Genomic DNA, 112916 nt, shown 5'->3' with positions numbered 1-112916 from the left:
GCACCGCCGGACCCGCGCCGAGCTCACCGGCATTGGCGGCGGCGACCACGGTGCGGAAGTCGAAGGTTCCCGCACCGTCCGCGCCGAGGCCCTCGCGCGCTGTCAGCACGTAGAGACCGATGACCGCGGCCAGCATGATCAGTCCGCCGAACAGGTTGTACAGCAGGAACTTCACCGCCGCACGCGAACGCTGCTGGCGCAGTTGCACATCCGCCGTCTTCGGCCCGAAGCCGCCGATGAGGAAGTACATCGGGATGAGCATGGCCTCGAAGAAGACGTAGAACAGCAGGATGTCCAGCGCCACGAAGGAGACCAGCACCATCGCCTCGACGAGCAGGATCAGCGCCATATAGGTGTGCGCGACCCGCCTGCCGGAGCCCGCCGCGCGGTCGTCGTGCCAGCCCGCCAGGATCAGCAGCGGCACCAGCGCCGTGGTGAGCAGCACCAGCACCAGCGCGATGCCGTCCAAGCCGAGGGTGTATCCGGCGCCGAAGGCGGGGATCCACTCGTGGGATTCGACGAACTGGTATTGCTCGCCGCCGGGCTCGAATCGCATGGCGAGCACGACGGCGATCACCAGCGCGGCCACCGAAAATGTCAGCGCCACACCGCGTGCCAGCACCCGCCGCGCGGCGGGCAACGCCAGCACGAGGACCGCGCCGACGACCGGAAGCAGCCAGAGGGTGGTCAACCAGGGATAGGTAGTCACCAGATCCTCACCGCCAGCAGGGCGGCGGCCACCAGGGCCGCGCCGGTGAACATGGACAGGGCGTAGGACCGCACGAATCCGGACTGGACCCGGCGGACGCGGGCCGAGAGCCCGCCGATCAGCGCGGCCGTGCCGTTGACGATCCCGTCGATGCCGCGGTTGTCGACGAAGACCAGCGACCGGGTGAGGTGCTGGCCGGGACGCATGAACACGCCCTCGTTGACCGCATCGCCATAGAGATCCTTGCGGGCGGCGACGGTGAGCGCCGAGACTTCCTCCGGCGCCGTTTCCGGGATGTCGCGCTGCGCGTACTGGCTGTAGGCGATGGTGACGCCGACCGAGACGACGGCCAGCGCGAGTACGGTGACCACGCCCGCGGGCACCACCTCCTCGCCGTGGTGCGCGCCGACCACCGGCTCCAGCCAGTTCACCAGCGCGTTGCCGAGGACGAACACCAGGCCGGAGGCGAGCGAGCCGATGGCCAGCAGGATCATCGGACCGGTCATCACCGCGGGCGCCTCGTGCGGATGCGTGTCGGGCTTCCAGCGTGGCGAGCCGAAGAAGGTCATCAGCATCACCCGCGTCATGTAGAACGCGGTGAGACCCGCACCGAGCAAGGTGACCGTGCCCAGCGCGTACCCGGCCGCGCCGCCCTCGGCGAAGGCCACCTCGATGATCTTGTCCTTGGAGAAGAAGCCCGCGAACGGCGGCACTCCGATGATCGCGAGGTAGCCGAGCCCGAAGGTGACGTAGGTGATCGGCAGCACCTTGCGCAGTCCGCCGTAGCGGCGCATGTCGACCTCGTCGTTCATCGCGTGCATCACCGAGCCCGCCCCGAGGAACAGGCCCGCCTTGAAGAAGCCGTGGGTGAGCAGGTGCATGATCGCGAAGGCGTAGCCCGCGGGTCCGAGACCCGCGGCGAGCACCATGTATCCGATCTGGCTCATGGTGGACGCGGCCAGCGCCTTCTTGATGTCGTCCTTGGCGCAGCCGACGATCGCGCCGAACAACAGCGTCACCGCGCCGACGAGCACCACGGCCAGCTGGGCGTTCGGCGCGAGGTCGAAGATCACGTTGGACCGCGCGATCAGGTAGACACCGGCGGTGACCATCGTGGCCGCGTGGATGAGCGCCGACACGGGCGTCGGGCCCTCCATCGCGTCACCGAGCCAGGACTGCAGCGGCACCTGCGCGGACTTGCCGCACGCGGCGAGCAACAGCAGCAGGCCGATCGCGGTGAGCGTGCCCTCGCTCGCTCCCGGCGCTGCGGCGAACACCTCGCCGAATCCGATCGAGCCGAAAGTCGCGAACATCGCCATCATGGCCAGCGCCAAGCCCATGTCGCCGACCCGGTTGACCACGAACGCCTTCTTGGCGGCCGTTGCGGCGGAAGGCTTTCCGTACCAGAAGCCGATCAGCAGGTAGGAGGCGAGACCGACGCCCTCCCAGCCGAAATAGAGCACCAGGTAGTTGTTCGCCAGCACCAACAGCAGCATGGCCGCGAGGAACAGGTTGAGGTAGGCGAAGAACCGCCGCCGATCCGGATCGTGGCTCATGTACCCGATCGAGTACAGGTGGATCAGGGAGCCGACACCGGTGATCAGCAGCGCGAAACACATGGACAGCTGGTCGATTTGCAGACCGAAGTCCACTTGCAGGCCGCTCACCGGCACCCAGCTGAACAGGTCGGCGTGCACCGCCCGCTCGGCGCCGTCGCGCCCGAGCATGACGACGAACGCCCACACGGCCACGCCGAAGGAGGCCAGCGCGGCCAGGCAACCGAGCACATGGCCCCACTTGTCGGCGACGCGCCCGAGGAGCAGCAATATGACGGCCCCGGCCAGCGGCAGCGCGGGCAGCAGCGTCAGGATCGCGGTATCCACGTCAGAACTTCAGCAGGTTGGCGTCGTCGACCGAGGTCGAGCGGCGGGCGCGGAAGATGGTCATGATGATGGCGAGGCCGACGACCACCTCGGCCGCGGCGACCACCATCGTGAAGAACGCGAACACCTGGCCGTCCAGGTTCGCGTGCATCCTCGCGAAGGTGACGAACGCCAGGTTCACCGCGTTGAGCATCAGCTCGATGCACATGAACACCACGATCGCGTTGCGCCGCAACAGCACTCCGGCCGCGCCGATCGTGAACAGCAGGGCGGACAGGAACAGATAGTTCTCGGGGTTCACCGGGTGCCTTCCTCGTCGGCGGGTTCGTGGCCGTTGGTCTTCGCGTCACCGTCGCCGGAGCCGACCGAGATGACGGCCGCCTCGGTCAGCGCCCTGGTGCGGCGGTGCCGCAAGATGGTGCTGACCGACAGCTCCTCGAACGAGCCGTCCGGCAGCCTGGCGGGAATGTCCACGGCGTTGTGCCTGGCGTAGACGCCGGGCGTCGGCAGCGGGGTGGCGCGGCTCGTGCCGTCGCGGAACCGCCTGCGGGACAGTTCGCGCTGATCCATCCGCGGGCCGAAGTGTTCGCGGTGCGCGAGCACCATCGCGCCGATGGTGGCGGTGATGAGCAGCGCGCCGGTGAGTTCGAATGCCCACACGTACCGGACGAAGATCAGCTCGGCGAGTTCGCCGATCACGTCGCGACCGGCGAAACCGGTGGCGGGGAATCGGATTCCGGTGTCGCGGACGCCGGTGGCGATGCCGCTGATGAAAAGGAAGCCGAAACCGAGTCCCACCGCGGCGGCGGCGAAGCGCTGGCCGCGCAGGGTCTCCTTCAACGATTCGGCGGAGTCGACGCCCACCAGCATGAGCACGAACAGGAACAGCATCATCACCGCGCCGGTGTAGACCACGATCTGCACCACGCCGAGGAACAGCGCGTCCTGGGCGATGTAGAACACCGCGAGCGTGATCATGGTGGCGGCCAGGCAGATCGCGGAGTGCACGGCTTTGGCCGCGAACACCATGCCGAGCGCGCCGAGGACGGCGAGCGGGGCCAGGATCCAGAACTGCACGGCCTCGCCGGTGGATGTGCGGGTCAGTGGCTCGGCGGCCATCAGTAGCGTCACCGCGTCCCTCCTTCCGCGCCTGCTGTCGCGCGCTGCTTCTCGTCGGATTCGGCGTCCGCGCCGGGGACGGTGCCGCGGTAGTAGTCGCCCTCGGTCGTCCCGGGGTACATGTCGTGCGGCGGTGCGGTCATGCCCGGTTCGAGTGGCGCGAGCAGCCGGTCCTTCTCGTAGATGAGGTCGGCGCGGTTGTCGTCGGCGAGTTCGTACTCGTTGGTCATGGTGAGCGCCCGCGTCGGGCAGGCCTCGATGCACAGGCCGCAGCCGATGCAGCGCAGGTAGTTGATCTGGTAGACGCGGCCGTACCGTTCGCCGGGGGAGAAGCGTTCGGTCTCGGTGTTGTCCGCGCCTTCCACGTAGATCGCGTCGGCGGGGCAGGCCCAGGCGCACAGTTCGCAGCCGATGCACTTCTCCAGACCGTCGGGATGACGGTTGAGCTGGTGGCGACCGTGATAGCGGGGCGCGGTCGGCACCTTGTGCTCGGGGTAGAACTCGGTGTTCGGCTTCTTGAACATGGTGAGCGCGGTGACCGCGAAACCGGAAAGCGGTTCCAGCGGATGACCTTTCGTCGCGTCCACGTGACGGATGCCGGCGGGCAGCGGCGGTGTCGGGAAGCCGAGGAAGACGCCGCTCGGCGCGTGCGCGTCGGCCGTTGGTTCGTCGACGAGTGGCGGGGCGCCCGGTCGGCGTCCGGCCCGCAGGAACAGCCCGATCATCAGCGCCGTGATCAGCACGCCCGCGACGATCATGGCGGCGGTCGCCCAGGCGAAACCCTCGTTGTCGAGCACCCGAGCCGCGGCGACGAGCATGACCCACAGCAGCGACACCGGGATGAGCAGCTTCCAGCCCAGATTCATGAACTGGTCGTAGCGCAGCCGCGGCAAGGTGCCGCGCAGCCAGATGAACACGAACAGGAACGTCCACACCTTGGCGGTGAACCACAGCAGGCCCCACCAGCCGGTGTTCGCGCCCGACCACATGTTGATCGGCCACGGCGCGTGCCAGCCGCCGAGGAACAGCGTGGTCGCCAGCGCCGAAACCGTTGCCATGTTGACGTATTCGGCGAGCATGAACATCGCGAACTTCAGCGAGGAGTACTCGGTGTGGAAGCCGCCGACGAGTTCGCCCTCGGCCTCCGGCAGGTCGAACGGCGCCCGGTTGGTCTCGCCGACCATCGACACGCAGTAGATCAGGAACGAGGGCAGCAGCAGGAAGACGTACCAGGTGCCGTCCTGGGCGGCGACGATGCCGGAGGTCGCCATCGTGCCCGCGTGCAGGAACACCGCGGCGAAGCAGAGCGCCATCGCGATCTCGTAGGAGATGACCTGCGCCGTCGACCTCAGTCCGCCGAGCAGCGGGTAGGTCGAGCCGGACGCCCAACCCGCGAGCACGATGCCGTACACGCCGATCGAGGTGATGGCGAGGATGTACAGCACGCCCACCGGCATGTCGGTCAGCTGCAGTGCGGTGCGGTGGCCCGCGATGGACACCTCACCGCCGAACGGGATCACCGCGAAAGCCATGAACGCCGGAATGGCCGCGATGATCGGCGCCAGGATGTAGATCGGCTTGTCCACGATGGCGGGGACGATGTCCTCTTTGAGCGCCATCTTCACGCCGTCGGCGATGCTCTGGAGCGAGCCTTTGGGGCCGACGCGGTTGGGGCCGATGCGCATCTGCATGCGCGCCACGATCTTTCGTTCCGCGAGCACCGCGATCATCGGGGTGAGCAGCAGGAAGACGAAGATCGCCAGGGATTTGGCGATGACGAGCCACAGGGGGTCGTGGCCGAAGAGGGCGAGCGTGTCAGGCGCGGAGGCGGTAGCTCGCGTGGCCACGGAGGGCCCTACGGTCGCCGTGGCGAACAGAGCCGGATCACTCATGGCGGTGTTCCTTCATCCTCTCGTCGGCGTGGCGCACTTGCACGACGCCGCCCGGCTGGGTGGCGAGCTGTTCGGGCACCGAGCTGCCGGGGGAATTCAGCGGCAGCCACACCACCCGGTCGGGCATGTCGGTGATCAGCAGCGGCAGCGTGAGCATGCCGCGCTCGGAGGTGACGGTGACCGGATCGTCGTTGGCCGCGCCGATCTCGGCGGCGGTCGCGGGGGAGAGCCGGACCACCGGCGGACGGGCGATGCCCGCCAGATTCGGTTCGCCGTCCTGCATACGGCCCAGGTCGAGCAGCATTCGCCAGCCCGCCAACACCGCGCTGCCCTGCCGGGGCTGGGTGATCGGATGCGGCCGGTGCGCGGGCGCGGCGACGGGCTGGCCGTCCCAGGCGCCGAGCGCGGCGAGTTCGGCGCGCGCCGTCGCGGTGTCGGGGAGGCCGAGGCGCACCCGCATCTCGTCGGCGATGGCTTGCAGCACCCGCTGATCGGACAGCGGTGCGGCGGTGCGGCGCACGGTGGATTCGCCGAGCGCGGCGTCGAATGGCCGCGGCCTGCCCTCCCAGGTGCGGAAGGTGCCGGACTTCTCCATGGTCGCGGCCACCGGGAAGACCACGTCGGCGCGCTCGGTGACGGCGCTGTGCCGCAGTTCCAGGCTGACGACGAAGCGTGCCGCGTCGATGGCGGTGAGCGCGGCGTTCGGGTCGGGCAGATCGGCGACATCGACGCCGCCGACGACCAGCGCGCCCAGGGTCGGCGCGGCGTCCAAGATCGCCGTGGTGTCGCGCCCCGCCGTCACCGGCAGTTCGTCGACGTTCCAGATCTCGCGAACCTGTTGCCTGGCAAGCGGATCCGCCACCGGTCGACCGCCGGGCAGCAGTCCGGGGAGAACCCCCGCTTCGACCGCGCCGCGCTCACCTGCCCGCCGCGGCACCCATGCCAGCGCGGCGCCGGTCTCCTCGGCCAGCCGGACGGCGGCCGACAGCGCGCCGGGGATGCCCGCCATGCGCTCGCCGACCATGACCACCGCGCCCGGATCGCGCAACAGTCGCGCGGCCGCGGCCATCGTCTCGGATTCCTGGCCGTCGAACGGGATCTCGCCCGTGCGAAGCGCCTCCATCAGGTGCGGTTCGGCCCCCGGCGTCGCCGGAATGAGGGTGCCCGACATGCGCTCGAGACCACGCGAGGCGTACGGCGCCAGCGCGTAGACGGGCAGGCCGCGCTTGCGGGCGGCCTTGCGCAACCGCAGGTAGACGATTGGGGACTCTTCCTCGGGCTCGAACCCGACGAGCAGCACGATCGGAGCCCGCTCCAGCGCGTCGTAGTCGACGGTGACGCCTTGCCCGGCGACCCGGGCGGCGAGGAAATCGGCTTCCTCCACCGAATGCGGACGAATACGGAAGTCGATGTCGTTGGTGCCGAGCGCGACTCGCGCGAACTTCGAATAGGCGTAGGCGTCTTCCTCGGTCACCCGTCCGCCGACGAGCACACCGGCGTTGCCGTGCGCGGCGGCCAGCCCCTCGGCCGCGGCGGCGAGCGCCTCGGACCAGGATGCCGGACGCAGGGTGCCGTCCCAGCCGCGGACCAGCGGGGTGGTGAGGCGGTCGCGCTCGGTGGCGTAGGCGAACGCCCAGCGTCCCTTGTCGCAGTTCCATTCCTCGTTGACCTGCGGGTCGTCGCCCGCGAGCCGGCGCAACACCTTGCCGCGGCGGTGATCGGTGCGCTGCGCGCAGCCCGAGGCGCAGTGCTCGCACACGCTGGGGCTGGAGACCAAATCGAACGGACGGGCGCGGAATCGGTAGCTGGTGCCGGTGAGCGCGCCGACCGGACAGATCTGCACCGTGTTGCCGGAGAAGTAGGAGTCGAACGGTTCGGCCTGCGCGGTGCCGACCTGTTCGAGCGCGCCGCGGTCCATCAACTCGATGAACGGATCACCCGCCACCTGCTGCGAGAACCGGGTGCAGCGGGCGCACAGCACGCAGCGCTCCCGGTCCAGCAGGACTGCCGAGGACAGCGGAATCGGTTTGGGGTAGGTGCGTTTCACGCCGTCGAACCGGGTCTCCGGACGGCCGGAGGACATGGCCTGGTTCTGCAGCGGGCACTCGCCGCCCTTGTCGCAGACGGGGCAGTCCAGGGGATGGTTGATGAGCAGCAGCTCCATCACCCCTTCCTGCGCCCGTTCGGCGGCCTGCGAGGTGAGCTGGGTGTGCACGATCATGCCGTCGGCCACGGTCTGGGTGCAGGAGGCGACCGGCTTGCGCTGGCCCTCCACCTCGACCAGACATTGGCGGCAGGCGCCGACGGGATCGAGCAGCGGATGGTCGCAGAAGCGCGGGATCTGGATGCCGATGAGTTCCGCGGCGCGGATCACCAGGGTTCCGGCGGGCACGCTGACGGGCGTGCCGTCGATGACGACGGTGACGAGATCCGCGGGCGTCAGCCCGCTCGTATTGGTACTCACAGTCGCCGGCCCACCCGTCTCCCGGCCGCCACCCCTCATCGAATCGCTGCGCGATGCCGTGCTCATCGAGCCCCTTCTTCCTCGGCCCAGGCCGTCGAGCGCGCGGGATCGAACGGGCAGCCGCCCGAGCGCAGATGGTCGATGTACTCCTCGCGGAAGTGCTTCAGCGAGGAGAGAATCGGGCTGGCCGCGCCGTCGCCGAGCGCGCAGAACGATTTGCCGTTGATGCTGTCGCTGATGTCGAGCAACTTGTCCAGATCCGACTCGGTGCCGCGGCCCTCCTCGACCCGCTTCAGCAGCTGGACCAGCCAGTAGGTGCCCTCCCGGCACGGTGTGCATTTGCCGCAGGACTCGTGTGCGTAGAACTCGGTCCAGCGCAGCACCGCGCGCACCACGCAGGTGGTGTCGTCGAAGATCTGTAAAGCCTTGGTGCCCAACATGGATCCCGCGCCCATAACGCCCTCGTAGTCGAGCGGGACGTCCAGGTGCTCCTCGGTGAACAGCGGGGTGGACGAGCCGCCCGGCGTCCAGAACTTCACCCGGTGGCCCGCGCGCACGCCGCCCGCGTAGTCGAGCAGCTCCCGCAGCGTGATGCCGAGCGGCGCCTCGTACTGACCCGGCCTGGCCACGTGGCCGGACAGCGAGTAGAGCGTGAAACCGGGGGACTTCTCGCTGCCCATGGAACGGAACCAGTCGGTGCCGTTGAGGATGATGGGCGGCACGCTGGCGATGGACTCCACGTTGTTGACCACCGTCGGGCAGGCGTAGAGACCCGCGACGGCCGGGAACGGCGGTCGCAGCCTGGGCTGGCCGCGGCGGCCCTCCAGCGAATCCAGCAGCGCGGTCTCCTCGCCGCAGATGTAGGCGCCCGCGCCCGCGTGCACGATCAGCTCGAGGTCGAAGCCGGAGCCGAGGATGTCGCGACCGAGGTAGCCCGCTTCGTAGGCTTGCGCGACCGCCGCCTGCAACCTGCGCAGCACGGGCACCACTTCGCCGCGCACGTAGATGAACGCGGTGGCGGCGCGGATGGCGTAGGCGGCGATGATCACGCCCTCGATCAGCGCGTGCGGCGTGGCCAGCATGAGCGGAATGTCTTTGCAGGTACCGGGTTCCGACTCGTCGGCGTTGACCACCAGGTAGTGCGGTTTCACCGTGCCGTCGGGTCCGGGACCCTGCGGGATGAAGCCCCACTTCATGCCGGTCGGGAAGCCCGCGCCGCCGCGACCGCGCAGTCCGGCGTCCTTGACCGTCTGGATGACCTGGTCGGGCTCCATCCGCAGCGCCTTGCGCACGGCTTGATAGCCGTCGTGCTGCCGGTAGGTGTGGATGGTCCAGGACTGCGGATCGTCCCAGTATTCGGTGAGCACCGGCGTCAACATCGTCATCGGAGGCCCTCCCCGTTCGGCCGCGGCGCCTGCATGTCGTTGTCCTTGGCCACCCGCAGACCCGCGACGGTCGCCTCCCCGGCCGCGCCGTCGAGCGCGCCGGGCCGCTCGTCGGGGAAGCCGGCGAGGATCCGCGCGGTCTCCCGGAACGTGCACAGCGGTGCGCCACGGGTCGGTGTCACCTGCTGCCCGGCACGCAACGCGTCGACCAGGGCTCGCGCCGATTCCGGTGTCTGGTTGTCGAAGAACTCCCAGTTCACCATCACGACCGGCGCGAAATCGCAGGCGGCGTTGCATTCGATGTGCTCGAGGGTGATCGACCCGTCGGCCGTGGTCTCGCCGTGGCGCAGGCCGAGATGGGTTTCCAGCGCGGCGAGGATCGCGTCGCCGCCCATGACCGCGCACAGCGTGTTGGTGCACACGCCGACGTGATAGTCGCCGGTCGGTGTGCGCCGAAACATGGAGTAGAAGGTGGCCACCGCGGTCACCTCGGCGCCGGTGAGGCCCAGCTGCTCGGCGCAGAACTCGATGCCGGTGCCGGAGACGTGCCCCTCCTCGGCCTGCACCAGATGCAGCAGCGGCAGCAGTGCCGAACGCGGGTGTGGGTAACGCGCGATGATCGCGGCCGCGTCGATCTCCAGCCGCTCCCGCACGTAGGGCGGGAACGGCTCGGGCCGAGTGGACAACTTGAGCAGGATCTCGGTCATCGGTCGACACCACCCATCACCGGGTCGATGCTGGCGACGGAGGCGATGACATCGGCGACCATGCCGCCCTCGCACATCGCCGCCACCGCTTGCAGATTCGTGAACGAAGGATCGCGATAGTGCACGCGGTAGGGCCGGGTGCCGCCGTCGCTGACCATGTGCACGCCCAGCTCGCCGCGCGGCGATTCGACCGCCACGTACACCTGCCCGGCCGGGACCCGGATGCCCTCGGTGACGAGCTTGAAGTGGTGGATGAGGCCCTCCATCGACGTGCCCATGATGCGGCCGATGTGCTTGGGGGAGTTGCCGAGTCCGTCGGGGCCGAGTTGCAGGTCGGCGGGCCAGGCCAGCTTCTTGTCCTCGATCATCACCGGCCCGGGCCGCAGCCGGTCCAGGCACTGTTCGACGATCTTGAGCGATTCCTTCATCTCCTCCACCCGGATCAGGTAGCGGCCGTAGCAGTCGCAGCCGGTGGTGGTGGGGATGTCGAACTCGTAGTTCTCGTAACCGCAATAGGGTTGGGCTTTGCGCAGATCCAGCGGCAGGCCGGTGGCGCGGAGCACCGGGCCGGTGATGCCGAGGGCCATGCAACCGGTCAGGTCCAGGTAGCCGATGTCCTGGGTGCGCGCCTTCCAGATCGGGTTCTGGGTGAGCAGATGCTCCATGTCGCGCAGCCGTTTCGGCAACAGGGCAAGCAGTTCGCGGACCTTGGTGACGCCGTCGTCGGGCAGGTCCTGGGCCAGGCCGCCTGGACGAATGTAGGCGTGGTTCATCCGCAGGCCGGTGATCGTCTCGAAGACGTCGAGGATGAGTTCGCGCTCGCGGAACCCGAACAGCATCGGGGTGAGCGCGCCCAGTTCCATGCCGCCGGTGGCGAGCGCGACCAGGTGCGAGGAGATGCGGTTGAGCTCCATCAGCAGCACGCGGATGACGGTGGCCCGCTCGGGAATCTGCTCGGTGACGTCGAGCAGCCGCTCCACACCGAGGCAGTACGCCGTCTCGTTGAAGAACGGCGAGAGGTAGTCCATCCGGGTCACGAAGGTGACGCCCTGCGTCCAATTGCGGAACTCGAGGTTCTTCTCGATGCCGGTGTGCAGGTAACCGATGCCGCAGCGGGCCTCGGTGACCGTCTCGCCCTCGATCTCCAGGATGATCCGCAGCACGCCGTGTGTGGACGGGTGCTGCGGGCCCATGTTGACGACGATGCGTTCTTCGCCCGCGCCGTCGAGGGTTTCGGTGACGGTGTCCCAGTCCTGACCGGCGACGGTGACGACGGTCGGTTCCGATGGGTTCGCGGCGTGCTCCCGCCGGTGCGCAGCGGGTTCGCGCCCGGAGTCGGTGGTGTCGACGCCGGGCTGGGTATCGATGTCGTTCACTAGCTGTACGCCCTCCGCTCGTCGGGCGGCGGGATGCGCGCGCCCTTGTATTCGACCGGGATCCCGCCGAGCGGGTAGTCCTTCCGCTGCGGGTGGCCACGCCAGTCGTCGGGCATGGCGATGCGGGTCAGCGACGGGTGACCGTCGAAGAGGATGCCGAAGAAGTCGTAGGTCTCCCGCTCGTGCCAGTCGGTGGTGGGGTACACCGAGTACAGCGAGGGGATGTGCGGGTCGGCGTCGGGTGCGGACACCTCGACGCGCAGCCTGCGGCTGTGGGTGACCGACATCAGGTGGTACACCGCGTGCAGTTCGCGACCCGTGTCGTTCGGGTAATGCACGCCGTTGACGCCCAGGCACAGTTCGAAACGCAGTGCGGCGTCGTCGCGCAACGCCTGTGCGACCAGCGGCAGGTGCTCCCTGCGCACGTGCAGCGTGAGCTCGCCGCGGAAGACGACGACCTTCTCGATCGCGCTCTCGAACGGTGTGCCGGTGGGCGCCAACGCCGTTCGCAGCGCGTCGACGATCGCGTCGAAGTAGCCGCCGTAGGGCGCTGGCGTACTGCCGGGCAGTGTGACGGGACGGACCAGGCGGCCGTATCCGGAGGTGTCGCCGGTGCCGGAGATGCCGAACATGCCGCGCCGCACGCCGATGATGTCCTCGCCCGCGGGCTCGGGTTCGGCCTCCGGCGGCAGCGTGCCCTCGGGTCCCGCGGTCGCGGCGGCGTCGATTTCCGACTGGGGCGAACTGGTTTCGGCGTTCTCGGGGGAGTCGAAGGTCATCGCAGCAGACCCTCCATCCGGATGGTCGGTGTCGCCGCCAGCGCCGCCTGCTCGGCGGCGCGGACCGCCTCCTCGCGGTTGACGCCGAGCGGCATCTCCTGAATCTTGGCGTGCAGTGCCAGAATCGCGTTGAGCAGCATCTCCGGGCGGGGCGGGCAGCCGGGCAGGTAGATGTCGACCGGCACCACGTGGTCGACGCCCTGCACGATGGCGTAGTTGTTGAACATGCCGCCGGAGGAGGCGCAGACGCCCATGGCGAGCACCCATTTCGGCTCGGTCATCTGGTCGTAGACCTGCCGCAGCACCGGCGCCATCTTCTGGCTGACCCGGCCCGCGACGATCATCAGATCGGCCTGGCGTGGCGAGGCGCGGAACGCCTCCATGCCGAAGCGGGCGATGTCGAATCGTCCTGCGCCGGTGGCCATCATCTCGATGGCGCAGCAGGCGAGACCGAAGGTGGCGGGCCACAACGAGCCCTTGCGCAGATATCCGGCGAAGTCCTCCACCGTGCTCAGCAGAAAGCCGCTGGGCAGTTTTTCCTCGAGACCCATATCCGACTAACTCTCACTTCCACTGTGCGGGCGAAACCTTGGTGGCGATCAGTCCCAACTGAGTCCGCCGCGGCGCCACTCGTAGGCGTAGGCGACCGAGACGTTGAAGATGAACAGCGCCATCGCGGCGAGACCGAAGAGACCCAGCGCGTCGAAGTGAACGGCCCACGGGTAGAGGAACACGATCTCGATGTCGAAGATGATGAACAGCATGGCGGTGAGGTAGTACTTCACCGGAAAGCGCTGTCCGGTAACGTTTCCCGGCCCGCCCGCGACGGCGTGCGGAGTGGGCTCGATGCCGCACTCGTAGGCCTCCAGCTTGGCCCGGTTGTAGCGCTTCGGCCCGATCAGAGCGGCCAAGAGTATGGAAAAGACCGCGAAGGCCGCGGCGACCGCGCCGAGCACCAGGGTCGGCAACTCCATGTTCACGACTGCACTTCCCCTCCTGCGAGCCCTCCCGGGGCTCCTGTACGGCGGCTGGTGGCAGCTTCCGAGGCGGGCTGACGTCGTTGTCCGCCTTGGCCAGACTCGCCCCATGGCCTCGCTCGGCGGGGCGTGCGCCAGGGAGATCAGACACAGCGGGTCTCATACCCGTGCTCGCGCCCATGTGAGCTACGGCACAGCCTACAACTGATAGGACTGACCGCCACTCCTTTGTTCCCGGTTGTTTGATCGAATTCGGAACTGGGATTTATGACTGATGTGGGGCAATCCGCACGGTCTGTCACGTGACGAACCGGCACGTCGTTCGTGCTGCGCGCACGACGCCAAGCTACCGCCGAGTATCTTCGCTACCGATGAGTCGCCCGCGATGATCGCGCGACCGAACGCGACGGTAGCGCTCGGCGGCGTACCCGAAGGGCCATTGGTGACGATTGCTCATCAGTTGCTGGGCTGGATGGATCGAAACGGCGATGCGATCCACCGGTCGAATGATGAGGAATTGCTATTAATCAGGCGGCGGTGCGGTCGTGCAGCAGCGCGACGACGGCCTCGGTGAGCCGGATCGGATCGATCGGGTGCGCGACGGCGGCTTCGGCCCGCGACCAGGTCGCCAGCCAGGCGTCGTCCGGCCTGCCGGTGAGCACGAGCACCGGTGGGCACTCGTCGATCTCGTCCTTGAGCTGCTTGGCGATGCCGAGTCCGCCCGCGGGCGTCGATTCGCCGTCGAGGATGGCGAGGTCGATGCCGCCCTCGTCCATCCGCTCGATCACCACCGGCGCCGTGGCCACCTCGAGGTAGTCGAGTTCGGGTAGCTCCGGGTGCGGGTTTCGGCCCAGCGCCAGCATCACCTGGCGCCGGGTATCGGCGTCGTTGCTGTAGACCAGCACCCGCAGCGGGGTGGAACGAGTCGAGTCGGCCACGCAGGGATGGTACGTCCGCGGCGGTCCGCGGCGTGGCAGGTTGGCGCAGATCGATGCGCGCGTCGTCGCGGGTGGGTTGCGTGGGTACAAGGTGATCGCAAGCGCCCCATAGGAATTAGCCGGTACCATCCGGCGAATGCGGGGAGATCTCACCCCGGTCCTCGTCGACACCGACGTGTGGACCGATGACTTGCTCGACAGGGCCGGGATACCGGTCATCGATGTACCGTTCGTGACGATCGGCAGCGGAATCGGGTCGTTCGCCGCCTTCGACACACTCCGGATCTACGGTGTGCCCGCGCGTTCGATCGCGGTGCTCGGTCCGCAGGACGTGCCGTGGGCCGGGTACGAATATCTGACCAGGGTGTCGCAGATTCCGCGCGGCGAGCGACTCCGCAGCGATTCCGGCAGCACCCCCGAGAACATTTGGGGCTTCCCGTCGTACGCGCTACGCGAGGCGATTGCCGAAAAGTCGCTGGCGCCGCTGTGGAACGTGCTCACCGAGCCGATCCTCACCAATTACTACACCCCGCGCGCCGGTCAGGCGTTCGCCGCGATGGAGCGCGAGTACCACCGCGTCGACTACGCCCGCTCGCTCTACAAAGGGCAGGTCCGGATGGTGCGCAGGCGCCACGGCGGCGGCTATTACACGATCCTGACTCCACCCGACGGCGCGACGCCGACCAAGCGCGTGGCCTTCCGCAGCACGTACGTGCACGTGGCCGTCGGCTATCCGGGATTGCGGTTGCTGCCCGACCTGCAGGCCTATCGCGAGCGCTTCCGCGACCCCACCCGCGTCGTGAACGCCTACGAACCGCACGAACACGTCTATCAGGCGTTGCAGCGAAGACCGGGGACGGTCATGATCCGCGGCGCGGGGATCGTGGCGAGCCGAGTGTTGCAGCGTTTGATCGATGATCGCGACCAGTACGAACTCGACACCCGGATCCTGCACCTGTTCCGCACCTACGTGGCGGGACCGCAGGGACCGAGCGTGTTCCTGCGCCGCAAGGGCGGCGACGGTTGGTCCTACCAGGGTTTCAACTGGCCCAAGGGTGCGTGGGGCGGGCAGCTCAAGGCGAAGCTGCGCGGGCTGGAAGGTGAGCAGCGCGCCGCGCTGTACAAGTCGCTCGGGGGAACGACCACGCCGGTGCGCAAGAGCTGGCAGGAACAGTTGCGGCGGGGCCGCGCGCAGGGGTGGTATCAGGTGATGGCGGGCACGGCGCACGATCTGCGCCCCGCCGACGGCAGGCCGGGCGTGGTGACGACCATCTCGCCGGATACCGAGGCGCCCTTGCCGTTTCGACCGCCGAGCCAGCCGTTCGAGGCGCACGCCGACTACGTCATCGACTGCACCGGACTGGAAGCCGATATCCGCGAACACCGTTTGCTGGCCGATCTGCTCGACCACACGGGCGCCGGACGCAATCCGGTCGGCCGACTCGACGTGGACCGCACCTTCGAGCTGATCGGCACCCGCAGCGGCACGGGGCGCATGTACGCCGCGGGCAGCGCGACGCTCGGCGGCTACTACGCGGGCGTCGACTCGTTCCTCGGGCTGCAATACGCCGCACTGGAAATGGCCGACGACCTCGCCGCGCTCGGCTTCTGCCGGCGCCTCGGCCCGCTGCGCTCCGCGCGGCAGTGGTGGCTGTGGGTCAACGACAAGAAGATCTGAGCGATGACTCCCACTCTGAACGGGCGAATCCAGACCCGTGTTCTCGTGCTCGGCGCGCTCGGTCTGCTTGTCGCGTTGTTCATCACGCCGCTGCTGCCGACCGGTTCGCTCTCACTGGGCCAGTCCTATCGGGTGACGCTGTCGGTGCTGCTCGCGGTGATTCTGGTCGGCGTGCTCTGGGAGCTGCTGTACCACTTGCTGCAGCAATTCCGATGGGAGAAGGACTGGCCGACGCTGTTCGGGTTGCTGACGATGGTGAACGAGGGGCTGCTGATGTGGCTGCTGCTCCGCACCACCACGATCGTGCTGCCCGAGCAGCTGCGGCCATCGGCGGCGGCGTTCCTGATCCACTTCGTGGTCACCTGGATCGTGTTCTGGCTCTTCGTGAACGGGCCGATCCGGCTGTTCTTCCACCGCTGGCGGTACAACGGAGGCAGGTTCCTGTGAGCGGGGCGGTGCGCCGTCCGAGCCGGGACGGGCGCCGCGAAGGAGGACGGCGGTGACGGATCCGCGGGTCGAGGTGCTGCCTGGGACGCACCTTGTGGCGTGCCACGGCGGGGTGGTCCTCGTGGTGGCCAACCGGGACGATGTGACGGCGACCGAAGACACTCTCGCGGGCGCCGTCCTGATCGCGTTGCGCGAACTGGTGGACGAGGCGGCGGCCAAGGAGCCGAAGCGCACCGGACGCATGTTCGCACGCCTTGCCACCACCTGGCTGATGAGTCTCGATGACGAGGACGCCGTCGAGTTCGGAGTGCTCACACCGGCCGCCGCCGGACTCGCGGTGTTCCTGCACGGGCGGGTCAGCGCGGTGCTCGCCGGCGCCGACCGCTCGGAGGTGCTGCGCGGCAGCGACGCCGGTTTCACCGTGGACCGGGTGGTGATCCCGGCGCCCGCGATCGGCGCCGGGTTGTTCGTGGACGAGGCGGATCGGGGGAGCGAGCTGCCGGGGATTCGCGGAGTGTGCACGTTGGCAGAAGGTGCCGTTCCGGGGTCGGGTGCGGTGCTCTGGTACGGGCAGCCCGTGTCGAAAGTGGCGGTGGTAAAAGGACATAAGCCCTCGGTCGCACAGGGGCAGCGGCAGACCGACGATCGATCGAGTGCCGCGCAGCGGACCGCGGAGATCGACCTCCAGGAGACGTTGGCGCCGAGCGCACCGGTCGACGACGAGACCGCGGTGCCACGACCGTTCACACCGGAACCGGATCGACGCGCGCCCGAACCGGTCGACGGTGGACACAAGCGCGGGAGCTCGCCGGTGCGGCCTGACACCGGGCCGGAGCACTCGTCCGGCGGCCGCCCGATCGACAGCGGGCATGTCGCGTCCGGGCCGGGCCGCCAGCCCGAACCGGCGGTGTCGCGTGGCGCGGACGAGCGGCGGGTGATCGTCAAGGGCTACAAGTGCGCGCGTCAGCACCACAACGATCCGCGGGTGTCGTTCTGCGCGGTCTGCGGCATCCGCATGGACCAGCTCACCTGCGTCCTCACCGACGGCGAACGCCCGCCGCTCGGCCTGCTGCTGTTCGACGACGGCACCTCCTACATCCTCGACTCCGACTGCGTACTCGGCCGCGAACCCGACCACTCCGAGGCGGCGCGGCGCGGCGCCCGCCCGATCCGTGTGGAGGACGCCTCCGGCGGCATGTCCCGCACCCACGCTGAGATCCGTTTGAAGGACTGGGATGTCACCGTGATCGACAGCGGCTCCGCCAACGGCACCCACATCCGTCAACCCGGCCACCAGGACTGGACCCGCGCCCTCCCCGGCCACCCGGTGATCCTGCAACCCGGCGCCCAAATCCTCCTCGGCGGCCGCACCGCCACCTTCGATTCGCAGCACGGTCAGATGTGAGCGCGGGTGACCCACTTCACTGACTGATGCTGTCAGGAATTCGCGGGCTGTCTCGTTCAGGGAGCACGCGAACCAGACAGGAGCGAATCATGAAGCACCGCATCGTCGTCCTCGGAGCCGGATACGCCGGAGCCTTCTCCGCCGGGTATCTGGCCCGCCAACTCCACTCCGACGACTTCGAGATCACCGTCGTCAACGCCGAACCCGATTTCGTCGAGCGGCTGCGCCTGCATCAGCTCGCCGCCGGGCACGAGCTGCGCCACCGGCCGCTGACGGAGATCTTCGCGGGCACCGGCATCCGGCTACGAGTGGCGCGGGTGACCGGCGTCGACGTCGAGCACCGGACGGTCACGATCGCCGACGACAAGGGCATCGACCGGCTCGCGTACGACACCCTGCTCTACGCGCTCGGCAGCACCGCTGCCGACCACGGCGTTCCCGGCGTCGGCGAACACGCCTTCCACGTGGCCGCGCGGTCCGCCGCGCTGCGCCTGCGCGCACGCCTGGACGAGCTCGGCGAGGACGGGACGGTACTGGTGGTCGGCGGCAATCTGACCGCGATCGAGGCCGCCACCGAGATCGCCGAAGCTCGTCCAGGGCTCCGGGTCGGCCTCGCGACCAGCGGCGAACTGGGCGGCTGGCTCGGCGCGAAAGCCCGGCGTCACCTGCTGCGTGCCTTCGACCGGTTCGGTATCACCGTCCACGAGCACACCAGGATCGAGCGCGTCGAGGAGGCGGCGGCCATCGCCGCAGACGGCACCGCCTTCGTCTCCGACGCGACCGTGTGGGCCGCCGGTTTCGCCGTCCACCCGATCGCCGCCGCCAGCGGCCTCGCGGTGGAACCCAACGGCCAGATCACCGTCGACCGTCAGATGCGGTCGGTCTCGCACCCGGATGTCTATGTTGCCGGTGACAGCGTCTTCGTCATCGGCGAGAACGGTCGGCCGTTGCCGATGTCGTGCGCTTCGGCGGGATTCACCAGCCAGCAGGCGACGGCCGCGATACTCGGCGATCGGACCGGGCGCAAGATCAAGGCGACCTCGCTGGCGTATGTCGGCAACCACATCAGCCTCGGCCGCAAGGACGCGATCTTCCAGCTGGTCGACGGTGACGCGCGGGCGAAGTCGGGGGCGCTGTGCGGCCGGACGGCCGCGCGCGTCAAGTCGGCGATCCTCACCACCGCAGCATGGACCCTGAGCCACCCGACCTTCGGAAAGCCGAGTCGCCGGTACCGCTTGGCCACCACCCGAGAGCACTCGCTCGACGTGGTCGCCGCATAGAGTCGTGCTCATGGACACTGCCACCGTGGCGCGGTTCGAGGCCAGCCGAAATCGGCTGGCCTCGCTCGCCTATCGTCTGCTCGGCTCGGCCGCCGACGCCGAGGACACGGTGCAGGACGCTTTCCTGCGGTGGCAGGCCGCCGACCGGGAGTACGTCGAAGTGCCCGAGGCCTGGCTGACCAAGATCGTCACCAATCTGGCGATCGACCGGCTCCGTTCGGCGAAGGTGCGGCGCGAACGCGCGGTAGGCACCTGGATGCCGGAGCCGCTCCTGGACCGCGACCCGATGCTGGGCCCGGCCGACACCGTCGAGCAGCGCGAATCGGTGACGCTGGCGGTGCTGACCCTCATGGAGCGTCTGGCGCCGGTCGAACGGGCCGTTTACGTGCTGCGCGAGGCCTTCGCGTACAACCACGCCGAGATAGCCGAGATTCTCGGCATCACCGAGTCCGCGAGCCAGCAACACGCCCACCGGGCCCGGCGTCGAATGGCCGCCGCCCGCAACGGCGCCGACACAGACCCTGCCTCCGCGCGGCGAATCGTCGAGGCCTTCGTCGATGCGGCAGCCTCGGGCCGGACCGAACGGCTGGTGGCGCTGCTGACCGATGACGCGACCGGCATCTCCGACGGCGCAGGCGGGCTGGCCGCGAGGCTGATCCGGTACTCGACTCCGCAGCGGCTCGCCGAGGCGGTGCGGGCGGGCTTCAAACCGTCTGCGGCCAAGCGGCGATTCGCCGGTGGCTCACCCTCGATCCACGCTGCCGTGGTGAATGGTTGCCCGGCCATGCTGTTCACGCTCGACGACCGCGTTCTCGGCGTCGCGATCCTGGAGATCCGTGGCGACAAGATCGCAGGCATGCGCAGCATCGCCGCCCCGGCCCGACTCCGTCGCATCACAGCGGAGTGGCAGCGGCGAGAGCACGATCCCCCGCTGATCGAATCGTGGTGACCGACTGGCCGACACGCGAGTGATACGCATCACATCCTGTCAGGATCGCCGGTGCCGCGGTGTCTTGTGTTCGAGCCCCTCGGAGCGAAGGAGACACCCCCGCTCACCCTGCGATGAATCCGGGCGCGAGTGTTGGCGGTGGCCGGCGGCGCACCCGATAGCCGATCGGGCTCTACGACAACGTCGTTGGATTCTGGAAGGCGTCTTCGCCCACTTCGGCGCGATCCATGATGTGCGTGAGAAACAGGCGCGTGGTGGGGGTGGGGGTGCGGGTGGTGATGGCGTGCCAGGCGCGGTCCAGGGGCGTGCCGTCCACCGGCAGGACGCGCAGTGCTCCGGTTTCGATGTGGTGTTCGACCGCGTCGTTGTGAATCAAGGTGACGCCCAATCCTTCTCGGGCCGCGGCGATCACCGCGCCGTGCGAGCCGAGGGTCAGGGTGGGTGGGGAGATCTGGAGTTGGTCGAGTAGGGCGAGGGTGGCGTCGCGGGTGCCGGAGCCACGGCCGCGCAGCAGCCAGGTGGAGCGCAGCGGGTCGCGGCAGCGGTCGGGCGCGCCGACGACGACGAGCTGGCTGGCGCGCCGGGCGCGGGTGACCAGGCCCGCGTCGCGCGGCGGGCGGCCCGCGATGACGAGATCCGTTTCGTGGTGCAGCAGTTCGACGAACAGCACGTCGCGCGGATGGATGGACAGACTCAGTTCGATGTCCGGATAGCGGTTGCGGAACTTGGCCAGCGGGCGCAACAGCACGGACTCGCCCGCGGTGGCCACCACGCCGATGCGCAAACGCCCGATCTCGGCCTGCCGCACGGCGGCCTGGGCTTCCTTCATGAGACCGAGGATGCTGCGGCAGTATTCGGCGTAGACGCGCCCCGCCTCGGTGAGCGCGATGCCGCGACCCGCCTTCGCGATGAGTTTGGCGCCCAGCTGTTTCTCGATGTGGGCGACCGCGGCCGATACCGCCGCCTCGGTGACGTGCAGCTGGGTCGCCGCGCGCCGGATGCTGCCCTGGCGGGCGACGGTCAGGAATGTTTCCATCCGCGCCGCACTCACCATACCCACCCACCGACGGTAGCAAACCCGAAGAAAAGGTTGAGGATTACCAGAAACATTCAAATTGTTTGTGGTCGATGGCCCCGTCATCCTGGAATTCGCAACGCCCACAACGCTCCAGGAGGAACGATGGCCGAAGAGATCGAACGGGATCGGTGGGATCCGGGCGTTCAGTCGTATGCGTCCATGGGGTATTACGCCCCCGACTATCAGCCGTCGGACACCGATGTGCTCGCCGTGTTCCGGGTGACACCGCAGCGTGGCGTGGATCCAATCGAGGCCGCGGCCGCGGTGGCGGGCGAATCGTCCACGGCCACTTGGACTGTGGTGTGGACCGACCGGCTCACGGCACACTCGAAGTATCAGGCCAAGTGCTACCGGATCGACGAGGTTCCGGGCAGGCCGGGGGAGTACTTCGCCTACATCGCCTACGACATCGATTTGTTCGAGGAGGGTTCGATCACGAATCTGACATCCTCGGTCATCGGCAATGTGTTCGGTTTCAAGCCATTGCTCGCGCTGCGCTTGGAGGACATGCGCATTCCGGTCGCGTACGTCAAGACCTTCCAGGGCCCGCCGCACGGCACGGTGATGGAGCGCGAATACCTCAACAAATACGGCAGGCCGTTGCTCGGGGCGACGGTGAAGCCCAAATTGGGGCTCTCCGCGCGCAATTACGGCCGGGTGGTCTACGAGGCGTGCAAGGGCGGCCTGGATTTCACCAAGGACGACGAGAACATCAACTCGCAGCCGTTCATGCGCTGGCGCGACCGGTACCTGTTCGCCATGGAGGGCGTGAACCGCGCCATGTGCGAGACCGGCGAGATCAAGGGCCACTATCTCAACGTCACCGCGGCCAGCATGGAGCAGATGTACGAACGGGCGGAGTTCGCCAAGGAACTCGGCAGCGTGGTCATCATGATGGACCTGACCGTCGGCTACACCGCGATGCAGTCCATGTCGCATTGGGCGCGGCGCAACGGGGTGCTGCTGCACCTGCACCGAGCGGGCCACGCCACCTTCACCCGCCAGAAGACGCACGGCGTGAGCTTCCGCGTGCTGGCCAAGTGGTGCAGGCTCATCGGCGTCGATCACCTGCACGCGGGCACCGTGGTCGGCAAGCTGGAGGGCGATCCGGCCACGACCAAGGGGTTCTACGACACGTTGCGGGAGAACCACATTCGCACCGAACCGCGCAACGGCATCTTCTTCGATCAGGAGTGGGCCAGCCTGCCCGGGGTGATGCCGGTGGCCTCCGGCGGCATCCACGCGGGCCAGATGCACCAGCTGCTCGACCTGTTCGGCAATGACGTGATCTTGCAGTTCGGCGGCGGCACCATCGGCCATCCGCTGGGCATCGCGGCGGGCGCCGAGGCCAACCGGGTGGCGCTGGAAGCGGTGGTGAAGGCGCGCAACGAGGGCCGCGATCTGCTGAAGGAAGGGCCGGACGTGCTGCGCAAGGCGGCCGAGATCTGCCGACCGCTCGACGTCGCGCTGGCGACCTGGGGCGATGTCACCTTCGACTACACCTCCACCGACGCACCCGACGCGGTGCCGACGGCCAGCGTTTGAAAGGCGTTCGCATGTATCTGCGTCACGGAACCTTCTCGTATCTGCCCGATTTCACCGACACCGAGATCGCCGCGCAAGTGCGCTACGCGCTGCTCAACGGGTGGCCGGTGTCGATCGAGTACACCGACGATCCGCACCCGCGCAACGCGTACTGGGAGATGTGGGGTCTGCCGCTGTTCGATCTGGACGAGCCCGACGGCGTGCTCGCCGAGATCGACGCGTGCCGGGCGACCTTCCCGCGGCACTACATTCGGGTGCTCGCCTACGACGCGAGCTACACCAGGCAGACCACAGCGCTGAGCTTCCTGGTGCAGCGTCCGCCGGAGGAGCCGGGCTTCACCTTGACCCGCACCGAGGGCCCCGACCGCGTGCAAACCTACGGACTGCGCGCCTACGCCACCGATCACCCGCAGGGACAGCGGTATGGCGGCTGATCGGAACGGCTCCGGTTTCCGCTTGCACCGGCCGGGTGTCGACGACCCCCGGCCGGTGCACGCCGCGGCCGACTCCGAGCCCGAGGCGCCCGTGCTCGGGCCGGACGCGACGCTGGATCTGTCGACCGATATCGCGGGCAACGATGTCGAGGACACGCTGAGCAGGCTGGACGCCGAGCTGGTCGGCCTGGCCAATGTGAAGCTGCGGGTGCGCGAGATCGCCGCGCTGCTGCTGATCGACCGGGCCCGGCAGCGGTTCGGTCTCGACGCCTCGCGACCCACCATGCACATGAGCTTCACCGGCGGCCCTGGCACCGGCAAGACGACGGTCGCGCTGCGCATGGCCGAGATGTTGCACGCGCTCGGCTACATCCGAAAGCCCAAGGTGCACACCGTGACCCGCGACGATCTGGTGGGTCAGTTCATCGGGCACACCGCGCCGAAGACCAAGGAGGCGCTGGCCAAGGCGGCGGGCGGGGTGCTGTTCATCGACGAGGCCTACTACCTGTTCCGGCCGGAGAACGAGCGCGACTATGGGCAGGAGGTCATCGAGATCCTGCTCCAGGAGATGGAGAACGAACGCGGCAGCCTGGTGGTGATCTTCGCGGGCTATCCGGATCGGATGGAGCGGTTCTTCTCCGCCAATCCGGGTCTGTCGTCGCGGGTCGCGCATCATCTCGAGTTCGTCGACTACACCCACGCCGAGCTGATGGCCATCGCCGAGTTGATGGTGGCGCGGGAGAACTTCCATTTCGATCCGGCCGCGGCCGCGGCGTTCGCGGAGTATCTGGAGTTGCGGATGACACGACCGCGCTTCTCCAATGCCCGCAGCGTCCGCAACGCGCTGGACCGGTGCCGGCTGCGCCAGGCCAAGCGTCTGGTGGAGCTGCGGCGACCGCTGACGAGGACCGATCTGATCACGCTGACCGACCGGGACGTGTACGGCAGCAGCGTGTTCACCGACAGCGGTGCGCGCGACGGGGCAGCGGAGCGCCGCTCGTCGGGCACCACCGAGCAGCCGGACGGGCCGACCGCGAGGGCCCCCGCATGACCGATTGAGACGCGATGCCAGAAGGACTGAAGACCCTCACCCGCTACACGATCGAGGAGGAACACCGGCACCCCGGTTCGTCCGGTGAGTTCTCCGCCCTGGTGAACGTCGTCGCGACCGCGACGAAGATCATCGCCAACCAGGTGACCCGTGGCGCGATCGTGGGGTCGCTCGGCGCCTCCGAACCGGACAACCTGCCGCCCACGGTGCACCGCAAGCTCGATGCCATCACCAACGACATCATGGTCGCGGAAACCCAATGGACCGGCCATCTCTCGGCGCTGCTCTCCGAACAGATGCCGGAGATCCATCCCGTGCCGGACACGCACCGGCGCGGGAAATACCTGTTGGCGTTCGATCCGCTGGACGGATCCAGCAATATCGACGTGAATCTGCCCGTCGGCACGATCTTCAGCGTGCTGCGCGCGCCGGAGCGAGTGTGGGGGCGGCAAGGCGGCGAGCCGACGGCGGCGGACTTCCTGCAAGCGGGCGCCGAGCAGGTGTGCGCGGGCTTCACCCTCTACGGCCCGGCCACCATGCTGGTGCTGACCACCGGCCGCGGCGTCGACGGATTCACCCTCGATCGCGAGATCGGCGCCTTCGTGCTCACCCACCCGCGCATGCGGATCCCCGAGGACACCGCGGGTTTCGCCATCAATGCCGCGAACGAGCGGTTCTGGGAGCGTCCGGTGCGGCGATACGTGCACGAATGCCTGGACGGTGTCGACGGCCCGCGCGGACGCGATTTCAACATGCGCTGGGTGGCCTCGCTGGTGGCCGACACCTTCCACATCCTCACTCGCGGCGGGGTCTACCTGTACCCGCACGACACCCGCCCGCCCGCCCGGCCCGGGCGGGTCGCCTTGCTGTACGGGGCGAGTCCGGTCGCGTTCATCGTCGAGCAGGCGGGCGGGGCGGCGACCACCGGCGTGGAGCGGGTGCTCCAGGTGACCCCCGACGACGTGCACCAGCGGGTGCCGTTGATCTTCGGCTCACGCAACGAGGTCGAGCGCATCGAGCGCTACCACCACGAGCCGGACGAAGGGCCCAGCTTCGACAGTTCGCTGTTCGGCAACCGGTCGCTGTTCCGTTCGGCCGGTCGCTGATCCGGCGCGCCGAAACCCGTTGTCCGGCAATTCAGGAGGTGCCATGTCGGTCAAACATCCCGTGGTCGCGATCACCGGTTCGTCCGGTGCGGGCACGACCAGCGTCACCCGAACCTTCCAGGAGATCTTCCGCCGCGAGGGGATCAACGCGGCGATCGTGGAGGGCGATTCCTTCCACCGCTTCGATCGCAACGAGATGAAGCTGGCGATGGCCGAGGCCGAGCAGAACCGCAACGTGCGGTTCTCGCATTTCGGCGAGGAAGCGAATCTGCTGAAGGAGCTCGAGACGCTGTTCCGCGACTACGGCGAGACCGGCGTCGGCACGGTGCGCCGCTACCTGCACGACGACGCCGAGGCCAAGCCGTACGGTCAGCCGGCGGGCACCTTCACCCCGTGGGAAGAACTCGCCCCCGGCAGCGATCTGCTGTTCTACGAGGGGCTGCACGGCGCGGCCGTCACCTCGACGGTGGACGTCGCGCAGTACACCGACCTGCTCGTCGGGGTGGTGCCGATCATCAATCTGGAGTGGATTCAAAAGGTTTATCGCGACAAGACCCAACGCGGCTACTCCAGCGAGGCCGTGATCGACACCATCCTGCGCCGCATGCCCGACTACGTGACCTACATCTGCCCGCAGTTCTCCCGCACCTACGTCAACTTCCAGCGGGTGCCGACCGTGGACACCTCGAATCCGTTCACCGCCCGCAGTATTCCGACCGCCGACGAGAGTTTCGTGGTGATCCGTTTCGCCGACCCGAAGGTCATCGACTTTCCGTATCTACTGTCGATGCTGCACGACTCGTTCATGTCGCGGCCGAACTGCATCGTGGTGCCCGGCGGGAAGATGGAATTGGCGATGCAGCTGATCTTCACGCCGCTGATCCTGCGGTTGATGGACAAGCGGCCCAAGCGAAGCTGGTGAGCCTCAGAGCTGGCCCTCTTCGCGGCGGCGATCCTGTTCCCGCTGCCGCTCCGCTTCCTGCCGGCGAGCCTCGGCGCGCTGTTGCTCGGCGCGCTCCCGCAGGCTGCGCAGGAATGCCTCGTCCTCGTCGGGGTTTTGGGCGATGTGGCGACCGGGGCGGTCGTACTCGGCGTAGCGGGTGGTCGAGCGGGTGCGCGGTTCGTGCAGCGGGCGCCCGGCGAAGAGCCAGAGCAGCGCGCCGATGGTCGGGATGAGGACGACGACGAGCAGCCAACCCATCTTCGGCAGATGCCGGATGCCCGCTTCGGGGCAGGTGATGATGTCGACCAGGCAGTACACCCAGAGAGCGAGGGTGAGGAAGCCGAGCACGGCGTAAGGCATGCGATCTCCTTGCGACGACGGAAAAGTCCCGGACCGTTCGCGGTTCTCGAAGATCGAAGTGAGTCCCCCCGCTGAACCGGCCGCGCACGAGCTTACGGGTAGTGAGTCAGTCGGGCAGCAGGGGCACCGACAGGCCTTCGCCGCGGTTGATCAGCGCCGCGCGGGTGACGGCGGCCGAGCCGAAGCGGCGGCGTAAGTCGTCCAGGGTGGCGTCGAGGGTGTTGGTGGCGCGCGCCTCCAGGGGCAGGGTGAGCTGGACCGCGTCCGCGTCGTCGAGATTGGTCAGCGCCAGACCGATCAGGGTGAGTCCGCGCTCCTCGATCATCGGCATCGCGTCGGTGAGCAGCTGGCGCGCGGCGCGCAGGAGGGTGTCGGTGTGGTCGGTGGCCTCGGCCAGTGTGCGGGATCGGGTGGCGCGGCTGAAATCGTCGAAACGCATGCGCAGCACCACTGTTCGGCAGACCCGGTCGGCGGTGCGCAGCCTGCGGCCGAGTCGGTCGGTGAGACCGTGCAGGTAGGCCTCGATCTCGTCGGCGGGGCGGGCGCGGCGGCCGAGGGCGCGTTGCGCGCCGATGGAGCGACGGCGGCGACCGGTCTCGACGCGGCGCGGATCCCTGGCCATCGAGAGCGCGTACAAGTGGCGGGCGGCCGCGGGGCCGAGGAAGCCGCGCAACGCGTTCTCGCCGAGATCGGCCAGCTGCCCGATCCGGGTGACGCCGTGTTCGTGCAGCGTGCGGGCGGTGACATCGCCGACGCCCCACAGCCTTTCGATCGGAAGCGGATGCAGGAAGTCGAGCTCGGCGGAGGGCGGCACCAGGCGAAGTCCGTCGGGCTTGGCCACCGCGCTGGCGACCTTGGCGAGGAACTTGGTGCGCGCGATGCCGACCGAGATGGGCAGGCCCACTTCGTCGCGCACCCGCGCCCGCAGCCGCTGGGCGATGTCGAGCGGCGGACCCGCGATCCGGCGCAACCCGCCGACGTCGAGGAACGCCTCGTCGATCGAGATCCCTTCGACCACCGGCGTGGTGTCGCGGAAGACCTCGAACACTGCCTTGCTCGCCTCGGAATAGGCGCTCATGCGCGGGGGCACCACGATCGCGTTCGGGCACAGCCGCCGCGCCTGCGCGCCGTTCATCGGCGTGCGCACCCCGAACGCCTTGGCCTCGTAGGACGCCGCGAGGACGACCCCGCCGCCCACGATCACCGGTTTGCCGCGCAGTCCGGGATCGTCGCGCTGTTCGACGGAGGCGTAGAAGGAGTCCAGGTCCGCGTGCAGGATCGAGGCCTCGGCGCGCGCCTCGATGCGCGGGCGTTCCCGGCCGCGCGGCGGCGCGACGGCGGGAGAGGCACGGCGATCGGACACGAACATATGTTCGCATACGCGGCGACGAACCGCACCGATCTACGGTTTGCCTCCGTAGTCAAAGCCGATCCTCGGTACCCTTTGGGCGACAGTAGATCGGACGACGATGAGGGAGTCGGTACGGTGCGCGGATTCGGAGACCTGGAGGCGGTGATCATGGACCGCATCTGGGACAGAGACGCGGAGTCCACGACGGTACGGGAGATTTTCGAGGAACTCTCCGCCGAGCGCGGCATCGCGTACACCACGGTGATGTCCACCATGGACAACCTGCACCGCAAAGGATGGCTGGCGCGGGAGCGGGCGGGCAAGGCCTACCGATACTGGCCGACGCTGACCCGCGAGGAACACAGCGCCCGGCTGATGCTCGAGGCGCTCGGCTCCGGCGGTCGCTCCGACCTGGTGCTCAGCCATTTCGTGGACCGGATCAGTGCCGAGGAGTCAGCAGGACTGCGGGCGGCACTGCGCAGGCTGACCGCGCGACGAACCCCCGAGGCCCCGTGAACGTCGCGCTGTGCCTGATGGCATACGGCAGCACCGTCGCGGTCTTCGGACCGCCGGTGCTGCACCGGCTCACCCGCCGCGGCGTCGCGCCGCGGCTGGGGGTGCTGGCCTGGCTGGTCGCCATCGCCGGGGCGCTCGGCGCCTGGGTGCTCGCGGCCGGTCTGCTGGTCGTCGAGTTCGCCACCTATTGGCGGCATCCGAGCGAGGCGCTGCGCGCGTGCTATTCGGTGCTGTCGTTCCCGATGCACATGCACGGCTGGGCCGCCCAGCTCGTCACCTACTCGCTGGCGGCGGTGCTCGCCTCCGGCGTCGCGGCGGTGTCGTTGCAGGCCGCGCGGGTGGCGCTGCGTCTGCGCCGCCGCACCTTCGCGCACGGGCGCGCCGTGCGGATGGTGGGGCGTGAGCTGCCCGAGGTCGGCGCGGTCGTGCTGGATTCGCCGGAGCCGCAAGCCTATTGCGTCGCGGGACGGCCCGAGACCATCGTCGTCACCAGCGCCGCGCTGGACGCGCTGACCCGCGAACAGCTGGCCGCGGTGCTGGCCCACGAACACGCACACCTGCGCGGCCGCCACGCCGCGCTCACCGCCACGTTGCGCGCGATGGCGACCACCCTGCCCGGACTGCGGCTGCTCACCGCGGGCAGCGCGGAGATCGGCAGGCTGCTCGAGATGTGCGCCGACGATCGCGCGGCCCGGGTCCACGGTCGCGAACCCCTGCTCGGCGGGCTGCTCGCCCTGGTCGGCGCGGGCGCCCCGGTGCCGGTTGGCGCGCTCGGCGCGGCCGGGACCGCGGTGCTGGCCCGCGCCGAACGGCTCGTCGCCCCGGTGCGCGGCGTGCACCGCGCCACCAACCGCACCGCGCTGCTCGGCGTCATCGCGGCCACCGTCATCGGGCTGTTCGAGATCGCCGTCGGCATTCTGTTCTGCAGCACGTTGATCAACTGACCGAGTCCGCACGTGGCGGGTTTGTCGGAGCCCGGGTGTAGCGTGCGGCACGATCATCGGCTGACACAGGAGGATCGGGTGCGCGTCACCTGGGATCAGGTTTTCGCCTGGCGGCTCGCCCGCCAATATGTCGCGCGGCCCACCGCGGCGTCCGTGCCCGAGCTCGTCGGTCGCCTGTGCGGTGTGCAAGCGCAGGTCACCTCGGCGGCGGAAACGGCGGTCGCGCTGCGCAGCGCCGCACCCGAGGACGGGGCCGTGGTGGCCGCGCTGTCCAACGGCACGCTGATCAAGACCTGGGGCATGCGCGGCACCCTGCACGCCATGACGCCCGCGGGAGCCGCCGCCGTGCTTCCACTCATCGCGTCCGCCCGGACCTGGGAAAAGCCTTCGTGGCAGCGCACTTTCGGCGCGACGCCCACGGAGGTCGCCGCATTGACCGAGGCGGTGGGCGGGATTCTCGCCGACGCAGAACTCACCCGCGAAGAGCTGGTCGAGGCGCTCATCGCCGACCGGGCCTTCCGCGAGCTTGGCGAGGAGTTGCGCTCGGGCTGGGGCGCGCTGCTCAAACCGCTGGCCTGGCAAGGCGCGATCTGCCACGGACCGGCGCGCGGGAGCAAAGTGACCTTCACCAGCCCGGCGCGACTCGTCGCGGACTGGCCGGGGCTCGCCGAGCCCGAGGTCGCCGCGCCCGCTGCCATCACCGCCTATCTCGGCGCCTACGGCCCAGCCACACCCGAGACCTTCGACGCCTGGCTCAGCCGCAACAGCCTGCGCAAGACCACCGTTCGCGGCTGGTTCGCCGAACTCGGCGACGCGCTCACGACGGTGGAGGTCGAGGGTCGTACCGGCTACATCCTCACCGAACACGCCGACGAGCTCGCCACGACCGAGCCGACCCCCTCTGTCCACCTGCTCGGCCCCTTCGACCAGTACGTGCTCGGCCCGGGCACCGGCGACACCGAACTGCTCCCGAAGGCACACCGCGCACGCGTCAGTAAGACCGCGGGCTGGATCGCACCGCTCGTCGTCGTGGACGGGCGTATCGCGGGCACTTGGGAACTCGACGGATCCGAACTGCTCGTCAGCATGTTCGACGGTGCGCCGCTGCCGAAGAACCTCGACGGTGCCGCCGCTCGCGTTTCGCGCGCGGCCGGTCTGGACGCGGTAACCGTGCGGGCGGCCTGAGGACCACTGTCGCCGCGCTGTGTTCGGCGTTTCGATCCGCGTCCTCGCCGGGCGGACAGAACAGTCCCGCGTCGAAAGTGATCGAACGCGGGCCGCGGCCGATAAGCTGCAGGTCGGGTCAATAGTGATTCGTGCCGCGCGATCATCGACGGCCGTCCTGCCCGACCGCGTTCGTGTGCTGTCCTCGTCCCAGGGAGGTGGTGCCGTGTTTATACGTCGAGCCATACTGATCGCGGTGATTCTGTGGGCGATACCGCTGCTGGCCGCACCCCACGGACAGACCCAGCCGCCGAGCTCCGGCAACGGAGGCTGCGCCCAGGGCGGTCTGATGACCGGCCGATTGATCCCCGGCACCGGTAGCGCCGGACAGAACATCCACCGTGAGGCGACCCTGCGGGACTGCGCCAGCCCACTGCTCCCAGGCATCTACGCCGGACAGTTCAGCGTGACCATTCCGTGGAACGCGGCGGGTGCGACCAGTACGGCTACCTTCACCTGGTCGGACGGCCGCGTCAGTACGGCGACCGGATACGGTAATGGCCTGTGGTCGATCACCAGCGGACCGGCGAGCGGTCACGGGATCCAGTTCCATATGGCCGACACATGGATCGGCTGGTACTTCAGCTACGCCGACGCCACCGTCATCTCGGCGACCTTCCTACCCTGAACGCAATCCGCGGCTCCGAGAGCGCATCTCGATGCCCGCAGCCAACACGGTCCTACGCCGCCAGTACCCGCTTGAGCGTGGCGTAGCCTGCTGGTTCCCGACAGCACGGCCCATACCTGCGACGCAACGCGATCCGGCCGTCGGCAGGCAGTCGCCCACCGACGGCCACACCCGCGCGGTCAGACGTAGGTGAAGGGCAGTGCGTTGCTGATGCCGTCCAGCTCCACTTTGACAGTGACGTCCACGGTGCCTGTTCCCGTCGGGGAGATGGCCGTGATCTGGGTGTCGGAGTCGATGGTGAACGTGGTCGCCTTCGTACCGAAGCGCACGGTCAGCGGACCGACATTGCTGAACCCGGAGCCGGTGATCACGACAGTGCTGAATGTCGTCGCTGGGCCGGTATTGGGTGTGAGGGCGGTGAGTACAGCTGCCATGGTTCGACTCCAAGCCGAATAGTGAAATGAATTATCTTGCAACGGATGTCGATCTTCTGCGGCAACCGCTACATATCCAGTAAGCCACCGAAACCGGACTTCGGCAAGGAATCCTAAGGGGACTGCCGCACGGATAGGTGACAACCGAGTTGGCTTTCCCCTCGGGTGGCTCGAGGGGGTGTCATCGTGCCCAAGCCCTATCCCCGCGAGTTTTGTGACAATGTCGTGCGCGTCGCTCGCAATCGTGACGACGGTGTGACGTTGGACCAGGTCGCCGCCGATTTCGGGATCCGCTTGATAACGCTGTCGAAAATGGACGAGCCGACGTCGACGGGATCCCCGTCGCGGTGGCGTGCCGGGTGTTGAATCTCGCGCGTCAACCGTACTAACGGTGGCTGACCGAACCGGTCACCGGCGCCGAATTCGACACTGCTTATCGGGTTCGCGCCCGGTTCGACGTCCTCCGCGGCGACCCGGAATTCGGCTATCGATCGAGGGATGTAGCCGGCTGCATTCTGCACACCGACCGTGGGGCTCAATTTCGACGCCGAAAGTTCGTGCGCGCCTTCGCATAGCCCTGTATCGGGCAAAGCAACCGGCTAGCTGCGCTTGGCGACGAAGATTTCCAACCCGTCGAGGATGCGTTGCAGGCCGAAGTCGAAGTGGTCGAAGGAGGAGTCGAAGGCCGATTCGGAGAGCGAAGCCAGGATGGGGTAATTGCCGGTGGCCATGGCCTTTTCGAGGGCGGGGGATTGGGCTTCCCAGAACTCGGCGTCGGTCATGCCCGTGGAGCGCTCGGCCTCCTCGGCGAACATTTGGGTGCGGGCGACGCCCCAGACGTAGCCGGAGATCATCACCAGCACCGAGATCAGTTCGGGGTCGGCCAAGCCCATCGGTTTGATCCTGCCGACGAGGTGCTCCATGCCTGCGAGTGTGCCGGGGCCGAGGACCGGTCGGGTCTGATTGACCTGAAGCAGCCAGGGATGGCGGCGGTACATCTCGAGCATTTCGTACGCGTACTCCCGCAGCATCGCGCGCCAGCCGTCGGGCGGGACGGCCGTCTCCGGCGGTTGCTGCACCCGGTCGAGCATCAGGTCGAGCAGTTCGGCCTTGCCCGGCAGATACCGGTACAGCGACATCGTGCCGGTGCCCAACTCGGTGGCGACGCGCCGCATGGTGACCGCGGCAAGGCCTTCCGCGTCGGCCACCCGTATCGCGGCCTCGACGATCCGATCCAGTGTCAGCGTGGGTTTGGGCCCACGACTCGGTCGGTGGCCGGTGTCCCAGAGCAGGTCGAGTGTGCGCGCGAGGTCGCCGCTGCCGCTGGTCTCGGTGGTCGTCATGGCTTCAGATTAAACGCTTGGCGCAGAACTGGGTACGTTGTACCCTAATTCGGGTACAACGTACCCAGTTAAGGGTCCACAGGGAGGATGCGGTGAACGACTACGCGGTGCGGGCCGAGGGCTTGCGCAAGAGATATGGGGACAAGAACGCGCTCGACGGCTTCGAGCTCACCGTGCGACGCGGCACGGTGCACGGCCTGCTCGGCCCGAATGGCGCGGGCAAGACGACCGCCGTGCGCATCTTGTCCACCCTGATCCGGCTCGACGACGGCCACGCGACGGTGGCCGGACTCGATGTCGTGCGGCAAGCCAGGGAGGTCAGGGCCCGCATCGGGCTGACGGGCCAGTACGCCGCGGTCGACGAGGTGCTCACCGGACGGCAGAACCTCGAGATGTTCGGCAGGCTGTTCCATCTCGGCGGGCGCGGGGCCAAAGAGCGGGCCGCCGAACTGCTGGAGCGCTTCGATCTCGTCGAGGCCGCCGACCGCGGCGTCGGCAAGTACAGCGGCGGCATGCGGCGCAGGCTCGATCTGGCCGCCTCGATGATCCTGGCCCCGGATGTGCTGTTCCTGGACGAGCCGACCACCGGACTGGATCCGCGCAGCCGCGGCGAGGTGTGGGAGTCGGTGCGCGCGTTGGTCGCCGACGGCACCACCGTGCTGCTCACCACGCAATACCTCGAGGAGGCCGACCGGCTCGCCTCCCGGATCACGGTCATCGACCAGGGTCGCGCAATCGCCGACGACACCCCGGACGGTCTGAAGAACACCGTGGGCGGCGACCTGATCGAGGTGGTCGCCACGGAGGCCGCCGATCTGCCGCTGGTGGCCAAGGTGCTCGCCAGGGTCTGCACCGGCGAGCCCGACACCGACGACGCCGAGCGCCGGGTGTACGCGCCGGTGACCGACCGCGTCGCCGCGCTCACCGACGTGGCGCGCACGCTGCAGGACGAAGGCATCGCGGTCGAGGACATCGGCCTGCGCCGACCGAGTCTCGACGACGTGTTCCTCCAGCTGACCGGACACCGCACGACCGCCGAGGAGGCCGCCTGATGAACACGATCGATCTCGTGCAGAACCGCTCCCGCGTGTATTGGGCGTTCGCCGACTGCTGGAACGTGGTGCGGCGCGGGCTGACCCACTACCAGCGCCAGCCGGTGAACATCGCCTGGCAGCTCGGCTTCCCGATTCTGTCGGTGCTGCTCTACGGCTACGTCTTCGGCAGTGCCATGACGGTGCCCGGCGGCGGCGACTACCGGGACTTCCTGATGCCGGGCATGTTCGCGATGACGATGGCGTTCGGCTTCATCAACACCGCGACGCTCGTCGTCTACGACGCGACCAAGGGCGTCATCGACCGATTCCGCTCGATGCCGATGGCGCCTTCGGCGGTGGTGTCCGGACGCGGCGTCACCGATCTGATCGTGGCCTGCGCCGAGCTGACCATTCTGATGATCACCGCCTACGCGATCGGCTGGCGACCCGACGGCGGAATCCTCGGCGCGGCGGCGTCCTTCGCGCTGTTGCTGTGGCTGCGATTCGCGCTGATCTGGCTCGGCGTCTGGCTCGGGCTGATCGTGCCGAATCCGGAGGCGGCGGGCGGGCTGTTCGCCGTCGCGTTCCCGCTGACGATGATCTCCAGCATCTTCGTCGCTCCGCAGCTGATGCCGAGCTGGCTCGGGCACATCGCGGCGTGGAATCCCATCTCCTCGACCGTGGCCGCTACTCGCGAACTGTTCGGAACGCCGGTGGGCAGCGGTGATTCGTGGATCGAACAGCACGCGGTGTTGATGGCGGTGGTGTGGCCGCTGGTGCTGACCGCGATCTTCCTGCCGCTCGCGGTGCGTCGCTTCCAGCGATTGAGCCGCTGAAAACTCGTTCGCTGCCCGGCACTACCGATCGTGCCGGGCAGCGAACGTTCTCTACGGCCGCGATGTTTCGAGAACGGCGGCTTCCGGCACAGCGGGACGCGGCATCCTGGCGCCGAACCCGACGAGGCCCGCGGCGAGCGCGACCGCGGCAACGACGTACCACCCGCGACGGAAAGCATCGAGGGTGGCGAGTGGGTCGCCGGGAGAGCCGAGGACCGCGACCAGCACGGCGACACCGACGGCCAAACCGATTTGGCGCGCCATGCTCAACACCGCCGACCCCGTGGCGAACTGTTGCGGCGGAATGCCGCTGGTGCCCGCCGCGAACGCGGTCGGCAGCGTCAGGCCGACGCCGAGACCGCTGACGACCATGCCGGGAAGCAGACCCGCGGGATAGTCCGGCGCGAGCTCGATCGCGCGCGCCCACCACACCATGCCCGCGGCGAAAGCCACACCGCCCGCGGCGATCACGGGACCGGCGCCGACACGCCCGATCAGCCTGCCCGCCAAGACGGCGACGATCGGCACCACCAGCGGCCCCGGCGCGATGGCTAGCCCGGTGCGCAGCGCCGACCACCCCCATACGTTCTGCGCCCACAGCACCACCGACAGCAGCATGCCCGCGAAGGCCACCTGGAACAGCACCGAATTGGCCGCCATCAGCGCGAAATTCGGGGCCCGCAGCAAACCGGGGTCGACGACCGGACTGTGGTGACGTGCCGAGGAAACAGCGAAGGCGACACCGAACACCGCCGAGGCGGCGAAAGCGCCGAGCGCCTCCGGTGACGTCCATCCCCAGTCCTCGCCCTTCACCAGTCCGAGCACCACCGCGGCGATCGCCCCGACCAGCGCGACCGCGCCGAATAGATCCGGCAGCGCGCCACCGTCGCCGCGCGGATCGGGCAACCTGCGCAGACCGGCGACGAGGGCGACGAGCCCGATCGGCACGTTCACCAGAAATACCCAGCGCCAATCGATTTCGACGAGCAGTCCGCCGACGACCGGCCCCAGCGCCGCGCCGAGGCCGCCGAACGCCACCCACAGGCGCACCGCCGTGGCCCGGCGCTCGGGCGGTGTCGCCGCGAGCACCAGACCCAGCGACGAGGGGGTGAGCATGGCCCCGCCAACCGCCTGCAACACCCGAAACGCCACCAGCGAGGCCACATTCCACGCGGCCGCGCACGCCGCGGAACCGAGCACGAACACGGCCAAGCCGAGCAGGAAGGTGGTCCGATTGCTGCCGCGGTCGCCCAGGCGTCCCGCGGGAACCAGCAGTGCCGCGAACACGATGGCGTAGGCGTTCAGCACCCAGGACAGTCCGGCGAGCTCGGCGCCGCCGAACTCGCGCGCCATGTCGGGCAGCGCCACGTTGACGATGAACAGGTCCAGGCTCGACAGCAGGACACCGACGGACACGATGCCGAGCACGAGCCGCGAATCGGCAGCGGGCCGATTTTCTGTGGGCACAGCGGTATTCACACGTTCCTCCGCTTCAGCCGAGAACTCGACGGGTTTGCCTGGCCGAGACCAGCAACCGCCCGGTCGCGTCCCAGATGTCGACGTCGTCCACCGACCAGCCGCCGCCGGTGCCGGTGTTCGCGGCGCGCACCAATACCGGCTGCCCGGCGGGCGCGGTGAAGTCGGTGTGCAGGTGCATCGAGAACGCGACGGTCGGGACGGCGATCGGAGCGGACAGGGTAGGGAAGATGCCGGGCGGCAGCGCGTCGGCCAGGATCGCGAGGGTGGCCGCGTCGATGATCATCGGCGGGCTCAGGGCGATCCACGCGCACATCCACGCCTGCGCGGCGCCGGTCAACGGCAGCGGGCCCGCGGCGGGCCGGATGTCGAAATGCGCTCCCACGGGGACGATTTCGGGCGGCAATCGGAAGGTCGCGCAGGCATCGGCGGCCGCGACCTCGGGGGCAGGACGTTCGGCGCGGTCCGGCACCGAGCTCGGCGCGGTGCGGCCGAGTGTGATCGAGGCCGCGGCGACCTCGCCCGATTCCTGCCGCGCTATCACGTCGACGATCGCGGTGCCGCGCCCGAGTGGGCGCGCGGTGGCCGAGAAGACGAACGCGCCGTCGACGGGCCTGCCGAGGAAACGCAGATCAACGGCGCGCAGCGGGAGTTCCTCGCCCGTCGCCCGCCGGGCCACCGCCACGAGCAGCGCGGCGATCACGCCGCCGTGCGGGCCGGTCCAGCCCCGCCACGTTCGATCCACCCGGGCCTGCCAGGCGCCGGGGCCGGTCGCGTCGAGCGCGAACTCCTCGGCCAGCGGCCGGTCAGTGAGTTGCTTCATGAAACGCACCATAGGGTAGTGAGTTCTTTGAAGCAACCGACTAGGCTGTCGGCATGCGCAGGACGAGCTTCGAGGACATGAACTGCTCGCTGGCCCAGTGTCTGGAGGTGGTGGGCGAGTGGTGGACGCTGCTGATCGTGCGCGACGCCCTGTTCGGCGTAACCCGCTTCGACGACTTCCGCGCCAGGCTCGGCATCGCGCGCAATGTGCTGACCCAACGCCTGGAGCACCTGGTGGCCAACGGAATCCTGGAAAAGGTTCCGTACCAGGAGAATCCGCCTCGGCACGACTACCGGCTCACGCCGAAGGGGCGTTCGCTGTGGTTGGTCGTCACCGCGATGCGGCAGTGGGGCGACGAATGGGCCGCGCCGGACGGTCCGCCGCTGGAGACGGTGCACACCACTTGCGGCCATCGGACGACGATCGAACCGGTGTGCTCGGAGTGCGGCGAGCGCGTCCAGGGGCGTGAACTGCGGCCGATGTACGGTCCCGGCGCCCGTGACAAGTCGCTGATCCCGGCCGCGCTGGCCCAGGACGCGGCCCGCAGCGCGCCGCCGCGATAGGCTGCGCGCGTGACGGACGCGCGGGTGGAGACGGTGATCGATACGGTCGCGTGGGTGCGGATCGAAGACGGTCGCATCCTGTGCGCGCGACCACGCGGCAAGGACATCTTCTACATTCCCGGCGGCAAGAGGGAAGGCGCGGAGACGGATCTGCAGACGCTGCTGCGCGAGATCGAGGAGGAGCTCACCGTCACGCTGGTGCCCGAAACCGCCCGGCACGTCGGCACTTACGAGGCGGCGGTGCACGGACCGGCCGATGGCGTGACCGTTCGCATGAGTTGCTACACCGCCGACTATCGCGGCACTCTGACCGCCAGCAGCGAGATCGATGAGATGGCTTGGTTCGGTTACGCCGATCGTGACTCCGTGCCGCCGGTCGACCAGTTGCTCTTCGACGATCTGGCCGCGGCTGGTCTGCTGCACTGAAGCCGGTCCGCCGTACCTGGTCGATCCGCACTCCGCTCGGTTCGCTTGCCGTACTTGGCATCCGCTCTACCGAGGCCGTGCCCGCTCTCACACCGGATCATCTATACGCCACCGTATGCAAGGTCTAACCTGGTCATATACGGCACCGTATAAGACGGTCCGGTGGGCGAAGGAGGACGCACGATGCAGGAGTTGTCACGAGCCGACGAGATGACCGGGGACGACGTCGAGTTGCCCGTCTTCCAGCAGCACCAGATTCCCGAAGCGATCCTGGCGCTCGCCACGATCCCCGATCCCGACTACATCGACCTGTTCACGCTCGTCACCGGCGACGCCGGGGACTGGTCGCCGGAACAGTGGGCGCGCGCCGCCTTCGGGGACGTCGCGGGCTTGCAGGGGCAGTTCATCTGGCGCGTTCTACTCGGCATACGCCTCGCCTGGCGGCGGTCACCTGACCACGTAGCCGGTTGGCGGATCGCGGCACGGGGCGACAACTGGATCACGCTCGCCGCGCCCTCTTGGATGCTCACTGGCAATCTGGTGGTCCACATCGATGGTGAGCATCTGTCGCTGGCCACGATCATCGACTACGACCGGCCGATCGCCGAGCGCATCTGGGGCCGGTTGTCGGCCGTTCACCGGAGCCTGGCGCCCGGTCTGCTCCGCGATGCGCACGCGGCCGTACGCGCGAAACCGCGCCGACGGACGGCTCGGTAAAGCGGACATCGCCTCCGGGGTGCGAGCGGGCGGCATCGCCTGCCCCGCGATACGGTCCCAGTATGAGGTCGGTTCGCTCGCTCGCCCTTTGGGCCGCCTACGCGGTGGTCGCGCTGCCGCTGGCCGCCGCGCCGGTCGCGGTTCGGATGCGCATGCCGCGCAGGTGGCTGCGTGAGCCGATCCGTCGACGCGGGATCACGCCCGCTCGGGTCGTGGCGCATTCGGTGCTGAGCGCGGGCGTCGGCCTGCTGGCCTGGTTTCTGGTCTTCCTCGCGGCTATCGCCGTCGTCCGCGGCGTCTGCTATCCGCTGGTCGCGGCCGACGACTACGAGAACTCTTGGGGCGGGCCGACATTGGCGGGGGCGTGGGCGGTGCACGCGGCGCTCGGCGTCGGTCTGCTTCCGGTCTGGCTCGCGGTGCTCGCCGGGCTCGGCGCACTGCAACTGCGGCTGATTCGCAAGTTGTTCGAACGCGCCGGGCCGGCCTGGCCGGTCCCGGCGGCGCTCGTCCTCGCCGTAGCGGGGGTGTTCGTCTTCCTGTCCTGGCTCAGCCAGGTGTGAACGACCCCGTCAGCAGAGCGGGTACTTCGAGCCCATGAACTGCCCCTTCAGCAGGCAGACGATGAGCTCGACGAAGTCGCGGCCGTAAGTGGCCGAGCCACTGGCCGATCCGGAATCCGCGACCGCCGCGGAAGCGGCGGGTACCGGCGCCGGTGCGGCCTGAGCGGGCGCGGTGACCAGCCCCGTCGAGGTCACCAGCGCGCCGGAGACGGCGAGGGTGACCAGGGCTTTTCTGATGTTCGGAGACAGTGACATTGGAATCTTCCTTTCGTTCGCGGCAAGTATCGAAGCAGCGAGCGGCGGCCCGACAGCCCCGAACTGCCGGGGCACTCGTTTCTGGGTCGCGACCGCGTTGCCGGTGAATAACGTTGTGCGCGCGAGGCGCTCGGCGCGGGCGCGGGATCGTACCGTGAACAGTAGGGGGCCGCCAGACCACGGGGCAGTGAACTGCGCGACTCGCAAGACGAACGTCCATTCCTTGACAGGCGCCGGACTCCGGGGAAACACTGGGGAGACGCCTAAGTGGAGAGGTCATCTCCTCTTAGGTTCGACCGGTCGGCCCCCGAAACAGCGTTGTTCTTCCGTCGAAGGCGGTTCGATGACCATCACGACAACCACCACGAACCGGCCAGGCATCGTCGCCCTGCGCGATCCGCGAGCGCGCGATGCCGAGCTCACCGGCGCCAAGGCGGCGGCGCTGGCCACGGCCGCCGCGCACGGCCTGCCCGTGCTGGAGGGCTTCGTCCTGACCACCGCGTGGTCGCACCGCGGCGACCCGCCCGAAGCCGAATGGCGCGGCCTGTCCGGCGCGGGCGCGAAAGCCCTTGTGGTGCGGTCCTCTTCGGTCGCCGAGGACGGTGCGCACCAGTCCATGGCCGGATTGTTCACCTCCGTGCTCGACGTGCGCGACTGGCAGGGATTCCGGGACGCCGTCGACGAGGTGCTCGCCTCGGGACCGCCGGCCGACCTCGGCGCGGGCGTGGACGCTGCGATGGCGGTGCTCGTGCAGCCGTTCCTCGCGGCGGGCTGGGGCGGCGTCGTCTTCACCGCCGACCCGGTGACCGGGCGCACCGACCGCATGATGATCAGTGCCTCGCGGCGCGGACCCAGCGCGGTCGTCGGCGGCGCCGAGGGCGGGTGGACCGCGACCATGACCCGGCGCGGACGCGTGACCTCGGTCGCGACGCCCGAGGCCGATCCGCTGCCGATCGGGCTGCGGCGCAGAGTCGTTCGGCTGGCGCTGCGCGCGGAGCGGGTGTTCGGCGGTGCGCTGGACATCGAATGGGCGATCGACGCGCGTGGCCGGGTGATCCTGCTACAGGCCCGGCCGGTCACCGCCTTGCACGGACCGGCGCGTGGCCCGGTCCTCGGACCCGGTCCGCTGGCCGAGACCTTTCCCGACCCGCTGCGCCCGCTCGAACAGGATCTGTGGCTTTCGCCCCTCGCCGATGGCCTCCGTGTCGCGATCGATATGACCGGAGCCGCGTCGCCACGCGCGCTGCACGAGTCACCGGTCGCCACCGCGGTGCGCGGAATCGCGGTCGCCGATCTCGAATTGCTCGGTGTGGTGCGCCCACGCCGCAGCCTCGCGCGGCTGCTCGATCCGCGGCCAGGAGTGCGGCGGCTCGGCGCGGCCATGCGGGTCGGCAGGCTCGCCGTGGCGCTGCCCGACCTGGCTCAGCAGACCTGCGAGCGCGTCGACACGGATTTGGCCGAGGTGCCGCCGCTCACCGAACTCCCCGACCTCGCGTTGCTCGCGGTGCTCGACAACACCCGCACCGCGCTGACTGCGCTGCACGGCTACGAGGCGTTGGCCGGAATGCTCGGCGGGAAGGGCGAATCCGCGCCCACCGCGGCCGAGATGGCGCTGTCGGCGCTCGCCACCGCCCGCGCCACCGGTCTGCCCGAGGAACGGGTGATCGAGGAACTGCCGGTCGTGCTGGCGTTGACCCCGCCGCGGATCGGTCCGCCCCCGCGAGTGCCCGAAGTCGAGGGTGACCCGCTGCCCATCGACGACGGTGCGGGCGAGCTCGCGCTGGCCAGGGAGGCGCTGCGGCTGCGCGCCCGCTGGGTGCAAGAACTCGGGGCGAGGGCGGCGTGGGAACTCGGCGGCAGGCTCGCCGCGGCCGGACTGCTGGACGATCCAAGCACTTCGACCCTGTTGTCGCTGGACGAACTGCGCACAGCAGTGCGATACCGGCGGCTACCGGACGACCTGGCCGACCGCACGGCGCCGGACGATCTTCCGCTGCCCGCCGAATTCCGGCTTGCCACCGATGGTTTCCCGATCGCGGTGTCCAGGGGACGCGGCCGCACCGATCGCGGCATCGGCGCGGGCGGCGGCGTCGGCCGCGGCATGGTGCACATCGGCGATCGTCCGCCCGCGGGATCGGTCCTGGTCGTGCGGCATCTCGATCCGCGGCTCGCCGTGGTGGTGCCGCGGCTGTCGGGCCTGATCGCCGAAACCGGAAGTCCGCTCAGTCATCTGGCGATCCTGGCTCGCGAGCACGGCGTCCCGGTGGTGGTCGGCTATCCCGACGCCACCCGCCGATTGCCCGACGGCGCGGTGGTCCAGGTGGACGGGCGCAGCGGCGAAGTGCGGCAATCGATCGAGACGGAGGAACACCGATGACTCGGGATCGCGGTGCGCGCGGGCTCGGCGTGCTGCTCGCCATCGGCACGCTGATCGCCACGGGCGCTTACGTCTTCGTCTACCTGTACCGGTGGGAGTGGAACCGCGCCATTCTGACCGCGGTGCTGTTCATCGCCGCCGAGATCGCGCTGGTCGCCATGCTGTTGACCAAGCGACTGCGCGACATGCAGCGCGAACTCGGAGCGGCGGCGGACCGGGCGCGCACCGCGCGGATCGTGCACGCGGCCACACCCGCGCCGCGGGTCACCTTCGCCTGGCTCAGCAGACCCGATCGGCTCGGGGTGTTCGTTCCGGTGCTGCTGGCGAGCGGGGTGCTGCTGACCGGGGTGGCGTGGCTGGTGGAGCGGCTCGCCAAAGCCACCGCGGGCCCCGTCACCGAACGCCACATCGTCGACCGCCTGGACCGGCTGCACTTGCCGCCCAACGGTTTCCTCACCCCGCGCGCGGACCGCCTGCATCTGCTGCACGGCCCGCTGGTGCGATCGCGGCGGTGACCCGATGCGCCGGATTCTGCTGCTCGCTGCGGGCGCGGTCCTCGTCGCGACGGTACTGCTCGTCATGGCGCAGCACATGAAGTTCGAAACCGATCGGGGCGCGGCGGCGAGCACGCAGGTGGTGCGCTTCGACGCGCGCGCCAAGGACGCCGACGGGTCGACCGAGCCCGCACTTCGCTTGTGGGACAAGTGCGCCAGCCACGTCAACCACGTGCGCATGGTCGCGGGCCCGGTGGCCGACGGCGACGCCTGGACGGTGACGCTCACACCGGCGCTCGGCGAGCACACCGAACGCCGCCTCGTCGGCTGCCTGGAAGACTTCACCGTCGACGGCGTGCTCGGCCGCTACCTCGGCTCGCGGGCCGGGTAGGCGTACCTCCGCCTTCGCTCCCGGCCGTGCGCGAGCTGGGCACGGACTACGTCCGGCAGCGCCCGTCAGGCGCGTCGGCTCAGGTGGTGACGTGCTCGCGTCCGGCCAGCTCGATGAGGTGCTGCACCAGCGTCAGCAGCACGTTCTTGGCCGATTCGCGGTGACGGGCGTCGCACAGCATCACCGGGGTCTCCTGGTCGAGATCGAGTGCGTCGCGCACCTCGTCCTCGGTGTAGCGCGGCGCCCCGTCGAAGCAGTTCACCCCGACCATGAACGGCAGCCCACGTCGCTCAAAGAAGTCCACGGCGGCAAAGGAATTGCCGAGGCGCCGGGTATCGGCCAGCACCACCGCGCCGAGCGCGCCGCGGGACAGCTCGTCCCACAGGAACCAGAACCGGTCCTGTCCCGGCGTGCCGAACAGGTACAGCACCAGATCGCGGTCGATGGTGATGCGGCCGAAGTCCAACGCCACCGTGGTGGTCGATTTGGACTCGACGCCCGAGAGATCGTCGACGCCGCTGCTGACTTCGGTGATGAGTTCCTCGGTGCGTAGCGGCGCGATCTCGCTGATCGACGACACCATCGTGGTCTTGCCGACGCCGAAGCCGCCGGCGATGAGGATCTTGACCGACGCGGCCAAGTGCTGGGCCCCGTCGGGATCGAGCCGGGCGGGGTCAAAGTTTTCTGATGCCATCCAGTACCGCTCGCAATATGTTGAGATCGCCGGGGCCAGCCTCCGGTTGCACCGGAGCCCGGAAGATCAGTTGTCCCTCGCCGATCAGGTCGCCGACGAGAATCTTGGTCACCGCAAGGGGAAGTTTCAAGTTGGCCGCCACCTCGGCCACCGATTGCGGATCACGGCACAGGCGCACGATTTCCGCGTATTCGGGCTCCGGCCTGCGCATTGTCGGTGCGGGAGAGGCGGTGATCACCACCGTCACGATGTCCAAATCGTGACCTGCGCCCATGGTGCGTCCACGGGTCAGCGCGTACGGCCGGATCAGCGGTCCGGCCGCGTCGTCGAACCACGGCTCACCCCGGCGCGTCATGGCAATCGGGCGGGGGTGGACAGATAGGAGCCGACACGCTGGACGGTCACGTTCATCTCGTAGGCCACCATGCCGAGATTCGCGTTCTCGGCGGCTTGCAGCGCGAGGCAGGCGTTGTCGCCCGCGGAAGTCACGAAAAGCACGGCGCGGTCGAGTTCGATGACCGCTTGGCGCACGCCGCCGCCGTCGAATCGACTGCCCGCGCTGCGCGCGAGCCCGTACAGCGTCGAGGACATGGCGGCGAAGTGTTCGGCGTCGTCACGGGTCATCGCGGCGGAGCGGCCGAGCAGCAGTCCGTCGGTGGACAGCACCACCGCGTGCCGCACACCGGCCAGCCGATCCACCAGATCGTCCAGCAGCCAGTTGAGATCACCGGGTTTGGGAGCGGTCACTACACGCCTTCCTGTTCGTCGGCGGGCTGCGCACGGCGACCCTGCCGGGTTCCATTCTCGATGGCGGACATCAGATCCCGGGCCTGTTCGGCGGAACGCTCACGTTCGGCGACGGGTTCCGGGGTCGACGGCTGCGCCAGTTGGGGCGCGAGATTGGTCTGTCGGTTGCGCTTGGGCAGCACTGGCCTGCAGTCGGCGGTGGTCGCGGGCGGGGCGGAGGTCGATCCGTTCGGATCCGGCGCCGCCGGTTCGGGTTTCGGCGCGGCGGGCGGGTCCATGGTGAGCACCGCGGCCGTCGGTTCGGTAGCGCCGCCGGGCGCTTCGGTTCCTGGCGCCTCGATGAACGGCACCGGATGCCGCGGGCGTCGCGTCTGATCGGTGGCCGGTGTCTCCGGTGCGCTCGGCGCGGTCTCGGTGACCAGCAGCGCGGTCGGGAGGAGCACGATGGCGCGGATGCCGCCGTAATCGGATTCCGCGAGCCGCACCGTGACACCGTGCCGGACACCCAGCTGCGCCACCACGAAAAGCCCGAGGCGCGAATCTGCCGAGAGCGTGGCGACACCGAAGTCCGGTGGGTTGCGCAGCATCTCGTTCACCCGCTCCAGCTCGGCCTCGGGCATGCCCATGCCCTGGTCGCTGACCTCGACGACCACACCGCGGCCGACGACGTTGCCGAAGATCTCCACCCGCGATTGCGGCGGGGAGAACGCGGTGGCGTTGTCGACCAGCTCGGCCAGCAGGTGCACGAGGTCGGCGACCACCGTTCCCAGCACACGCACCTCGGGCAGCCGCGACACGCGCACCCGCGCGTAGTCGAGCGTCTCGCCGACCGACGAACGCACCAGATCCATCAGCGGAATCGGGTAGCGCCACTGCCTGCCCGGCTGGCCGCCGCCCAGAATGATCAAGTTCTCGGCGTTGCGGCGCTCGCGGGTCGCCAGGTGGTCGAGCCGGAACAGCGTCTCCAGCAAGGCCGGATCCTCTTGGCGCGCCTCGGCCTCGTCCAGGATCTCCAGCTGCCGGTGCACCACGATCTGACTGCGGTGGGCGATATTGAGGAAGACCGCCTTGACTCCTTCGCGGGTGCGGGCCTCGTCCACCGCCGCCGACACCGCGGCCGCGTGCGCGTGTTCGAAAGCCTGCGCCACTTCGCCGATCTCGTCGCGGCCGTAGTCCAGGCGCGGCGTCTCCTCGGCGGGATCGACCTGTTCGCCCGCGCGCAGCCTGCGCATCATGTCGGGCAGCCGCTCGTCGGCCAGCGCCAGGGTCTCGCCGCGCAACCCCTTGAGCCGCCGGATGATCCGATTGGCCATCAGCACGGCGACCACGATCGCGGCGACACTGACCAGCAGCACGCCACCGCCGCCGAAGAGCGAGGTGAGCGCGGAATCGGACGACTTCTCCTCGGCCAGCCGCTGAGTGTGCTTGTTCTGGGTGATCCACAGATCGAGCAGCCCGCGGTTGATCTCCGCGGCGGCGGCCTGCCAGTCCTGCGGGGAGAGCGGCAGCGGCTCGGCCTCCTCGCGGCTCGCGGTGCCGGTGGACGATTCGTCCTCGACGGGCGCGACGTAACGCCGTGCGATGGCGTTCTCCATCGCGGACAGCCGCTGCCACGCCTCGGATCCGGTCAGCGCGGCGGCCGCTTCGCGCTGCTCGATGTCGATTTCGCTGGCCAGCAGTCCGATCTCGGTGTGGTAGAAGCCGATTTGGCGCAGGTACTCCTCGACCGGCAGTGGCAGGTCGCCGTTCGCGGTGACCATCGCGACGGCCAGCGCGTGACCGCGCGACATGGCCTCGGCGGCGTAGAGCAACCGCATGCCCTCGGTGATCTCCACGCCGATCTCGGCGTCCGGCGCGGACTGCTGGGCGACCTGCGAGCCCACCGAGACGACATCGAGCAGCCGGTTGTAGAAGCCGTACGCCTCGGCCATCGGCAGTTGGCGCGAATCCGTCTGCGCGCGAACGCCGGCCAGATGCTCGGCCAGGGTGTTGAACCCGGCGAGGTCGTCACCGATCTTCGAGTCGTCCACCTCGCGGATTCCCTCGGAGGCCTCCAGCAACTTGCGCAGCGCGCCGTCGAGCCGCACCCGCGCCGCGGTGAGCGCTGGGCCGTTCGAATCGTCGCCCGCCAAGTGCGCCAGGGTGAGGTGGCGTTCTTGTTGCGTCGCCTCCATCAATTCCCTGGTCGAGGGAATCGCGGCCTGCATCTGGGCCGCCCAGTCTTTCGCGGTGTTGCCTTGATCGACCAGGTATCCCGCCGCACCCACGCCGATGACGAGCAGAGTCAGGCTCGGCAGGAGCGCGATCGCCAGTATCCGGCTCCGGACACCGAGCCTCGCTCTGAACATCGGGACACCGTAATTCAGCGGACTACACGGCTGTAATTCCGGTCCCGCTGAGCGGGACTCGATTTGACAACGCGAAACGAAGCTGATCCACGACTGAACGAAACATGGGCAGGTCCGATTTGTCTCCCGACCGCGTGTGTTGGAGGGGCGCGACAGCGTAGATTGTGTGTATCCCGAAGTTACTCACAAGTAGGAGGCAAGGATGCCCGCGCCGGAAGCCGGAGTCTTCGACCGTCTGAGCGCGCTCGCCGCGATCGACGGCCACGAGGCTCGCTCGCGCAAGACGATCGCCGAGACGTTCACCGGCAAGCCGCTCGGCTCCGTGCCGGTCGGCACCGCCGAGGACGTGGCGTCGGCGTTCGCCAAAGCCAGGTCCGCGCAGGCGCGCTGGGCCGCCCGCCCCGCCGCGGAGCGCTCCGCGGTGTTCGACCGCTTCCGGGCGCTGCTCATCGAGAACCGCGAAGCCCTGATGGACGTCATCCAGGCCGAGACCGGCAAGGCGCGCTGGGCGGCCCAGGAAGAGATCATGGGCATGATGTTCGCGGCGCGCTACTTCGCCAAGGTCGCGCCGGGCCTGCTGGAGCCGCGCAAGGTGCCTGGCGCGTTCCCGGTGCTGAACCGCGCCGCGGTGCACGTCCATCCCAAGGGCGTCGTCGGCGTGATCGCCCCGTGGAACTACCCCATGGTGCTGTCCATCGGCGACTCGATCCCCGCCCTGCTCGCGGGCAACGCGGTGGTGGTCAAGCCCGACAGCCAGACGCCGTACTCCGCGCTGGCCGCCGCCGAACTGCTCTACCGCGCCGGGTTGCCGCGTGACCTGCTCGCGGTGGTGCCGGGCCCCGGCACCGAGGTCGGCACCGCCATCGTGGACAACTGCGACTACTTGATGTTCACCGGCTCCTCGGCCACCGGCCGGGCCCTCGCCGAACAGTGCGGGCGCAGGCTCATCGGCTTCTCCGCCGAACTGGGCGGCAAGAACCCGATGATCGTCACCCGTGGCGCGAACCTGGACAAGGCCGCCAAGGCCGCGGTGCGAGCGTGCTTCTCCAACGCGGGCCAGCTGTGTATCTCGATCGAGCGGCTCTACGTCGAGAAGGCGGTCGCGGACGAGTTCACCGAGAAGTTCACCGCCGCGGTGCGCGCCGCGAAACTGGGCGCCGCCTACGACAATTCGGCCGACATCGGCTCACTCATCTCGGAGTCGCAGCTGGAGACCGTCACCAAGCACGTCGCCGACGCCACCTCCAAGGGCGCCAAGGTGCTCGCGGGCGGCAAGGCGCGCCCGGACCTCGGCCCGCTGTTCTTCGAGCCGACCGTGCTCGCCGACGTCACCGACGAGATGGAGTGCGGCCGCAACGAGACCTTCGGCCCGCTGGTGTCGATCTACCCGGTCGACTCCGTCGAGGACGCCATCCGGCTGGCCAACGACACCGAGTACGGCCTCAACGCCAGCGTGTGGGCGGAGAGCAAGTCGGCGGGCGAGCAGATCGCGCAGCGACTGCACGCCGGCACCGTGTGCGTCGACGAAGGCTACGCCCCGGCGTGGGGCACCACCGCGGCGCCGATGGGCGGCATGGGCATCTCCGGCGTCGGGCGCAGGCACGGCGCGGACGGTCTGCTGAAATTCACCGAACCGCAGACGGTCGTGGTCACCCGATTCATGAATCTGGATCCGCCGCCGCTGATTTCGCAGGACAAGTGGCAGCGCTTCCTGATGTTCGTCGCGCGCAGCCTCCGGTTCCTTCCTGGTCGCTGAGTTCGGGGCCTGGCCGGCTCGGTCTGCGGGCGAGCCGGCCAGGCGTCCCGTCGCCGGGCCTCAGGTGAGCCGTTCGGCTCCGGTGCGCGGCGGCGGACCGGCCGCCAGTGCTGCCGCTTCCTCGTCGGTCAGCAGGCGGGATCGGATGAGGAAACGCACGCCCTCCGGCGTCTCCAGGGAGAAGCCGGAGCCGCGCCCCGGTACCACGTCCACCGTGAGGTGCGTGTGTTTCCACAGCTGGAATTGATCGCCGCTCATCCAGAATTCGGTGTGGAATGGCAGCTGTCCGAGCAGCACGTCGGCGGCCCCGACCTGGAACTCGCGGGCCGGGAAGCACATCGGCGAGCTGCCGTCGCAGCATCCGCCGGACTGGTGGAACAGTACCGGCCCGTGGTGTTCGATCAACCGGCGCAACACCACTTGCGCCGCGTCGGTCATGCCGACGCGATGGATCCGGTTCGACATCAGAGTGATCCGATTCCGCATCAGAAGAATCCGAGCTTGGTAGGGGAGTAGCTCACCAGCAGGTTCTTGGTCTGCTGGTAGTGGTCCAGCATCATCTTGTGGTTCTCCCTGCCGATGCCGGACTTCTTGTATCCGCCGAAGGCGGCGTGCGCGGGATAGGCGTGGTAGCAGTTGGTCCACACCCGGCCCGCTTTGATGGCCCGGCCCATCCGGTAGGCGGTGGCGCCGTCCCTGGTCCACACGCCCGCGCCGAGGCCGTAGAGGGTGTCGTTGGCGATCCGGACCGCTTCGTCGACGGTGTCGAAACGGGTCACCGCCACCACGGGTCCGAAGATCTCCTCCTGGAAGACGCGCATCGTGTTGTCGCCCTCGAGAACGGTGGGCTGGATGTAGTACCCGCCGGGTAGGCCGTCCACCTTGCGCGCTTCACCTCCGGTGAGCACGCGGGCGCCTTCCTGCCTGCCGATATCGATGTAGGACAGGATCTTCTCGTACTGGTCGTTGCTGGCCTGGGCGCCGATCATGGTCGTGTCGTCGAGCGGGTTCCCGCCCTTGATGGCCGCGGTCCGCTCCAGGCAGCGGGCCAGGAACTCGTCGTAGATGGACGAGTGGATCAGCGCACGCGACGGGCAGGTGCACACCTCGCCCTGGTTCAGCGCGAACATCACGAAGCCCTCGACGGCCTTGTCCAGGAATACGTCGTCGGCGGCCATGACGTCGGGCAGGAAGATATTGGGGCTCTTGCCGCCCAGCTCCAGGGTCACCGGAATGATGTTCTCGCTCGCGTACTGCATGATGAGCCGCCCGGTGGTGGTCTCGCCGGTGAACGCGACCTTGGCCACCCGCGGACTGGCGGCCAGCGGCTTGCCCGCCTCCACACCGAAACCGTTGACCACGTTGAGGACTCCGGGCGGCAACAGGTCCGCGATCAGCTCCACCACGAGCAGGATCGAGGCGGGCGTCTGCTCGGCGGGCTTGAGCACCACGCAGTTGCCCGCGGCCAGCGCGGGAGCCAGCTTCCACGCCGCCATCAGAATGGGGAAGTTCCACGGAATGATCTGCCCGACCACGCCGAGCGGTTCGTAGAAGTGGTAGGCGACGGTGTCGGCGTCGATCTGGGCGATGCTGCCCTCCTGGGCCCGGATGGCGCCCGCGAAGTAGCGGAAGTGGTCCACCGCCAAAGGCAGGTCGGCGGCCAAGGTTTCGCGGACCGGTTTGCCGTTGTCCCAGGTCTCGGCGACCGCGAGCGGCTCGAGGCTGTTCTCCAGACGCTCGGCGATCTTGATGAGGATGTTCGCGCGCTCGGTCGGGGAAGTCGCCGCCCATGCCGCGGCGGCGTGGTGCGCGGACTCCAGCGCCAGATCGATGTCGGCCGCGGTGGAACGGGCGACCGAGCAGAAGGTTTCGCCGTCGACGGGGGAGGGATTGTCGAAGTACCGGCCCTCGATCGGGGCGGCCCAGTCGCCTCCGATGAAGTTGTCGTAGCGGGTGGCGTAACCGACTATCGCGGCGTCGGAACCCGGTTTGGCGTAGATCATCGCAATCACTCCTCGCGCGAAACCCATCGACGACGCCACTATGGACGGTGAAGGTTGGCGCGAGGTTGGTGACCGCGTCGGGTCAGCCGTGCAGTGCGTTGTGCAACCGGGCGGCGACCACCGCGCGACGCACGTCGTCGGCGGGCAGCAGCCGCAACGCGTGTTCGTGCACGGCGATATCACCCGTCGCGCGCTCGCCGAACGCGATCGCGTGCTCGGGACGGTCACTGGCCAGGACCGCGGTGCGAATGCCGACCTCGAGATAGTCGCGCCATTCGACGACGCCCGGGGTGTCGGAACCGGGAAGCAGCGGGCCGCGGTAATGCCACACCGCGCTGGAGGTGTCGCCCGCGGTGATCGCGGCGAGCAAATCGACCGCGTCGCAGGACAGCGGACCGGTCAGCATGTAGCGACGATTGGCGATCTCACCACCGGTGGCCCGGCGCAAGTGCGAGACATCGGCTTTCAGTGTGCTGGTCGAGACCGGACGGTCGCCGTAGACCGCCACGTGCAACTGCTCGGGGGTGTAGCCCTCCGGTTCCAGCGCGAGCAGCGCGAGGATCTCCAGCTGACGCGGCGGCAACGGCACCGGCCTGCCGTCCCGCGACAACCGTGCGGTGCCGAGACATTCGAGCCGAACCCCTTCTGGGGGCGGCGGCGCGCTCGTGCGCAGCACCGTCTCCACCGCCGTCACCAGAGACCGCACCGAGGCCATGGCCATCGGATGCGACCGGCTCCAGACGCTGGACAGATCCAGCACCCCGAGCTGCCTGCCGTCCGGCGCGTGGATCGGCGCGGAATAGCAGACCCAGCCGTGCAGCGCGGCGACCAGGTGTTCGGCGGAGAAGACGGTGACCGGGCGGTCGTCGTGCAGCGCGAGGGACAACCCGTTGGTGCCCATATGGCTTTCGTCCCAGCAGCCGCCCGGCGCCAAGTTCACATCCTCGGCTTGGCGCCGCAGTCTGCGGTCGCCGCCGGACCACAGGATCGTGCCCGCCGCGTCGCTGACCACCGCCAGGTATTTCGCGTCCTCGGCGATGCTGCGCATCTGGCCCGCCAGCTCGGTGACCGGCTCGCGCAGTGGGGATTCCGCCCACCGATCGTCGATCCGGTCGAGTGCGGGCGCGACGGCGCGGGCCGGATCGACGGTGTGCAGCGAACGTTGCCAGGACTGCGCCACGTCGTCGCGTAGGACACTGGACGCTGGACGGACGCGAGCGCGGGAGCCGGTGGTCGATGCCCACCGGCTCCACTCCTTCTCCAGTTCTTCCCGCTGCCGGGTGAGGGTGCGCGAGAGTGCCACCTCGGAAAACCCTTGTCGTAGAGTGAACTCGCCTCTTCGTCTTCTCATCATGGCGGACGCAGAACCCCGACGCGCCGGTTTCGCAGCGGGCATCAGGCGAACCTCCGCGCACGCCGCGGCCATAGGGCGTTCCTCCGCATCGGCTTCGGCTGTGCTCGGCTGAAGACGGCTTCCGTCCGGCGGTGCCGATTAGGCTCGGGGCATGGGCAAACGAGAGCGACCCGCCCGAGTCGCCGACGTACACGCCATCGCGCGCGGCATGCCGCACGTGACCAATGCGGCGGGCCCGCTCGGCAACGCCATCTACCAGGTCGGCGGGAAGTCGTTCGTCTTCTTCCGCAATCCACGGCCGGACGCTTTCGATCCGCACACCGGCGAACGCTACTCGGACGTCATCGTCATCTGGGTGCCCTCGGAATCGGATAAGCAAGCGCTGGTACAGGATCCGGACTCGCCGTTCTTCACGACCACGCACTTCGACGGACACCCTTCGGTCCTGGTGCGCGCCTGCCGCCTGGACGAGATCACCGTGGGCGAGCTCACCGAGATCATCCAGGACGCCTGGCTCTCCCGCGCCTCACGCAAGCGCGCCGCCGACTGGCTGGCCGCCCATCCGCCCGCCCGGCACTGAGCTGCGCACGATGAGGCCGACCGGCGGGTGCGCGCGTCTCACTTGTTGAGGAAGATGCCCGCCACGTCGGCGTTCTTGATGGGCGTCTCCGCGTTGCGCTGGCCCGCGCAGAGCAGGTCGACCGAGAGGATGGTGGCGTCGACGGCGGTGCCAGCGGGTTCGCGCTCGTCACCGGTTTGCTGTTTGACGAACTTGGTGATTGTCATGCGCTTGGTGTCGGCGTCCTGCTGGACGTACTCGCTGCACGGTGTGTCGCCGCCCTTGTTGAGCGCGCGCTCGATGTCGGTGCAGCCGGTCAGCAGCAGCGCGGCGGCCGCCGCGCCGAGGACGGTCCGGGTCACGGTGGCGTTCATCTGCTCCTCCTGGTCGCCTGGTCGAGCGGATGGGCCGCCGCGATCGGTATGAGGGTAGGCGGGTCGGGCTCGGGTGTGTCGAGGCGGTCCGGTGTGTCGATCAGGCGAGGCAGGTGCGCAGCGGCACGTTCAGCTCGGCCGAGGTCAGTGACCCGTGGTGGCCGAGCATGGCCGATTGCAGCGGTTCGGCCCCGGTGCGGATGACACCGCGCGGGCCGCGCGCCGCGACGACGAGATCGCCGATCCGCTCGACCACCGCCGACCCCACCGTCGGCCCGAACCAGCCGCGTTCGATCACCTCGGCGCGCGGCAGCACCGCGAAATCCGCACCGAGCGTCTCCCGCCACGCCGCCGCGACATCGTCCACCGCGCCGTCGACGGTGTAGACGTGCCGGGCCCGCGGCTCGCCGCCGAGGCGGTCGACACCGGCGCGCAATGCCTCGACCGCGTCGAAGTCCACTGTTCCGGTCAGCTCGACCATGCCGTGATCGGCGGTCACCAACAGCGCCGCGTCGGGTGGCAGGTTTTCGGCGATCGTCGCGGCGAGGCGGTCGACGTGCGAGAGTTCCAGCCGCCAGGCGTCCGAGGACGGACCGCGCACATGACCGGTGGTGTCCAGGTCGCCGTGATAGGCGTAGACCAGCGAGCGGTCGCCCGCGCGCAAGGCGGTGGACACGCCGTCGACCAGATCGCCGAACGACAGGCTCGGGCGGAAATCGCAGCCGCGCAGCACGGCCCTGGTCAGCCCGGAGCCCGCCTGGTACATCGGGGCGACCTGCGAGACGCTGATCCCGGCGCGGGCGGCGCGCTCGAATACCGTTGCGGCGGGCTGGAACTGCTCCGGCACGAGTTCGCGCAGCAGGTCCACTTTCGGACCCTCGCCGTGCAGACGCCAGCGCAGCGCGTTGACCAAGCGGTCGTAGCCGGGCACGTTCATCAGGTAGCCGACGATGCCGTGCTCGCCCGGCGGCACCCCGACGCCGAGCGAACTCAGGCTGGTCGCGGTCGTGCTCGGGAAGCCCGCAGAGAGCTGGCGGGGCGCGAGGCTCGACAGGAAGGGCGCCTCCTGCTGGTGCGCGGCGAGCGCTTCCGCGCCGAGCCCGTCCACCAGCAGGACGCAGATCCGGCGAGCGGACAGGCCCAGGCCGAGCCGATCGATTTCGCCGGGCACACCGAGACAGGCCAGGACGGAGGGGAACAGGTCGGCCAGGGAACCCGAGCCGTAGGGAGGCGCGTCGAACACGAGGTCAGAATGTCAAGATCGGCGCGGCCACGGCAAGGGGTCAGGCCTGTCCGGTCTCGAATCGGCTGATCCGGCCGTCGCGCACGATGAACCGCCACGCGGTGCGCATCGATCCCCAGCGCGAATTCGTGTAGTCGGCGAGCAGTTCCATGCCGCCGTCGGTCACCGATTCGACCTGCATCCGGCCGTTGCTCGCGAAGATCTCCGCATCGGTCCACTGCGCGACATCTCGCTCCACGCCGTCGTCGGACATGGTCGCGTCCTCGGTGAGCACCGCGCGGAAGCGGTCGGGGTCGTTGGCGTTGAGCGCGTCCACGAACTCCTGGACGACGGGGTCGAGCTGCTGTGCGGACATCCGGTCATCCCTCTCGGCTCACGGTAATCGGGTTGAGCAGTGACGGAACAGCAAACATCTGGCGCCCACTCTAGGGCAGAAACCGCCGTACCGGGTCAAGGCCCGGGCGCGAGAAACGAAGACACCGTGCGCAGTACTTCTTCGACCAGTTCGGGAGCGGTCGTGCCGAGTTGGCTGCTCCGTTTCTCCAGCTGACCGTCCAGCCACAGCGAGGCGAGGCCGTGGCCGATGCCCCACCAGGTGATGCCGAGGATGTCGGCTTTGTCGGCGGGCAGCAGACCGGCCGCAACGCAGTCACCGATGGCATCGGCCAGAACCGCGAACGCGGCGTCACCCGCGACTACGGCGTCGGGGTGCTTCTCCGGTTGGGAGAGCTCCGGCCGGAACATCAGGCGGAAATAGGCGGGCTGCTCGCGCGAGAAGCGGACGTAGGCGACGGTCAGTGCGCCGAGGGTGTCCAGCGGTGAGCCGGTCGCCGCCGCCCGCGTGGCGGTGAGTTCGGCGGCGAGCAACTCGAATCCCTTGGTGGACAGCGTCGCGAGCAGCGCGGCTCGGTCGGCGAAGTGATGATACGGCGCGCCGGTGCTGACGCCCGCCTCCCTGGCCACGCGACGCAGGCTCACCGCCGCGATGCCCTCGGTTTCGATCAGGCGCAAGCACGCGGCGATCAGCTCATCACGTAGTGCGCCGTGGTGGTAACTGGTCCGCTTCACCATCCGAGCGTATGCGACGGGGGCTGGACAACCTATCTATGCGGTGCTTAGATTATCTGAGCGGCGCTTAGATTCCGGCCGTCTCGACTCTTCCCAGACAGGTGGGACACATGAGCAACCAGGTACTAGTCACCGGCGCAACGGGATTCGTCGCCGGACATGTCATCGCCGAACTTCTCGAACACGGCTACCGGGTCCGCGCCACCGTGCGCGATCTCGCGAATACCGGCAAGCGCGCCCACCTCGTGGAGCTTGCGCGCCGCCTCGGCGCGGACCTCGAGTTCGTCGCCGCCGATCTCGACCACGACACGGGCTGGGCCGAGGCCGTCGCGGGTTGCGCGTATGTGCTGCACGTGGCCTCGCCGTTCCCGTCGTACGTTCCCGACGACGAGCGCGAACTCGTCGAACCGGCCGTCCAGGGCACGCTGCGGGTGCTGCGCGCGGCCGCCGCGGAGCCGGGGGTGCGCCGCGTGGTGCTCACCTCCTCGGTCGCCGCGATCGCCTACGGCCACGACGTGGACGAGGTGCGCACGGAAGCGGATTGGTCGGTGGTGGAACGGATTCCGCCCTACCAGAAGAGCAAGACGCTGGCCGAACGCGCGGCGTGGGACTTCGTCCGCGGCCTGCCTGCCGAGCGCGGCCTCGAGCTGGCCGCGGTGAACCCAGGCATGATCCTCGGCCCGCTGCAGCACCCCGCCACCAGTACCTCGCACGAGCCGATTCGGCGGCTGCTGGCACGCGACGTGCCCGGCTCGATTCGCACCGGCTGGACACCGGTCGACGTGCGCGATCTCGCCGTGGCGCACCGGCTGGCGATGGAACTGCCGCAGGCCGCGGGCAACCGGTACATCTGCGCGGCCGATGCGCTGTGGATGGGCGAGCTGGCCAAGATCCTGGCGGACGAATACAACCCGCGCGGCCTGCGGGTGCCCACCCGGGTGCTGCCCGACTGGCTGATCCGGTTCATCGCCCGCTTCGACAAGGGTCTCCGGTTGGTCGTTCCGGTGCTCGGCCGCACCGAGTCGGTCAGCGCGGACAAGGCGCGCAGGGAACTCGGCTGGACCATGCGCCCGGTCCGGGAGACCGTGCTCGACACCGCCGAGAGCTTGCTCAGCTTTGGCATCGTCGACGCGCCGGGTGTGCGGCCCACGGCGACCGCGCCGCGGCCGGCCTCGAACGCGCTCGGCGCCTGAGGAGCCGGCATGGTGACCGCGACTATCGTCCTGGCGATCCTCGGCTTCGTCCGTCGCTGGTTCCGCCGCGATCGGGACGCCTCGAATACCGACGGGCAGGCGCGCCGCCTCGACGCGGCGGCCTTGCGCCGCTTGGGCCGCAGCGCGATACAGCGCCCGGTGCCCGCGCTGAGCGCGGCGGTCGCGCTGCTCGGCGTGGCCGTCGCGGCGAGCGCGATCGCGCAGTGCTGAACTCGTCCGGCGGCCTCGGGTGGCGGGCGCGCCGAGCCAGCGGGTAGACAGTTCTGGTGACAGTGCAGCGTCCGCTCCGTTTCGGCGTGAACATGGTGACGCCGGAGTCCAGGTCCCGATGGGTCGAAAAGTGCCGCAGGGCCGAAGGATTCGGCTTCGACGTGATCGGTGTCGCCGACCACCTCGGCCTGCCCGCGCCGTTTCCCGCCATGATCGTGGCCGCCGAGGCCACCGAACGGGTGCGGCTCAACACCTTCGTGCTCAACACCGCCTTCTACAACCCGGTGCTGCTGGCTCGCGACGCGGCGGGCGCGGACCAGCTCACCGACGGGCGCGTGGAACTCGGGCTCGGCGCGGGCTATGTCCGCGCCGAGTTCGACGCCGCGGGAATCCCTTTCGAGAGCGGTGGTCAGCGGGTGCGGCACCTCGAGCGGACCGTGACCACGCTGCGGGAGTTGTTCGCCGACCCGGACTACCAGCCGCGCCCTACGCAGCCGTCGGGCCCACCGCTGCTGCTGGCCGGGTGGGGCGATCGGCTGCTGAAGCTCGCCGCCGAGCAAGCGGACATCGTCGGCTTCGCGGGCGGGGGAGCGGTGACGCCGGGCGGCCCCGTGCAGCTCGCCGACGAAGACAAGATCGCCGAGCGGGTGGCCTACGTCAACGGGCGGCTCGGCGATCGCGCGGGCGAGGTCGAACTCAATCTACTGTTGCAGCGCGTTGTCTCGCGGGAAGATTGGCCCGCGCTCGCCGACGCCTACGCACCGGCGCTGCCGCCCTCGGCCGCCGACAGCCCTGAGCGGGTCCCGGCCCTGCTCATCGGTTCCCCGGACGAGATTGCCGACCGCGTCCGAGAACTGCGCGAGCGCTTCGGATTCAGCTACTTCACCGTGCTGGAGAGCAGTATGGAGCAGTTCGCCCCGGTCCTCGCCCGCCTGCGCTGAACCGGGGTTATGCGGGCTGCTGCCACAGCAAGGTGTAGCGCCACATGAGGCGACGCCGGATCCGCGCGCCGGGCAGGATCGCGGCGGCGGATTTCCGGATGTCGCCGAGCGTGTCCACGGGATCTCGCATGGGCACGTCCGGACCGCTCAGGCGCGGCGGGAAGCGATCGATGGCCCAGATCAGCGGCAGCAGCGGCAAATAGTTCGCGTCGCGGAGCGGCGTCATCTTCCACAGTCCGACCACGGCCAACGTGCCGCCGGGGGCGACGAGGCGACGCAAGGCCGTCAGACCCTCCTCGAGTGGCACGTGATGCAATGTCGCGACGGCTGTCACGTAATCGAAAGTCCCTGCGAATTCCCGGAAGTCGGCTTGTTCGAAGCGCACGCCGCTCGCTCCCGACGCCTGTTCCAGCGCGGCGGCGTCCGCGTCGATCCCGACGACCTCGCGACCACGCGTCGCCAATTTCCTCGCCAGAAGCCCGTCCCCGCAGCCCACGTCGAGCGCAGTCCGCGCGGCCGTCGGCGCCTTGGCCAGCAGCCACGGGTGGTAGTGGGTGTTGTGATTCCAGTACGGGTCGCGGGTCACTTCACGACTCTACGGACGCCCCTCCGGCCAACGGTGATACCGATTCACTCGAATTATGATCTGCGTCACTCGGCACTGGGCCTTTTGTCGGTGCGCGATGGCATGGTGTTCGGCATGCCTTCTACCGATTCGGCCGCTTCCGTCGATGTCATCCGGGTGCTCGGGGCCAGCGAGCACAACCTGCGCAACGTCTCGCTGGAGATCCCCAAGAACAAGATCACCGTCTTCACCGGTGTTTCCGGGTCTGGCAAGTCGTCCATTGTCTTCGACACCATCGCCGTCGAGTCGCAGCGGCAGCTCTACGCCACCTTTCCGGCGTTCGTGCTCAACTTCCTGCCGCGCTACGAGCGGCCGCACGCCGAGGCGATCGAGAACCTGACCGCGCCGGTCGTCATCGATCAGCAGCCGGTCGGCGGCGGCCCGCGTTCCACGGTCGGCACGATGACCGACATCTACTCGATGGTGCGTGCGATGTTCGCCCGATTCGGTTCGCCCTCGGCGGGATTCGTCTACAACTACTCGTTCAACGTGCCGCAGGGTATGTGTCCGGACTGCGACGGACTCGGCATGACGGTCCGCGCGGATCCCGACCGGCTGATCGATCGCACCAAGTCGCTCAACGAAGGCGCCATCCTGCTCCCGGGTTACGGTGTGGGCAGCGGTGATTGGCAGCTCTACGGCAATTCCGGTCGCTTCGATCCGGACAAGAAACTGGCCGACTACACCGAGGCCGAGTACAAGGACTTCCTGTACGGCAGCGGCGGCAAGGTGGAACTGACCTTCGCCAAGGGCACCTGGAAGGCCGACTACGAGGGGCTCGCGGCGAAGTTCACCCGCACCCGCCTGCAGCGCGACACCTCCACGCTCAGCGAGAAGACCCGCGAGCAGATGCAGAAGTTCCTCACCGAGGCCGTGTGCCCGAGCTGCCAGGGCGCCCGCCTCAATGCCGCCGCGCTGGCCACCGAGATCGGCGGCCGGAATATCGCCGACTGGTCGCGGATGCAGATCACCGACCTGATGGCGGTGCTCGACGAGATCACCGACCCGGCAGCGCTGGGCCTGGCCGACGCCATCCGGACCGCGCTGCGGCGCGTCGCCGACATCGGACTCGGGTACCTGAGCCTGGACCGGTCCACCTCGACGCTCTCCGGCGGCGAGGGCCAGCGGCTCAAGATGATCAAGCATCTGTCCAGCACGCTGATCGGGATGACCTACATCTTCGACGAGCCGAGTGTCGGGCTGCATCCCCGCGACGTCGGCAGGTTGAACGATCTGCTGAAAGCATTGCGGGACAAGGGCAATACCGTGCTGGTGGTCGAGCACGACCCGGATGTCATCCAGATCGCCGACCACGTGGTCGACGTCGGCCCGCGCGCCGGTGTGCACGGCGGGCAAGTGGTGTTCCAGGGCAGCTTCGCCGAGCTGCGCTCCGCCGATACGCCCACCGGCGCGGGTCTGCGCAGGCCCTTCACCGTCAAGGACACCTTCCGCGCCGCCACCGGTGAGCTGCTGATCGAGCACGCGAGCGTCCACAACCTGCGCGATGTCACCGTCGGCATCCCCACCGGTGTCCTCACCTCGGTCACCGGCGTGGCTGGTTCGGGCAAGAGTTCCCTCATCCGAGACGTGTTCGTGCGCCAACATCCCGAGGCGCTGTTCGTCGACCAGTCGCCGATCGCGGCGTCGTCCCGGTCGACCCCCGCGACCTATCTGGGATTGATGGATCCCATCCGCAAGCTGTTCGCCAAGGCGACGGGCGAATCGCCGAGCCTGTTCAGCTTCAACTCCGATGGCGCCTGCAAGCAGTGCGAGGGGCGCGGTGTGATCATCACCGAGATCGCCTACATGGATCCGGTCACCACCCACTGCGACGCCTGCGACGGTCGCCGCTTCGGCGAGGACGTGCTCGGCCACACGCTGCGCGGCAAATCCATCGCGGACGTGCTGGAGATGTCGGCGGAGGAGGCGCTCGCCTTCTTCACGGAGAAGGCGCTGAACGGCAAGCTGCGCACCATGAACGAGGTCGGCCTGGAATACCTGAGCCTCGGCCAGGCGATGAGCACGCTCTCCGGCGGCGAGCGCCAGCGCATCAAGCTCGCGACCCAGTTGCAGAACACCGGCTCGATCTACGTACTCGACGAGCCGACCACCGGCCTGCACATGTCCGATGTCGACACCCTGCTCGCGCTCATGGACGGCCTCGTCGAACGCGGCAACACCGTCGTCGTCATCGAACACAACCTCGACGTCGTCGCCCACTCCGACTGGGTGATCGACCTCGGCCCCGACGGCGGCAAAGACGGCGGCCAAATCGTCTTCACCGGCACTCCCGCCGACCTCCTCGCCCACCCGACCTCCCTGACCGGCGAATACCTGCGCAAGTACAAGGGAGCCTGACCCGAACCCCGCGGCCGCACCGACGAGAATCGGTGCGGCCGCGGGGCTTCGAGCCGCTGCACTACTGACCGAGATCGGCCATGGCCGCAACCCTCCGCGCCACCGGCGTCAGCATTCGCATAGGAAGCGGCGATGCGAAGTACCGGGCGCCGACCACATCGTCGCCGTTGCCGCCCGCTTCGGGCGTGCCCACCGCCGATGCCCGGAAGTAGTGCCTGACGGCTCGCCAGCCGGTACCCGTCACGACGTCGAAGAAGTACTCGATGAACCCGCAGAACTTGTTCGGCTGCCCGGTGATTCGGAGCCCGGTCTCCTCGTCCACCTCACGCCGCAAGGCGTCGACCAAAGCCTCCCCGAGTTCGACGCCACCACCGGGGAAGTCCCACAATTCCTCTTCGCGGGTACTGTCACGGACGAGCAGCAGTCCGCTTCCGTTTCGAATCACCGCGTACACCGAAGTCCGCTCGACCAACTCCGCTCGATGGACGATATGCCCCTCGCCATTGATATCCCGGCAGAGGTAGTGGTCGACGCCGAGGTGTGCATCCATTCGAGTGCCTTCCGCCCGGTCGGCTGTCCGATGAACGAGCCCCTGGAGATTCAGGCTATCCGGTTGTCGAGAGTGAGCATGTCACGGCGACTCGCCCGAACACGAACCGAAGCGACGCGGGTTTCAGTTCGTCGGTACGGGGTGGAATGAGCCTGTCTCGTGATTCCGTATCCGTCGGACACGCGGCACGGTTCTGGCCGGACTGGGGGCGTAGCGCGTGTATGCGCGGGCTGGTGGTCGGTGGCCCACCGTTAGGATGCGCCAATGCATGTGCGGAAGGGGGCGTCTCGGCGGCCGGACACGGTGTTTCGGTCGTGGCGGACGACGTTGGGAGTGGCGGTCGCGTGTCTGGGGCTCGCCGCGATTTGTGTGCTCGCGGTGGTGACCGATACCGCGGTGATCGGTGGCAAGATCGGGGCGCTGGTGTTTGTCGCGATCGGTGCGGAGATGGCGTGGTCCGGGTTTCGGCGTAGGCCGGATCTGGTGATCACCGACGAGGGTGTGGAGCACCGGGCGTTCGGGCGCATCGCGTGGTCGACGGTGGATCACGTGCGGGTGCGCCGGTGTTCGAGTGGTGACGCCATCGACCTGGTGCTGGCGCATCCGGATCGCGAGTTCGCGATCGCCACCGCGCCGTCCATCCCGATGACATCGCTGTCGGTCCCGCTGTTGAAGGTCACCGAGGCGATGCGTGAGCACCGGCCGGAACTGGAGGTTATCGCCGACTGACCGGCGCGGACGACGTCGAAACTGGTTCCGGCGCAGCGTGGTCGATCAAGCGCATGTAGTTCCCGAGCAGACCGGCCGCGTCGAGCATGGCGAGACCCTGCGCGGTGAGTTTTCGTTGCCAGTCGTCCAGGGCGGCGGCCAATGCGGCTGTGCCACCGGCATTTCGGATCTGTTGCACCACGGTGGCGATCTGCTCCAGCGGATAGCCGCCGCGCCGGAGGAGGTGCGCGAGCTCGGCGTCGCGGACATCACTCGCACTGTAGCGGCGGTATCCGGTGGCAGGGTCTCGTGCCGGTGCGAGAATGCCGACGCTTTCCCAGTTGCGCAGGGTCGCGGGGGTGAGGCGGAGGCGGTGCGCGAGTTCGCGGATGGTTCGGCTGTCGATGTCTTCCGCGTGATCGGCGAGGGCGTGGGACTCCGCCGTCAGGTGTTTCACCGCTCGCCGCACCGAGTCGAGGGTTTCCCGGTCGCGAAGCAATTGGCCGTGGCCGCCGTCGATGATGCGCAGGGCGTCGTCGAGTTCGTCGTCGTGGAGCGCGTTCATGATCCGGCCCGCGGTCGCGTGCCCGTACGCCGCGACGAGACCGAGGTAGGCGCGTAGAGCCACCGCGTGCACTTCGGTGTAGATCCGGTAGCCGGTGGGTGTGCGCTCGGCGGGCGGGAGAAACCCGTCGCGCTCGTAGTTGCGGACCGCTTGGATCGAGAGGCCGTGTTCGCGGGCCAGATCGGAGGGACGCACAGTTATCACCGATTCGAGACTTTACCGCGCAGATGTCAGGTCGTAGCAGCGGAAGCCTCAACCGATCTTTCAACGATACGATCGAAACACATGAGTCAGGACATTCGAGACTTCGTCTCCACGTCATGTGAGCTGTTGGCGCTCGGCGAACCGACGCACCAGGAACCGTCCTTCGGGTTCGTCCGCAACGAGCTGTTCGTCCAACTGGTCGACCGCGGCTTCCGCTCGATCGCGTTGGAAACCGACCGCGTCGCCGCGCTCGTCGTGAACGACTTCGTGCAGGACGGTGTCGGCAGCCTCGACACCGCGATGAGCGAAGGCTTCTCGCACGGCTTCGGCGAACTGGACGCCAACCGCGAACTGGTCGCCTGGATGCGCGAATACAACCGGGACCGACCGCCGTTGGAACGCTTGGCCTTCCACGGGTTCGACGCCCCGACGGAGAACCCGAACGCACCGAGCCCACGCCGCTATCTCGAGCACGCCCGCGACTATCTGCGTCTCGATCTCGACCTCGCCGAACTCCTCGGGGACGACGACCGCTGGGATCGCGCGGAGGCGATCATGGATCCGGCCATGTCGATCGGCGCCACAGCCGCGGCCGAGCGCCTGCGGGAGATCGCCGACGACATGCTCCTCGCGCTCTACGCGCGCGCACCGGAACTGATCGCGGCGACATCACGCGCGGCGTGGCTGAAGACCGAGGTCCACCTCACCGCCGGTCTCTGCCTGCTGCGCTATCACCGGCAGGCCGCTCACCAGGGCGACGAGCGAAGGCGCCTGTCGGGCTTGCTGGACATCCGCGAGACGTCGATGGCCCAGAACCTCTTCGACATCCGAAACATCGAGGCCCGGCGCGGCGGAACCATGGTCGGCGCCCACAACGCCCACCTACAGCGGAATATGGGCGCCATCCAAATGGCGGGAATGGACTTCCGATGGTTCGGGGCGGGCGCCATAGTGGGTTCCTTGCTGGGTGAGCGGTACGCCTTCATCGCCGGAAGCCTGGGCCGCAGCGAAACGCTCGAACTCGGTGAGCCCGAACCGGGCACCTACGAGAGCGTCCTCCAGACCGGCATCGCCGACTGGGGTCTGACACCGGCCGAGACGGTGACCTCCGCTCGTCCGCGCACCGACACCACCCCGCAGCAGGGCTACTCGCCGCTCGACCAAGCGATCCTCGACACGGCCTACGCGGTCCTGCACATCAATACCGGTGCCCGCCTGAGCGACGCAGCGGGACGGAGTCCGTCGTAAGCCGCGCACGGCCGGAGCAGGGGGCAGAGGACATGCTGGAAGAACTCGGCCCGTTGATGCAGACACTGCTCGGGCCGCTTGGGGGTTTCCAGGGGAGTCTTCAGGGACTGCGCGACCAAGCGCAGCAGCAGCTCTTGCGACGGTTCGGCGACATGTCCCCCTGGCGTGTCCAGGTGATTCGGGGTGCCGACCCGCGAAGCACGATCTGGCAGCGCGACGACGCTGGCTGATGCTTCCGGTGGGCGATCATTCACCAGAAAATCTGCAGTGGTGACTCTAGACATTCTCTGTGTGGTTGTGTAATTTCACTGCCGTCGAAGGTGAGAGATCGAGTGACTGGGCAGGCGAACTGCCTGGTATGCGGTACCCCCGCCCCGCCGACGCAGGCGAGAATCCGGCTGGCCCTCTGGCTGCTGGACCGCCGCTGGCGGGGCGGGCACAGCAAGAAACGAAACCTCGCAGACAAGACGCGTACACATGGAGGTGGTGGCCACTGAATAGTCGAAATCGTGTTCCGCGACCCGAGCGCTCTCGGGTGCGATGTATGCCATCGGCCTATGAGGGCCGGTGATCAGCTCTACCCCTTCGTATACGTATTTCCCAGGCCCCGGCGCCCAGTGCGCCGGGGCCTCCTGTCGTTTGAAAATCATTGAGAGGTGCTGTGCAGCAACCGGATATGACTCCCACTCCGGATCAAAGCGGGGTGGACCGACTAGATGACGAGGATTTCCCCGCCTACAGCATGGGTCGCGCCGCCGAGCTCCTTGGTGTCACCCAGGCTTTTCTGCGCTCTCTTGATGGTGCGCGCCTGTTGACCCCGCAACGCTCGGAAGGGGGGCATCGCCGCTACTCGCGCTATCAGTTGCGGATCGCCGCGCGGGTGCGCGAGCTGATCGACGCAGGCAACTCCTTGGAGGGCGCGTGCCGGATCGTGATCCTGGAAGATCAGCTCGCGGAGGCCCAGGCGCTCAACGCCACTCTGCAGCACGCCCTCGACGCGCACGAAGTCCGCTACGTGGAGCATCCGTAGCCACCGCATGCAGGTCCAACGCAGTCAGCCCGCGGTCGGGTGGCCAAATGAAAAGAGCTCCGCACCTAGGGGTGCGAAGCTCTTCACGAAAACCGTTCGCGCGGGATCAGATGGCGCGGACGTCCTGGGCTTGGGGACCCTTCTGGCCCTGCTCCACCGAGAACTCGACACGCTGACCCTCATCGAGGGATTTGTAACCCGGGCCGTTCACGGCCGAGTAATGCACGAAGACGTCCGGGCCGCCTCCGTCTTGAGCGATAAAGCCGAAGCCTTTTTCACCGTTGAACCACTTCACACTGCCTTGAGCCATGTTGTAAGCAACTTCTTTTCTGTAGGTGAGCCGGGCAAATTCTTGGTGAGAAGCCCGTTCTCGATCGCCAACTATGCCACAAGTGCCCGTGATTCCCCGCGTTGTGTGACGCGGAACACTCCGCCAGGCATGGCCTGCGATTTGGATGATCGAGGTATCGAAAATTGAAGCGTTTCAACACATCCGAACGACGTGTTCGCCTCGGCCTGCCCTTGCTGCGGTCAACGCAGGTCAGCGGTGCTTATTGCTCTTCTTTTCGAAGCCTTCGATTACGGGTTGCGGATTGGCGGATTTGGCTTTCTTCTCCGCTCGCTTCTCCTTCGGGGATTTGCCCTGCGCCTTGGACATCTTGCTACGCGGAGATTTGTCGGACAACTGGTTGGTCCCTTGTTTGGAAGGCCTCGACAGCCTCGTTGCCCCTACCCTCCGCCACCAGGGTCTGGTCCCGTTCCGTTTTGCGCAGGCGGCGGCCGAGACGACCGCACCCCCAGCTCGCTGCAACACAAGAATTCAGGTTCGGCAGCCGCTAGACAACAACGCCCGCGATTCGCCAAACAGGTCACACGGTCTCAATCCCTGGCCGGGCTCAGCGCCGGATCCCGGGCGATTGCGCCACTACTCCCGAGCAGGGACGCTGCAGGACGGCCAGTGCGCCGCCCCTGGCCCGCGCACGCGGGAGCGAATGCCGAGGTACGCAGAACGCGCAGGCCGGAGGTGGCGGAGCTACGCCTGAAGCGAGCCCGACGCGAAGGGCGCCACGCCCGCCGCGAATTCCGCCAACCAGGAAGGGAATTCGGTGAGGTCGTGCAGTACGACGTCGGCCCCCGCGTCCACCAGCTCCGCGGCGTCGCAGGGACCGGTGGTGACGCCGACGGCGAACGCGTCGGCGGCCTTGGCGCCGCGCATGTCACCGGCGTGATCGCCGACGTAGATCGCCGCGCCTTGCGCGCGCAGGACCTCGGCCTTGCCGGTGGACCACAACCCACCGGCGAGGTAGTCGATTCGCCAGCCGAGCGCGTCGAGGTGGAGTTGTGCGAGCGGTTGGTGCTTGCCGGTCACGACCATCACACGCCCGTCGCGCGCGGTCACCGCGGCGAGGGCGGCCTCCGCGCCGGGCATGGCGGGGATGCGCGGCACCACGTCGGGGTACAGCTCGCGGTAGCGGGTGATCAGTGCGGGAATGAGCTCGTCGGGCGCGCCCGCCTCGGCGAGCAGTAGATTCAGCGGCGGCCCGAGCCGCTGCACGAAGTCGGCCCCGCGCAGCGGGAGCTGGAATTCCGCGGCGACGGTGTCGATGGCGTACGAGACTCCCGGTCGCGAGTCGATCAGGGTCATGTCGAGGTCGAAGCCGACGGTCCAGGTCACCGCTCGACTCTATCCGGCCGGTCAGTCCGTGCAGCGAGTCCCGTCCGGTGGGAGGGTTCCGTCGTAGAGGTAGGCCATGACGATGGCGTCCACGCAGGCCGAACCGTTGTCGAAGGCGATGTGGCCGTCGTGTTCGCTGACCACCAGCACGGCGTCGGCCAAGGTGGCGGCCACGTTCTCGGCGTCCTCGATCGTGGTCGCCAGATCGCCGCTGTTGTTGAGCAGCAGAATGGGCGGTGCGCCCGCCGCGTCCACGCCCGCCGACTTCTGGGTCGGCCGGACCGGCCAGAACAGGCACAGCGGGGTGCTGAACACCCGGTTCGCGCCGAACAGCGGTGAGCGCACGGCCGCCCACTCGGCCTCCTGCGCCAGATCCCGGAGGATCACGTCTTCCGGCTTCGAGCGCCAAGCGGCCGGGTCGTCGTTCATGCACTCCACGGACCAGAACGCCGGATCGGAGGAGCTGTAGCGGCCCTCCTCGCGACCGACGTAGAAGTCGGCGAGTTCCGCGAACCCGGTGCCGTCACCGCGCAAGGCGTCGGCGAAGGCGCGCTCGAACCGCGGCCAGTAGCGCTCGTCGTAGGTCGCCATGAAGATGCCGAGCAGGGCCAGATTGGAACCGACGCGGCGGCCGTCCGAGGCGGGGATGGGGTCGGCGTCCACCCGGTCGATCAGGTCGATCAGTCGTCGCATGGCGGCGTCCGGATCGTTGCCGAGGGGGCAGTCCGCACGTCTCGCGCAGCCTTCGAGAATGCTGTGCACCAAGCGATCTCGCGCCGAGATCGCACCGGGCACGGGAGCGTCGGAAGCGTCGAGCGAATCCCACCGGTCCGGCGTCAGGCTCGGGTCGTCGACGGAATCCAGCACCATTCGCCCGACCCGATCCGGGAACTGCTCGGCATACAGCTGCCCGAGCCGGGTGCCGTAGGAGAAGCCGAAGAAGTTCAGCTTCGACTCGCCGAGCGCCGAGCGCATGATGTCCATATCGCGCACCACGAATTCGGTGCCGACGAAACCGAGCAGGTTGCCGGTGTTGCGCAGGCACGCGGTGGCGTAACGGCGGTGCGCCTCGGCGACCAAGCGGCGACCCTCGTCGTTCACCGGCGTGAAGTCGGTGGCCAAGTATTCGTCCATCGCGCGGTCGCCGAGACACCGCACGGGAGCGGTGCGGCCGACGCCGCGCGGGTCGAAGCCGACGAGGTCGTAGCGGATACGAAATTTGCGCAGTCCGGTGTCGTCCGGGTTCAGCGCGGAAAGCACGTCCTGGTAACCGGATTCGCCAGGCCCGCCCGGGTTGGTGGTGAGCACCCCGATGCGCTGGGCGGGGTTGGTGGCGGGCAAACGCACCAGCGGCATGGTGAGGGCGGCGGCTTCCGGATGGGCGTAATCGACGGGCACGCGGATCTCGCCGCACTCGGCCTCGCGTTGCTCGCGGCAGGGCGCCCACTCGACCCGCTGCGCCTCGTAATCCCGCAGCGTGGGCAGCGGGGCGGGGGAGGGACTCGCGCTGCCTTGCACGGTCGGCGTGATCGAGCAGCCGCTGGCTACCAGTGCCGCGGCCGCGATGACGCTCATCAGTACGCACCGACTCGACCGCACCGTCGTCCCCCGATCCTCCGCGACATTCCGCGGGAATATCGCGCCGCGCCCGTCGAACTTTCGCAACAGGTCTCTTCGAAGATAGCGAGAAAGTGGCGATCCGTGCGGATCGCCCCGCGCGGCACGGCCCGGCGGTACGTTGGACCCACGCAGGTTTCGCCTCGCGGAAGGGCTACCTCGGAGATGGATTCGGATCTGCAGCAGCGGCTCGTGGCGCTGTTCCAGCGAACGGCGGCGACCGTGCCCGCCTACCGCGCTTTCCTCGACAGCCACGGTGTCGACGCGGCCTCGGTCGTCGACGGCACGGGATTCGCGCGACTGCCGCTGGTCACGAAAGAGAACTATCACCAACGCTATTCGCTGCCACAGCGCTGCCGCGACGGCGATCTGGGGGCGTGCGACCTGATCGCGGTGTCGTCCGGTTCGACTGGCACGCCGACCTTCTGGCCTCGCTCCGCCGCCGACGAGGCGGCCGCGACCCGCCGCTTCGAACAGGTTCTCGTGCACGGCTTCGACGCCACCCACCGGCGCACCCTCGCCGTGGTGTGCTTCCCGCTCGGCACCTGGGTCGGCGGCCTCTACACGCTGTCCTGCCTGCGCGGGCTGGCCGCCGAACTGGCCATGACGATCGTGGCCCCCGGCAACAACAAGGCCGAGATCCTGCGCGTGGTACCAGAACTCGGCTCACACTTCGACCAGGTGGTGCTGTTCGGGTATCCGCCCTTCCTCAAGGACGTCATCGACACGGGGCTGCGCGAAAAGGTCGATTGGTCGCGCTACGCGGTGAAACTGGTGTGCGCGGGGGAGGTGTTCAGCGAGCAGTGGCGCGATCTCATGGGTAAGCGGGCGGGTCTCGATCCGGTGCGCGATGTCGCCGCGCTCTACGGCACGGCCGACGCCGGTGTGCTCGGCAACGAGACCCCGCTCAGCGTGCGGATCCGGCGGTTCCTCGCCGAACATCCCGCGGCGGCGCGCGAATTGTTCGGCGGTCAGCGCCTGCCGGCGCTGATGCAGTACAACCCGGCCGACCGCTTCTTCGAAACAGTCGACGGCACATTGGTGTTCACCGCCGACTCCGGTGTGCCGCTGATCCGGTATCACCTCGCCGACGACGGCGGTGTCATCCCGCACGAACGCATGGTGGAGTTCTGCCGGGCGCACGGGTTCGAACCGGACGAGGAGACCGGGCCGGACCTGCCCTTCGTGTTCGTGTTCGGCCGCTCCATCCACGCGGTTTCAGTGTTCGGGGCCAATGTCTATCCCGAAACGGTGTCGCTCGGGTTGGAGCGCCCGGAGATCAGCGACTGGGTCACCGGGAAGTTCGTGCTCGAGGCTTGGGAGGACGCCGATCGCAATCGGCTGCTGCGGATCACGGTCGAGCTCGGACCGGACGAGGCGAACACCGTCGAACGGACCCGGCTCGTCGCCGACGCCGTTCGGGACGAGTTGCTGGCCCACAACAGCGAATACGCTAACTATGTGCCGGTCGAGCGACATGTGCCGCATGTGGAGCTGCGGCCGCTGGGGGATCCGGACTACTTCCCGGTGGGAGTCAAGCATCGGTACACGCGGTGAGGAGGGGCGTCCGAGCGGACCGTCGCGAATCCGGTTGGTAACCGCCCTGATTCACGTGGAACTCCGGCTGCACTCGATGCCGCGATCCGAAACCTCCCACCTGACAGCGCGATCTGCACCGAGTGCAGACCGGCATCACGTGTGGATCTGCGCGAATCGGCGACCGCTGGCACTGTGGACGGCATGCCCCTCGGTTCCGATACCAAGATCCTGTCCATCGGCCTGCATCCGAGCCAGCTCGACTACAGCAAACACGCCGGTCTCGACGAGGCCGAGCTGACCGCGCGGGTCGAGGCCGGGACGGCGATGCTGCGAGATTCGGGCTTCGACGTCGTGTCGTGCTCTGTTCCGGCCGACCCCGACGCGGCCGAGGAGATGGTCAAGGACAGGCTGGCGGAGGCCGACTACGGATTGGCGATGATCGGCGGCGGGGTGCGGATGCTGCCCGAGCAGACGCTGCTGTTCGAGCGCATCGTGAACGTTCTGACCGAGTCGGCGCCCGGCATCCGGCTGTGTTTCAACACCTCGCCGGAAACGACGGTGGACGCATTGCTGCGCTGGGTGCAGCCCGGCGGGCGGGGCTAGCTTCTCGGCGCGACGGGGACGCGGCTCGCGGCGAGGGCCGAGTGCTTGCGTCCGTAGCCGAGGTAGACCGCGACACCGATAGCGACCCAGACCGCGAAACGCACCCAGGTCAGCTCGTCCAGGGTGAACGCCATCAGCGCGCAGCCCATCAGCGCGAGGATCGGAACCAGCGGCACGAGCGGGGTGCGGAACGGACGCTCGCGGTTCGGCTCCAGCTTGCGCAGCACCAGCACTCCGACGCACACCACGGCGAAGGCCGACAGCGCGCCGATGTTCACCAATTCGACCACGATGTCGATGGGCAGCAGGCCCGCGATGGCGGCGCAGCCCGCACCGAGCACCAGCGTCAGCCGCACCGGCGTCGAACGCGTGCCGGTGGCGGCGAGGCCGCGGGGGAGCAGGCCGTCGCGGCACATCGCGAAACTCAACCGCACCTGCGCGTAGACGATGAGCAGCAGGCCTTTGGTGAGCGCGATGATCGACGCGACGATGATGACGTTGCCGATCCAGCCGATGTTCAGCGCGCCGAAGGCGGTGGCGATCGGGGCGCCGTTGTTCAGGGTCGGGAACGGGGCGACGCCGGTGAGCACGGCGCTGACGAGCGCGTAGAGCAACGTCGCGATGAGCACGGTGCCGATGATGGCGAAGGGCACGTCGCGCTTCGGGTTGCGCGCCTCCTCGGCGGAGGCCGCGACCACGTCGAAACCGAGGAAGGCGAAGAACGCGATCGCCGCGCCGCCGATGATGCCGCTCCAGCCGAACGGCGCGAACGGCGCCCAGTTGCCCGGGTCGACGTGCGGGGCGCCGATGGCGATCACCAGCACCAGCACGCCGATGGTCACTGCGACGAGCGCCTTGGTGATGCGCGCGGTGAGTGAGACCTCGCCGACCAGGACGGCCACGATCGCAGCGATGATCAGCACCGCGGGCAGGTTCACCACACCGCCCTCGCCGGGCCCGGCGGTGATGGCGTGCGGGAGCGTGATGCCGAACATCGAATCCAGTGCCGACACCGTGGTGCCGGACCAACCGATCGCCACGGCCGCGCCCGCGATGACGAATTCCAGCAGCAGGTTCCAGCCGACCAGGAACGCCGGTCCTTCGCCGAGCGTGGCGTAGGTGTAGGTGTAGGCGCTGCCCGAGACCGGGACCATCGCGGCGAGTTCGCTGTAGCAGAGTGCGACGAGCACGCAGACCACGCCGGCCAGTCCGAACGACAGCACGATCGACGGCCCGGCCTTCTCCGCGGCCGCCACGCCGGTGATGACGAAGATGCCCGCGCCGACGATGGTGCCCACGCCCATGGCGGTCAGGTCGAGCCGCCCGAGGCTGCGTTTCAGCGACGAGTCGGCGCCGGGCAGGCTCGCGTCGTCGGGCGTGCGGCGGCGCCACCGTTGTTCTGCGCTGGTCATCGGCTTCCTCTCGGGACGCGGTTCACCCGTCCCCATACGAGATGTGGATCCTCGGCTCGGCCTTCGTGGGCCGAGACCGAGGATCCATTCTCGTGGGTGCCGTAGCGGGGTCGATAACCGGGGGTTTGCAGACAGCGCCGATCGGCAGCGGCCGCACGCCCGTCAGCTGGAAAACGACGCCGCGCCCGGCGTCCCGACGCGCACCAGTCCGACACCGGCCACGGATTCGGCGCGATCTCCAGCCGGTCGGCGCTGCTGCCGTGCAACCGCACCATCCGAGCGCTGGGCATGGGGGCACGGTTTGCGACCACCGTGGTTTTATCGCCGATCAGGGGGATTGGCGCTCTAGACGTTACTTCGAATAACATGTACTCTCGATTACCACGCTCGGACGACGGCGCCCGGGTGCGCGACCAGAACGAAACGAGTACCTCAATGACGCGGCATGTCGACGTACTGATCATCGGCGCTGGCCTGTCCGGAATCGGCGTGGCCTGCCACCTCACCCGCGAGCGGACCGGACGCAGCTACGCGATCCTGGAACGGCGCAGCGCCATCGGCGGGACCTGGGACCTGTTCAAGTACCCCGGCATTCGCTCCGACTCGGATATGTACACCTTCGGCTACGGCTTCCGTCCCTGGCACGGCACCAAGGTGCTCGCCGACGGCCCGCACATCCGCCAGTACGTCGAGGACACCGCCGCCGAGTACGGAGTCACCGAGCACATCCGGTTCGGCAGGAAGGTGACCACCGCGCGCTGGTCCAGCGAGACCGAGCTGTGGACGGTGACCGCGCTCGACGAACAGACCGGCGCCACCGAGGAGTGGACCAGCAACTTCCTGGTCGGCTGCACCGGTTACTACGACTACGACAAGGGCTACCGCCCCGAGTTCCCCGGCGAGGAGAACTTCGGCGGGCAGATCGTGCACCCGCAGCACTGGCCCGAAAACCTGGACTACCGCGGCAAGCGCGTGGTCGTCATCGGCAGCGGCGCCACCGCCATCACGCTCATCCCCGCCATGGCCGACGACGCCGCGCACGTGACCATGCTGCAGCGCTCGCCCACTTACATCACCGCACTGCCCGCCGACGACCCGGTCGCCGTCGGCATGAAGGCGGCCAAGGTGCCCGCCAAGCTCGCCTACCGGATCGGCCGGGCGCGCAATATCGCCTTGCAGCGCGCCAGTTTCCAGCTGTCCCGCACCAACCCGGCGGCGGCCAAGAAGCTGCTGCTCGCCGCGGTCCGGTTGCAGGTCGGCGCGGATCTGGACATGCGCCATTTCACGCCGTCCTACAACCCCTGGGACCAGCGCCTGTGTGTGGTGCCCAACGGCGACCTGTTCAAGGTGCTGCGCAGCGGCAAGGCCTCGATCGCCACCGACCGCATCGACACGTTCACCGAGACCGGCATCCGGCTGGCCTCCGGCGAGGAACTCGAGGCCGACATCGTGATCAGCGCGACGGGCCTCACCGTGCAGATGCTCGGCGGCGCGTCGCTCGAGATCGACGGTGAGCCGGTGGTGACCCGCGACCGCGTCGTCTACAAGGGCGCGCTGCTCGACGGCGTGCCCAACGCGATGATGGTGCTCGGCTACACCAACGCCTCGTGGACGCTCAAGGCCGATCTGGCCGCCGAGTACTTCTGCCGCTTGCTCAACCACCTGAAGTCCAACGGTCTGACCAAGTTCGTCGCGGTGGCCAAGGACGGCGACCGCGGCGCCGACTCGGTCATGGGCGGCGCGCTGACCTCCGGCTACATCAAGCGCGGCGACGCGGTGATGCCGCGCCAGGGCACCAACGGGCCGTGGCAGGTCGTCAACAACTACTTCCGGGACCGCGCGCTGCTGCGCAAGGCGCCGCTCGAGGACGGCGTGCTGACCTTCAGCGCCGCCGCCGAACGGCCCGACGCGCTGCTCGAGAGCCGCAGCGCCTGACCTCCGCGACACAAGTCGTTCGAGGGCACGATGTGCGGCTCGCCAGCGGTTGTGCGGGTTCGTTATGGCGTGGGAGGGGTGATGCCGAGGTCTGCCAGAAGGGCATTGCCGACCTCGACGGAGTCGCCCCCGAGGAGCGTCAGAGTTCGGGCCTGTTGGTAGGGGCAGCGGGCTGCTTCGAAGGCTGCCGCGGTGGCGAGTAGGCCGTCGGGTTCGTTGTCGAGCAGGGCCGCGGCCCGATCGAGGATCGCGTCGGCGATCGGGTTGCCCGCCACGACGGTTCGCGCCGCGGCGAGGTAGTCGCGGGCGTTCGGATGACCGGCGAGCACCGCGGCCTCGGCGCGCAGTGCCAGATACCAATGGCGCCATACCCAGACGACTCGCTCGTCCATCTCGTCCGGCTCCGCCGCCAGCCCTGCCAGCGCCCGGTCGGCTTGTCCACGGTGCAGCAGGACGATCGCGTCGAACACGGCGCTGTAGGCGGTCTTCTGCTCGCGCGTCACGCCGAGCGCGTCGACGGTGGCCAACCACTCGGCGCGCGCCGCGTCGTCACCACGCAAACCGTGGACCAGCGCCACCGCGGCCGCCGCCGTGCCGAGGTGAGGTGCGGGCAGGCGTCCGGAAAGTTCCCATCCGTCGAGGAACCGCCCGCTGCCCGCCAGCACGTCGGAGACATTGCCCGCCAACGCATTCGCCACCAGCAGCCGGGACGTGGCGAAGTCGCCCCGCTCGGCTAGCAGCGGCAGGTCGCGAAGCTGCTCACCCCAGCGCAGGGCGTTCGCCAAATCGCCCACCCCGACGCAGGTTTCGGCCGCCTCCGCGAGCGCGTTGACCCGCTCGACCGCGCCCGCAGGCGTCACCGGCACGAACCCGAGGAGCTCGACTCGCCGAAGCGCCGTCGCCGCGGTGGCGAAGGTGTCGCCCGCCCAGCACTGGGCCGCGGCGAGTGCGTCGAGCGCCGCGCTCTGCGCCAGCGGATCGCCGGTCCGATACGCCAGATCGACAGCTCGTTCGGCGAGCGCGATCGCCTCGGGCGCGCCGAGCCCACCCTGATCCGGATCGATGGCGTCGGCGAGCACCCCGCACTCGGCCAGCGCTATCGCGGCCTGCGCGGCTGGATCCGCACCCGCGAGCTCGCGTGCCTCGGACAACAGCATCGCGGCGACGCCCGAGGGCGGCAGCTGGCTGAACGTGTCGGTCATCCGATAGACCGTGATCGCGGCCGTGGCCAGATCGCGTGCGGCCGCGGCGGGGTCGTGGGCGCCGGTCTCGGCGGCGGCGCGGTAGAGGCGGTACATGTCCTCGCCGCGCATGCGACAACCGGCCACCGCCGCGGCGGACCGAAGCGCCGACGCCGCGGCCGCCGGATCGTCGGTGAGCGAGGCCGCCTGTTCGTAGCGCTGCTGGGACTCACCGACCAGATTCCGGGCGAAAGTCAGCTGGGCCAGGAGCACGGCGAGCTCGTGCGCCTCGGCGCGATGACCGGGCTGTTCCGCCGCCCAGGCCAGCGCCGCCCGGATGTCGTCGACCGCCGCGTCGAACCTGGTGCGCCACCCGCCGCTCGTCGCGGGCAATTCCACGGCCAGTTCGGCGGCGGTCTTCGCGCACCAGCGCACGTGACGGGCGAGAACTTCGGCGAGTTCGCCGGTCGCGCCGAGTTGCTCGGTCTCGTACTGGCGAATCGCCTCCAACGCCCGATAGCGGGTACCGGCCGAGGACGCGACGGTGGTCAGCAGGCTCTGCTCGGCGAGCCGAGCCAGCCCGTCCGCGACGGCGTCCGGCGCCAGCGGCGGATAACCGGCCACCACCGCGGCGTCGGCGGCGGTGAACGGCGCGACGAGGACCGCGACGCGGCGCAGCAGGCACCGGTCCGGGTCGGTGAGCAGCGCCTGGCTCCAGTCGAGCATGGCCCGCACGGACCGGTGCCGGTCGTCGGCGCGACGTCCGCCGACGAGCAGCCGCAGCGGGTCGGCCAGGCTCGCGGTAAGACCGTCGAGCCCGAGCGTGGGCAGCCGGGCGGCCGCGAGTTCGATCGCCAGAGCCAGCCCGTCGAGCCGCTCGCAGATCTCGGTGACTCGGTCGTATTGCTCCGGATCCACGGCCCAGCCCAAAGCGGAGGCGCGTTCCAGGAACAGTGCGATGGCGTCGTTGTCGCGGTCGAGGGACAGCGGGGGCACCACGTAGACGTGCTCGAAGGGCACCATGAGCCGAGCCCGGCTGGTGGCCAGGACGGTCACGCGGGGGCAGCGCGCGAGCAGGCGCTCGATGAACGGCACGGCGGCGTCGAGAAGGTGCTCGCAGTTGTCGAGCACGAGCAGAGTGTGGCGATCGGCCAGCGCGGACTGCACCGAGTCGTCGAGGCCGCGACCCGGGTTCTCGCCGAGGCCGAGGGCGCTGGCCACGGCGGAGCCGATCATCGCGGGATCCGTGACCGGCACGAGGTCGACGAACCAGACGCCGTCCGCGAAGTCACCGGCCAGATCCGCGGCGGCGGCCAACGCCAGCCGGGTCTTGCCGATCCCGCCGGGACCGAGGGCGGTCACGTGGCGGTGCGCCCGGACGGCTTCGCGCAGCGCGTCGCGTTCCCGAGCTCGGCCGACGAACGACGTCAGGGGCGAGGGGAGGGCGACGATCGTCTCGCTCATCCGCTCCGCCCGCGCGAATTCGGCCGAGCGGGCGGCGAGCGCCCGCCGGTCGGGGACACCGACCTTGCGCAGCAGCGAGGACACATGGGTCTCCACGGTGCGCACCGAGATGAACAACTGCGCGGCGATCTCCGCATTGCTGCGATGTTGCCCAACAAGATTCAGGACTTCGGCCTCCCGGTCGGAGATCCCTACGGCGACCTTCTGCTTCGACACGTCGCCCATCTTCCCGTACGGGTCTTGTCCCCGGGGTCGCACGGGCAAGCTACGCACACGTTCAGTGGAGCCTTCCGTGGTCGGCACGGATGTCGGTGCCCCGCGCCGTGCCTACCGTAATTGCCATGGACATCGGAGGAACGGCCGAAACGGTGCGAGTGCCCTCCGGTTCCGCGCCCAAGACGATCTCGACCACATCAGGAGTGAGCATGACCGCGGGAATCAAGACCGTCCTGCATCCGGTTTCCGACCTGGCGGCGGCCAAGAAGATGTACGCCGCGCTGCTCGGCGTCGAGCCGCAGACCGACGGAACCTACTACGTCGGCTTCGAAGTCGAGGGCCAGCACATCGGGCTGGTGCCCGGCGGTGGACCGCAGAACATGACCGCCCCGGTGGCGTACTGGCACGTGCCCGACATCGAGGCGAAGCTCGCGGAAGTCACCGCCGCGGGCGCCACGGTCAAGGAGCCCGTGCGCGACGTCGGTGCCGGTCGCCTCGTGGCCACCGTCACCGACCCCGACGGCAATGTCCTCGGGTTGCTTCAGGACAGCTGAGCGCCGCCCGACCCCATCAACCCCCCGGACGAAGGAACCGACGATGACCACCCAGAAGACCACCACCCGCACCGCCGCCAAGAGCAAGAGCGCTGTCGCCTTCACCGACGAAGAAATTGCCGCGATGAAAGAGCACGCCCAGGAGCTGAAGACGGCCGCGCGCCGCGGCTCGCGCGCCACGAAGGCCGACGGTGAGCAGGACGTGCTCGCCAAGATCGCCGACATGGCCGACGCCGATCGCGTTCTGGCCGAACGGATCCACGCCATCGTCAAGGACAGCGCGCCGCAGCTCGCGCCGAAACTCTGGTACGGCATGCCCGCGTACGCCAAGGATGGCAAGGTCGTGTGCTTCTTCCAGAGCGCGGAGAAGTTCAAGGCGCGGTACGCGACGCTCGGCTTCAACGACTCGGCGAACCTCGACGACGGCACCCTGTGGCCGACGGCTTTCGCGCTGACGAAGCTGACCGCCGACGACGAGAAGAGGATCGGCGAGCTCGTGCGGCGGGCGGTGGGCTGAGGCGCCCAATTATCGGGGCGCGGAGCGGACCGTACCCGCACCCCGGTGGCAGGGGACCGCGAGTTCAGGATGCGGGAGCCGCTGCGGAGCTCATGCCGAGCAGCGTCTCCGCCACCGTCCGCATGCTGCGCAGATACTCCTCCCACGCCGCCGAATCCGCGGCCCGGCGCTGTAGCGCGCCGCTGGCCAGCGCATAGCCGATCGTCTCCGCGACCACGCGCGGCTCGGCGATCGGCGCGACCGTCGCGGCCCGCCGCTGGCGCTCGATCCATCGGGCGAAGCGACGGATCGGACGTTCGGCGATCTCGGTCGCGAGACCCGCTAGTGCCGGTTCGATGGCACCGCGTTCCTCGATCATCCGCAGCAGCGGACCGGCGTCGCGGGCCGCGGCGGCGAAGGCGTCGATGGTGGCGTGCAACGTCTTTCGCGGATCGTCGCCGATGAGCCCGGGTTCCTGCGCGGCGAGGAAATCGTCGCGCACCCTGGCGGCCAGCGCGTGGAAGATCTCCTCTTTCGACCCGAAGTACACGTACAGCGTGGCGCGCGCGACACCGGCCTCTGCGGTGATGGCCGCGACGGTGGTCTCGGCGTAGCCGCGCGCGGCGAAGACCCTGGCAGCGGCGTCGAGCAAGTCGCGGTGGCGGTCGGTGTGCGAGCGTTCGCGCGCGGCGCGCACCGACCAGGCGGAAGAGGTCACGACACCCATGCTCATTGACGTTGACGTCAATGTCAACGACACTGGGCGGCATGCGCGTCGTCGTGGCCAACAGAGGAGAAATCGCGGTTCGAGTCCTGCGGACCGCACGTGAGCACGGATACTCCACGCTCGCGGTGTACACCGAGGACGAACGCGAGGCCATGCACGTGCGCCTGGCCGATGACGCGGTGGCGTTGTCCGGACACGGCGCGTCCGCCTACCTCGACGTGCCGAGCATCGTCGCCGCGGCGCGGAAGGCGGGGGCCGGAGCGCTGGTCCACCCAGGATATGGATTCCTCAGTGAGAGCGCGGATCTGGCGGCCGCTTGCGCCGCGGCCGAGCTGGTTTTCGTCGGTCCCACGCCGGAAGTACTGCGGATCTTCGGCGACAAGACCGCGGCGCGTGCGGCGGCCGAACGCGCGGGCGTGCGCGTGCTGCCCGCGACACCCGCGGGGTCCGGTGTGGACGAGATCGCCGAGCTGCTTGCCCGCTATCCGGAGGGCGTCATGGTCAAGGCGGCGGCGGGCGGCGGTGGACGCGGCATGCGAGTGGTGCGCGACCCGGACGAACTGGCCACCGCCTACGAGCACTGCCGGGCCGAGGCGCGGGCCGGGTTCGGCGACGACACGGTGTACGCCGAGGCGCTGGTTCCGGAGGCCAGGCACATCGAGGTGCAGGTCGTCGCGGACGGCGCCGCGGCGGTGGCGGTCGGTGACCGGGATTGCAGCGTGCAGCGCCGCCACCAGAAGCTGATCGAGATCGCGCCCGCGCCCGGCCTCGATACCGCGCTGCGCGAGCGGCTGCACGCGGACGCCGTCGCGCTCGCCGAATCGGTGCGCTGTCGCGGCGTGATCACCGTCGAATTCCTGGTCAGCGGAGCGCACTACTGGTTCCTGGAGGTGAATCCGCGACTCCAGGTGGAGCACACCGTCACCGAGGAGGTCACGGGCATCGACCTGGTCGCGATCCAGTTCGAGCTGGCGCGCGGCGCCTCGCTCACCGAGCTCGCGCTGCCCGATCTCGCGCCGCGCGGCTACGCGGTCCAGGCTCGGGTGAACGCCGAAATCGTCACGGCCGGTGGGGAAGTGCTGCCCGCCTCCGGCACCGTCGCGCGGTTCGCCGCGCCGACCGGCGTCGGCGTGCGGGTCGACACCGGGCTGTACGCGGGTATGCGGCACGGTGTGCACTTCGATTCGCTGCTGGCCAAGGTGATCGCGCGCGCCGGGACGTATCCGGCGGCGCTGCGTCGGTGCGCCGACGCGCTGGCCGAGACCGTGGTCGCCGGTGTGGACACCAACGCGACGGTGCTGCGCGTCGTGCTCGACGAACTCGCCGACGGACGCACGGTGAGCACCTCCTGGTTCGAGCAGCGCGTCGCCGAATTCGTCGCTCGCGCAGGGGATCTCGCCACCGCCCTCCCGGTGGCCGACACGACGTCCGACAACGCCGTCGCCCGCGTTTCCGACCCGCTCCTCGACGGGGAGACCGCGCTGCTGGCGCCGATGGGCGGCACGGTCGTGAGCGTGGTCGAGCCGGGCGTCGTCGTCGCGCCGGGCGACGAGGTGGCCGTCTTGGAGGCCATGAAGATGCAGCACGTGCTGCGCGCGGAGCAGCCGCTGCGTGTACTGCGACACCTGGTCGCCCCCGGCGACACGGTCGATCCGCACACCGCGCTGCTGGTCTGGGCCGCCGCCGAGCACGACGGCGAGACCGCGGACGTGACCGCCGTGGACCTGGACGCGATCCGCGCCGACCTCGCCGAGGTGCAGGAGCGCCACCGCGTCGGCTTGGACGCCGCCCGGCCCGAGGCCGTCGCCAAACGCCACCGCCTCGGCAGGCGCACCGCTCGCGAGAACATCGCCGATCTGGTCGACGCCGACAGCTTCGTCGAGTACGGAGCCCTCGCGGTCGCCGCCCAGCGGCTGCGCCGCAGTCCCGAGGACCTCATCGCCAACACCCCCGCCGACGGCCTGATCACCGGCGTGGCCACGATCAACGCCGACCGCTTCGGCGCGGACGCGAGCCGCGCGGTCGTCCTCTCCTACGACTACACGGTGCTCGCGGGCACCCAGGGCATGCGCAACCACGCGAAGACCGACCGAATGCTGGAACTGGCTCGCGAGCAACGACTTCCGGTCGTCTTCTTCACCGAGGGCGGCGGCGGACGGCCGGGCGACACCGACTACCCGGGCATCTCGGGCCTGGACGTCACCACTTTCCGTGCGATGGGCGCGCTGTCCGGGCGCGTGCCACTGATCGGCATCGTCTCCGGCCGCTGCTTCGCGGGCAACGCCGCGCTGCTCGGCATGTGCGACGTCGTGATCGCCACCCCCGACGCGAACATCGGCATGGGCGGCCCCGCCATGATCGAAGGCGGCGGTCTCGGTGTCTACGCGCCGGAGGACATCGGGCCGATCGATGTCCAGCGCCGCAACGGCGTGGTGCACCTGGTCGCGGCCGACGAAGCGGAAGCCGTCGCCCTCGCTCGCCGCTATCTCGGCTACTTCCAAGGCGGCACCGCCGAATGGACGGCGCCCGATCCGCGTCTAGCGCGTCACGTGGTGCCCGAGAATCGTCTGCGCGCCTTCGATATTCGTGCCGCCATCGCGGCGGTCGCGGATGTCGGCTCTGTGCTGGAGCTGCGCGCGGACTGGGGCGTCGGCGTCGTGACCGCCCTGGTGCGGGTCGAGGGCAGGCCCTTCGGCCTGATCGCCAACGACTGCCACCACCTCGGTGGCGCCATCGACGCGCCCGCCGCCGACAAGCTCGCCATGTTCCTCCGGCTCTGCGACGCGCACGGACTGCCGATCGTATCCCTCTGCGACACACCGGGTTTCATGGTCGGTCCGGAAGCCGAGACGCACGCGACAGTGACCAAGTTCAGCCGCTTGTTCATCGAGGCCGCCGGGCTGTCGGTGCCGTGGGGCACGGTGATCCTGCGCAAGGGATACGGCCTCGGCGCGCAGGCCATGGCCGCGGGCTCGTTCCGCGCGCCGCGCTTCGTGATCGCCTGGCCGACCGGCGAGATCGGCGGCATGGGCCTGGAGGGCGCGGTGCGACTCGGCTTCGCCAAGGAACTGGCCGCCATCGACGACCCCGCCGAACGACAGACCGCCTTCGACAACCTGGTGCGACTCGCCTACGCCAACGGCAAAGCGCTCACCGCGGCGACCGTGCTGGAGCTGGACGACGTCATCGATCCCGCCGACACCCGCCGCTGGTTGCGCACGCTGCGGTGACGACGTCTGCTGTCGGTGGGTGCTGATAGACAGGACCGACCGTTGTCGACCGAGGTAGGGAGGTGGGGCGTGGCACGTGAGCTGGCGGATCTGCCGTTCGCGCGATACCTGACGCCGTTCGAGGAGGAACCGGCGCGCGAGGGCGATTACGACTGCGTGCACGTCGAGGACCGGCAGCTCGAACACCCCGCCGCCGAGCACGTGCGCTTCGCGCAGTCCGCGTTCAGCTCGCTGACGGTCACCCGGGGAAGCTTCCGGTACGGCCGGTTCGACGACGTCTGGTTGCGTGCCGTCGCCTTCGTCGGCACCGAGCTCGCCGATACCTCTTGGCACGACGCCGAATTCGTCGAAGGCGCGCTGTCCGGCGTGGACGCGGGCGGCGCGGTGCTGCGCCGCGTCCGATTCGAGGGCTGCAAATTCGACTCGGTCAACTTCCGCGGCGCGAAGCTGCGCGAGGTCTCCTTCGTCGACTGCGTCCTGCGCCACCCCGATTTCGGCGACGCCGAGCTGAACACGGTGAGCTTCCCCGGATCCACCCTCACCGACCTCGCACTGAACAAAACCCGGATGCGCAAGGTCGACCTACGCGGCGCCACCCGAATCGGCGTCGCCGAAGGACTCGACGGCCTCCGCGGCGCGACGATCACGCCTTTACAGCTGATGGACCTCGCACCGAGTTTCGCAAGCGCCCTCGGCATCACCGTCGCCGACGAGCCGTAACGGAGAACCACCGACTTCGAGACCACGGCCCTTGGCGGCACTGTACGGTTCGAATGACCGCGGCTATGCGTATACGTATACTTCGGGCATGGATCCCCTGAGCCTTGCGGTTGGTGCCGCGCTGGTCGGTGTCGGCTTCGTGTGCGGCAGGTTCGGGCGGCGGCGAGCTCGGTCGGGGGCGAAGGCGCTCACCGCGCGCTGCGGTTGCGGGCACGACCTGGCGCTGCACGACCGGGAGACGGGTAAGTGTCATGCCGAGATCTCGCGGAGGGGTATGCACGGCATGCGGGAGTGGGTCGGTTGTCAGTGCCGCCGGTACAACGGACCGACTCCGTTGGAGGATGTGTTCGCGCCGCCGATTCTTCCGCCGAACCACTGAGCGGACTACGGCCACCAGATCGCCGGTAAGCCAGAAGGTTTCCGCACCGGCTCTTCGTGAACAGCCGCTCCATGGAAACGGGAGGTACTCGGCGCTTTCCCTTTTCAAGGTATAGCCGACCGGGGGCCTTGCGGCAAGACCCCGGGTGTGCCGCAGAATTGCCGACCTGAGCCAGAATCTGCGGACATTGGGAGTAACGCGTGACCGACATCGACGTGATCATCGTGGGCGCCGGACCGGCCGGACTGACGCTGGCCGCCGAATTGAGCCTGGCCGGTGTGCGGCCGCTGGTGCTGGAGAAGCATCTGGAGCCCCGAGACGTCCCGAAGGCCAGCGGTATCGCCGGTCGGATCCTGGACGTGCTGCGCTACCGCGGCATCCTGGATCGCTTCGAAGCGGCCAGCAGCGACCCACACGTGGCCGCCCGATTCCCTTTCGGCGGAACGCATCTCGACTTCACGCAGATGGCGGATCCGCCGATGCGGGCGGTGCCGCTTCCGCAGATGGAGATCGAACGACTACTCGGTGAACGCGCCCGCGAACTCGGCGCCGAGATCCGCCGCGGTCACGAGGTGGTCGGAGTGAGCCAGGACGAGGACTCGGCGACCGCGGACGTGCGCGGGCCGGACGGACCGTACCGGCTGACCGCCCGCTACCTGGTCGGCTGCGACGGCGGCCGCAGCCGGATCCGCGACATGGCGGGTATCGAGTTCCCCGGCACCACCTATCCGGAGGTCAACCGGGTCGCTCAGGTCTCGGTGGGCGATGCGGTCACCGTGCACGACAACGGCGACATCGATGTCCCCGGTTTGGGGCGGCTTCCCTTCGGGTTCAACCGAACCGACCGCGGAATGTTCGCGTTCGCGCCCAACCCCGGGGGTCTGTTTCTGCAGACCGTCGAGGACGAGACCGCGGACTACGACGATGACGAGCCGCTGACCCTGACCGAACTCGCGGACAGCGTGCGCCGGGTGCTGGGCGTGGATCTCCCCATGTCGGATCCGAAGCGACTGTCTCGCTTCACCTTCAAGGATCGGCAAGCCGAACGGTACCGGGCCGGGCGGATCCTGCTGGCCGGCGATGCGGCCCATCTGCTGCCCGCCACCGGCACCGCGCTCAATGTCGGCATGCTCGATTCGGTCAACCTCGCGTGGAAGCTGGCCGCCGACGTCCAGGGCTGGGCTCCGGCCGGACTGCTGGACACCTATCACGACGAACGCCACTTCGCCGGGGCGCGGGCGCGGTTGCAGACCCGGGCGCAGGTGGCGTTGCGGCGCGGACACGACGAGGCCGCCGACTCGCTGCGCGAGGTCTTCCAGGAATTGCTCCGGGACGAATCCGCGCTGCGCCGCATCGGAGCGCTGGTCGGCGGCACCGACATCCGCTACCCGATGCCCGGTGCGCATGCCCTGACCGGCGTCTTCGCGACTGATCTCGCCCTGCACACCGACCAGGGCACGACGAGTGTCGCGGAACTCATGCGTGCCGGGCGGCCTGTTTTCCTCGACCTGGCCGAACGCTCGCAGCTTTGCGAGATCGCCCGGGAATGGGCGCACCGCATCGACATTCGCACGGCCAAGGCCGACGATCAACCAGCCGACGCCCTGCTCATCCGCCCGGACGGCCACATCGCCTGGGCCGCCACGATCGGCGAACCGGCCGAGACCGCCGCACCGACTCTGCGCGAAGCGCTGTCGCACTGGTTCGGCTCGACGGCCGCTGCGTAAGCGCCACGCCCACTTCAGATGTGCATGTCGTCTTGCCCGCCAGCTTGACCTTGTCACAGTGCGAAGGTCTTCACTGGCGGTCGGAGGTGGTCCCCATCAACTCGAGACACTGGAATTCACCGGACACGCGGCTGCGCGACGCATTGGCCGCTGGGAACTCGTCGACGCGGCTGAAGGCGGCGCTGGCGATCGGTACGCGACCCGCACCCGATTTCATCGATGCGCTCGTAGCACGGTGCGCGATCGAGCCGGACTTCTTCGTGCGCGACATGCTCACCTGGGCGCTGACCCGCCACCCGTCGGAGATCACGGTTCCGAAACTGTGCGCGGAACTGTCTTCCGAACGCGCACAAGCCCGGAGCCAGGCCCTGCACACACTGTCGAAGATCGGGGACAAGGACGCGTGGCCCGCGCTCACGCGGTCGTTGCTGCACGATTCCGACGACGACGTCGCGCGGAGTGCATGGCGCGCCGCCGTCGTTCTCGTGCCCGATGGTGAGAAGGCGGTGCTGGCCGCGGAACTGGCCAGTCAATTGGGCCGCGGTGACCGGGACGTACGGCTGAGTCTGAGCCGCGCCCTCGTCGCGCTCGGCGACGTGATCGAGCCGATCCTGAAGGCGGCGACGGCAAGTCACGACCCGACGGTGCGTGCCCATGCGAGCGCCACGCGGCGGCTGCTGCACGACCCGGACGCCGGATTCGACCTCGCCGTCGACGAGGCACGGCGGGTCGTCGCGCTCGGTCCGGACCGGAAGGAGGAAACCGCGTGCTGATCGGTGAAGTGGCGCGCTACTCGGGTGTGAGCGCCCGAATGCTCAGGCACTACGACTCGCTCGGGCTGGTACGACCCACCGGCCGCACCGTGGGCGGCTACCGGGAATACTCTGCCGACGACATCCGGCGGATCTTCCACGTCGAGGGTCTGCGATCCCTGGGACTGTCACTGCGTCAGATCGGATCCGCTCTCGACGATCCAGGATTCACTCCATCCGCACTGGTCGGCGACCTCATCCGAAAAGCCGAGGAACGACTGAACCGGGAGCGGGAGCTACTCGAGCGGCTCCGCATGGTCGATACGGCCGAGCCCTCGAGCTGGCGGGACGTCGCGCGCATCGTCGAGCTTTTGCACGGACTCGAATCGCCGAGTGCCGCGCGACGGCAGCAAGCCGTTCTGGCCTCGGCCGAGGTCCCGGCGATGCCCGCCGAGTTGCTGGCCGAGGCGGTCCTCACCGAATCGGATCCGAACGTCGCAGGGGCCCTTCGGTGGGCCCTCACGAGGGCGGGCGGTGACGGTGTGGCAAGTCTGATACCCGCCATGAGTTCGGACGACGTCGACATCCGGCGGCGCGCGGTCCTGGCGCTCGCCGAACTACCCGGCGACGAAGCGATCGCGGCGCTCACAGACGCGCTCGGCGATACGGACACGACGATCCGCGGACATGCCGCCCTGGCCCTCGGTGCGCGCGGCGTCACCCGAGCTGTGCCGACGCTCGTCGGCACAGTGGTCGAAGGCCCGAACGATGTGGAGGCAGCCGAGATACTGGGCACCTTGGCAGGCGACCCCGAGTGGGCGGCCCGGATCATGAGCGCGATAGCCGATGAACTCGCGATCCCCACAGCGGATTCGGCGGTGCGGATGCGACTGACACAGGCACTCGCCGAAATGCCGGGGACCATCGCGCTCGATATCCTGCGGCAGCTGGCCGATGACGATGATCGGGCCGTGGCCCTCCTCGCCTCGTCCCTCGTGAAAGTGCTCGAAGCGCCGACGATGCCCTGAGCTGCCCGGAACCCCGGGATCTGCTGGCCTCGACCCGCGCCCCGCCCACCTTCGATCGGTTCCAGCGCAATATCCACCAGTCGCTGCAATAGCCGAGTACCGCACCGACCGGGTGCTGGAGTACGAGATCGAGCGGTGTCACGTGGTCGATCGGAGCGACCACACCGCATCGAGGTAGCGGGCCGGCCCTACCGGACGGTGATCTGCAATCGCAGCGCGCCGTCCGGTGTCGTGGCGTGCAGCGCCTGGGAGATCAGGCTGCCGAGGTCGACCTTGCCGAGCACGCCGGTGGTCAGCGCGAGCAGCGGCTGGACGACCGGGAACAGTTCGCGCAGTTCGGGTCCGAGCATGTCCAGTTTCCGGGTGAGCGCGTCGAGGAAGGGAAGCAGTCCGATCACGTCTTCGGTGTCGGTGAGGTAGTCGCCCGGGGTGTCGCCGATCCGCACGACTCGCGCGATCGCCGCGGCCACCTCGCTGACCCGCGGCCCGAAGTCCGCCCACGGGGTGGCGGCGGCGGTCAATTCGCCACCTGCCCAAGTCATCTCGGCGGCCTGGGCCTGCATGTCGATCAGCAGTTCGCGGATCAGGTCGGTGCGGCTCACGAGCGTCGCGGCCAGCAGATCGGAGGCTCTGGACAGTTGCGGGATCACCGCCTCGGTGCCCGCGAGACCGGTGCTGAAGTTCTCGATGATGGCGGCCACCGTCGCTGGATCCACCTGTTCCAGCAGCTGGGTGGCGGTGCGGGCGACCTCGGGAATCGACACCGGACGCTGCACCGAGGCGGCCGCCAACCGGTCGCCGTCGCGCAGATACGGCCCACCCGCGGCCGTCGGCCGGAATTCCAGGTAGGGCTCGCCAAGTGCGGAGAGTGTTTCGATGCGTACCGAACTGTTCGCGGGCACACGGTATTCGGCGTCGTAGCGGAAGTCGACCTCGATGCCTGCGCGGGTGTGGGTCACCGAGGTGATCTGCCCGATCTGGACACCGGAGAGCAGGACCTTGGAGCGCGGCAGCAGTCCGCCGGAATCCGGGACCGTCATCGTGGCCTCGGTGTGCTCGGTGAACCAGCCGACCCGCACCACGCCGAAACTCAGGTAGCCGACGCCGATCAGCAGAATCGCCGCGATCGCGGCCAGCGAGGCGACCGGGCCGAGCCGCCGCAGCACCTCGTCGCTCGTGCTGCCCGCGGGAGCAGGCGGAACGTAGCCGGGATAGTCGGGCTCGGTGGCGACGGTCATCGCACGACTCCGATCATCCTGAGGGTGGCGATGATTCGTGCCACCTGCTCGTCGGTGGCGACCGGCGTCTCGGCTCCGTCCACCGCTACTGCGCCGATGTTCAGTTTCGGACCGCGCTCGACGAACGGAATGATCTTGTCGCGAACCAGCGACACGACCCGGTTCAAGTTCGACGGCGCGGTCAAATCCAGTGGCTGATCCGCGAACAGCAAGGGCACCAAGGCTTTCGCGGCAGCGTCACTCGCCTCCAGCAGCGGGCCGAGCCAGGCGATCGCGTGACCGACGATGCCGAGCCCGCCGACGACGCCGAGCGTGAGGACCAGCGATTTCGCGTCGGCCGGGATCTCGACCGCCCCGCGCTCACTGAGCAGCGCGTCCAGTTCACGCGGATTGTCCAGCGCGGCATCCAGATCCCGCTGGATGGTGTCCAGGAACCGGTCCACCACCGCCATGTCGGCGGCCACGTCGGACACGTCGCGACCGATGACCTCGAAGATCCGCGCCGTCTCGGCGGGCCGGTCGGGCAGGGTCGCGTTGACCCGGTTGACGATGTCCTGCATCTGCTGCATCGCGCCGCCGCCGACGAAGGTGGACATGCCGGCCAGCAGATCCTCGACCTGGAGCGCGGGCCGGGTGCGCGCGAGCGGGATGGTTCCGCCCGGCGGGATGGTGCGGTCGAAATCGCTTGTCGGCGTAGTGAGTCCGATGTAGATGTCGCCGAGGATGGTGTTCTGGCGCAGCTGGACGGTGGTGCCGACCGGCAGCCGCACCCGCTCGGCGATCTCGACGAGGGCCTCCACCCGGCCCGGCTGCTCGAGCGTCGGATCCACCACGCTCACCTCGCGCAGGCTGCCGATCTGCGCGCCGTTGGCCACGACCTTCGCCCGGGCGGGCAGGTTCAGCGCGTTGGCCAGCTCGATCCGCACCTGGTAGGTGGGGCCGGACACCGTCGCGCCGGGCACCGGCACTTGCGCGGGATCGAATCCGCATCCCGACAGCAGCCCTAGTGTCAGCACCGGGACGAGCGCGGCGCGCCGGACAGATCGCGTGGTCATCGGGCACCTACCGTTCCGAGCACCAGGGACACGAGATTCACGTCGGCCAAACCGTTTTCGGCTCCGTCGCAGTGGCCGGGCAGCACCGCGTTCAGCGCGGCACAGACCTGGTCGGCCTGCTCGCGGGGCAGTCCGACCTTGGGCGCGGCGTAGGTCAGCTGCGGCCTGCCGGTCGCCGGGTCGATCACCTCCTCGAAGAACTGCACGATCGGCGGAATCATCTCCACCAGCTGCCGCAGCGTCGCGACGTTCGCCGAGAGCAGCCGCAATCCGGGCAGCGCGCCGTCCAGCGCCCCGAGGATCGGCCTGCCGTATTCGCGGGCGATGCTGTTCAGCCACGGCAGAATGACCAGCAGCGAGTCGATGAGCTGCACCACCCGGTCCCAGAGCTCGTTGATGAAGGCGATGCCCTCGCTCGCCTGCAACAGCACGATCCGGATGTCGTCCCAGTTCATCGCGATGCTCGACATCAGCCTGCCGTAGGAGTCGAGCAGCCCGCCGATATGTCCGATGGCCGCGTCGGGTGCGCGCAGCGCGTCGCCGAGATCGGTGATCAGCTTGTTCAGCGCCGGTCCGGTGCCGGAGGTGGCGGCTTCGAAGGCGACGACGCTGTCGCGAATCCTTGTCTGCTCGCCCGGATTTCCGCCGCCGGTCAGCTGTCCGGCGAGCTGGGAGAAGCCCTGGAGCGTCTGACTGATGCTCTTCGGCGTGAAGGTTTTCGTGATGCACGTCGACCGGTCCCACGGCGCGGCGCCCGGCTCGCCGAGGACCGCGAGGTCGCGATCGGCCACCAGTGTGTCGGAGACCGTGGTCGCGGTGACCTCGCCGCGCAACACGCGATCCTCCCGCACCTCGAAGTCCACCCGCACACCAGTGCCCTCGGGGCGCACCGAGTTCACGGTGCCGATCGGAATGCCAAGGGCTGTCACGTGATTGCCCGCGTACAGGCCGACGGCGTCGGGCATCATGGCGCAGTAGGCGACCGTCTTCTTCACGGGATCGAACACCACGAGGTAAGCGACTGCGGCGACCGCCGCGAGTACCAGCGCGCCGAGCACGGTCACGAAACCCTGGGAACGCAGAATGCCTTTCATCGCTCAGCACTCCCATCCGGGCAGCGGAATGCACACCGGCGCGGTGAGCGCCGACTGATCGATGACGACACCCTCCTCGGAGGCGGTCAGCGCCACGAGTCGCTCGCGCAGCTGCTTCCACTGCGGAAGGGCCAGATCCAGTTGCGCGGCAAGCTGTTCCAGTTGGGGTAGCAACTCACGAAGCTTCCCGGCCAGCGGCGCGAGGATCTCGCGCCAAGACGGCTCGATGGCGGCGATCCTGGACAGCAGCGAGGCGGCGATGGTCAGTGCCGAGGCGATCTCGGCGCGCTTGCCGAGGCCGACGGTCATCAGTGTGCCGAGCTCGCGGACGAACGTACCGATGAGCGATTTGTTGACGTCGATGGTGCGCAGGTACTCGTCCATCACCGTGAGCGCGCGCGAGACCTCGAGGTTCTGCCTGCGCAGGATGTCGACGAACGACTGCATCGCGCCGCCCATCTGACGCAGCGCGTCCGGACTGGTGTCGAGGGATTGCTGGAGGGCGGCCAGATTCTGGCGCAGCGTCTCGCCGTCGACCTCGGAGACCGGCGCGGCGGCGTCCTGCAGAATGCGCACCAGGCTGTAGGGGAGGCGGACTCGATCTGGTGGAATCGGTCGCGAGCCGAGAGCTTCTGTGCCCGAGGGGAACACCGCGACGTAGTGGCCGCCGACCGCGGTCAGCATGCGGATCTCCAGGCTGGTCGTGTCGCCGAGGAACACGTCGCGGTCGACGGTGAAGGTCATTCGCACTTTCGTCTCGCCCAGCTCGAGCGCCGTCACCGAGCCGACGGTGATGCCTGCCAGGCGGACCTGGTCGCCGACCTTCACCGAGTTGGCCTCCACCAGATCGGCGGTGTAGCTCGCCTTGCCGAACGGGACCAGATAGATCACCGCCGTGGCCAGCAGCAACGCGGCGACGGACAGTCCGCCGAGGACGCCGAGGCGGAACTCCCTCGCGTTCTTCGCCGCCTGGTGCCGGTCGTGCGAAAACCCGTGCGGCGCGAGCCGATTCAGCAGACGTTGCGTCATCCGTTGCATATCGCGATCCTCTGCCCGGCGACGAGCACCGAAAGCACCTGGGGAAGTTGGACCGACCCGTTGGAACAGCTCATCGACACCGGTCCCGCCGCGCCGGGGGCGGGCGGCAGTACATTGCTCAGCGCTTGGAGCAGACCGGGGAGCCTGCCGAGCAGGTCCAGCGCGGCGTCCGGGTCGGGGAACAGCAGCCGCAGGTCCGTCATCAGGTCCGGGTTCGCGTGTTCGGTGAATCCGAGGGTCTCCATCAGGCGGTTCAGGGGCGCCATCGCCGAGGGGGCCGCGGCGGCGAAGTCGAGCAATCCGTCCAGCTTCACCCGGAACGCGCTGATCACCTCGGCGATGCCTGCCATCAGGGTGACCAGATGCGGTGAGCGACCGCCGATCTGCCCGGAGATCGCGTGCAGGTTGGCCACGATGGTCGCGATCACCGCCTGCCGATCGGAGGTGTAGCGACTGAGTTTCTCGATGGCGTCCAGCGCGGGACCGATGCCGGAGCCGTTGCCCTCGATCACCGCGAGCACGCTCTCGGTGAACTGGTTGAGCGCGCCGGGGGAGAACTCGGCGATCACCGGCTGCAACCCGTTGAACAGCTGGGTGATGTCGAAGGACGGCACCGTGTTGGCCACCCCGAGCGCCGCACCGGGCGGCAGCGGCGTGCCCGGCCGATCCGGTTGCCGCACATCGACGTAGCGCTGCCCGGTGAGCGACTGGTAGCGGATGGCGAGGACGCTGGAGTCGTAGATCGGACGGTCGCGCTGAACCGTGAAGCGCACCCGCGCGTTGGTGCCCGCCCGCTCGATCTCGGCGACCTTGCCGACCGAGACACCGAACATCCGGACGTCGTCGCCGGTCTTCAATCCGCTCACATCGGTGAATTCCGCGGTATAGGAACCGGTCTCGCCGTCCACCGGCCGGGTGATCGCCTGCACGATGACGACGAGCAGCACGAGCATCGCGACGGCGAACAGTCCGAGTCGCCACATCACCGCTCGGATCGGCAGGGTCGTCATCGCGCACCCCCCGAACCATCGAGCGCCGCGAAGTCCGACGTCCCGAGCAACGGCACCGCCAGCCCGGGCATCCCGCGCAGGATCACGGCCACGTTCAAAGCGGGGCCGTCAGGGGTGTCGGAGAACATGCGGTTCAACCGATCGATCAGTTCCAGCAGCTCGGCGCGCGAGCGACCCGGCGCGGGCACGGTGGCGGCGAGGGCGGCGACCAGCGGCGTCAGTTCGGTTGTGTACGGCGACAATTGCCGGTTCGCGGCGTCGCCGAGCGCGCCGATCGACGGCAGCGCACCGTCCACGACCATGGTGATGGTGGCGTCGTAGCGCGGGCGGTCGTTCAGGAAGATCTCGATGTTCATGACCGAGTGCAGCAGCCGGAAGGTCGCGGAGGCGAAATCGCCGACGCCACCGAAGAAGGCCGAGTACTGGTCGATCAGGTACGGCGCCGGATAACGCTGGGTGTCGGCCACGGCGCGGCTCAGCGAGATGATCGCCTCCCAGAGCGGTGCGAACGAGCTCATCCCGCTGTTGACCGTGGCGAGCAATTCCGAAAGCCGCGGGGTGAGCACCTCCGTGGAGGTCTCGGTGAGCGCGCGCAGCAGGCTGCCCATGGTCACGTCGGTGACCTTGTCCGCGTGCGCTCCGGCGAGATCGATCAGGTCGCCCTCGGTGAGCGGGGCGCCGCCGTCGGCCGCTCGCAGCGTGAGAGCGCTGATGCCGAACAGGTTTTCGGGGGCGTAGTCCACGGTCAGCGCGTCGGTCAGGCCCGCCGTCTGCGTCTTGTCGAGATTCAGCGTGATCAGCTGGCGACCCACGCCGACGGCGGTTATCTCGGTGATCTCGCCGACGGTGACGCCGTCGTAGCGCACCCGTGTGCCCTCGATGACGCCCTCGCCGATCTGCTCGGTGCGCAATTGGACCTGGAGGCGGTCCGGTGGCCGGTCGTCGAGCCCCGCGCGCCAGGTGAGAGCCGCGACGACCGTCAACGTCAACGCGGCCGCGCCGAGCGCGCGGGAACCGCGCTTGTTCATCGGCACGCCGGGCAGTCCGTAGTTCGGCATGCGCTCACCCCGGGAATTCGATGGCGGAGTCGACGCCCCACAGCACGATGGTGAGCACCATGTCTAGGGCGATGATGGCGACGAAGCTGGCACGCACCGCGCGACCGGAGGCGATGCCGACTCCCTCGGGTCCGCCGGAGGCGAAAAAGCCGTAGTAGCAATGGATCAGGATCACGGTGACGCCGAACACCAGGATCTTGATCACCGCGGCGAGCACGTCGTAGCCGCTGGTGAACTGGAAGAAGTAGTGGTTGTAGACCCCGCCCGCCTGACCGTGCAGCAGCACGATGACGGCCGAGCAGGCCAGGTAGCTCAGGATCAGCGCGATGAGGAAGGTCGGCACGATCGCGACGGCGCCCGCGATGACCCGCGTGGTGACGACGAACGGCACCGAGCGCAGCCCGAGGGACTCGATGGCGTCGATCTCCTCGGAGATGCGCATCGAGCCGATCTCCGCGGTCATCCGGCAGCCCGCCTGCGCCGCGAAGCCGACCGCCGCCGCGATCGGTGCGAGCTCCCTGGTGTTGGCGAAGGCCGACACCACCCCGGTGACGGGTCCGAGCCCGATCAGGTCCAGCGCGGCGAAAGACTGGATGCCGACACCCGCGCCCATCGCGACGCCGAGCACCACCAGCATCGGCACGGTGCCGCCGCCGACGATGACCGACCCGCGTCCCCAGGTCATATCGGTGATGGTGCGCATCGTCTGGGCGCGGTAGCGGCGCAACGTCAGCGGTATCGCCCACAGCGCCTGGAAGACGAACCCGAGCAGGAAGCCGGTGTTCTCGACCGGAGCGAGGAGCCTGCCGCGCTCGCGGACGACGCGATAGGCCCAGCCGAGACCCCTTGGCGCGTACGGTGTCGCGGTCATCTCAGGCCACCCGCAGCGGTAGGAACATCGTGACGATCTGGGTGATCACCAGGTTGACGACGATGATCGAGGCCACCGAGATCACCACGGCGGCGTTGACACCATCGGCGACGCCGCGCGGACCGCCTCTGGCCTCCAGCCCGCGCTGACAGGCGATGATCACCACCAGGAATCCGAACAGCATGGCCTTGGCCAGCGAGATCCACACGTCGGCGACGACCGCGAAGGAACCGAACGTCGCCCAGTAGCTGCCCGGCGTGACGTTCTGCGCGCTGATCGCCACCGCGTAGCCGGAGACCACGCCGACGAAGATGATGAGCACGTTGAGCAGGGGCGCGACGAAAAGCATGGCCACCACCCGGGGAATCACCAGCCGGTGCACGGGACTGATGCCCATGGTGCGCAACGCGTCTATCTCCTCGCGCACGGTCCGCGCGCCGAGATCGGCGGCGATGGCCGAGGCGCCCGCACCGCCGAGCAGCAGGCCGGTCGCGATGGGCGCGCCCTGCTGGATCACGCCGAGCCCGCCGGCCGCGCCGATCATCGAGTCGGCGCCGAGCTGGTGGATCAGGTTGCCGACCTGCACCGACACCACCACGCCGAAGGGCACCGCCATCAGGACGGCGGGCAGTGCCGTGACGGTCACCAGATACCAGGCCTGGCGCAGCATCTCCTGCCACTGGAAGCGCAGGCCGATCAGATCGGAGAGCGCGCCGCGCACCGACTCGATGCCGAGATCGACGGCCCTTCCGAAGGTGCGCACGCTGGAAACCGCTGTGCCGGTGACATTTTCCCGCACGATCCGGATCGCGCCCGCGTCCGCGACGCTCGGTGGCGCCTCCTTCATGGTTCCTCCCTGCGTCCCCCGTAGCGCACGCCGATCCGCCTCGGCGCTCGTCGCCCGACAGTCACCGGAAGCCGGTAGCCCGACGACACATTCGCATGTGACAGCCAGCACTTTTACCGGCCGGAAGTAATCCACGTCACACGCAAATACAACGACGTCAATTTACCTCCGAGCCGACGTCGTCGCCGTAGAATTCGACGAATCCGGTTGTCTCCGAGGGCAAGACGAGGTGTGGCAGCCCGACGTTCGAGCGCGCTCCGCCCCGGCGAGTCATCTCCTGCGTACACTGTTTCAATCGAGTGACCAGTTCGCTGGGGGAGTGCTGACGCTCAACCACCCACGACCATGGAGGCGAAGGTGTCAGCGCGACGCGACCAGATCCTCGACGCGGCACGCGATCTCGTCCTCCGCGAGGGCTACGCCCAGGCGAGCATGCACGCCATCGCCCGAGCCGCCGGCTTGACCAGGCCCGCCCTCTACGCCGAATTCGGCGACCGCGACGCACTTTTCACCGCCCTGCTCGATCGGGAGGAAGAGCGCGCGTTGACGATGGCCGCCGCGGCCTTTCCCGAGATCCGGCCAGGGGCCGATCCCGCCGCGATCGCGGTCGAGGCCGCCGACCTGTTCCTGGAGATGGTGCTGGCCGCGCCCGGCACGTGGCGCTTCGTGCTGATGCGCGACCAAGCCCTGCCGCCCTCGGCGCACGAACGGGTGGCGCGCGGCCGGATGGCGCTGCGCGAGCGCTCCGAAGCGATGATCCGGATCATCGCCGCCATGGCCGAACGCGAACTGGACGCCGAACTCGTCAGCTACACCGCCATCAGCACCAGCGAGACCGCCGCGCGCTTGCTGCTGGCCGAAGGCGGAACGCAGCGCCGCGACGCGATCGCCTCGACCTTGCGCTGGATCGCGCGCCGAGCGGTGGCGACGGCTGGAATCGGGGAGGCGTCCGGTGGCGCGGGCCGGTAGCGACGCCGCGCGGCCGCGCCGCAGGTACGCCAAGCGCCTGCAGCCCGCCGACCGGCGAGAACAGTTGCTCGACACGGCCTTACGTATCCTCGCCGAGTCCGGATTCGCCGACGTCACCATCGCGGCGGTGGCCGAGCGCGGCGGCGTGACCCGCCCGGTGGTCTACGACCTCTACGCCAACCGTGACGACCTGCTCCGCGATCTCATCGCGCGCGAGACCGCGCGCATGGTCGCCGCCACCTCGCACGTCGCCGAGAGTGCCGCCGCGCCCGCCGATCCCAAGGCGGCGCTGCTCTCGGGCCTGAGGCGCTTCTTGTGTGATCTGCGCTCCGTACCGGACAGCTGGCGGCTGGTCTACTACCCGATCGACGGGGTGCCCGCCGCACTGCGCGCACCGATCGAGCGGGCGCGCGACGAACTGCGCGCACCGCTGCGGCGGCTGCTGCGCGACTGGCTGGCGAGCCGACCTGCCGAAGAGCGCACCGACGAGGTGGATCTGGACGTCTTCGTCGAAATCGTGCAAGGCGCCGTGCAGACCGTCGCGCGCCAGATGCTCGCCGAACCCGAGCGCTTCGACCTCGACCGGATTCTGCGGGTGGTCGATCTGCTGCTGTACGAAAAACCCTGAGCTACAACGGGCTCCGAGGCAGTGGCGGCGGGCTGCGCAGCCGCATGGTCGGTTCCGTCTGGGACGGATCGCGCCCGATTTATAGACAATGATGTTCGTCAACACTATGGTCTAGCCATGACGAAGTTCGACGGTAAGAGCTGCCTGATCACCGGGGCGGCCAGCGGTCTTGGCCGCGGCACCGCGCACGCGGTAGCGGCCAAGGGCGCGTCACTGATTCTCACCGACATCGACGCGGCAGGCCTGCAGCGTACTGCCGAAGAGTTGCGCGCGGCGGGCGCCACCGTGCACCTGGCCGAAGCGCTCGACGTCAGCGACCACACCGCCGTCGTCGCGCTGGCCGCCAAGGTGCACGAGAAGATCGGCAGCGTCGACATCGTGATGAACGTGGCGGGCATCGCCACCTGGGGAGCCGTCGATCGGCTCACCCACGACCAGTGGCGGCGCACCATCGACATCGACCTGATGGGGCCGATCCACGTCATCGAGGAGTTCTTGCCGCCGATGATCGAGGCTGGACGCGGCGGACACCTGGTCAATGTGTCCTCGGCCGCGGGCCTGTTCGGCCTGCCGTGGCACGCGCCCTACAGCGCGAGCAAATTCGGGCTGCGCGGCGTCTCGGAGGTGCTGCGCTTCGACCTGCGCAGGCACGGCATCGGCGTGAGCCTGGTGTGCCCGGGCGCGATGTCGACCCCGATGGTGAACCGCGTGGACATCGCGGGCGTCGACCGCGAGGCAGAGGCGGTACAGCGCGGGCTGAAGCTGTTCCTGCGGCACGCCGTCACCGCCGAGCAGGCCGCGAATTCCATTGTGCGCGGGGTCGAGCGGAACAGGTACCTGATCTACACCTCGCAGGACATTCGCATCGGACACTGGGCCCAGCGCTACTTCCCGCCCGCCTACAACCTCGCCATGCGCGGGCTGAACTGGGCGATGCAGCGGTACGTCGACAAGCCAGGGGTGCTGCGCGCACCCTGAGGCGTACCTCCGCCTTCGCTCCGGCCATGCGCGGGTCGACGGCGGGCTTCGTCCGGCTGCGCCAGCGGCCGGACACCCACCTCGGAGAGGGGATCGCCATGGTCGAACCGCTGACGAGCGCCACCGGCGCACCGCCGGACGCACGTTTCGACATCGGACCGGAGCGCTATCCGAAACTGCATGCGTCCGTGACGGTTCCGATCCCCATGTCCGACGGCGCGGTCCTGAGCGCCGACGTCCTGCGCCCAGGCGACCGCTCCGGGCCGACCACCGAACCGCTCCCGGCGTTGATCAACTTCACCGCCTACAACAAGATGATCAACCGGCACGGCATGCGCGCGAATCGGGCGCTGCGCACGCTGGCGGGTCGCGTCGCACCGTCCGACCGCGCCAGGATGACCGCGCGGGACGTGCTGCGCACACCCGCGGGGGGTGTCTTGGAACCGTTCGCGATCAACCGTACCGCCGTGTCGCGTGGGTACGTGGGGCTGATGGTGGACGTACGCGGCACCGGAAGTTCTACGGGCACTTGGGATTTCTTCGGTCACCGGGAACAGCAGGACTATCTCGAGGTGGTCCGGTGGGTGCGCGAACAGCCCTGGTGCGACGGACGCGTTGCGGTGACGGGTCTTTCCTACGGCGCGATCGCGGCGCTCGTCACCGCGGGCTTGCGCCCCGAGGGACTCGCCGCCGTATTCGCCATCGAGGCGGGAGAGAACCCGGTGCGCGAACTCGGGCTCACCGGCGGGGTGCCCACGCCGGGCATGCTCGCATGGATCCTGTTCGTGCACGGAGCCGGGCGGCTTCCGGCGCTGCCCGGTCTCGTCCGCAACGGGCTGCTCGGCCGATACCTGCGCGACCGGATCACCGGGCGCTCGGATTGGGTACGCCGCGCCATCCGGATCGCCGTCAGCATCGACCACCCCGACGGCTACCTCAATCCGGAGTGGGCGGCGCGGCTGGCGCACTTCGAGGAGATCGACGTCCCCACCTGGATCCACGGCGGCTGGCACGACGTCTACAACCGCTCGAATTTCCGCATCTACGAACGTATTCCGGTCGCGCCGGGAGCCAAGCAGATCTTGGTGGACGACTCCTACCACCTCACGCCAGGCTCCGGCTTCGGCGATCCCGGCAACCCGCAGGCGCTCGACGAACTCCAGTGCGCGTTCTTCGACCGCTGGGTCAAGGGCGTCGACAACGGAATCGACCGGTACGGACCGGTGACGGTGCGCAGACAAGGCGATGGACGCTGGATCCGCCGCGCCGAGTTCCCGGACCCGGCGACGCGTGTGCGCAGGCTCTACCTCACCGCCGATCCGAGCGGCACCGCGGCACACGCCGCCGCCGACGGCGGATTGTCGACCGCGCCAACGGATACCGAGTGCCCGCTGACGGTGCCGACGGGCCGGGTCAGCGCGGCCTCGAACAACACCGCGGTCATGACGATGGGCGTCGCGCTGCTGTTCGGCGACCGTTTCGGCAACGACGACCGGCGCAGCGAGGCCACCGCGATCACCTTCACCAGCGCGCCGTTCGAGACCGACACCGTGCTCTCCGGTCCGATGAATCTGCACTTGCTCGCCGCGGTCGACGGGGCCGACGCTTTCTGGTCGGTCACCGTGTGCGACGTGCGCCCCGACGGTGTGTCGGCGCCGCTCACCCGTGGCGCGCTGCTGTCGACGCTCCGCGCGATCGATGCCGCCGACAGCTATTACGCCGAGGGCGAACTGCTTTTCGCCATGCACCCCATGACCGCCGATTCCGCGCTGCCGGTGACGCCGGGGGAGGCCTTCGAGATCGACATCGAGATCAACCCCACCGAGGCGCTGCTTCGCGCCGGGCATCGGCTGCGAGTCGCGGTCAGCCCCACCAGTTTCCCGCGCCATCTGATTCCGCCGTGGAAGCAGCGCCAGATCGCCGGTCAGCGCATCCTGTTGCGCCCTGACCGTCCCAGCTACCTGAGTTTCCGCGCGCTCGGCGGCGACTGATACTCGCGAACGAGCTGGATCGGCGGCCGTTGCCGCGCGGTCGCGAGACCGGAAAGGCAAGGGGGAGCGGATCGCAGCGACCTACCGTACTATCGCGTGCGGAGACACCGGCCGGGTAGATGAAGGGGGGACGGTGTGGGACCTCGCCTTCCGGCGACCGCGCGCGACGGGGCGGCGTGGGTGCGGCGCTTCGCGCATACGACACCGGGACTGATCGGCGCGCTCGTGCTGGTGACGGTGGTGTTGTGCCTGCTCGCGGGTTTCACGGGCGCGAACCAGTCGAGTGGGAAGATCGACCGCCGCGACGCCGCCTTGGCTCGCACCGAGCCGCTCGCCTACGCGGCGCAGAACCTCTACGTCTCGCTCTCGGCGGCCGACGCCGCCGCGGCCGAGGCATTTCTGACCGGCGGCATCGAGACGCCGCAGGTGCGCGCACGCTACCAGCAGGCGCTCGCCGACGCGGCCGACGCGCTGGCCCAGGCCACCGCGGACGCCTCCGACGAGCGCACCCGCCGCATCGTGGCGGCCATCAGCGCCGAATTGCCCGCCTACACCGGTCTCGTCGAGACGGCGCGGGCGAACAACCGGCAAGGGTTCCCGGTCGGTTCGGCCTACCTGCGCGAGGCCTCCGAGGTCATGCAGGATTCGCTGTTGAAGAACGCCGAGGAGCTCAGCACCCTCCGCTTCGCGGCCCTGCACGAGGAGCAGCGGGCGATCGGCGCGCTGCCGTTCACCACGATCACGACACTGTTGCTGGTGCTGTTCGCCTGCGGCGCGGGCTCTTTCGTCCTGCTGCGCCGCACCAACCGGCGGGTCAACCCCGGACTCGTCGCCGCGGCGGCGGCGACCGGAGTCGCGCTGCTGTGGACCGTGCTGGCGACCTCGGTGGCCGCCGCGGCACTGGAGACCGGCGACGACGGCGCGGCCCTCCGATTCCAAACTCTCGCCGAGGCAAGGATTCTGGCGCAGCAGGCCCGCACGGCGGAGACCTTGCAGCTGATCACCCGCGGTGACATCGCCGCGGGCGAGGAGACCTTCACCCGCCACACCGCGGCGCTGCGCGACCGGCTCGCGGAGGTCACCGGACCGGATTCGCCCGCGGCCCTGCGCTTCGAGGGCTGGACCGCGGGTCATCGCCGCCAGCTCGCGGCGTATCAGGCGGCCGACTATCCGGCGGCCGCCGACCAGGCCATCGGCGCCGGGCCGGAGAGTTCGGCGACCCGGTTCGCCCAGCTCGACGAATCGTTGCGCGCCGACGTGCAGCGGGTGCGCAGCGACCTGCGCGGCGGTGTCGACGCCGCCGGTGACGCGCTGACCTGGAGCCCCTCCGGAGTGTTGCTGCTGATGCTGTTCGCGGCGGGCGCCGCGGTCGTCGGATTGTGGCCGCGGCTGAAGGAGTTTCTGTGACAAGACGGCTCTTCGCACTGGTCGTCGCCCTGGCCGCGCTCGGCCCGCTGGTCGCGTGCAGCACCGACAGCTCGGTGCCCGCGACGCCGCCCGCGGCCGCGGTGAATCCGGCCCCGCCCGAATTCGCCGAGATCACCACGCCCGGCCAGGCCGAGGACGAGTGCGATGCCGAGGCCAGCCTGCGGCCGGGCCCGCTGCCGCCGCCGGGCGCGATGCCCGCGGGCTCGCCGATGGCCGCGATCGTGGCCAACGGCCGGATCCGGGTCGGCGTCGACCAGAACACCTACCTGTTCGGTTTCCGCAATCCCACCACCAACGAGATCGAGGGCTTCGACATCGATATCGCCAGGGAGATCGCTCGGGCCTTGTTCGGCGACCCGAATCGGATCGAACTGCGCTCGGTGACCGCCGAGGAGCGCATCTCGGCGCTGCGCGAGAACAAGGTCGACCTGATCGTGCGCACCTTCTCGGCCACCTGCGAGCGCCGCCGCGACGTCGACTTCTCCGCCGTGTACTACCGTGCGGCGCAGCGGATTCTGGCGCCGAAGAACTCCGGCATCCGGTCCGGGGCCGATCTCGGCGGCAAGCGGGTGTGCGTCACCAGGGGCACCACCGCGTCGGGGCCGCTGTTCGCGCTGCCCAAGCGACTCACGGTGTTCGGCGTGGCCAACTGGACCGACTGCCTGGCCGCGCTGCAACAGGGTCACGTGGACGCGATCAGCGCCGACGACCCCATTCTGTTCGGTCTCGTCGCCCAGGACCGGAACCTCGAGGTGGTCGGCGAACCGATCGGCAGCGGCGCCTACGCCGTCGGTGTGGCGAAGGGCGCACCCGATCTGGTGCGCTTCGTCAACGCGGTGCTCGAACGGATGCGCGCCGACGGCACCTGGCAGCGCATCTACGCCGCGCGCCTCAGCGCCCTCGGACCTTCGCCCGGCCCGCCGGAAACCCGGTACACCGCGTGAGCCGGGCGATCATGCAGCCACGCACCCTCGCCGAGATCGACAGCGAATTGGCCGCCCGCACCGGCGAATTCGACGCGATCGCCGCCACCCTGCTGGAACTGGACCGGCACCCCGGACTGACCCTGCTGCGCCGCTTTCCGCCCACCGGCCGCACCGAGCGCCGGTGGACGCCGATCAACGCCGAGCTGGACCTGATGTGGCAGGACTTCGCCAGGCTGAAAGCCATCCTCGACTCGGCGCGCACTGTGCGCGGCACGCGCCCCCGGCTGGACGCCGAGACGCGCGCCGAACTCACCCGGCTGCTGTACGGGCGGCCGCACGAGGCCTCGCGCACCCCGATTCCGTTGGCGCAGCGGTCGCTCACCGGGCCCGGCGAACACGTGCTGTTCGTCGGCTTGGCCGACACGGTGGATCGCATGCGCGCGACCTTTCCCCGAATCGCCGCCTTCCTCGACGAGGTCGGCGCGGTGAACGACCGGGTGCTGTCCGGGCTCGCGCCCCTTCAGGATCGGTTGGATCGGGCGGGCGCCGTCACGGCCGAACTGCGGGACATCGGGGCGGCCATCGCCGAGCTGTTGCGCCGCTCGGCCACCGACCCGCTGGCGTTGACACCGCCCGAGATCGACGCCCGCCTCGCCGATATCGGCGCGCGCCTGGACCGCGCGGCCGACGTGCTCGCCGAGCTGACATCGATCACCGCGAATTGGGATGCCGCCGTGGCGGCGACCCGCGACCGGCTGACCGTGCTCGCCGAGACCGAGGCCCGAGCCGGACGCGCGCGTGCGGAAGCCGAACGCAAGATCCGTACCGGGCCGCTGCCGTCATCCGGCGCGGAACACAAGGGGCTCGACGCCGAACTGGCCGCCCTCGATGCCGAACCCGGCGCGGCCGCGGAGCTACTGAACCTGCGCCGCCGGATCGCCGCGGCGACCCAGGCGGCCGCCGGCGCGGCCGAGCTCGCCCAGGGCTTGCTGGACCGCCGCGCCGAGCTGCGCGGGCGACTGTCCGCGTACCGCGCCAAGGCGGCCAGGCTGGCGCTCGCCGAGGACGACGAGCTCCTGGCGAGCCATCGGATCGCGAGCGACCTGCTCGCGCACCGGCCGTGCGATCTCGCCGCGGCCACCCGCGCGGTCGCCGACTACCAGCAGATCGTCGCGCGGAAATCGGGGAGGAGATCATGACCTGCACCGAGCCAGGCTGTGACGGGGCGGTCGAGGACGGTTATTGCACCGTGTGCGGGACCGCACCGGCTGCGACCGGCGCGACGGCATCGAAATCAGGGCATTCGGCGGGCACGACGGACGACGTCTGCGCCGAACCCGGCTGCGGCGGAACCGTATCCGGCGGGTACTGCGACACCTGCGGCACCGCTCCGGCGGCGACCGAGACCGTCGCCGCCTCGGCCCGCACGTCCGCGGGCAGCACGCGGGGATCGGCGCGCTCGGTGCGGACCGGCCGGTCGACCTCGTCGAAGCCCAGCGCGCGCGGACGGCTCGGCGCGGGCATGGTCGACGTGCCTCGGGTGCCTCGGATTCACCCCACCTCCGCCGTTCTCGCCGACCCGATGGTCGCCGAGTCGAAGCGCTTCTGCGGCGCCTGCGAACGACCGGTCGGCCGCGGTAGGGACGGTGCGCCGGGCCGCACCGAGGGCTTCTGCCCGAACTGCGGCGCCCGATTCTCCTTCGCGCCCAAGCTGAGCGCTGGCGACCTGGTCGGCGGCCAGTACGAGGTGGTCGGTTGCCTCGCGCACGGCGGGCTCGGCTGGATCTACCTGGCCACCGACCGCAATGTCGGCAACCGTTGGGTGGTGCTCAAAGGTCTGCTCAACTCCGGCGACCTGGACGCCATGGCGGCGGCCGTCGCCGAGAAACGGTTCCTCGCCGAGGTCGAGCATCCGAGCATCGTCAAGATCTTCAACTTCGTCGAACACGCCGGACCCGATGGCGTCGCGGTCGGCTACATCGTCATGGAGTTCGTCGGCGGCACCTCGCTCAAGCAGATCCTGCGCGATCGGCGCGACACCGACGGCGGATACCTGCCGGTGCCCCAAGCCATCGCCTACATTCTGGAGATGCTGCCCGCACTCGGCTACCTGCACTCGCTCGGTCTCGCCTACTGCGACTTCAAGCCAGACAACGTGATGCAGACCGACGAGCAACTGAAGCTCATCGATCTCGGCGCGGTGATCGCCATGGACGATCAGGACAGCGCCATCTACGGCACGATCGGGTACCAGGCGCCCGAGATCGCCGCCACCGGACCGACCGTCGCGACCGAGGTGTACACCGTCGGCCGCACGCTTGCGGTGCTGATCATGCACGTGCCACAGCAGGGCGGGCATTTCGGCGCGCTGCCGGGACCCGACGCCGAACCCCTGCTCACCCGCTACGACTCGCTGCACCGGTTCCTGCTGCGCGCCACGGACGCCGATCCCGAGGCCAGGTTCGCCTCGATGGAGGAGGTGGCCGATCAGCTGACCGGCGTGCTGCGCGAGGTGCTCAGCGCCGACGACGCGGTACCGCGCCCCGGCATGTCGGCGTATTTCGGGCCGCCGCGCGTGGTCTTCGGTGTCGGCGTCGACGCGGCGGTCACGCCGCAAGACGTCGTGGCCGGACTGCCGGTGCCGCTGGTGGATCCCAGCGACAGCGGCGCCGCGCTGCTCGCCACGACGGCGGGGACGACGCCCGGCGAACTGGAGCGCGCGTTCGCCGACGGGCTGCGTTCGGTGGTCACCGGCCGCGGCGAATCGGTGGAGATCCCGCTGCGGCTGGTGCGCGCCGCACTCGACACCGGCGATCCGGCCGAGGCCGAGCGCAGGCTCACCGAGCTCGCCGACCGGTTGCCCGGTGACTGGCGGCTGGCCTGGTATCGCGGGCAGGCCAGGCTGCTCGCCCGCGATTTCGCCGCCGCCCGAGCCGAATTCGACGCCGTGTACACGGCGCTGCCCGGTGAACCGGCGCCTAAGCTCGCGCTGGCGGCCGTCGCCGAACTCACCGCCGACGGCGGCGCGGCGGCGCGCTACTACGACACCGTCTGGCGCACCGACCGCTCCTTCGCCGCCGCGGTGTTCGGTCTGGCGCGGATGCGCCGCCGCGCGGGCGACCGGGACGGCGCGGTCGCGGCACTCGACCAAGTCGATCCGTCCTCGTCGCTGTACACCGACGCGCGCGTCGCCGCGGTGAACGCGCTGCTCGCCGAACGCGGGCCCGCCGAGCTGACCGAGGCAGTATTGCGCGACGCGGGCGGCCGGGTCGACGCGCTGGCGCTCGATTCCAAACGCCGTGGCGCACAGGTGCGGATGCGGGTGCTGGACGCCGCGCTGGCCTGGCTCGACGGCGGCCGAGCGGTGACGAACCACGTGCCGCTGCTCGGCGTCCCATTCGACCAGGAGGGGGTGCGCACCGGGTTGGAGCGCTGCTTCCGCGACCTGGCGCGCGAGACCGAGGACATGTGGGCCCGTTTCGAGTTGGTGGACCGCGCCAACGCCATCCGCCCGAGGACCACGCTGTGAACCGGGACGGGAGCACCGAGCCGGGCGGACCCACCGAGCCCGACCGACCCACCGAGCCGATCACCCCCGCCGAGCCCGACCGACCTACCGAGCCGATCACCCCCGCCGCGCCCGGCAGTCCGACCGCGCCAACCAGCCCCACCGCGCCAACCGCTACCACAGGGCCGGACAACCCCGCCGAGCCGACCAGTCCAACCGAGACAGCCCGTCCCGCCGAGCCTGACAACCCCGCCGAGCCCGGCCCGGCGCCGACCCCACCCGACCAGCCGACTTCGACCGTGAGTGCCTACGTGACCCCACCTGTGAGCGCAGTTCCGACCCATCCGGCGGACACCGTGCCGACCATGCCCTTGGCGAAACCCGCCGAACCGCCGAGTGCTTCGCCGCGCTGCCCCGGTTGCCGGGAGAGCGTCTCGAGCGCCGACCGGTACTGCGAGGCCTGCGGGCGGGAACTGGGCGCGCGCCGGGTCGCGCTGCCGCATCCGGAGTCCGAGTCGGCGACGCCGCGGCCGTGCGACGCCTGCGGCGCGCAGGAGTACGACCCGGACGGCTACTGCCGCGGCTGCGGCCAATTGCGCGCTCCGCGTGACCGTTTCGAGGCCGACCTGGGCGCGGTGTGCGTGGCCACCGACCGTGGCATCGCGCACGCGCGCAACGAGGACTCGGTCGCCGCCGCCGTGGTGGACGACGCGGCGGGTCCGCAAACCGTCGTCATCGTGGTGTGCGACGGCGTGTCCACCTCCGAGGATCCGCAGGCCGCCTCCGGCACCGCATCTCGGTCGGGTGTGGACGCCACGCTCGCCGCGCTGGCCGAAGGCCAGGAGGCCCCCGACGCCGCGCTGGCCGGTCTCGCCGCCGCGGCGCAGGCGGTGCGCGATATCGCTGTGCACGAGAGTCACGCGCCGTCCTGCACGTACGTCTCGGCCATCGTGCGCGGCTACGACGCCGATACGGTCGAGATCACGGTGGCGAACGTCGGTGACAGCCGCGCGTATTGGCTCGTGCCCGCGCCCGGCGCGCCCGACATCCCGCCCTCGCAACGGCTCACCGTGGACGACTCCTGGGCCCAGGCCCTCGTCGACGCGGGCGCCATGGACGAGCAGGCCGCCATGAAGGACCCGAGGGCGCACACCCTGTTGCGCTGGCTCGGCGCGGATTCGGGGGATCGGCCGTGGTCGGACACCTGTGTGCGCGTCTTCCGCACCCGTGGTCCCGGCCTGCTGCTGCTGTGCAGCGACGGCCTGTGGAACTACCAGCCGGACGCCCACGCGCTCGCCGCACTCGCGACCGCCGCGGAACCGATGCGAGCGGCCCGCGATCTCGTCGAGTTCGCGCTGCGCAGCGGGGGCAGCGACAACATCACCGTCGCGCTCGCGCGGGTGCCCTGATCGACCAGCCAGGAGAAGTATTGTGAATTCTGTTGCCGGCAATGGCATCTCGGTGGTCGTCGACCAGAACGAGTTCCTCGCGGAAGGTTCGGGCACGGTCGACGCGGTGGTCTCGGTGGAGACCGGCGCCGATTTCGTCGCGGCCGGGCCGCCGCCGGAGCGCGTGGAGATCCTGATCATCGACAGTTCGGGGTCGATGGGCAACGGCAAGAAGCTCGAAGGCGCCCGCCGCGCCGCCATGGCCGCGCTCGACGCGCTGCCCGACGGCACCCGCTTCGCGATCGTGCAGGGCACCTCCATGGCCCGCCTGGTCTTTCCGACCGACGTGCCCTCGGTGCCCGCGGACGAGACCACGCGCGCGGCGGCGCGCCGAAAGCTCGACAAATTGCGTGCCGACGGCGGCACTGCCATGGGTACCTGGCTCGGCTTGGCCCGGCAACTGGCCAAGAAACACGAGGGCGCCATGGTGCACGCGATCCTGCTCACCGACGGCAAGAACGAACACGAGTCGCCGGAGTCCCTCGCCGCCGAGATCGCCCAGTCCGAGGGCGTGTTCACCTGCGACTGCCGCGGCGTCGGAACCGATTGGCGGGTGGACGAATTGCGGTCCATCGCCTCGGCGCTGCACGGCACCGTCGACATCGTCGCCGATCCGGCGCACCTGGCCGCGGACTTCGCGGCGATGACGCACACCTCGATGGCCAAGGCGATTCCCGAACTGACACTGCGGGTCTGGACTCCGGCCGGTGCGACAGTGCGCTTCGTCAAGCAGGTCGCGCCCGCCATCGAGGACCTGACGGCTCGCCGCGTCGAGGCGGGCGCGCAGGTGGGGGAGTATCCGCTCGGAGCGTGGGGCGCCGAGGAGCGCGATTACCACGTGCAAGTGCGGGTGGAACCCGCCGCGCCGGGACGGGAGAAGCTGGCGGCGCGGGTCAGTGTGATCGCGGGCGACGAGGTCGTCGGCCAGGGTCTGGTGCGGGCGGTGTGGACCACCGAGACGGAATTGTCGGCCCGGATCAGCAGGCGCGTCGCGCATTACACCGGTCAGGCCGAGCTGGCCGATGCGGTGCAGGAGGGGCTGGCGGCCCGCAAGAACGGTGACGTGGAGACCGCGACGGCCAAACTGCGGCGCGCGGTCCAGCTGGCCGCCGAGTCGGGCAACGAGAGCACCGCGAAGCTGCTGCGCGGCGTGGTCGAGGTGGACGAGCGCAACGGCACGGTGCGGCTGCGGTCGCGCGTCGCGGCCGAGGACGAGATGGCACTGGACGCCCGCTCCACCAAGACGGCGCGGGTACGCAAGGAGTCCTGATGGTCACCTGCCCGGAGGGACACCCGTCGGCGGCGGTCGACTACTGCGATGTGTGCGGAGCAGCGATCGGCGAGTCGCCGACGACGGTCGCCGCGCCACACTGCCCGGCCTGTGGCGCACCGAGCGGCGGACGCTTCTGCGAGGCTTGCGGTCACGATTCGGCGCTGCCGTCGCCGTCCACGCCGGAACCCGCTCCGCGCGAAGCCGATCCGGAGGTCGCCGATTCGGCCACCGCGCGGCCACCGGCCGTCACCTGGATCGCCACGGTCACCGCCGATCGCGCCTTCTACGATCGCGTGCTGGCGCGCGAAGGTCCGGACGCGGATCGCGTGGAGTTCCCCGGATACTATCCGCCGCGCCGAATCGCCCTGCGCGGCAGCGAGATCCTGATCGGTAAGCGCAGCGTCTCGCAGGGCCTGCACCCCGACATCGATCTAGGCATCGCCCCCGCCGACGCGGGCGTCTCGCGGGCGCACGCGCTGCTGCACCTGACTCCGACCGGTCTCACCGTCACCGATCTCGGCTCCACGAACGGCACCAGCCTCAACGACAGCGACGACCTGATCCCGGCGGAGCAGCCGGTCGCGCTGCGCAGTGGCGACCGCGTCCACGTCGGGGCATGGACCACCATCACCCTCACCGTGGAACCGGCCTGAGGTCTGCGATCATGGCCGGATGGCCTCCGCTGTCTATCTGATCACCGGTATCCAAGCCGCGGGCAAGTCGACGGTGGCCCAGGCGCTGGCCGAGCGCCTGCCCCGTTCGGCGCACGTGCGCGGGGATACCTTTCGCAGATTCGTGGTCGGTGGCCGTGCGGAGATGGGTCCGGAACCGTCGGCCGCCGCCCTCGATCAGCTGCGGCTGCGCCATCGGCTCGCCGCGTCGGTCGCCGACGAGTACGCCGCGGCGGGGTTCACGGCGATCCTGCAAGACGTGGTGCTGGGCGAGTTCCTGCCGTTCACGATCGACCAGATCCGCACCGATCCGCTCTTCGTGGTGGTGCTCGCGCCCAGCCGCGACGCGATCGCCGCCCGTGAGTCGGCTCGCGACAAGAACGCCTACGACACCTTCACCGTGGCGGCCCTGGACGCCGTGCTGCGCGACAGCACACCCCGGCTCGGTCTATGGCTCGACACGTCGGAGCTGACCGTCGCCGAGACCGTCGACGTCATCCTCGACACCGCGCGCCCGATCGCGCGGCAACAGGACCGATCCCGAGCGGGCCGTTAGGCCCCGGCCGTCACCTACACGTCCTTGCGCAAGACCGCGCGCCGCGCGAGCGGCTTGGTCGCCGGTCCCTCCAGGACCGCGCCGTCCGGCGCGAAGCGGGAGCCGTGTAGTGGACAGTCCCAGGACCGTTCCGCGTCGTTCCACCGCAGGATGCCGTACAGGTGCGGGCAGACGGCCGATACCTCGGTGGTGACTCCGTCGACGGTGCAGATCGCCGAGGGCGTGAGCCCGTGTCGCTCGACCCGCCCACAGCCCTCCTCGGGCATGCTCGCCGAGCCGCCACCGAGCATGCGCAGCCATCCCGTCGAAAGTTGTTGGGCAACAGCCGTGTTCGCTTTCGCACCGGACAGTAGCGAGCGCAGTTCGGCGGGCCGCCAGGTGGTGAAGGTGCCGGACCAGGCGGGCGGCTTGCCGGTGAGCCTGCCTGCCAGCGCGAGCGCGGCGGCGACGCCGTTGGTCAGGCCCCATTTGGCGTAGCCGGTGGCGACCAGGATGTCGTCCTGGCCGGGCAGCAGCGAGCCGACGTACGGCAATTCACCGACCGGGTGGTAGTCCTGAGCTGACCAGCGGTGCAGCACCTCCGCGCCGGGGAACCAGGCGGCGGTCCAGTCCAGGAGTTCGTCGGCGTGCTCGGCGGCCTCGTCGGTCCGCCCGACCGCGTGGCCGCTGCCGCCGACCAACAGCAGGTCGCCCTCGGGGGTGGGGTGGTAGCGCAGCGAGCGGATGGGCTGCCCCGCGCTGATGTACATGTCGTGCGGCACCGGACCGGGCACCCGGAACGCCGCGAGGTACGAGCGCTGTGCCGTGAGCCGCGCGAAGAACCCGCCCCGGTCCAGCATCGGGGTCCCGGTGGCCAGCACGACCGTGCCCGCGGTCAGGTCGCCGTGTTCGGTCTGCACGAGCAGTTCACCGTCGGAGCCGTGATGCACCCCTTGCGCGAGGGTCGATTCGTAGATCGGGGCGGCGTGCGACTCCACCTCGGCGGCCAGTGCGGCGAGCACGGCCATCGGGTCGATCTGGGCTTGTTCGATCAACCGGACCCCGCCGTAGGCCGGGAAGGGCGCTTCCAGGTCGTCGATCAGCTCGGTCGGCAGTCCCGCCGCCCTTGTCGCCTCGAATTCCGCTTGTACCGAGCGCTTTTCGCGTTCGGACTGGGCGTAGGTGACCGCCGTGGCGCGCTGATAGGCGATTCCGTGCTCGTCGCAGAAGCGCAACAGCCAATCCTGGCCGTCCCGATTCGCCGCCAGGTACTGCGCGAGGGTGCCGACACCGTGCCGCCCGGCGATGCTCTGCGCGCGAGTTCCCTGGAGCAGGCTGACTTTTCCGGTCGTGCCACCGGTCGTCCCGAGCCCGACGCGCCGACTCTCGACCACCGCGACCTGGATGCCGTTCTGGGCCAGTAGCAGCGCGGTGACGAGCCCGGTGATGCCCGCGCCGATCACGACGGTGTCGAAACGCGAGCCGGGCGTCAGTCGCAGTCGGGCGGGTACTTGCGCGTCGTTCATCCACAAGGACGTCATAGTCGGGACATAGCCGATCGACCCGGCCCGAAACCCGGCGCTGACCGGCCGATCTTCCAACGGCGACCACGCGTGATCGACTTCGGCGAATATCCGCACCGCTGATTGAGCCCGCCTCGGCCGGGTAGACCGCCACTGTCCACCTGATAACCGATATTTCGGAGGTAGATATCGTGTCCGAGCACAAGAGTGGTCCCCGGGAAGGCGTCGAAGGCGCTGTCGAAGGCGTCAAGGGCAAGGCCAAGGAGGCCGCCGGAAGCGTCTTCGGAAACGACGATCTGCGCGACGAGGGCAAAGCCCAGCAGGACAAGGCCGAATCGCAGCGCGAGGCCGCGCAGAAGGAAGCCGCAGCCGAGAAGGAGCGTGCCGAGGCGTCGGCCGACGAGCAGCGTCAGCGCGCTCACCAGAAGGGGCAGTAGACCCCGCACCCGCGCCACGCGGTGAAAAAACGGGGTGTCCGGCTCGAGCCGGACACCCCGTTTTTCGTTGTCTTACTTCGGAACGAAGATGCCGGTCAGGTCCGCTTTCCGGATCGGTGTGTCCGGATTGGCCTGCGCGGTGCACATCAATTCGATCGAGGCGATGGCGGCGTCGACCATGCGGTCGTCCGGCGCCTCCTGTCCGCTGCGCTCCTGCTCGAGGAACTTGGTTACGGTGGTCCGCTTCTTGTCGGCGTCCTGCTCGACGAACTCGCTGCACGGCGTGTCGCCGCCCTTGTTGACGGCCTTCTCGGCCTCCGCACAACCCGCCGCGAACATCGCGGCCGAGGCCAGCGCCGCGACGGCGAGGCTACGCATTCTCATCGAAACTCTCCTGTGTCGGGGCGGCTCAGAATCCGGCGAGGCCGGCGGCCAGGTCATCGAGGTTGAGCGCGTCGAGCACCTGCTGGCGCACGTCGGGGCACTGCTGGATGGTGGCGGTGTCGATGATCGACTGATCCGCGAGCACGGCGTCGTTGAGTCCGCCGTTGCGCACCGCCCAGTTGTGCACCGTGCCGTTGAAGCTGACCCGGCCGACGATCTCACCCTCTTCGCTCCAGTTGCCGACCTCGGCGCGCATCATGTCGCACAGCTGCGCGGCGGCCTCGGGCGTCACCTCGTCGGGATTGGGCACGTCGGCGTTGGGATCGGGCACGTCGGCGCTCGTCGGCGCCGCGATGGTCAGCGAGATGGTGCCCTCGGTGGGGGTGGCGGGTACCGGGTCGGTGTTGCCGTCGCCGCCGCATCCGGCGACGAGCGAGCCCACGGTCACCAGCCCGGCGAGCACGGCCAGACTCCGGCTCGGCAGCCGAGTTCGGCCGTCGGCTTCCGGTGATCGGTGGTGCACGATCAGTGCCCCCGGTCGTCGTAGAAGTCGCCGTGCTTGCGCTGGACGCGCTTGTGTTCGGCGAAGACCAGCGCGGCGCCGACGACGATGCTCAGCCCGGCCGCGATGCCCGCGACGATCGCCCAGCCCTCGAAGCCGTAGCCCGCCGCGGTGAGCGTCAGCGCGACGAGCACGATGCCGACGCCGACCAGGACCATGCCCGGCCAGTTCTTCGCGTCCTCGATCGCCTCGCCCGCGTGTGTCCGGGTGGTGCGGTGGTGGTCTGGAAATACGCCTTCCGGCTTCTTGTCGTCTCGGAAATTGTTCTCGGCACGCATAGTGGTCTCCTTCCGAGTGCAACCAGCGAACGGGTGCCGTTCGACGGGTACCCGGGGAATCACCGGTCAATCAGCGGCGGCTGGCGACGAGGTCGGTGAGCAGCCGGTCCCAGGCCTGCAGGAACTCGGCGAGACCGAAATTGGCCTGCGCCCACTGCCTTGCCGATTTGCCCGCCAGCTCGGCGAACAGGGGTTCGTGCAGGAACTGCCGGACCGCCTCGGCCAGGATCTCCGGCTCGGTCGACACCACCCCGGCCTCCGCGGGGATCGAGGCGGAGACCTCGGTGGTGCCGAGCGCCACGATCGGCATGCCCAGATACATCGCCTCCAGCACCGACATGCCCAGCGAGGTCCAGCGCGGCACGTGCAGGAACACGCGGCGGCGGGCCAGCTCCTCGTACAGCCGGTCCTGTTCGAGATCGCCCGCGCCGGTGATCCGGTCGGGCGGGCGGTGCAGCGCGGCAGCCAGCCGTTCGGTGCCCGCGCCGTAGACATCGATCGGCGCGGCTTCGGAGAGCGGCGCGAGCAGATCGGTGCCGGTGATGCGGCAGCGGCGCACCGGATCGTGGATGATCGTCGCGGCCCTGGCCAGTTCACCGGTGTACCGCTGTCCGGGATCGGGGATCCCGTAGCGGATGACCGTGCTCGGGCAGCGGCCGTTGTCCCACATCAGCCGGTTGAACTGGGTGACGTGCACCAGCGGGATGTCCGAGCGGCCAGCCAGGGGATGCCTGGTCAGCGCCGCGTGCTGATGTGGCGTGTTGTGTTCGACGTAAACCGCGGGCACGTCGATGCCCGGCGCGCGACCGAGCCATTCGTGCGCGAGGTCCATCTCCCTCGGGCGTTGCAGGACAACGAGATCGATGTCGGTGTCGACCAGATCGGCGGGTGCGATGTCGACCGCGTTCGCGGGCCAGGGACGACCGCACCGGCCACGCGCCCACTCGCCGCGGCGTGCGTCGTAGGGCACCAGATAGCGGTGCCCGCCCTGGACGAAAGCTGTCATCCACGGGCTGTGCGCGTGCCACACCAGGACGTTCAGCGGTCCGGCCGCCCCGTTCGAAGTAATCGTCGGAGCTTCCATACGCCCGGTGTGCCCCGGCGCGTTCGCCCGAAACCTGGATACCCGAGAACCCGTGTACCCGAGCGCGACCCGGGTACGCGGTCACCGAGGCGCCCATACCGTGGCGCCTCTCACGTGGACCAGGGAGGTCG

At 69.2% G+C, this 112916-nt stretch carries 111 protein-coding genes and 1 pseudogene (1 of these 112 cut by a window edge); 56 read left to right on the top strand and 56 right to left on the bottom strand.

What is annotated here, in order from left to right:
• The 14 genes and pseudogenes from ABZV58_RS20265 to ABZV58_RS20200 form a co-directional block, all read right to left on the bottom strand.
• Positions 1-709: the beginning of an NADH-quinone oxidoreductase subunit M gene (locus ABZV58_RS20265; protein WP_355001666.1), read on the bottom strand. 914 nt of this gene lie to the left of the window's left edge; the window shows 709 of its 1623 coding nt (coding positions 1-709); its start codon is at positions 707-709; the stop codon falls past the left edge of the window.
• Positions 706-2592 (bottom strand): NADH-quinone oxidoreductase subunit L, encoded by a 1887-nt coding sequence (nuoL, locus tag ABZV58_RS20260; RefSeq protein WP_355001665.1) that lies wholly within the window; start codon positions 2590-2592, stop codon positions 706-708. Before nuoL ends, ABZV58_RS20265 begins: the two co-directional genes overlap by 4 nt.
• 1 nt (position 2593) lies before the next feature.
• Positions 2594-2893, bottom strand: coding sequence for an NADH-quinone oxidoreductase subunit NuoK (nuoK, locus tag ABZV58_RS20255; protein WP_036536861.1), 300 nt, complete (start codon positions 2891-2893; stop codon positions 2594-2596).
• On the bottom strand, positions 2890-3711 hold the full coding sequence (locus ABZV58_RS20250) for an NADH-quinone oxidoreductase subunit J (protein ID WP_355001727.1): 822 nt from the start codon (positions 3709-3711) through the stop codon (positions 2890-2892). The genes nuoK and ABZV58_RS20250 overlap by 4 nt, the downstream gene beginning before the upstream one ends.
• Before the next feature lie 8 nt (positions 3712-3719).
• Positions 3720-4298 carry an NADH-quinone oxidoreductase subunit NuoI gene (gene nuoI / locus ABZV58_RS20245; RefSeq protein ID WP_355001726.1) on the bottom strand — a complete coding sequence of 193 codons (579 nt, stop codon included), beginning with the start codon at positions 4296-4298 and terminating at the stop codon, positions 3720-3722.
• A pseudogene (gene nuoH, locus ABZV58_RS20240) lies at positions 4290-5603 on the bottom strand (NADH-quinone oxidoreductase subunit NuoH); the annotation flags it as partial. The gene nuoI and the pseudogene nuoH, both read right to left, overlap by 9 nt.
• Positions 5596-8106, bottom strand: coding sequence for an NADH-quinone oxidoreductase subunit G (locus ABZV58_RS20235; protein WP_355001725.1), 2511 nt, complete (start codon positions 8104-8106; stop codon positions 5596-5598). The pseudogene nuoH and the gene ABZV58_RS20235, both read right to left, overlap by 8 nt.
• A 23-nt stretch (positions 8107-8129) precedes the next feature.
• Positions 8130-9452 (bottom strand): NADH-quinone oxidoreductase subunit NuoF, encoded by a 1323-nt coding sequence (gene nuoF, locus ABZV58_RS20230; RefSeq protein WP_355001664.1) that lies wholly within the window; start codon positions 9450-9452, stop codon positions 8130-8132.
• The gene (gene nuoE / locus ABZV58_RS20225; RefSeq protein ID WP_355001663.1) at positions 9449-10159 is read right to left on the bottom strand and encodes an NADH-quinone oxidoreductase subunit NuoE; all 711 of its coding nucleotides are present in this window, start codon (positions 10157-10159) and stop codon (positions 9449-9451) included. The genes nuoF and nuoE overlap by 4 nt, the downstream gene beginning before the upstream one ends.
• Positions 10156-11535, bottom strand: coding sequence for an NADH-quinone oxidoreductase subunit D (locus tag ABZV58_RS20220; RefSeq protein ID WP_355001662.1), 1380 nt, complete (start codon positions 11533-11535; stop codon positions 10156-10158). The genes nuoE and ABZV58_RS20220 overlap by 4 nt, the downstream gene beginning before the upstream one ends.
• Positions 11535-12314: an NADH-quinone oxidoreductase subunit C gene (locus ABZV58_RS20215; RefSeq protein WP_355001661.1), complete on the bottom strand. Its 780-nt coding sequence runs from the start codon at positions 12312-12314 to the stop codon at positions 11535-11537. Before ABZV58_RS20215 ends, ABZV58_RS20220 begins: the two co-directional genes overlap by 1 nt.
• On the bottom strand, positions 12311-12865 hold the full coding sequence (locus ABZV58_RS20210; RefSeq protein ID WP_141810953.1) for an NADH-quinone oxidoreductase subunit B: 555 nt from the start codon (positions 12863-12865) through the stop codon (positions 12311-12313). Before ABZV58_RS20210 ends, ABZV58_RS20215 begins: the two co-directional genes overlap by 4 nt.
• A gap of 48 nt (positions 12866-12913) precedes the next feature.
• A complete protein-coding gene (locus ABZV58_RS20205) occupies positions 12914-13294 on the bottom strand; it encodes an NADH-quinone oxidoreductase subunit A (RefSeq protein WP_355001660.1) in 381 nt (126 codons plus the stop codon).
• Positions 13295-13818: 524 nt separating this feature from the next.
• The gene (locus tag ABZV58_RS20200; protein ID WP_355001724.1) at positions 13819-14154 is read right to left on the bottom strand and encodes a hypothetical protein; all 336 of its coding nucleotides are present in this window, start codon (positions 14152-14154) and stop codon (positions 13819-13821) included.
• A 211-nt stretch (positions 14155-14365) separates the two neighbouring features.
• Between ABZV58_RS20200 and ABZV58_RS20195 the strand changes: the two genes are divergently transcribed.
• The 5 genes from ABZV58_RS20195 to ABZV58_RS20175 all read left to right on the top strand — a co-directional run bounded on the left by ABZV58_RS20195 (position 14366) and on the right by ABZV58_RS20175 (position 19988).
• Positions 14366-15907: a hypothetical protein gene (locus ABZV58_RS20195; protein WP_355001659.1), complete on the top strand. Its 1542-nt coding sequence runs from the start codon at positions 14366-14368 to the stop codon at positions 15905-15907.
• A gap of 3 nt (positions 15908-15910) precedes the next feature.
• Positions 15911-16354 carry a hypothetical protein gene (locus ABZV58_RS20190; protein WP_355001658.1) on the top strand — a complete coding sequence of 148 codons (444 nt, stop codon included), beginning with the start codon at positions 15911-15913 and terminating at the stop codon, positions 16352-16354.
• Positions 16355-16406: 52 nt separating this feature from the next.
• Positions 16407-17759, top strand: coding sequence for an FHA domain-containing protein (locus ABZV58_RS20185; protein WP_355001657.1), 1353 nt, complete (start codon positions 16407-16409; stop codon positions 17757-17759).
• 89 nt (positions 17760-17848) lie between these two features.
• A complete protein-coding gene (locus ABZV58_RS20180) occupies positions 17849-19039 on the top strand; it encodes an FAD-dependent oxidoreductase (protein ID WP_355001656.1) in 1191 nt (396 codons plus the stop codon).
• A 10-nt stretch (positions 19040-19049) separates the two neighbouring features.
• The gene (locus ABZV58_RS20175; protein WP_355001655.1) at positions 19050-19988 is read left to right on the top strand and encodes a sigma-70 family RNA polymerase sigma factor; all 939 of its coding nucleotides are present in this window, start codon (positions 19050-19052) and stop codon (positions 19986-19988) included.
• Positions 19989-20160: 172 nt separating this feature from the next.
• On the opposite strand, the gene ABZV58_RS20170 is transcribed toward ABZV58_RS20175, so the two are convergent.
• The gene (locus ABZV58_RS20170) at positions 20161-21042 is read right to left on the bottom strand and encodes a LysR family transcriptional regulator (protein WP_355001723.1); all 882 of its coding nucleotides are present in this window, start codon (positions 21040-21042) and stop codon (positions 20161-20163) included.
• A 126-nt stretch (positions 21043-21168) separates the two neighbouring features.
• Here ABZV58_RS20170 and ABZV58_RS20165 point away from each other — a divergent pair, with 126 nt between their 5' ends.
• From ABZV58_RS20165 to ABZV58_RS20145, 5 genes are read left to right on the top strand one after another with little or no spacing between them, the layout of a single operon-like run.
• Positions 21169-22611 carry a form I ribulose bisphosphate carboxylase large subunit gene (locus ABZV58_RS20165; RefSeq protein ID WP_355001654.1) on the top strand — a complete coding sequence of 481 codons (1443 nt, stop codon included), beginning with the start codon at positions 21169-21171 and terminating at the stop codon, positions 22609-22611.
• Positions 22612-22622: 11 nt separating this feature from the next.
• Positions 22623-23045 carry a ribulose bisphosphate carboxylase small subunit gene (locus ABZV58_RS20160; RefSeq protein ID WP_355001653.1) on the top strand — a complete coding sequence of 141 codons (423 nt, stop codon included), beginning with the start codon at positions 22623-22625 and terminating at the stop codon, positions 23043-23045.
• Positions 23035-24096, top strand: a complete 1062-nt coding sequence (locus tag ABZV58_RS20155; protein WP_355001652.1) for an AAA family ATPase — start codon at positions 23035-23037, stop codon at positions 24094-24096. The genes ABZV58_RS20160 and ABZV58_RS20155 overlap by 11 nt, the downstream gene beginning before the upstream one ends.
• A 14-nt stretch (positions 24097-24110) precedes the next feature.
• A complete protein-coding gene (locus ABZV58_RS20150; protein WP_355001651.1) occupies positions 24111-25202 on the top strand; it encodes a class 1 fructose-bisphosphatase in 1092 nt (363 codons plus the stop codon).
• Between the two features lie 43 nt (positions 25203-25245).
• Positions 25246-26124 (top strand): phosphoribulokinase, encoded by an 879-nt coding sequence (locus tag ABZV58_RS20145; protein WP_355001650.1) that lies wholly within the window; start codon positions 25246-25248, stop codon positions 26122-26124.
• 3 nt (positions 26125-26127) lie between these two features.
• Here ABZV58_RS20145 and ABZV58_RS20140 read toward each other — a convergent pair whose 3' ends face one another.
• Entirely contained in the window at positions 26128-26505 is a 378-nt protein-coding gene (locus tag ABZV58_RS20140) for a PLD nuclease N-terminal domain-containing protein (RefSeq protein ID WP_355001649.1), read from the bottom strand.
• Positions 26506-26611: 106 nt separating this feature from the next.
• The gene (gene dinB, locus ABZV58_RS20135) at positions 26612-27874 is read right to left on the bottom strand and encodes a DNA polymerase IV (protein ID WP_355001648.1); all 1263 of its coding nucleotides are present in this window, start codon (positions 27872-27874) and stop codon (positions 26612-26614) included.
• A 117-nt stretch (positions 27875-27991) separates the two neighbouring features.
• On the opposite strand from dinB, the gene ABZV58_RS20130 reads away from it, so the two are divergent.
• The 4 genes from ABZV58_RS20130 to ABZV58_RS20115 all read left to right on the top strand — a co-directional run bounded on the left by ABZV58_RS20130 (position 27992) and on the right by ABZV58_RS20115 (position 31168).
• The gene (locus tag ABZV58_RS20130) at positions 27992-28372 is read left to right on the top strand and encodes a BlaI/MecI/CopY family transcriptional regulator (protein WP_281292405.1); all 381 of its coding nucleotides are present in this window, start codon (positions 27992-27994) and stop codon (positions 28370-28372) included.
• 17 nt (positions 28373-28389) lie between these two features.
• Positions 28390-29316 carry a M56 family metallopeptidase gene (locus tag ABZV58_RS20125; protein WP_355001647.1) on the top strand — a complete coding sequence of 309 codons (927 nt, stop codon included), beginning with the start codon at positions 28390-28392 and terminating at the stop codon, positions 29314-29316.
• Between the two features lie 78 nt (positions 29317-29394).
• Positions 29395-30501, top strand: coding sequence for a winged helix DNA-binding domain-containing protein (locus tag ABZV58_RS20120; RefSeq protein ID WP_355001646.1), 1107 nt, complete (start codon positions 29395-29397; stop codon positions 30499-30501).
• Between the two features lie 235 nt (positions 30502-30736).
• Positions 30737-31168 carry a hypothetical protein gene (locus tag ABZV58_RS20115; protein ID WP_355001645.1) on the top strand — a complete coding sequence of 144 codons (432 nt, stop codon included), beginning with the start codon at positions 30737-30739 and terminating at the stop codon, positions 31166-31168.
• A gap of 179 nt (positions 31169-31347) precedes the next feature.
• Here the strand turns inward: ABZV58_RS20115 and ABZV58_RS20110 are convergent, their stop codons facing one another.
• Positions 31348-31602 carry an IPT/TIG domain-containing protein gene (locus ABZV58_RS20110; RefSeq protein WP_355001644.1) on the bottom strand — a complete coding sequence of 85 codons (255 nt, stop codon included), beginning with the start codon at positions 31600-31602 and terminating at the stop codon, positions 31348-31350.
• A 599-nt stretch (positions 31603-32201) separates the two neighbouring features.
• The gene (locus ABZV58_RS20105) at positions 32202-32945 is read right to left on the bottom strand and encodes a TetR/AcrR family transcriptional regulator (RefSeq protein ID WP_355001643.1); all 744 of its coding nucleotides are present in this window, start codon (positions 32943-32945) and stop codon (positions 32202-32204) included.
• 92 nt (positions 32946-33037) lie between these two features.
• Here ABZV58_RS20105 and ABZV58_RS20100 point away from each other — a divergent pair, with 92 nt between their 5' ends.
• The gene (locus ABZV58_RS20100) at positions 33038-33997 is read left to right on the top strand and encodes an ATP-binding cassette domain-containing protein (RefSeq protein ID WP_355001642.1); all 960 of its coding nucleotides are present in this window, start codon (positions 33038-33040) and stop codon (positions 33995-33997) included.
• Complete coding sequence (locus ABZV58_RS20095; protein ID WP_355001641.1) at positions 33997-34815, top strand: ABC transporter permease; 819 nt, start codon at positions 33997-33999, stop codon at positions 34813-34815. The genes ABZV58_RS20100 and ABZV58_RS20095 overlap by 1 nt, the downstream gene beginning before the upstream one ends.
• 51 nt (positions 34816-34866) lie before the next feature.
• On the opposite strand, the gene ABZV58_RS20090 is transcribed toward ABZV58_RS20095, so the two are convergent.
• Positions 34867-36282 carry an MFS transporter gene (locus ABZV58_RS20090; protein ID WP_355001640.1) on the bottom strand — a complete coding sequence of 472 codons (1416 nt, stop codon included), beginning with the start codon at positions 36280-36282 and terminating at the stop codon, positions 34867-34869.
• Positions 36283-36307: 25 nt separating this feature from the next.
• Positions 36308-37114, bottom strand: coding sequence for a thioesterase family protein (locus ABZV58_RS20085; RefSeq protein WP_355001639.1), 807 nt, complete (start codon positions 37112-37114; stop codon positions 36308-36310).
• 53 nt (positions 37115-37167) lie between these two features.
• Here ABZV58_RS20085 and ABZV58_RS20080 point away from each other — a divergent pair, with 53 nt between their 5' ends.
• The 4 genes from ABZV58_RS20080 to ABZV58_RS20065 all read left to right on the top strand — a co-directional run bounded on the left by ABZV58_RS20080 (position 37168) and on the right by ABZV58_RS20065 (position 39380).
• Complete coding sequence (locus tag ABZV58_RS20080) at positions 37168-37677, top strand: helix-turn-helix domain-containing protein (protein ID WP_355001638.1); 510 nt, start codon at positions 37168-37170, stop codon at positions 37675-37677.
• Between the two features lie 9 nt (positions 37678-37686).
• Positions 37687-38103, top strand: coding sequence for an NUDIX domain-containing protein (locus tag ABZV58_RS20075; RefSeq protein WP_355001637.1), 417 nt, complete (start codon positions 37687-37689; stop codon positions 38101-38103).
• Between the two features lie 183 nt (positions 38104-38286).
• The gene (locus ABZV58_RS20070; RefSeq protein WP_355001636.1) at positions 38287-38820 is read left to right on the top strand and encodes a hypothetical protein; all 534 of its coding nucleotides are present in this window, start codon (positions 38287-38289) and stop codon (positions 38818-38820) included.
• A 62-nt stretch (positions 38821-38882) separates the two neighbouring features.
• Positions 38883-39380 carry a hypothetical protein gene (locus ABZV58_RS20065; protein WP_355001635.1) on the top strand — a complete coding sequence of 166 codons (498 nt, stop codon included), beginning with the start codon at positions 38883-38885 and terminating at the stop codon, positions 39378-39380.
• A 9-nt stretch (positions 39381-39389) separates the two neighbouring features.
• Here ABZV58_RS20065 and ABZV58_RS20060 read toward each other — a convergent pair whose 3' ends face one another.
• A complete protein-coding gene (locus ABZV58_RS20060) occupies positions 39390-39635 on the bottom strand; it encodes a hypothetical protein (protein ID WP_355001634.1) in 246 nt (81 codons plus the stop codon).
• A gap of 343 nt (positions 39636-39978) precedes the next feature.
• On the opposite strand from ABZV58_RS20060, the gene ABZV58_RS20055 reads away from it, so the two are divergent.
• Genes ABZV58_RS20055 through ABZV58_RS20045 form a run of 3 tightly spaced genes read left to right on the top strand, consistent with a single transcriptional unit; the run spans position 39979 to position 42897 of the window.
• Positions 39979-42012: a PEP/pyruvate-binding domain-containing protein gene (locus ABZV58_RS20055; protein WP_355001633.1), complete on the top strand. Its 2034-nt coding sequence runs from the start codon at positions 39979-39981 to the stop codon at positions 42010-42012.
• Positions 42009-42527 (top strand): hypothetical protein, encoded by a 519-nt coding sequence (locus tag ABZV58_RS20050; protein ID WP_355001632.1) that lies wholly within the window; start codon positions 42009-42011, stop codon positions 42525-42527. Before ABZV58_RS20055 ends, ABZV58_RS20050 begins: the two co-directional genes overlap by 4 nt.
• A gap of 4 nt (positions 42528-42531) precedes the next feature.
• On the top strand, positions 42532-42897 hold the full coding sequence (locus ABZV58_RS20045) for a hypothetical protein (RefSeq protein ID WP_355001631.1): 366 nt from the start codon (positions 42532-42534) through the stop codon (positions 42895-42897).
• Positions 42898-42976: 79 nt separating this feature from the next.
• Here ABZV58_RS20045 and ABZV58_RS20040 read toward each other — a convergent pair whose 3' ends face one another.
• Genes ABZV58_RS20040 through ABZV58_RS20025 form a run of 4 tightly spaced genes read right to left on the bottom strand, consistent with a single transcriptional unit; the run spans position 42977 to position 46686 of the window.
• Entirely contained in the window at positions 42977-43591 is a 615-nt protein-coding gene (locus ABZV58_RS20040; protein WP_355001630.1) for an ATP/GTP-binding protein, read from the bottom strand.
• Complete coding sequence (locus ABZV58_RS20035) at positions 43572-43946, bottom strand: DUF742 domain-containing protein (RefSeq protein WP_355001629.1); 375 nt, start codon at positions 43944-43946, stop codon at positions 43572-43574. Before ABZV58_RS20035 ends, ABZV58_RS20040 begins: the two co-directional genes overlap by 20 nt.
• Positions 43943-44338 (bottom strand): roadblock/LC7 domain-containing protein, encoded by a 396-nt coding sequence (locus tag ABZV58_RS20030; RefSeq protein WP_355001628.1) that lies wholly within the window; start codon positions 44336-44338, stop codon positions 43943-43945. The genes ABZV58_RS20035 and ABZV58_RS20030 overlap by 4 nt, the downstream gene beginning before the upstream one ends.
• A complete protein-coding gene (locus ABZV58_RS20025; protein WP_355001627.1) occupies positions 44338-46686 on the bottom strand; it encodes a nitrate- and nitrite sensing domain-containing protein in 2349 nt (782 codons plus the stop codon). The genes ABZV58_RS20030 and ABZV58_RS20025 overlap by 1 nt, the downstream gene beginning before the upstream one ends.
• Positions 46687-46888: 202 nt before the next feature.
• Here ABZV58_RS20025 and ABZV58_RS20020 point away from each other — a divergent pair, with 202 nt between their 5' ends.
• Positions 46889-48442, top strand: a complete 1554-nt coding sequence (locus tag ABZV58_RS20020; protein WP_355001626.1) for a succinic semialdehyde dehydrogenase — start codon at positions 46889-46891, stop codon at positions 48440-48442.
• A gap of 60 nt (positions 48443-48502) precedes the next feature.
• Here the strand turns inward: ABZV58_RS20020 and ABZV58_RS20015 are convergent, their stop codons facing one another.
• The 3 genes from ABZV58_RS20015 to ABZV58_RS20005 all read right to left on the bottom strand — a co-directional run bounded on the left by ABZV58_RS20015 (position 48503) and on the right by ABZV58_RS20005 (position 51748).
• Positions 48503-48907: a DUF779 domain-containing protein gene (locus ABZV58_RS20015; RefSeq protein WP_355001625.1), complete on the bottom strand. Its 405-nt coding sequence runs from the start codon at positions 48905-48907 to the stop codon at positions 48503-48505.
• Positions 48908-48927: 20 nt separating this feature from the next.
• Positions 48928-50445 carry an aldehyde dehydrogenase family protein gene (locus ABZV58_RS20010; protein ID WP_355001624.1) on the bottom strand — a complete coding sequence of 506 codons (1518 nt, stop codon included), beginning with the start codon at positions 50443-50445 and terminating at the stop codon, positions 48928-48930.
• Between the two features lie 82 nt (positions 50446-50527).
• A complete protein-coding gene (locus ABZV58_RS20005) occupies positions 50528-51748 on the bottom strand; it encodes a transcriptional regulator (RefSeq protein ID WP_355001623.1) in 1221 nt (406 codons plus the stop codon).
• A 202-nt stretch (positions 51749-51950) separates the two neighbouring features.
• On the opposite strand from ABZV58_RS20005, the gene ABZV58_RS20000 reads away from it, so the two are divergent.
• The gene (locus tag ABZV58_RS20000; protein ID WP_355001622.1) at positions 51951-52379 is read left to right on the top strand and encodes an MmcQ/YjbR family DNA-binding protein; all 429 of its coding nucleotides are present in this window, start codon (positions 51951-51953) and stop codon (positions 52377-52379) included.
• Positions 52380-52417: 38 nt separating this feature from the next.
• On the opposite strand, the gene ABZV58_RS19995 is transcribed toward ABZV58_RS20000, so the two are convergent.
• The 4 genes from ABZV58_RS19995 to ABZV58_RS19980 all read right to left on the bottom strand — a co-directional run bounded on the left by ABZV58_RS19995 (position 52418) and on the right by ABZV58_RS19980 (position 55046).
• Positions 52418-52732: a hypothetical protein gene (locus tag ABZV58_RS19995; protein ID WP_355001621.1), complete on the bottom strand. Its 315-nt coding sequence runs from the start codon at positions 52730-52732 to the stop codon at positions 52418-52420.
• Between the two features lie 100 nt (positions 52733-52832).
• Positions 52833-53975, bottom strand: coding sequence for a nucleotide pyrophosphatase/phosphodiesterase family protein (locus tag ABZV58_RS19990; protein ID WP_355001620.1), 1143 nt, complete (start codon positions 53973-53975; stop codon positions 52833-52835).
• 40 nt (positions 53976-54015) lie between these two features.
• Positions 54016-54330 carry a nuclear transport factor 2 family protein gene (locus tag ABZV58_RS19985; RefSeq protein WP_355001619.1) on the bottom strand — a complete coding sequence of 105 codons (315 nt, stop codon included), beginning with the start codon at positions 54328-54330 and terminating at the stop codon, positions 54016-54018.
• Between the two features lie 95 nt (positions 54331-54425).
• Entirely contained in the window at positions 54426-55046 is a 621-nt protein-coding gene (locus tag ABZV58_RS19980; protein ID WP_355001618.1) for a TetR/AcrR family transcriptional regulator, read from the bottom strand.
• 107 nt (positions 55047-55153) lie between these two features.
• On the opposite strand from ABZV58_RS19980, the gene ABZV58_RS19975 reads away from it, so the two are divergent.
• Genes ABZV58_RS19975 through ABZV58_RS19965 form a run of 3 tightly spaced genes read left to right on the top strand, consistent with a single transcriptional unit; the run spans position 55154 to position 57408 of the window.
• Positions 55154-56236 carry an aldehyde reductase gene (locus ABZV58_RS19975; RefSeq protein ID WP_355001617.1) on the top strand — a complete coding sequence of 361 codons (1083 nt, stop codon included), beginning with the start codon at positions 55154-55156 and terminating at the stop codon, positions 56234-56236.
• A 9-nt stretch (positions 56237-56245) separates the two neighbouring features.
• Positions 56246-56467: a hypothetical protein gene (locus ABZV58_RS19970; RefSeq protein ID WP_355001616.1), complete on the top strand. Its 222-nt coding sequence runs from the start codon at positions 56246-56248 to the stop codon at positions 56465-56467.
• A gap of 56 nt (positions 56468-56523) precedes the next feature.
• A complete protein-coding gene (locus ABZV58_RS19965) occupies positions 56524-57408 on the top strand; it encodes an LLM class F420-dependent oxidoreductase (protein ID WP_355001615.1) in 885 nt (294 codons plus the stop codon).
• Positions 57409-57415: 7 nt separating this feature from the next.
• Here ABZV58_RS19965 and ABZV58_RS19960 read toward each other — a convergent pair whose 3' ends face one another.
• A complete protein-coding gene (locus ABZV58_RS19960) occupies positions 57416-57994 on the bottom strand; it encodes a class I SAM-dependent methyltransferase (RefSeq protein ID WP_355001614.1) in 579 nt (192 codons plus the stop codon).
• A 114-nt stretch (positions 57995-58108) separates the two neighbouring features.
• Between ABZV58_RS19960 and ABZV58_RS19955 the strand changes: the two genes are divergently transcribed.
• Positions 58109-60391: an excinuclease ABC subunit UvrA gene (locus tag ABZV58_RS19955; protein ID WP_355001613.1), complete on the top strand. Its 2283-nt coding sequence runs from the start codon at positions 58109-58111 to the stop codon at positions 60389-60391.
• A 61-nt stretch (positions 60392-60452) separates the two neighbouring features.
• Here the strand turns inward: ABZV58_RS19955 and ABZV58_RS19950 are convergent, their stop codons facing one another.
• A complete protein-coding gene (locus ABZV58_RS19950; protein ID WP_355001612.1) occupies positions 60453-60941 on the bottom strand; it encodes an NUDIX hydrolase in 489 nt (162 codons plus the stop codon).
• Between the two features lie 381 nt (positions 60942-61322).
• Here ABZV58_RS19950 and ABZV58_RS19945 point away from each other — a divergent pair, with 381 nt between their 5' ends.
• The gene (locus ABZV58_RS19945; RefSeq protein WP_355001611.1) at positions 61323-61670 is read left to right on the top strand and encodes a hypothetical protein; all 348 of its coding nucleotides are present in this window, start codon (positions 61323-61325) and stop codon (positions 61668-61670) included.
• Here ABZV58_RS19945 and ABZV58_RS19940 read toward each other — a convergent pair.
• Positions 61657-62418, bottom strand: coding sequence for a TioE family transcriptional regulator (locus ABZV58_RS19940; RefSeq protein ID WP_355001610.1), 762 nt, complete (start codon positions 62416-62418; stop codon positions 61657-61659). The genes ABZV58_RS19945 and ABZV58_RS19940 overlap by 14 nt on opposite strands.
• Before the next feature lie 81 nt (positions 62419-62499).
• On the opposite strand from ABZV58_RS19940, the gene ABZV58_RS19935 reads away from it, so the two are divergent.
• The 3 genes from ABZV58_RS19935 to ABZV58_RS19925 all read left to right on the top strand — a co-directional run bounded on the left by ABZV58_RS19935 (position 62500) and on the right by ABZV58_RS19925 (position 64696).
• On the top strand, positions 62500-63666 hold the full coding sequence (locus ABZV58_RS19935; RefSeq protein WP_355001609.1) for an erythromycin esterase family protein: 1167 nt from the start codon (positions 62500-62502) through the stop codon (positions 63664-63666).
• A gap of 32 nt (positions 63667-63698) precedes the next feature.
• The gene (locus ABZV58_RS19930) at positions 63699-63896 is read left to right on the top strand and encodes a hypothetical protein (protein WP_355001608.1); all 198 of its coding nucleotides are present in this window, start codon (positions 63699-63701) and stop codon (positions 63894-63896) included.
• A gap of 446 nt (positions 63897-64342) precedes the next feature.
• Positions 64343-64696 carry a MerR family transcriptional regulator gene (locus ABZV58_RS19925; RefSeq protein WP_355001607.1) on the top strand — a complete coding sequence of 118 codons (354 nt, stop codon included), beginning with the start codon at positions 64343-64345 and terminating at the stop codon, positions 64694-64696.
• Between the two features lie 106 nt (positions 64697-64802).
• Here ABZV58_RS19925 and ABZV58_RS19920 read toward each other — a convergent pair whose 3' ends face one another.
• The 3 genes from ABZV58_RS19920 to ABZV58_RS19910 form a co-directional block, all read right to left on the bottom strand.
• A complete protein-coding gene (locus ABZV58_RS19920; RefSeq protein ID WP_355001606.1) occupies positions 64803-65006 on the bottom strand; it encodes a cold-shock protein in 204 nt (67 codons plus the stop codon).
• Positions 65007-65729: 723 nt separating this feature from the next.
• Positions 65730-66371: an HAD hydrolase-like protein gene (locus ABZV58_RS19915; RefSeq protein ID WP_355001605.1), complete on the bottom strand. Its 642-nt coding sequence runs from the start codon at positions 66369-66371 to the stop codon at positions 65730-65732.
• A 21-nt stretch (positions 66372-66392) separates the two neighbouring features.
• On the bottom strand, positions 66393-67946 hold the full coding sequence (locus ABZV58_RS19910) for an alpha/beta hydrolase (RefSeq protein ID WP_355001604.1): 1554 nt from the start codon (positions 67944-67946) through the stop codon (positions 66393-66395).
• A 207-nt stretch (positions 67947-68153) separates the two neighbouring features.
• Here ABZV58_RS19910 and ABZV58_RS19905 point away from each other — a divergent pair, with 207 nt between their 5' ends.
• Positions 68154-69545, top strand: a complete 1392-nt coding sequence (locus ABZV58_RS19905; protein WP_355001603.1) for a hypothetical protein — start codon at positions 68154-68156, stop codon at positions 69543-69545.
• Between the two features lie 183 nt (positions 69546-69728).
• Positions 69729-70130, top strand: coding sequence for a hypothetical protein (locus tag ABZV58_RS19900; protein ID WP_355001602.1), 402 nt, complete (start codon positions 69729-69731; stop codon positions 70128-70130).
• On the opposite strand, the gene ABZV58_RS19895 is transcribed toward ABZV58_RS19900, so the two are convergent.
• A complete protein-coding gene (locus ABZV58_RS19895; RefSeq protein WP_355001601.1) occupies positions 70127-71542 on the bottom strand; it encodes an amino acid permease in 1416 nt (471 codons plus the stop codon). The two genes, ABZV58_RS19900 and ABZV58_RS19895, sit on opposite strands and share 4 nt — an antisense overlap.
• A gap of 435 nt (positions 71543-71977) precedes the next feature.
• Here ABZV58_RS19895 and ABZV58_RS19890 point away from each other — a divergent pair, with 435 nt between their 5' ends.
• Positions 71978-73477, top strand: coding sequence for an NAD(P)/FAD-dependent oxidoreductase (locus ABZV58_RS19890; protein WP_355001600.1), 1500 nt, complete (start codon positions 71978-71980; stop codon positions 73475-73477).
• A 62-nt stretch (positions 73478-73539) separates the two neighbouring features.
• Here the strand turns inward: ABZV58_RS19890 and ABZV58_RS19885 are convergent, their stop codons facing one another.
• Entirely contained in the window at positions 73540-76338 is a 2799-nt protein-coding gene (locus ABZV58_RS19885; protein WP_355001599.1) for a LuxR C-terminal-related transcriptional regulator, read from the bottom strand.
• Between the two features lie 125 nt (positions 76339-76463).
• Here ABZV58_RS19885 and ABZV58_RS19880 point away from each other — a divergent pair, with 125 nt between their 5' ends.
• The gene (locus ABZV58_RS19880; protein ID WP_355001598.1) at positions 76464-76892 is read left to right on the top strand and encodes a VOC family protein; all 429 of its coding nucleotides are present in this window, start codon (positions 76464-76466) and stop codon (positions 76890-76892) included.
• A gap of 43 nt (positions 76893-76935) precedes the next feature.
• Positions 76936-77409 carry a DUF1801 domain-containing protein gene (locus ABZV58_RS19875; RefSeq protein ID WP_355001597.1) on the top strand — a complete coding sequence of 158 codons (474 nt, stop codon included), beginning with the start codon at positions 76936-76938 and terminating at the stop codon, positions 77407-77409.
• 64 nt (positions 77410-77473) lie between these two features.
• Here the strand turns inward: ABZV58_RS19875 and ABZV58_RS19870 are convergent, their stop codons facing one another.
• Entirely contained in the window at positions 77474-78106 is a 633-nt protein-coding gene (locus tag ABZV58_RS19870) for a helix-turn-helix domain-containing protein (protein WP_355001596.1), read from the bottom strand.
• A gap of 50 nt (positions 78107-78156) precedes the next feature.
• Here ABZV58_RS19870 and ABZV58_RS19865 point away from each other — a divergent pair, with 50 nt between their 5' ends.
• From ABZV58_RS19865 to ABZV58_RS19845, 5 genes are all read left to right on the top strand, one after another.
• The gene (locus ABZV58_RS19865) at positions 78157-81345 is read left to right on the top strand and encodes a carboxyl transferase domain-containing protein (protein WP_355001722.1); all 3189 of its coding nucleotides are present in this window, start codon (positions 78157-78159) and stop codon (positions 81343-81345) included.
• A 69-nt stretch (positions 81346-81414) separates the two neighbouring features.
• A complete protein-coding gene (locus tag ABZV58_RS19860; RefSeq protein ID WP_355001595.1) occupies positions 81415-82065 on the top strand; it encodes a pentapeptide repeat-containing protein in 651 nt (216 codons plus the stop codon).
• 579 nt (positions 82066-82644) lie between these two features.
• Positions 82645-84171, top strand: coding sequence for an FAD-dependent monooxygenase (locus ABZV58_RS19855; RefSeq protein WP_355001594.1), 1527 nt, complete (start codon positions 82645-82647; stop codon positions 84169-84171).
• Positions 84172-84257: 86 nt separating this feature from the next.
• Positions 84258-84944: a HEAT repeat domain-containing protein gene (locus ABZV58_RS19850; RefSeq protein WP_355001593.1), complete on the top strand. Its 687-nt coding sequence runs from the start codon at positions 84258-84260 to the stop codon at positions 84942-84944.
• Positions 84938-85951 (top strand): HEAT repeat domain-containing protein, encoded by a 1014-nt coding sequence (locus ABZV58_RS19845; protein ID WP_355001592.1) that lies wholly within the window; start codon positions 84938-84940, stop codon positions 85949-85951. The genes ABZV58_RS19850 and ABZV58_RS19845 overlap by 7 nt, the downstream gene beginning before the upstream one ends.
• A gap of 188 nt (positions 85952-86139) precedes the next feature.
• On the opposite strand, the gene ABZV58_RS19840 is transcribed toward ABZV58_RS19845, so the two are convergent.
• The 8 genes from ABZV58_RS19840 to ABZV58_RS19805 are packed head-to-tail and all read right to left on the bottom strand — an operon-like array spanning position 86140 to position 94162.
• Positions 86140-87189, bottom strand: coding sequence for an MlaD family protein (locus ABZV58_RS19840; protein ID WP_355001591.1), 1050 nt, complete (start codon positions 87187-87189; stop codon positions 86140-86142).
• Positions 87186-88244 (bottom strand): MlaD family protein, encoded by a 1059-nt coding sequence (locus tag ABZV58_RS19835; protein WP_355001590.1) that lies wholly within the window; start codon positions 88242-88244, stop codon positions 87186-87188. The genes ABZV58_RS19840 and ABZV58_RS19835 overlap by 4 nt, the downstream gene beginning before the upstream one ends.
• Complete coding sequence (locus tag ABZV58_RS19830) at positions 88241-89338, bottom strand: MlaD family protein (protein ID WP_355001589.1); 1098 nt, start codon at positions 89336-89338, stop codon at positions 88241-88243. The genes ABZV58_RS19835 and ABZV58_RS19830 overlap by 4 nt, the downstream gene beginning before the upstream one ends.
• A gap of 3 nt (positions 89339-89341) precedes the next feature.
• Positions 89342-90376, bottom strand: a complete 1035-nt coding sequence (locus tag ABZV58_RS19825) for an MlaD family protein (protein ID WP_355001588.1) — start codon at positions 90374-90376, stop codon at positions 89342-89344.
• Positions 90364-91386: an MCE family protein gene (locus ABZV58_RS19820; protein ID WP_355001587.1), complete on the bottom strand. Its 1023-nt coding sequence runs from the start codon at positions 91384-91386 to the stop codon at positions 90364-90366. Before ABZV58_RS19820 ends, ABZV58_RS19825 begins: the two co-directional genes overlap by 13 nt.
• Positions 91383-92444: a mammalian cell entry protein gene (locus ABZV58_RS19815; RefSeq protein ID WP_355001586.1), complete on the bottom strand. Its 1062-nt coding sequence runs from the start codon at positions 92442-92444 to the stop codon at positions 91383-91385. The genes ABZV58_RS19820 and ABZV58_RS19815 overlap by 4 nt, the downstream gene beginning before the upstream one ends.
• Positions 92445-92448: 4 nt before the next feature.
• Positions 92449-93315, bottom strand: coding sequence for an ABC transporter permease (locus tag ABZV58_RS19810; protein ID WP_355001585.1), 867 nt, complete (start codon positions 93313-93315; stop codon positions 92449-92451).
• Position 93316: 1 nt separating this feature from the next.
• Complete coding sequence (locus ABZV58_RS19805) at positions 93317-94162, bottom strand: ABC transporter permease (RefSeq protein ID WP_355001584.1); 846 nt, start codon at positions 94160-94162, stop codon at positions 93317-93319.
• Between the two features lie 357 nt (positions 94163-94519).
• On the opposite strand from ABZV58_RS19805, the gene ABZV58_RS19800 reads away from it, so the two are divergent.
• The 7 genes from ABZV58_RS19800 to ABZV58_RS19770 all read left to right on the top strand — a co-directional run bounded on the left by ABZV58_RS19800 (position 94520) and on the right by ABZV58_RS19770 (position 102281).
• Positions 94520-95131, top strand: coding sequence for a helix-turn-helix domain-containing protein (locus tag ABZV58_RS19800; protein WP_355001583.1), 612 nt, complete (start codon positions 94520-94522; stop codon positions 95129-95131).
• Positions 95115-95759, top strand: coding sequence for a helix-turn-helix domain-containing protein (locus tag ABZV58_RS19795; RefSeq protein WP_355001582.1), 645 nt, complete (start codon positions 95115-95117; stop codon positions 95757-95759). Before ABZV58_RS19800 ends, ABZV58_RS19795 begins: the two co-directional genes overlap by 17 nt.
• A 117-nt stretch (positions 95760-95876) precedes the next feature.
• On the top strand, positions 95877-96737 hold the full coding sequence (locus ABZV58_RS19790; protein WP_355001581.1) for an SDR family oxidoreductase: 861 nt from the start codon (positions 95877-95879) through the stop codon (positions 96735-96737).
• A 26-nt stretch (positions 96738-96763) separates the two neighbouring features.
• Positions 96764-98728 carry a CocE/NonD family hydrolase gene (locus tag ABZV58_RS19785; RefSeq protein ID WP_355001580.1) on the top strand — a complete coding sequence of 655 codons (1965 nt, stop codon included), beginning with the start codon at positions 96764-96766 and terminating at the stop codon, positions 98726-98728.
• Positions 98729-98863: 135 nt separating this feature from the next.
• On the top strand, positions 98864-100135 hold the full coding sequence (locus ABZV58_RS19780) for a hypothetical protein (protein WP_355001579.1): 1272 nt from the start codon (positions 98864-98866) through the stop codon (positions 100133-100135).
• Complete coding sequence (locus ABZV58_RS19775; protein WP_355001578.1) at positions 100132-101100, top strand: glutamate ABC transporter substrate-binding protein; 969 nt, start codon at positions 100132-100134, stop codon at positions 101098-101100. Before ABZV58_RS19780 ends, ABZV58_RS19775 begins: the two co-directional genes overlap by 4 nt.
• Positions 101097-102281 (top strand): hypothetical protein, encoded by a 1185-nt coding sequence (locus ABZV58_RS19770; RefSeq protein WP_355001577.1) that lies wholly within the window; start codon positions 101097-101099, stop codon positions 102279-102281. Before ABZV58_RS19775 ends, ABZV58_RS19770 begins: the two co-directional genes overlap by 4 nt.
• A gap of 40 nt (positions 102282-102321) precedes the next feature.
• Here the strand turns inward: ABZV58_RS19770 and ABZV58_RS19765 are convergent, their stop codons facing one another.
• Complete coding sequence (locus ABZV58_RS19765; protein ID WP_355001731.1) at positions 102322-102606, bottom strand: hypothetical protein; 285 nt, start codon at positions 102604-102606, stop codon at positions 102322-102324.
• On the opposite strand from ABZV58_RS19765, the gene ABZV58_RS19760 reads away from it, so the two are divergent.
• Genes ABZV58_RS19760 through ABZV58_RS19740 form a run of 5 tightly spaced genes read left to right on the top strand, consistent with a single transcriptional unit; the run spans position 102545 to position 108538 of the window.
• Complete coding sequence (locus tag ABZV58_RS19760) at positions 102545-104611, top strand: tetratricopeptide repeat protein (protein WP_355001721.1); 2067 nt, start codon at positions 102545-102547, stop codon at positions 104609-104611. The two genes, ABZV58_RS19765 and ABZV58_RS19760, sit on opposite strands and share 62 nt — an antisense overlap.
• Positions 104608-105999 carry a phosphatase gene (locus ABZV58_RS19755; protein WP_355001576.1) on the top strand — a complete coding sequence of 464 codons (1392 nt, stop codon included), beginning with the start codon at positions 104608-104610 and terminating at the stop codon, positions 105997-105999. The genes ABZV58_RS19760 and ABZV58_RS19755 overlap by 4 nt, the downstream gene beginning before the upstream one ends.
• Positions 106000-106021: 22 nt before the next feature.
• On the top strand, positions 106022-107308 hold the full coding sequence (locus ABZV58_RS19750) for a VWA domain-containing protein (RefSeq protein ID WP_355001575.1): 1287 nt from the start codon (positions 106022-106024) through the stop codon (positions 107306-107308).
• On the top strand, positions 107308-107964 hold the full coding sequence (locus ABZV58_RS19745; protein ID WP_355001574.1) for an FHA domain-containing protein: 657 nt from the start codon (positions 107308-107310) through the stop codon (positions 107962-107964). Before ABZV58_RS19750 ends, ABZV58_RS19745 begins: the two co-directional genes overlap by 1 nt.
• 19 nt (positions 107965-107983) lie before the next feature.
• Positions 107984-108538: an AAA family ATPase gene (locus ABZV58_RS19740; protein WP_355001573.1), complete on the top strand. Its 555-nt coding sequence runs from the start codon at positions 107984-107986 to the stop codon at positions 108536-108538.
• A gap of 14 nt (positions 108539-108552) precedes the next feature.
• Here ABZV58_RS19740 and ABZV58_RS19735 read toward each other — a convergent pair whose 3' ends face one another.
• Complete coding sequence (locus ABZV58_RS19735) at positions 108553-110043, bottom strand: FAD-dependent oxidoreductase (RefSeq protein WP_355001572.1); 1491 nt, start codon at positions 110041-110043, stop codon at positions 108553-108555.
• Between the two features lie 188 nt (positions 110044-110231).
• On the opposite strand from ABZV58_RS19735, the gene ABZV58_RS19730 reads away from it, so the two are divergent.
• Positions 110232-110477, top strand: a complete 246-nt coding sequence (locus ABZV58_RS19730) for a CsbD family protein (RefSeq protein WP_355001571.1) — start codon at positions 110232-110234, stop codon at positions 110475-110477.
• Positions 110478-110549: 72 nt separating this feature from the next.
• Here the strand turns inward: ABZV58_RS19730 and ABZV58_RS19725 are convergent, their stop codons facing one another.
• The 4 genes from ABZV58_RS19725 to ABZV58_RS19710 all read right to left on the bottom strand — a co-directional run bounded on the left by ABZV58_RS19725 (position 110550) and on the right by ABZV58_RS19710 (position 112707).
• Positions 110550-110861: a hypothetical protein gene (locus ABZV58_RS19725; RefSeq protein ID WP_355001570.1), complete on the bottom strand. Its 312-nt coding sequence runs from the start codon at positions 110859-110861 to the stop codon at positions 110550-110552.
• A 25-nt stretch (positions 110862-110886) separates the two neighbouring features.
• Positions 110887-111384 (bottom strand): hypothetical protein, encoded by a 498-nt coding sequence (locus tag ABZV58_RS19720; RefSeq protein WP_355001569.1) that lies wholly within the window; start codon positions 111382-111384, stop codon positions 110887-110889.
• A 2-nt stretch (positions 111385-111386) separates the two neighbouring features.
• Positions 111387-111701: a hypothetical protein gene (locus ABZV58_RS19715; RefSeq protein WP_355001568.1), complete on the bottom strand. Its 315-nt coding sequence runs from the start codon at positions 111699-111701 to the stop codon at positions 111387-111389.
• 70 nt (positions 111702-111771) lie between these two features.
• A complete protein-coding gene (locus tag ABZV58_RS19710) occupies positions 111772-112707 on the bottom strand; it encodes a glycosyltransferase (protein WP_355001567.1) in 936 nt (311 codons plus the stop codon).
• Positions 112708-112916: the final 209 nt, after the last annotated feature.

The sequence above is a fragment of the Nocardia sp. NPDC004654 genome (assembly GCF_040609595.1).
In the GTDB taxonomy this organism is placed as follows: Bacteria; Actinomycetota; Actinomycetes; order Mycobacteriales; family Mycobacteriaceae; genus Nocardia.
Note: the sequence above shows the minus strand (reverse complement) of the source record. Positions and strands in the feature narration are given on the sequence as shown.

What these genes read in the sequence shown, in the direction of transcription:
- nuoE (WP_355001663.1), bottom strand. Translation starts at nt 10,159, where the DNA reads ATGACCGAGATCCTGCTCAAGTTGTCCACTCGGCCCGAGCCGTTCCCG.
- nuoF (WP_355001664.1), bottom strand. Translation starts at nt 9,452, where the DNA reads ATGACGATGTTGACGCCGGTGCTCACCGAATACTGGGACGATCCGCAG.
- ABZV58_RS20235 (WP_355001725.1), bottom strand. Translation starts at nt 8,106, where the DNA reads ATGAGGGGTGGCGGCCGGGAGACGGGTGGGCCGGCGACTGTGAGTACC.
- ABZV58_RS19995 (WP_355001621.1), bottom strand. Translation starts at nt 52,732, where the DNA reads ATGAACGCCACCGTGACCCGGACCGTCCTCGGCGCGGCGGCCGCCGCG.
- ABZV58_RS19805 (WP_355001584.1), bottom strand. Translation starts at nt 94,162, where the DNA reads ATGAAGGAGGCGCCACCGAGCGTCGCGGACGCGGGCGCGATCCGGATC.
- ABZV58_RS20045 (WP_355001631.1), top strand. Translation starts at nt 42,532, where the DNA reads ATGCGCCGGATTCTGCTGCTCGCTGCGGGCGCGGTCCTCGTCGCGACG.
- ABZV58_RS19925 (WP_355001607.1), top strand. Translation starts at nt 64,343, where the DNA reads ATGACTCCCACTCCGGATCAAAGCGGGGTGGACCGACTAGATGACGAG.
- ABZV58_RS19970 (WP_355001616.1), top strand. Translation starts at nt 56,246, where the DNA reads ATGGTGACCGCGACTATCGTCCTGGCGATCCTCGGCTTCGTCCGTCGC.
- ABZV58_RS20215 (WP_355001661.1), bottom strand. Translation starts at nt 12,314, where the DNA reads ATGACCTTCGACTCCCCCGAGAACGCCGAAACCAGTTCGCCCCAGTCG.
- ABZV58_RS20200 (WP_355001724.1), bottom strand. Translation starts at nt 14,154, where the DNA reads ATGCTGGCGCTGGGCCGAAACCCGCACCCGGAGCTACCCGAACTCGAC.
- ABZV58_RS20110 (WP_355001644.1), bottom strand. Translation starts at nt 31,602, where the DNA reads ATGGCAGCTGTACTCACCGCCCTCACACCCAATACCGGCCCAGCGACG.
- ABZV58_RS19840 (WP_355001591.1), bottom strand. Translation starts at nt 87,189, where the DNA reads ATGACCGTCGCCACCGAGCCCGACTATCCCGGCTACGTTCCGCCTGCT.
- ABZV58_RS20085 (WP_355001639.1), bottom strand. Translation starts at nt 37,114, where the DNA reads ATGAAGCAACTCACTGACCGGCCGCTGGCCGAGGAGTTCGCGCTCGAC.
- ABZV58_RS20025 (WP_355001627.1), bottom strand. Translation starts at nt 46,686, where the DNA reads ATGTTCAGAGCGAGGCTCGGTGTCCGGAGCCGGATACTGGCGATCGCG.
- ABZV58_RS19950 (WP_355001612.1), bottom strand. Translation starts at nt 60,941, where the DNA reads ATGGATGCACACCTCGGCGTCGACCACTACCTCTGCCGGGATATCAAT.
- ABZV58_RS20175 (WP_355001655.1), top strand. Translation starts at nt 19,050, where the DNA reads ATGGACACTGCCACCGTGGCGCGGTTCGAGGCCAGCCGAAATCGGCTG.
- ABZV58_RS20160 (WP_355001653.1), top strand. Translation starts at nt 22,623, where the DNA reads ATGTATCTGCGTCACGGAACCTTCTCGTATCTGCCCGATTTCACCGAC.
- ABZV58_RS19740 (WP_355001573.1), top strand. Translation starts at nt 107,984, where the DNA reads ATGGCCTCCGCTGTCTATCTGATCACCGGTATCCAAGCCGCGGGCAAG.
- ABZV58_RS20035 (WP_355001629.1), bottom strand. Translation starts at nt 43,946, where the DNA reads ATGACGCGCCGGGGTGAGCCGTGGTTCGACGACGCGGCCGGACCGCTG.
- ABZV58_RS20140 (WP_355001649.1), bottom strand. Translation starts at nt 26,505, where the DNA reads ATGCCTTACGCCGTGCTCGGCTTCCTCACCCTCGCTCTCTGGGTGTAC.
- ABZV58_RS19830 (WP_355001589.1), bottom strand. Translation starts at nt 89,338, where the DNA reads ATGAAAGGCATTCTGCGTTCCCAGGGTTTCGTGACCGTGCTCGGCGCG.
- dinB (WP_355001648.1), bottom strand. Translation starts at nt 27,874, where the DNA reads ATGTTCGTGTCCGATCGCCGTGCCTCTCCCGCCGTCGCGCCGCCGCGC.
- ABZV58_RS19810 (WP_355001585.1), bottom strand. Translation starts at nt 93,315, where the DNA reads ATGACCGCGACACCGTACGCGCCAAGGGGTCTCGGCTGGGCCTATCGC.
- ABZV58_RS19895 (WP_355001601.1), bottom strand. Translation starts at nt 71,542, where the DNA reads ATGACCAGCGCAGAACAACGGTGGCGCCGCCGCACGCCCGACGACGCG.
- ABZV58_RS20165 (WP_355001654.1), top strand. Translation starts at nt 21,169, where the DNA reads ATGGCCGAAGAGATCGAACGGGATCGGTGGGATCCGGGCGTTCAGTCG.
- ABZV58_RS19880 (WP_355001598.1), top strand. Translation starts at nt 76,464, where the DNA reads ATGGACATCGGAGGAACGGCCGAAACGGTGCGAGTGCCCTCCGGTTCC.
- ABZV58_RS20070 (WP_355001636.1), top strand. Translation starts at nt 38,287, where the DNA reads ATGCAGGAGTTGTCACGAGCCGACGAGATGACCGGGGACGACGTCGAG.
- ABZV58_RS19815 (WP_355001586.1), bottom strand. Translation starts at nt 92,444, where the DNA reads ATGCCGAACTACGGACTGCCCGGCGTGCCGATGAACAAGCGCGGTTCC.
- ABZV58_RS19715 (WP_355001568.1), bottom strand. Translation starts at nt 111,701, where the DNA reads ATGCGTGCCGAGAACAATTTCCGAGACGACAAGAAGCCGGAAGGCGTA.
- ABZV58_RS20015 (WP_355001625.1), bottom strand. Translation starts at nt 48,907, where the DNA reads ATGTCGAACCGGATCCATCGCGTCGGCATGACCGACGCGGCGCAAGTG.
- ABZV58_RS20155 (WP_355001652.1), top strand. Translation starts at nt 23,035, where the DNA reads ATGGCGGCTGATCGGAACGGCTCCGGTTTCCGCTTGCACCGGCCGGGT.
- ABZV58_RS20060 (WP_355001634.1), bottom strand. Translation starts at nt 39,635, where the DNA reads ATGTCACTGTCTCCGAACATCAGAAAAGCCCTGGTCACCCTCGCCGTC.
- ABZV58_RS19745 (WP_355001574.1), top strand. Translation starts at nt 107,308, where the DNA reads ATGGTCACCTGCCCGGAGGGACACCCGTCGGCGGCGGTCGACTACTGC.
- ABZV58_RS20020 (WP_355001626.1), top strand. Translation starts at nt 46,889, where the DNA reads ATGCCCGCGCCGGAAGCCGGAGTCTTCGACCGTCTGAGCGCGCTCGCC.
- ABZV58_RS20145 (WP_355001650.1), top strand. Translation starts at nt 25,246, where the DNA reads ATGTCGGTCAAACATCCCGTGGTCGCGATCACCGGTTCGTCCGGTGCG.
- ABZV58_RS20210 (WP_141810953.1), bottom strand. Translation starts at nt 12,865, where the DNA reads ATGGGTCTCGAGGAAAAACTGCCCAGCGGCTTTCTGCTGAGCACGGTG.
- ABZV58_RS19825 (WP_355001588.1), bottom strand. Translation starts at nt 90,376, where the DNA reads ATGCAACGGATGACGCAACGTCTGCTGAATCGGCTCGCGCCGCACGGG.
- ABZV58_RS19975 (WP_355001617.1), top strand. Translation starts at nt 55,154, where the DNA reads ATGAGCAACCAGGTACTAGTCACCGGCGCAACGGGATTCGTCGCCGGA.
- ABZV58_RS19980 (WP_355001618.1), bottom strand. Translation starts at nt 55,046, where the DNA reads ATGGTGAAGCGGACCAGTTACCACCACGGCGCACTACGTGATGAGCTG.
- ABZV58_RS20170 (WP_355001723.1), bottom strand. Translation starts at nt 21,042, where the DNA reads ATGGTGAGTGCGGCGCGGATGGAAACATTCCTGACCGTCGCCCGCCAG.
- ABZV58_RS20000 (WP_355001622.1), top strand. Translation starts at nt 51,951, where the DNA reads ATGGGCAAACGAGAGCGACCCGCCCGAGTCGCCGACGTACACGCCATC.
- ABZV58_RS19935 (WP_355001609.1), top strand. Translation starts at nt 62,500, where the DNA reads ATGAGTCAGGACATTCGAGACTTCGTCTCCACGTCATGTGAGCTGTTG.
- ABZV58_RS19735 (WP_355001572.1), bottom strand. Translation starts at nt 110,043, where the DNA reads ATGAACGACGCGCAAGTACCCGCCCGACTGCGACTGACGCCCGGCTCG.
- ABZV58_RS20080 (WP_355001638.1), top strand. Translation starts at nt 37,168, where the DNA reads ATGCGCAGGACGAGCTTCGAGGACATGAACTGCTCGCTGGCCCAGTGT.
- ABZV58_RS19955 (WP_355001613.1), top strand. Translation starts at nt 58,109, where the DNA reads ATGCCTTCTACCGATTCGGCCGCTTCCGTCGATGTCATCCGGGTGCTC.
- ABZV58_RS19930 (WP_355001608.1), top strand. Translation starts at nt 63,699, where the DNA reads ATGCTGGAAGAACTCGGCCCGTTGATGCAGACACTGCTCGGGCCGCTT.
- ABZV58_RS19985 (WP_355001619.1), bottom strand. Translation starts at nt 54,330, where the DNA reads ATGTCCGCACAGCAGCTCGACCCCGTCGTCCAGGAGTTCGTGGACGCG.
- ABZV58_RS20250 (WP_355001727.1), bottom strand. Translation starts at nt 3,711, where the DNA reads ATGGCCGCCGAGCCACTGACCCGCACATCCACCGGCGAGGCCGTGCAG.
- ABZV58_RS19790 (WP_355001581.1), top strand. Translation starts at nt 95,877, where the DNA reads ATGACGAAGTTCGACGGTAAGAGCTGCCTGATCACCGGGGCGGCCAGC.
- ABZV58_RS20010 (WP_355001624.1), bottom strand. Translation starts at nt 50,445, where the DNA reads ATGATCTACGCCAAACCGGGTTCCGACGCCGCGATAGTCGGTTACGCC.
- ABZV58_RS19905 (WP_355001603.1), top strand. Translation starts at nt 68,154, where the DNA reads ATGGATTCGGATCTGCAGCAGCGGCTCGTGGCGCTGTTCCAGCGAACG.
- ABZV58_RS19900 (WP_355001602.1), top strand. Translation starts at nt 69,729, where the DNA reads ATGCCCCTCGGTTCCGATACCAAGATCCTGTCCATCGGCCTGCATCCG.
- ABZV58_RS20095 (WP_355001641.1), top strand. Translation starts at nt 33,997, where the DNA reads ATGAACACGATCGATCTCGTGCAGAACCGCTCCCGCGTGTATTGGGCG.
- ABZV58_RS19785 (WP_355001580.1), top strand. Translation starts at nt 96,764, where the DNA reads ATGCGCGGGTCGACGGCGGGCTTCGTCCGGCTGCGCCAGCGGCCGGAC.
- ABZV58_RS19865 (WP_355001722.1), top strand. Translation starts at nt 78,157, where the DNA reads ATGCGCGTCGTCGTGGCCAACAGAGGAGAAATCGCGGTTCGAGTCCTG.
- ABZV58_RS20125 (WP_355001647.1), top strand. Translation starts at nt 28,390, where the DNA reads ATGGCATACGGCAGCACCGTCGCGGTCTTCGGACCGCCGGTGCTGCAC.
- ABZV58_RS19920 (WP_355001606.1), bottom strand. Translation starts at nt 65,006, where the DNA reads ATGGCTCAAGGCAGTGTGAAGTGGTTCAACGGTGAAAAAGGCTTCGGC.
- ABZV58_RS19875 (WP_355001597.1), top strand. Translation starts at nt 76,936, where the DNA reads ATGACCACCCAGAAGACCACCACCCGCACCGCCGCCAAGAGCAAGAGC.
- ABZV58_RS19710 (WP_355001567.1), bottom strand. Translation starts at nt 112,707, where the DNA reads ATGACAGCTTTCGTCCAGGGCGGGCACCGCTATCTGGTGCCCTACGAC.
- ABZV58_RS19910 (WP_355001604.1), bottom strand. Translation starts at nt 67,946, where the DNA reads ATGAGCGTCATCGCGGCCGCGGCACTGGTAGCCAGCGGCTGCTCGATC.
- ABZV58_RS20040 (WP_355001630.1), bottom strand. Translation starts at nt 43,591, where the DNA reads ATGGCATCAGAAAACTTTGACCCCGCCCGGCTCGATCCCGACGGGGCC.
- ABZV58_RS19890 (WP_355001600.1), top strand. Translation starts at nt 71,978, where the DNA reads ATGACGCGGCATGTCGACGTACTGATCATCGGCGCTGGCCTGTCCGGA.
- ABZV58_RS20055 (WP_355001633.1), top strand. Translation starts at nt 39,979, where the DNA reads ATGACCATCACGACAACCACCACGAACCGGCCAGGCATCGTCGCCCTG.
- ABZV58_RS20050 (WP_355001632.1), top strand. Translation starts at nt 42,009, where the DNA reads ATGACTCGGGATCGCGGTGCGCGCGGGCTCGGCGTGCTGCTCGCCATC.
- ABZV58_RS19765 (WP_355001731.1), bottom strand. Translation starts at nt 102,606, where the DNA reads ATGCCCGCGCCGAGCCGTCCGCGCGCGCTGGGCTTCGACGAGGTCGAC.
- ABZV58_RS20150 (WP_355001651.1), top strand. Translation starts at nt 24,111, where the DNA reads ATGCCAGAAGGACTGAAGACCCTCACCCGCTACACGATCGAGGAGGAA.
- ABZV58_RS20065 (WP_355001635.1), top strand. Translation starts at nt 38,883, where the DNA reads ATGAGGTCGGTTCGCTCGCTCGCCCTTTGGGCCGCCTACGCGGTGGTC.
- ABZV58_RS20180 (WP_355001656.1), top strand. Translation starts at nt 17,849, where the DNA reads ATGAAGCACCGCATCGTCGTCCTCGGAGCCGGATACGCCGGAGCCTTC.
- ABZV58_RS20190 (WP_355001658.1), top strand. Translation starts at nt 15,911, where the DNA reads ATGACTCCCACTCTGAACGGGCGAATCCAGACCCGTGTTCTCGTGCTC.
- ABZV58_RS20105 (WP_355001643.1), bottom strand. Translation starts at nt 32,945, where the DNA reads ATGACGACCACCGAGACCAGCGGCAGCGGCGACCTCGCGCGCACACTC.
- ABZV58_RS19820 (WP_355001587.1), bottom strand. Translation starts at nt 91,386, where the DNA reads ATGACGACCCTGCCGATCCGAGCGGTGATGTGGCGACTCGGACTGTTC.
- ABZV58_RS20195 (WP_355001659.1), top strand. Translation starts at nt 14,366, where the DNA reads ATGCGGGGAGATCTCACCCCGGTCCTCGTCGACACCGACGTGTGGACC.
- ABZV58_RS19725 (WP_355001570.1), bottom strand. Translation starts at nt 110,861, where the DNA reads ATGAGAATGCGTAGCCTCGCCGTCGCGGCGCTGGCCTCGGCCGCGATG.
- ABZV58_RS19835 (WP_355001590.1), bottom strand. Translation starts at nt 88,244, where the DNA reads ATGACCACGCGATCTGTCCGGCGCGCCGCGCTCGTCCCGGTGCTGACA.